The sequence below is a fragment of the Gottfriedia sp. NPDC057948 genome, from assembly GCF_042887255.1.
In the GTDB taxonomy this organism is placed as follows: Bacteria; Bacillota; Bacilli; order Bacillales; family Bacillaceae_G; genus Gottfriedia.
The window spans coordinates 1-115343 of the sequence record NZ_JBHVPN010000014.1; the positions used below are offsets into that span (position 1 = coordinate 1).

The following is a 115343-nucleotide window of genomic DNA, read 5'->3' on the forward strand; positions in this document are numbered from 1 at the left end:
AAACCCCCTTGTAGTAATAATTTTCCTACAAAGGAGATTTTTTCTAAAATTATATGCTTAGATCTATTGACTAAGTTGTTTTTCAACACTCTGAACCTTCTATGATAGAAGGTTCTTTTTCTATTCTCCAGTTTCAGAAAACTGTTTAATACGAAGTCCAATTTGATCACGAACTCTTTGGAATACACTCCATTCTTGACCTGCTGGGTCATCAAATCCCCAATGAACACGTTTCACATTTGGTGGTGTTACTGGACATACATCATTCGCATGACCACATAAAGTCACCACTAAATCTGCATTGTTTAAGATGTTATTATTGATTACATCTGAAGTTTGATTTCGGATATCAATGTTAACTTCATCCATTGCTTTAATTGCATTTGGATTCACACCGTGTGCTTCGATCCCAGCTGATAAGACATTCCATTCATTTCCTAAATATTGTTTCCCCCAAGCTTCTGCCATTTGGCTACGGCAGGAGTTTCCAGTACATAAGAAGTAAATTGTTTTTTTGTTATCTGTCATGTGTATTCCACCTCTGTTTAAATTTAGATTGTTGTTTCTTTTGCAAAATATTTTCTTCTCATCCACAACGCTGCGTTAACCAATGCAATCATTACGGGTACTTCAACCAATGGACCAATTACTGCTGCAAATGCTGCCCCTGAATTAATTCCAAACACTCCAATTGCAACTGCAATTGCTAATTCAAAGTTATTACTTCCAGCTGTGAAAGCTAAAGTTGTTGAAACTCCATAACTTGCTCCCGATTTCTTCCCTAAGAAGAAAGAAACAAAGAACATAATGATGAAATAGATTAATAAAGGAATTGCGATACGAACAACATCTAAAGGAAGTTCTACAATTACTTCTCCCTTCAATGAGAACATCACAACAATTGTAAACAATAATGCAATTAAGGTAATTGGACTGATTTTGGGAATAAATTCTTTTTCATACCAATCTCTACCTTTCGCTTTTACAAGAATCAATCTTGTAAATAGTCCTGCTAAAAATGGAATTCCTAAATAGATGAAAACCGATTTTGCAACTTCTGGCATTGTAATATTGATTGACATACCTTCTAAACCAAAAATTTTTGGTAATACTGTTACGAAAAAGTATGCGTAAACAGAAAAGAAAATCATTTGGAAAATAGAGTTGAAGGCTACTAATCCAGCTGCATACTCACGATCACCATCAGCTAAATCATTCCATACGATAACCATCGCAATGCATCGTGCTAAACCAATCATAATCAAACCAACCATATACTCTGGATAATCTCTCAAAAAGATAATTGCTAATAAAAACATTAATACTGGTCCAATTAACCAGTTTTGAATTAATGATAGAAATAATACTTTTAAATCTTTAAATACTCTTCCAATCTCTTCATAACGGACTTTAGCAAGTGGCGGATACATCATTAAAATCAATCCGATCGCTAAAGGTATTGAAGTCGTTCCAACTTGTAATTTGTTTAGGCTATCTACAAATCCAGGGGTTGAAATGCCTAGAATTATCCCAATTGCCATTGCTACGAATATCCAAAGGGTTAAATATCTGTCTAAAAATGATAATCGTTTCATTCTCTTCTCCTTTTTCACACTAACAACAAGAATTAACTTTAGATTCAGTGGAAGTATTACAACAAGACGTATTTTCTATTTTTTGAACTTCACTATCTGATTTTGTATAGAAGAATTCCCACTCATTTCCGTCTGGATCCGTTACCCAAAACTTATCTTGAACTGCATAACAACAAGTTGTACCCATTTCTTCACGTGCAAAGAAACCTTCTTTTTCTAGTCTTTCCTTATGGATTAAGATTTCTTCAGATGTTTCAACTTGAAAACCAAAGTGATTTACTTGATTACCCTCAACTTGATCACGAACATTTAGAGTGAAATTAAGACCTGGATTTTCTAACAGAAACTTCGCATATCCTTCTTTCACTTTAACAGGTGCTAAACCGAATACCTTTTGATAAAAAACGATTGATGCCTCTAAATTTGTTACGTTAACTCCTACATGAACATATTTCATACAGAATTCCTCCCTTAATTTGTTAAATCAAAAAAAATTGATTTAATAGTTAAAAAAATTAACAACAATTACTGTTACGTTTACCGCTATCTGATTTTCGGAAAATACAACAAAGCTCTTCTGAAAGCAAGTTGTTAACTTCTGTATCGTTTAAATCGTAATAGCTCCACGTACCTTTGGTCTCTTTTACTATTAGTCCTGCATCCAGTAAGATTTTCAAATGATAAGAAAGCTTTGATTGTGTCATATCGAACGCTTCCGTTAAATCACATACACATGTACTTCCTCTTTGGCAAAGCTCATACATGATTTCTAGACGCTTCTGATCAGCTAACGCTTTGAATTTCTGCTCATATTTCAGGAACTGTTGTGTCATCTCAGTCATATGCTTACTCCTACATCAAATTTTCTTGATGAATTTAGTATATGTTAATTTAACAAATAAATGCAATATATTAATCAAAAAAAATTGATTTATTTTAAAACTTCTAATGCAACTAAACTGCCATTTAACAGAGCCAAACAAAAAAACGATCAAAATGATCGTTTCAGTTTTAATTGATCGGTGCCCCATATTTAACAGGATATAAGCTTCCTTTATAAGCGAAAGATATGTTTCCTGTTTCTTCTGATACAACTAGGGCAAGTGCATCGCTTTGTTCGGAAATTCCAACTGCTGCTCGGTGCCTTGTTCCAAGTTTTTTATTATCGTATGTAATTTTTGAAAGTGGAAGTACATTACCTGCTGAAATGATCATGTTATTTTCAACCAGTACCGCTCCGTCATGTAACGGGCTACCTGGATAAAAAATTGATTCTAGCAATGCTGGAGATAGTTTTGCACCGACGTGGATCCCGGAACTCATCAATTCTTCAAGTGAGTCATCTCTTTTTACAACAATTAATCCGCCATGTTTACGTTTGGATAAGTGTTGAACTGTGATTGTCAATTCATCAAAGATATCAGTATACGGCGAAAGATATGAATTTAAATAAAATGAGGCTGCATCCATTTGTAAATTATTAAAGACGCGATGGATATTTTCAAATTCAGTTAAAATGCCGCATCCTTTATTTTCAATTCTTCCAATCATGCCTTCAATTTTCAAATTAAGTTGAGTTAGTGTTTTTGTTATATTTTTTCTTACAGTGGGATTTAATTGAGACTCGAATTCATCCATTCAATTTTTCATCTCGCTTTCGAACCGAATTACCTCCACTTAAGTTTCCCAAAGTTGGCTATGTTATACCAATCATTACCATACTTGGTTTTGAATCAATAACAATTGAAGAAACGTAACAAACTGAGTAATTATCTTGCTGCCCATTCAACTTCTATTTTAATGTCTGAATTTGACAAAGCTGATACATAAGCATAAGTTTTTGCAGGTGGGTTACCAGACTGAAATTGGCTCCAACAGTTTTGTACCTACCATAGTACAAGACCAAGGGAAAATACAAAAATTTAAGGCGTATAAATTTTGGAAAAGTTTAACTATTAGTTATTTATACATGATATTATGAAAATGAAAGGTGGTGATATTGTGGTTTGGTTTATTGTAATTGTAATTGTAATAATTGGTATCATACTTAAAATGAATAGCACTTCTAGCCATAACGAAGATAAACATTCTCCTGAAGAAATCGTAGAAATTGCAGAATTCGAACTTAAATTCAGGTCAGAATTTGCAAAAAATAAAATGTTACTAAAGAGTGGTAGGATAACAGATAGACAATCAATGGAATGGTCAAAAACCTTATTAGAAGAACACAATGAAATTCAAAGAAGATACAATATAACACAAGAAAAAATGTCTGAATACTATGAACTTGTATATTCTAAATCAAGCGTGCGTTTATCATAATTAAAATTATTTTTAATCCTTAGTAAAACTAGGGATTTTTATGTAGTCCCTAAGCTCCGGACAAACTAGACCTGATAAAACAACTAGCTCTGCATGTCTTGGGACAATTGTAACATGACTATATTGTCCAACAGGTGCAGCAACAGAATCGGGATTTTATTTCCTCCTTTTTTCTTTCAAAAAACCTCAAATGTCATAAACATTTGAGGTAGTCATTTTCTATGTATACATATCATCTTAATAATTCTATTACTCTAGCTAATCCTGTAGGTGTTATTGAAATATTAAATAATGAAGCAATTTCTTTTTGATCAATATCACTCTTAATCCAAGTTAAACCGTTTATAAATCCTTGCATTTCCAATTCTATTAATGCAGGTTCGACATCATCAATTTCTACTCCTACTTCATTATGAAGCCCTTTTTCAAAGTCTGGCTCCTTTTCTTGAAGTTCATTAAAAATAGCCAATAGCATTAATCCTGCATCTGAAATCTTACTACCCAGAATGAACACCACCTTTTTAGACTATTTATTCGACAAAAGGTGGTAATTTCCTTTTTTTGCTAATTTTTCTACTTATTTAATAATTGATTTGTTTTTTCAAAGAGCTTTTGAAGATCCATCGGCTTTACTTGATGATTATCTAGTTTATATTTTTGTTTTAGTAAAATGATTCGTTTTACACTCTCGTTTATACGTTCTTCAGAAATTGTTTTGTTTTTCACGGCTGTTTCGATTTCTTTATAAACAGCTTTTACTTTGTTAGGATCATGAGCAACCATAATGATATCACTTCCAGCTAAAATGGAAGTAACTGCTGCTTTTTCTAAATTATAATTTTTTCCAATTGCATCCATCGTCATATCATCCGTCATAACCACTCCATCATATTTTAAATCATCCCTTAACATTGAAGTAATGATTATTTTAGACATCGAAGCAGGGTATTTAGGATCAATTTTTGGTAATAAAATATGAGCAACCATAATAGCATCTGCGTTTTGATTGATCGCGTCCTTAAATGGGATGATTTCCAATGATTTTAAATCAGTATACGATTTGTTTACAACTGGTAATTCTAAATGGGAATCAACTGAAGTGTCACCATGCCCCGGAAAATGCTTTATAACTGGGATGATTTTCTCTGATTGAATCCCTTTCATTGTTTGGATTCCTAAATTACTTACAGTTTTTGGATTATTACTAAATGAACGATCACCAATGACCGGGTTTTTAGGATTACTATTTACATCTAAAACAGGAGCAAAGTCCATATTTAACCCAAAAGCTTGTAGCTGTTCCCCTAATATTTGACCAATTTCAAATGAGAACCGTCCATTATTTTTCTTTCCAATTATTCCGTTTGACGGTATCTGACCAAGATTTCCTGGTAAACGTGATACCCTTCCACCTTCTTGATCAACTCCGAATAAGATCGGTAAATGATTATTCCGATTAGCAGCCTTTATTGAATTTACAAGTTTAACCGTTTGACTGTTATTCGTTAGATTTTCATTGTAAAAAATAAATCCACCGATATGATATTGTTCAACTAGTTCTTTTAAACTATTTGAGTAATTCGTTCCGTAAAAACCTGAGATAATCATTTGACCAATTTTTTCTTGAAGTGTCATCGTATTTAAAAGCTGTTCTAGATTAGTACCAGTACTAGGATTAAGCTGCTCAATCATTGATACTGACGTATGATGCAATATTGGATTATTATTTTCACTAGTTGGTCTTGGTAAGATAAACTTCAGTTCCATATGATTTGGCAGTTCATAAACTAAAATAATTTGATCAACTTGTTGATCTCTATAATATTTAACCGTACTTGGCTTTTTTAATTGTTTCATAATATCGTCATAGTGAATTTTTTGTAAATTATAATCATATGATCTAACTTCGTAAATTCGATTTTGATGATCATATCCTACTGCAAATCCTTGTTTTTGATAAGTTAAGTACGTACCATTAGCCACCTGATCTTTTTGGGTAGATTCCCCAAACTGCTCCGTTAAATCTTTTAAAGAAGTCTTCCCTACTTCTATATTTTTTTGGTTTGGAATTTTGCCTTGTTTAGCGCTTGAAAGAATATTATTTAAAATTTCTTCCGTTGAAAGTTGACTCGATTGATTAGTCTCCGTCTCCGTTTGATGATGTGTATTTTTATTTGGATTCGATTTTGATGAATCTTGGAAAACTTTATCTTTCACTGCAAAGTAAACACTTGTACAAACAATTAACAATAGTATTAATAAAAAAATAGCTTTTTTGATAATATTCTCCTCCTAAAATATTATTTTCCCCTCTTTACTTACTTATATTTCCATTAGTTAAGTGGGCACCTTCTAACGAATAGGTGCATACGATGAGAAAGATTAACGAGGAGGGACTAATTAGCATGACCAGTAAAAAATCCCATGAAATGATTCAACCTATAAACTACAGAAATCAAAATATGAATCCAAATCAGAATAATCCTTACTATGATTATCACCAATATTGGTATAACGAATATCAATCATATCCTATTCATCAACAGCATCATTCAATTGACCAATCTGACATTTTTTATCGTCAACATGCTCAAAGCACTTTCGTTTTGGTTCACGGCTCATGGGTTGATCCATTCTTTTGGCACGGTATAACACGAGAACTACAAAAAATGGGACATATTGTTCACACACCACAGTTACCTGGGCATGGTACAGATAAAGATAAAAATGTAAATCATGAGATGATTACAAAACAAGTTGTTCATTATATAACGTCTAATAAGCTTAATAATATTATTTTGATAGGTCACAGCTTTGGTGGGACTGTCATTCAAAAAGTCGCCGAACAGCTTCACGACCGAATTAAACGATTAGTTTTTTGGAATGCTTTTGTTTTAAATGACGGCGAAAGCCTGGCAGATCAATTTCCACCTCAAGCACAAAAATTCCTTTTAGACTTAGCAAAACAATCGTCTGATAATACAATCAAACTACCATTTCAATACTTCCGTGATGTGTTTGTTAACTTGGCTGATATACAAACTGCGCGGCAAATTTATAATGCGACAACGCCTGAACCTGCTACGCCCCTTGTCGAAAAGCTAGATTTAAAAACGTTTTACCAATTATCTACTCCAAGAAGCTTTATAAATTTACAAGAAGATACTGTAGTACCTCCAGGCGAAAATTCTGGTTGGTATCCTCATATAGCTAGTAGATTAGGAGTTTATCGTTTTATTCAAGGAAGTGGCGATCATATGTCAACTGCAAAAATTTACCCAAGAAGAATGGCACAATTAATTGTAAATGCCTCACGAGACTAAAAATGGACTTTGCTAGTTTATGATTGTATCACTTAATTTATTTACCTTTAAGTGAAGTGAATTTATTTAACTTCATTTAAAGGTAATTTAAATTAGTTTTAATCCTATTAATATATATTTAATATTTCAGTAACATGTAATATACTAATCATATGAAAAGTTTTAATATTATATTATTAGGAGACCGAGATGAATAAATTTAAGAAAATCGCAACTATAGCAACTGCAACAACTCTATCAGCAGGTATTCTATTAGGTATGCTACCAACTGAAACCCAAGCAGCAACTAATACTAAAGTTGTCCAAGCTCAAAATGATTTAAAAAAACAAGTAAGCTCTTATATTAAAGTACTAAACAACTTAAAAAGTGAAATCTATTATACAGATCAAGATGTTTATGATTATTATAAAGAACTACAAACTGATGTTACTTTATTTAATAAGTACGGATATACAGGTAAAGACGAACTGGTGAAAAAAACAGCGAGCTTTAAAACAAGAATTGATAAAGCGCGAAAAGACAATGCAGCAGTAGATATGAAAAAAGTAACAGCACAGTTTAATACATATATTAAAAAAGTAGATTCAAAGGGTGCTAAAACATACTTTACAACTCAAAAAAATAAATTGATGGCAATTAGAAATTACCAAAACCACACATATGATACGATTGAGTCATATGTATACGATATCGAAGACCAAATTTATACTGAAAATGAAATTTATATTCGTAAAAAATTACCTGTTGAATATAAAAACTTTTTAACTGAAACTGACTTAGCAAAGCAGCATATTGATGGATTCAATAATAAAGAAGAAGAAATAATTAACTATGCATATGATGTTCTTATTATGGATTTCCCAACATACCATCAAATACAAACTGATGTTGAGAATATGATTGAGAAATATAATGATAATTATTATGATTATCCAGATGAGATTGATGAGAGAGATCAAGAGAAATTATATGATGCAATTGAGAAAAGAGATGATAAACTAGCTAAAACTGCTCTTGATAATTCTACTGCAGCACTTAAAAAATTCAATGCAAAATATGATCAATTTGAAGTTGAGTACAACGTATATAAAACAAATCTAACAGTTAAATTCGCTAATAAAGTAAAAAAAGCGCCTGCTACACAACAATAAGAACAGCATCTAAATAAAAACAGTCCTTTGTATGAAAATCATCTTTTCCAAAGGACTGTTTTTTATGTTTAACTTGATTTAATTTTTCTTGTTTCGTTTTTGTTCTACGCGTATTTAAATCTAACATCGCAAATGAACTTCTACTTATTTCTGGATTTCGTTTACCTTCTCTAACTAGTTTGTCCCGTAATTTTCTTGCTTTTGATTTGCTCATTCTTTCCACCTCTTTTAACTTTATTCCTCTATTATATACAAGCAATCAAAGTTTTCCACTAACTCTTCATAATTTATTTTTTTGAAATTGGAATAAAGTGATTAAATAAACCGACCACTTTTATTTCCTTGTCTAAAGCCTTCACCTCGTAAACTGAAAAAAAGACATAATCTTTTTTAGTTGTAACCTTACTAATAAGGTTTTCACCTAATAAGTCAATCCCGAAATCAATATATTTGTTTTTTGATTCCAATTTAAGTTGATCCTTTGCCCAAGTGACAAACTCTCCTTTAGACGGATTTGTTTGTGCAGAAATAATTAGACAGATTGCGAAAGCCCCGATAACAAGTAATTTTTTCATAAAGTCACCTTTTCATTATTTTTACTAATTATATGATAAAGGATATTACTGAATTGTCCAGAAAATATCCTTTTTTATTAATAAAATGTCTAGAAAAAATAAAAAAGGGTCCTAATTGCGACCCCTGAAAGTAAAAACAAGTTCATTTTGAAACTTATTTAATTACTGCATTTTTTACAATTTTTGAATCTAAAAATGGAATCACTGACAAAATTTCATTAATGCCATGTTTTGATATAGCATCTAAAGCAAGTTCATTAAGTAGGCCACCTTCAATAAATGGACAGATTGGTGTTAATGACTTGATCCCGTTTAATTCATAACTCTTTCTTGTGCATTCATCAATTATTTCATCACTAATAAATGGGGCCACCCGAGCTAGTCCATTTATACCATTTATTTCAAACTCTTTCTTTGCACATTCATCAATTATTTCGTCACTGATAAATGCTGCCATTGATGTTATTTCATTTATGCCATTCAACTCAAACTCTTTCCTTGCACACTCATCGATGATCTCGTCGCTAATAAATGGTGCAACCTGAGTTAATCCTTTTATTCCATTCGTTTCAAACTCTTTCTTTGCACACTCATTCATTACTTCTTCGCTAATAAATGGTGCAACCTGAGTTAATCCTTTTATTCCATTCGTTTCAAACTCTTTCTTTGCACACTCATTCATTACTTCTTCGCTGATAAATGGTGCAACCCGAGTTAATCCTTTTATTCCATTTGTTTCAAACTCTTTCTTTGCGCATTCATTCATTACTTCTTTACTAATAAATGGCGCCAAAGTTGTAAATCCTTTTATTCCATTCGTTTCAAACTCTTTTTTCGCTAATTCATCAATTAACTCTTGAGATATAAACGGTGCAACTCGTGTTAATTCTTCAATTCCATTAGACTCAAACTCTTTCTTCGCAAATTCATCAATTACATCGTTACTAATATAAGGTGCGATCCTTGATAATTCTTTAATTCCATTCGAATCAAATTCTTTCTTTGCACATTCATCGATTAGTTCTTCACTAACAAATGGAGCAATATTCGCTGTATCAATAATCGTAAGGTCGTTCTCAACGTTTCTAAATACTAAGTCTGCTTGATCGATATTAAGAATCGGAGCAACATTTATAAAATCTTCTTTTTCAACTTCTAACTCAATTGAAGAATCAGGATTTTCTTTTTCAATTAAATTATTAATCAACTTAACACCTTTTTCATTTCCTAAAATTTCATCAATGCTTACATTAAATATTTCAGCAAGCTCGGGTAGTTTTGAAATATCAGGCATTGTCTCTCCACGTTCCCAATTACTAATTGCTTGAAAGCTAACACCTAATTGATCAGCTAGCTTCATCTGTGTAATCTTGTTTGCTTTTCTTAATTGAGCGATTTGTCTACCTACTTTTTTCATATCAAACATTTATATCACCTCTTTTTAAAAGTTAATTTCATTGTATCTAGTTAATTGAATAGTTAAAATCAAGTGTTACTTGAATTGAGCAAAAATGGACTCAAGTAATACTTGAGTTTCTAGAAAGCCGCGGCAATTTAAATAAAGTTTATTAATTTAAAGTGTAGCTTTCTGCCATGAACTTAACTTAATGCTCAATTTATTATAACAATACTTATAAATATAAGTTTGAATTTTCAAGCAATAAAAAAACAACCCAAAATGAGTTGTCTTGAGAAACATTAATATGATTAATCTTTTGTAGTCCATTCGTAAAGTGCTTCAAAATTTAATTTTTCTAACCAATGTCGTTCCGCTAAAATAACTGGGTGAATCAATATATCCTTCCGATTTGAATCATCACAAAAATTATATAATTTATCTTTATAAGGTTCTAGCAGATCTAGAACTTCTTTTATTCGCCATTTAAATCGTTTACTTGAACCCCAACCTACTATAATAATGTCTGCGTTACTAATCGCTAATTTAATTGCTTCATCGTTATGTTCGCCAACTTCGCATTCTTTTCCTTTTAGCTTTGTTGAATCCGGTTCCATTAATGCAAAAAGATTTACTAGTTCTAGCGATCCGAAGTTACCTTTCTTATAATCTATAAAAAAGTTAAGACATCTCGCCAAAATATAATCACTCTTTAGATGATTTGCTCGACAAGGATTAAGTAATACAAGAGTAGCTTTCTTCTTTGATTCATCCCAAGTTCTTGTAAGCGAATATCGCATCAATTTATTTTGTTTATCGAAGACCGCCTTCGTATTAATTTGCATTGAATGACAGTTTACAAAATCTTCAAATGACATATACTCACTCTTTTCATCATTAATTAAAAGAAAATCAACAAGGTATTATATTCCATTTAATCGTCATTTGTACTATATTATTAATTTAAAATAAATAAACCTTACATTGTAACTAAAAAAAAGTGAAATTTTAGTAGCTTCCTATTTACTAATTCATATTTTCCTAGTACGATAGTGGATAATTTATACAGTTCATTAGGAGGGGCTTTTTTATGATTAAAGGAATCATTTTTGATTTGGATGACACATTACTTTGGGACCAAAAAAGCGTTCAAGTTGCATTTGAAAAGACATGTAAGCTTGCTACAGAAAAATACGGTATTGATTCAACTGAATTTGAAAATGCCGTTCGTGATGAGGCTAGAAAGCTTTATGAATCATACGATACATACGAATTTACAAAATTAATTGGCATCAATCCATTCGAAGGACTTTGGGGGAATTTTTTAGATGATCATGATCAATTTCCAAAAATGAAGGCGAATTCTCCTACCTATCGAAAAAATGCATGGACGCTTGGATTAAAAGCATTTGGAATCGATGATCGAGAATTTGGTCATTTATTAGCTGAAACATTCCCTGAAGAACGCAAAGGAAACCCTTTTGTATACGATGAAACATTTGATGTGCTCGATCGATTAAATGGACAATATAAACTACTCTTACTAACAAATGGCTCCCCTGATTTGCAACATACGAAGCTTTCAATTACACCAAAGATTAAAGAATATTTTGATCAAATCCTAATTTCTGGAGACTTTGGAAAAGGCAAACCTGATCCAAGTATTTTTGAACATGCCTTATCATTAATGGAACTATCAAAAGAAGAGGTCGTTATGGTTGGAGATAATCTTATGACTGATATTTTAGGCTCAAGCAGAATTGGAATGAAAAACGTTTGGATTAATAGGCATCATAAAGAACGAAATGAAGTTGTACCTACATATGAAATTACTCATTTAGAAGAGCTTTATCCGATTATTGATTCTTTGAATAAGTAGGTTGGTTTAAAAAATCTAGTGGTCCATTTTTATGAGGGCTTGCTGGATTTTTTTTATTGATTGTGTATTCGTTCTGAGTTACTCAAGCCAGTGCAAATAAATACCCGGAATCGCAATTAAAAATTTTAGAAATGCAATTAAAAGATGAAAAACGCAATTAAACTAAAAATATACCCATACTACGTTCAAGTAAAACCGTTTATTGAGCAAAAAAATCAAATCAAACATGCAATTTCACAACGACATTATTATAAAATATTACGATTTTGACTAGATATACCCCCTATTTATATCAAAAATCTTAAAAATCTTTCCTTTGAAGACTGCTCGTCCTATTAATTTTTTTAACTAATGAAATTGACCGTTTCGATGTGTATGATTCGTTTCATAAAATGTAGTATCAAATTTATGGAGGTTAACTACTATTGTCGGAACAACATGGAATTAGCATCTCTAAAAGCACTTCACTAGAGAATAGAAGTCATATTTTAAAAAGAGCTAAGAAATTAATTGGGAAAAAGGTTTTTTTAGAGACGTTTTTATTTAATTATAGAGGAAGATTAGTTTCAATTAATGAAGACCATTCATTAAATATGATCATTTTGGCATCTGATGAGGTGTTCAGACAAATTAGAATTGATTTAGCGTTGGTGATTGAAATTGGTAAATTATCTTGTAAAAGTGTTTCTTCAAGAAATGAGCAAGGAGATTTTACAAGTGATGAGTCATGGCAGGCAAAGAGACATTATATAACTGTAGCTGAAAGTACGTCTCCTCATACAGAAAAAAGGATTAATCGTCTTGCAAAAGAGTTTAAAGGTGAGGTAGTCATCGTAAAAACTCTAATTTATCATTATGTTGTCTGCATTAATGAAATTCATGATTCATATATAACAGTCCATCAACTCATCGATTTTGATCCACATTTTGCCATTGAGTTTAGGATTGATAAAAATATTATTTATGAAATTGTTAATTTTCCAATTAGCTAAAACAAAAAGTACTTTCTAAGAAAATTTAGAAAGTACTTTTTCATCAACCCTTGATTAACAAACTGTATTGCTACTAGATTTAAGTAAAGCTTGTTGTAAGTCGGCTACGATATCTTCCCATGCTTCTAAACCAACTGACATGCGTAGCATATTTTCTGTAATGCCCATTTTTTCTCGCAACTCTTTTGGAACGACTGCATGTGTCATCGTCGCCGGATGCTGTACTAGTGTCTCTGTATCTCCTAGACTTACTGCTATTTTTATCATTTCTAAATGGTTAATAAATTCCTGTGTTTCTTCCTTTGTCCCGTCAAACGTAAATGCGAAGACTCCTCCACCTTTTTTCATTTGCTTACTTGCAATAAAATAATTTTGACTTTTAAAATCTCCAGGGTAAAATACATTCTTTACCATTGGATGTGATTGTAAAAATGAAACAATCTTTTTTGCATTTTCACATTGACGGTCCATTCGAACTGCTAATGTCTTTAATCCTCGAAGCAGAAGCCATGCATCAAATGGTGACATAATTGCTCCTATATCTTTTCGGATGGGGATCATTCGATCAGCTAGCTCTTTTGTTTTACAAACAACAATTCCTGCAACTACATCACCATGACCACTAATATATTTCGTTGCACTATGTAGCACAATGTCACAGCCTAGTGTTAATGGCTTTTGTAAATAAGGTGAACAAAATGTATTATCAACTACTACTTTAATATTATTTTTCTTTGCAACTTCGACAACCATTTCAATATCAATGACTTTCATTGTAGGGTTGATCGGAGTTTCGATAAAGATAACTTTCGTGTTTTCTTGGATTAAGTTTTGAATTTCTTCCTCCGTATCCATTTCACAAAAGTTATGTTCAATTCCAAATTTGCTCTCAAGCATTTCTAAAAAACCATACGTACATCCGTATATGCCTTTTGAACATAAGATATGCTCACCGGTGCTAATTAAAGAGAGAATTGTAGCAGACACAGCAGCCATTCCAGAACCAAATGCTAACGCTACTTCTCCTTCTTCTAAGGCAGCCATTCGTTCTTCCAAAATCTGAACGGTTGGATTTCCTAACCTTGAATAAATAAAGTCATCTCTTTCTCCAGCAAAGGACTGTTCTCCATGTTGTGCAGTAGGAAATGTATAGGTAGACGTATGAAATAATGGAGGAGTTAAACTCCCGTTATACTCACTAGTTTTGTAGCCTTCGTGAATCAACTTTGTATCAAACTGATTTTTCATCATTTCTAATTAGCCTCCTTAGTTAAGTGCATTTTGATCAAACGTTAATTAAAGCAAAAAACTAAAATGAAAACCCTTACAAAATATTCACTCAGACTACTTCTATATATAGGAAAGTAATACCTTTTAAGAAGTCATACTATAGGTGGAATTACACACTCTTAATCCAAAATAAGACTTTAATTCAAAATAGAAAGTATCAAAATAATCAAATATCCATTGGTTCTTACTATTTATCCACTGAAATTTCCTACCTGACTTTTTCCCTATAATATTCCGAATTACTCATACAGAAATTATCAAAAAAAGAATCATCCTCTTTAACAAGGTTGATTCTTTTATCTTAATCGATCATGAAAAAAAGCACTTTCTAAAAATCTAGAAAGTACTTTTTTATTTTTAAATATTCTTATTTCGTTAATCTTCTAACCACTTCAGAATTTCATCAATTCCAATCGCTTCTTCAACTTCTGGAAATTTCTTAATAAAATTTAAATCGGTATCATTTGGTATCAATTCATCAAATTCGTTTGGATCATGGAAGCTCATTGACTACACCTCTTTAGTAAATTTTATTTAATTTTCGTATTGTTAACAAACTTACTTAATAAAATACATATCCAATTTTCAATGAAAAAAGTACTTCGATTAACGAATGAATTAGTAATTATAATAGTTCGTAGTTTTTTTATTTTTTCCTCTTTTTTTCATAAAAAAACTTGTACAAAATAGTTCAGTGTCTAGAACAAACTCTTGCTTTCGACCATTTAATATAATATCTATTTCATTAGATGTATTTTTTGATCACATTTATTACCGAGTCTATGTAACGAAGATTTTCTACAACATTTTATTACTGATTATAAAGTCATCCCTATAATTACTTCTTCTAGCCTTAAATTTAATCTAAAATTAGTACTTTTCAATTCGAAACTTCTTCTCCTAAACTTTCCTTTCCACTTATTCCCCCGAATTGATTTTAAAAGTAATACAAGCTATTATGAAAAATTTCATTTATGTAGATTTCGGTCCAAATAAGGTAGGTGTTATTTCAGATAGAAATAACATCTACTTTTTATTTACTTTCCTAAACTTCCTTCTTATAAAACCCACAAGGAAATATTTTATACCTTGCGGGTTTCTTTTATTATTGAATACCTAAAGCAAAATCCACAGCACTTTCTGCATGAAGTCTTGTCGTATCGAAGACAGGGATCCTGCAATTTTCCTGAGAAATTAACATCGTTATTTCAGTACATCCCAAAATAACCGCTTCCGCTCCGTGTTCAATTAAATGATCGATAATGTTTAAATAAACTTGCTTAGATTCCTCTTTTACAATTCCGAGACATAGTTCTTCATAAATTATAGTATGTATTCGTTTTCTTTCAGCTTCATTTGGGACGATAACATCTAAACCAAACTGCTCAATTAATCTTCCTTTATAAAAATCATGCTCCATTGTAAATGCTGTTCCTAACAAAGCAACTTTTTTAATTCCGCTATTAACAATTTCTTTAGCAGTTGCATCAGCAATATGTAATAAAGGAATTTTGACTGATTCTTCAACTTCCTTTGCCATCTTATGCATTGTATTCGTACAAATAACAAGACAATCTGCCTCACTTGTCTCCAGCTTTTTAGCAATATCAATCATAATTTTCGTTAACTCATCCCATCGATCCTCAAACTGAAGCGTTTTAATTTCTTGAAAATCGACTGAATACAGTAAGCTTTTTGCGGAGTGATGACCACCTAGCTTTTCTTTCACACGTTCGTTCATAATTTGATAATACAGTAACGAAGATTCCCAACTCATACCACCGATCAGTCCGATTGTTTTCATCAACATTCAACTCCAATTTCTTTTTAAATTTTTACTCATCTGTTCATCATAAACTTCAAGACCTATTATTATCTCTTAGTTTAACAAGGAAATTTATCGACAACTATTGAATAGTTTAAGCACAATAATATGAAGTAGGAGAGAACAAAATGCAGATTGAAAAAGAAAAAATATACCCTAATTGTCCATATATTACTAGAATAGTAGAGATTGGTGGCCATACGAAATCACAGTTAAACGAGAAACTACAACAAGCCTCTATCTCGATAAATGAATATGGTGAGATGCTATTAAAAGATGATCACTTTACAGTATCAAATACAAAGTATAGCCTTCAAACAGTTGAACTAACAGTTGGTAATCTTGGATTTTTAGAAGGAGCTACAACACCTCAAATATATCAAAAAGCAAAGGAACTAAATTTGGAATTGTGCCCTCTTGAACTAGGACCTTACATAAGACTATCGTATTTAGATCAACCAGAAGGTTTTTTTATAGGGAATTCTAAAAAGCAATATCAAGCTCCATCCGGTTCAATCACAATTGCATCTGAGGCACTATCTGAAGATGAAGATTTTCCGAAAGGTTTTTACATTAGACGAATTAATGGTGTACTATGGCTTCGCGGATACCGTGCTGATCATCTACACGTTTGGAACAACGATGATCATTTTATATTTTGTCAAAAATAGTGATTAGTTTGCTTTAGATAATCGATCAATTGCATCTTGTTCTGTTGAAACAAAAAATACATTATTCCCTTTATTACATTCATAAATGAAATCTTTTAGTGACTTACTTGTATAACTGGAAAAGTCACCTATAATCGCAAACTTAATATTGTAATTAACGAATTTTTGAAGCACCGCACCTGCAAGTTTTGTACTAAGATTGAAAAAATCTTCTGAAATTGCTTCCTTGGTAAGTGCTATACGACTACTTTTATGATTATAGCTTATTGTCATAAGAAGATCTAAAGCACTTTGCTCATCTGTAAGAATTACTGAATCTACATTGGCGATTGCAATTAGATGTCCATTTACTTCAGTTGTTTTAATATTCATCTACTCTACCCCCTTTTAAAGTTTTTATTATTTCTACTATTTTAAAACAAAGAATATGTAGCGTGAAGCGATACTATTGTTTTTATTATTAATAATTAATGATAGATGAACACTAAAATACCATCTATTTTTGTCGGATTGATAAAAATAGATGGTATTAAAATCTAAATCAGGATAACTTTCTTTGAAGACGGGAGACTACCAGCAGCTTCAAAAAAAGTCATAAACCCTAGCAAAAATCATTTAATAAATTTGAATAGGTTTAGGACATTTAAATTTTGTCCTTTTCTTCTCCAAATATATTAGCCAAGTTTTGCTACTAATTGTGCTAATAATTGAATTGCAGCTTGAATAACTACTTCAATTTGCAGTTCAGTTTGTGTGACAACAATTCCATCTGAATTTTCAATTACAACAGATTGTGATTGTAATTGAAGGTTTTCTAAGGATTGAGCAACTCTTTGTAATTGACTAATTCTTGGATCATCACCAAAAATAAGAATTACAGCTTCAATTGCAGCTTGTAGTGAAGCTTGTACTAAAACTAAAGCTTGAGCTTCAGTTTGAGCAACTGTAACAGTGTGTGAATCGCGAATTACTAAACTTTGAACTTCTGCTTGTGCATTTTCTAATCTATTAAAAGATCTTTGTCTTTCAGTTACACTAGCAACCGGACGGATTGAATGCATAAAATCACCTCCTGATATTTTAATATAATTTATTCAAAATACTAGAAAGTAGATTGGACAAGTATCCTAGTATAAATATGGAAGTTTTAAAGATTTCGATTTTTTTAATGGCAAGCTGGAATAAGCCATCTAATTAAGACCAAGAAAAAATAAGCTGTTTTGTACACAGACCTAATAAAATTAAAAGTCTTTTTTTAAAACTCAAAGTTCTTTATAGTATTGAGTAACAAATCTAATGGATGTAAGTTTCATCCAACTTATTTAAAGAGAGGAATCACTATGAAAATTGATACACCTACTATCCCCAAAGAATTAATAACTAGAAATTTTTATGATATTTTTTATGAAGAGGATCCAGAATTAGGAATGTGTGAGATTTCTGGATCTGTTTTTGAAAATGAAGTTGTAGATCGAGTATATTTATATAAAGCCGTTATCAAAAATTGTAAATTTACGAATACTGATTTTAAAAATATCAGTATGACTGATGTATATTTTGAAGACTGTGATTTATCAAATTGCAATATGAGAAATTCTTCTATCCACAAAGTTATCTTTAAAAATTGTAAATTAGTTGGTGCAAATTTTACGGAATCTAGCATCGGAAATGTACAGTTTGAAAATTCTGTTTTAAATTTGTCCCTATTCGGAGATTCAAAACTAGAAAAAGTAATTTTTAGTGACTCTGTTCTAAAAAGTACTGATTTTTATGATTGTAAATTCAAGAAAATTGATTTTAATCGATGTGATCTTGATGGAGCAAATTTTGAACAAACCTCTCTTAATGGTATTGATATTAGTAGTTCTACTTTTAATGAATTAACCGTTTCAATTAGTAATCTAAATGGCTGTAAAGTTTCATCAACTCAAGCCGTTCAATTTGCAGCATTGATGGGTTTAAAGATTGTAGATTAAAAGTAGTGTATTTGATTAAATCTTAAGATTTTTAATTAGAATTACGATTTAAATCCTGTTAGTAATTGGAGGTAAAAACATGGATTATCCTTCACCGAACAAAACGGAGTTAAAAGTGAAAAAGTGGACTAAAGATGCTATAGCAGCAGGTTATCGTCATTCCGTCGGGCTTAAATCAGATGGTACTGTTTCAGCTGTGGGTGATCATAAATATGGCAAACTGGAAGTAAACGATTGGCGCGATATTGTTGCGGTTGCTGCTGGTAACGCTCACACGGGTAATTCTCATACGATTGGGCTTAAATCCGACGGAACGGTTGTTGCTGTAGGATGGAATAAGCATGAACAATGCAATGTAAGCGGCTGGTGCGATATTGTGGCAATTGCGGCTGGTTGGCGTCGTTCCGTTGGACTTAAATCAGATGGTACGGTCGTAGCTGTAGGTCGAAACAACGATGGTCAGTGCAATGTAAGTGAGTGGCACAACATTGTTGGGATTGCGGCAGGTGACTGGCATACTGTCGGACTTAAATCGGATGGCACAGTTACAACTGTAGGCAATAATCGGTATGGCCAATGTAAAGTGAGTGAGTGGCATGATATTGTTGCGGTTTCTGCGGGTTATCTTCATACGGTCGGGCTTAAATCAAACGGCACGGTTGTTGCTATCGGATTGAATAAGGATGGTCAATGCGATGTAAGCGAATGGCACGACATTGTTGCGATCTCGGCTGGTAGTAATCATACGATTGGACTTAAAGCGGACGGCTCAGTTATGGCTACCGGATTGAAGAGACATGGCGAATGTAATGTAAGTGACTGGTGCGATTTTGTAGCGATTTCGGCGGGTTGCACACATACTCTAGGACTTAAATCAGATGGAACAGTTGTAGCTGTAGGTAGTAATGAATTTGGCCAATGTGATGTAAGTAGCTGGCACGGTATCCAACTATCCGAAAAATAGTTTTAAATAACAACAAGCAAAAATTTTCTGAAAATAACCCTTCTCCTCTACTGTTAATAATGATATATTTTCTTCTATAAGGTGTAAAAAATATCCAATTCTAAGGGGAGATTAATTAATGAAAAAAACAGCTCTTTTAGTAATTGATGTACAGGCTTTTATGTTCTCCGAATCTAATCCGGTATATAACGGAGAAACATTATTAAATAATCTAAACAAATTGATCGATAAAGCAAGAGCTACGAATACGCCAATATTTTATATACAGCATTCTGAAGAGGGCTCTCCACTTGAATACGGTACACCTGGTTGGGAAATTCAGTCAGATATTGCTCCAATTGATGGAGATATCATTATACATAAAAAAACACCAGACTCATTTTTTAATACGAATTTAAAAGAAGAGCTGGCAAAACAAGAAATTAATCACTTAGTCATGGCGGGAATTCAAACAGAAATCTGTGTTGATACAACGACTAGAAACGCCTTTGGAAATGGCTATGAAGTTACACTTGTTACAGATGCTCATAGTACATGGGATTCAGATGAGCTTACAGCAGAGCAAATTATTAAACACCATAATCAGACACTGCGCTGGTTAGCTAATCCTAAAACTACTAGTGAAGTTGAATTTTAATAAGGCAGCTAATAAGCTGCCTTTTTTTTAAAATAAACGCTCGTTTTCTTCTTTGCCTCGCCTTTCTGTGGTGCTTTATACGTCTTAGTTAAATTCACGCCTCATTAGGCAAACGCTTGCATTCAGTCTGGGAATCCTCTGAAGAGATGTCTTTGTTTTCCCTTATTTCTTAAGTATGCGAAACAATTATTTCACAATCTCCATCTAAAACAAATTCCCCAAATCCAACAGGTATGATGAAGTTCAAGCCTTTTGATAAACTATATTCTTCTCCGCTATGGATCAGTTTTCCATTACCGTTTATTACACTTAAAAGTAAATATTGATCTTTATAAGTTAAATAAGCTTTACCAGTAATATCCCATTTATATACGGTGAAAAATTCCGAATCTACAAATGTATTAATCTTTAAATTTTCTTTTTCCTCTGTCTTAAATTCCACTTCTGTTTCTTGATGAGGAACTGTTGTTACATCAATTGCTTTATTTAAATGAAGCTCTCTTAAATTTCCATCATGGTCTTTTCGGTCATAATCGTAAACCCGATAAGTTGTGTCAGAGCTTTGTTGTGTTTCTAATACGAGAGTTCCTTCACATAATGCATGAATGGTACCACTTGGGACATAGAAAAAATCACCTGGCTTAATTTTTACTCGGCGAAGTAAATTTGACCACTCGCCTTCTTTAATTTGGTTAATTAGTTCTTCTTTTGTTTTGGCATTATGGCCAAATATCATATGTGCATCTTCTTTACAGTTAAGAATATACCAGCATTCTGTTTTACCGAGATCACCATTTTCATTAACCTTAGCATAAGAATCTTCAGGATGTACTTGAACAGATAAATCCATATTTGCATCTAATATTTTCGTTAAAAGTGGAAAACCGTCTTCCTTTGGGTGACCAAATAACTCCGGTTGCTTTTTCCATAATTCATTTAATGCAATACCTGCAAATGGTCCATTTTCAATAATGGATGCACCGTTAGGATGAGCTGAAATTGCCCAGCATTCACCTGTATTTTCATTTGGTATATTATAGTTAAAATCTGATTTTAAAGCTGTTCCACCCCAAATTCGTTCTTTAAATACTGGTTTTAAAAATAATGGTTGCATACTAATTTCCTCCTATAGGCTAATTAAACTAGTGCATTTTTATTTAAAGCATTATGTGCAAGCATAAGAGCTCCGATAATTCCAGCGTTATTTCCTAAACTAGGTGGTACAATATACTCATTCAATTCTGGTAAACTAACATAATCGCAAACTAGCTCTTTCAAATATTTGTAAACACTTTCAAAAACTTCCATTTGATTCATTACGCCCCCACCAAGAATGATTTTCTTAGGTGAAAGAATTAATATGTATTGCATAAGTGCTTGGGCAATATAATATCCTTCTAAATCCCAAACCTCTTTTCGATTGATCAGATTTGAACCTGTTTGTCCCCAACGTGCTTCAATTGCAGGTCCAGAAGCTAAGCCTTCTAAGCAATCACGATGGTATGGACAGTTCCCTACAAACTCATCATTTGGATGACGTCTCACTAATATATGTCCCATTTCAGGGTGTGTGATTCCTTGAAGTAAATGACTATTTACGACAGCTCCAGCTCCTATACCCGTACCAATTGTTATATATAAACAGCTATCTAACCCTTTTGCTGCACCAAAAGTAGCTTCACCTAGTGCAGCTGCATTCACATCCGTATTAAATCCAATTGGAACAGAAAGATGCTGACTAATTGCTTGTACGAAAGGAAAGCCCTGCCAAGCCATTTTAGGAGTTGACGTAATCGATCCGTAAGTAGAGCTCTTCTCGTTTACATCAATCGGACCGAATGATCCAATACCAATTGCTTTTATAGGATAGTTCTTAAAAAATTCAACTACTTGTGAAATCGTTTCTTCTGGCACTGTTGTTGGAAATTGAATACGCTCAATTAAATTGCCATTTTCATCTCCGATTGCACAAACAAACTTTGTTCCACCTGCCTCGATTGCACCTAACATTCGCCATTACCTCCAATTAAGATCAACTAGTTAAACCTTACATTATTTAAAGTAGTTAGAAGCTCTCCTTACTTTTTTTGTATATAGAAACAATTTTTAAAGAAAATCATGCGATTAATAACATGATTTATTTGACGAAATATATTTTTAATCCATATATACTTATGAAACATGTACAAAAAAAAGAAGCCCCTCTCCCTCGAGCGACTTCCTTTTCCGTAAATTTAATACCTATTTAATCGATTTCTGCAATCCTAAGCTAAATAAATCCATGAAAATGATTAACATATTTATTAAAATCAAACACTTGTCCATATCATTTTGCTTGTCCAATCATAAGATATCGGGATGAAATTAAAGGAAAAGGTAGTGTTATAATGAGTTGCAACTGTAACAATGGAAGAAATAATGAGAGAAATAACGAGAGATTTTTTGATGATAGAAATAATGAAAGATTTTTTAATGATAGAAATAACGAAAGATTTAATGATAGAAATAATAATAGAAATAATAGAAGAAATAACGAGGTTACGTTTAATGCGAGAATCACAGTTGATCAAGAAGACTTCTGTCGTGCAGTAGATCGTTGCGACGATGAAAGACGAGATAATTCCGGACGTCGTAGTGACAGATGGTGGAACTTTTAAGTTCAAAAAACGGAAAAAAGGAAAATCGATTTTTTTTCCTCTACTAGGAATTGATTGAATGATAGGATAATCTTCAATTTCTTTTACGAGAACATCTGTCCCTGCCTATAATAGGATAGATGTTCTTTTGCATTTCAAAAATAAATTTGAATGATTTATACTCGTAAAAATGGAATGATGTCAATTTTCCATATAATAGAAAATGAGATTGTATTAGTAGTTATTTCTAGGAGGAATCTAAATATAAAAAAGACTTTTAATATAAAAAGAAGCCGCTCTAGCAAAAGGCGACTTCCCGTAAACTACTATTTAAACTAAACTCTCCAAACGCTTATTTAACCGAATTCTCCAATCCTCGGCTAACTCAGGAACTTCCAATATCGCTTTTATTCCTTCAACATTTTTTGGATCATGGAAATAAATCTCGTTACAATAAAGAACGGAAACTTTATTTTTTTGAGTTTCGATTAATTCAATATTCGAATCTTTTCTGATTGTTCCCTCTTTTAATACACGGCATAAGTAGCCTGTAAATCCAGTTTCTACGATTCTCTTAAGTGCTACATTCGTTCTTCTTGTAATTGTGTCACAAGGTATTCTGCTTTGAGTAATTTGTATAATCGCTTCGCCAATTTGGTAGATATCGCCAATGCATACTTCTTTTTCTAACATATTTGTGACAGTAATATTTTCTCCGAATGCTGAAAGTGGTAAATTTAGATTAAACTCTTTTTCCCAAAGTTCGTAATGTTCATATGGATATACACATACAGCTCGGTCTGGCCCACCGTGATGTTTTAAGTCAGCTACTCCATCACCTTTAAAGCCTTCTTTCGATAAGTAAACCTCTTCTATTCCTTCTTTACAAATACCCGTTATCATTTCTTTGTTTTCGCCATATTCCATTTTACTCGGTAATCCTACTGCAAGGTTAATTAACTCAACTTTATTTGCCATACCTTCCACCCTCTCATTTTTTTAACTTCTAATTGTAAAACTGGGTTTTATTTTATGTAAATTAATTTTTTGGAATAAAAAGGAAAAACGCCCTACATACAGCATTATATACTAATTTGAGACAATACCAATCTCCAAAATCATTTTTGTTTCAACTGTACGACTAACAGCATAATAAAAGAAATTACGATCATTGAAAGCACCCATAGCCAAGCCATTTTCATATTTCCAACATCAATTGCTAAATAAATTGCTGTCGGGACAGTTTGTGTTTTTCCAGGTATGTTTCCAGCAAACATAAGTGTAGCACCGAATTCCCCTAGTACTCTTGCAACGCTTAATATACTTCCTGAGATAATGGCTTTTAATGAAAGTGGAATTGAAATTAAGAAAAAAACATTCCATTCATTTGCACCACAAACTCTAGCTGCCTCTTCAATCTCATTGTCTACACCTTGAAATCCAGTTTTTGCAGATTGATACATAAGTGGGAATGCTACAATAATGGATGCAATTACAGCGGCCCACCATGTAAAAACAATTGGTTGTTTAAATACCCATTCAATCATTTTTCCAATGAAGCTTTGTCTTCCGAAAATGACTAATAGTAAAAACCCTACAACTGTAGGAGGAAGAACTAAAGGTAACATTAAAATTGTTTCTAGAAGTGTTTTACCTTTAAAGGATTTCATAGAGAGAATTCTTCCAGCTATAGTCCCTAAAATAATAACGATAAATCCTGCCACGATTGTAACCTTAATGGAAATCTTAAGGGGAATTAAAAACTCTTCAAACAATTAAATTCCTCATTTCAAAATAAACCATTTATTTTCATCTATTTTTTTAATCCTCTATGAAATTACCTTTTGACATTTCATTCATCAAGTAATCTAAATAATTTTCTTCATCATAAAGATGGAAATATTGATAATCTTTCAATCTACCCTCTTCAATCTCAAAATGGCTGATCACACAAATAATATTCGTTAATGAATCGAGTAAATTCAGATCTTCCTCACTTCTTATTAATACTACTTTTGGGTAACTTTCCCTTTTATAACCTTCAATAAAAATAATATCTGTTGAAAAAAAGCGATATAATTCAATTGTTTTCTTTAAATCCCAATTGATAAAATTTGTTCTTAATTGCAAGACACCATCACCTTCAACACTAGAAACGATTGCTCCAGCATCCAAGTGACGACTACTGTCTTTACGTTCTATTTCTAAATCAGGCGCACCGCCATGACCATGATGTTTTATAGTAGCAGCTGATAATCCTTGGTGATTGGCCTTTTTAATGAGTTTTTCAGTAAGTGTTGTTTTCCCACTATTTTGATAGCCTACAATTTGCAAAATGGAATAGTACTTTTTCATCGCTCTCAATTCCTTTTTATTATTTTCCGACAGAAGACTCCCTCTTCAATCGTGTGAAGGGCAAAGACTAACGATAAGGAGGAGATGAATGTCGGTTGGCGATAGCCAAAACTTTCCTCTCCATGATACAATAGGAACAAATGTTCTTGTAATACGAGGTGAAAAACAGTGTTAGTCAACAAGGCTTACAAATTCCGTATTTATCCGAATAAGGAACAAGTGGTTCTTATCAATAAAACAATCGGATGACACCATTAATACAAAAATCAATTTAATCGATTCTTGTATTGATGGTGAAGCAGTTTAGTAAAGTCTTAAAGAAGATGTTAACTAAAAGTTTTTTTCTTTAAAATTGCTAATCATTGTTTTATGATAAGATAAACGAGAATTAAGTTAAGGGGTATATGTAATGTCTAAAGTCATCCATGAATTTAATGACTATATACGAAAACTGCGTAAAGAATTATTTGGTAAAGGCCCTGAAAGAATCCATACTGTTTTTGTTGAAAATATGGCTGTTTCAACTTTGTATGGAAATCTAACACCTACTGAGCTATTTATCGCTCAAACTTCTGAAGGGCGTGATATCGTACATAATGCTAGAACAAAGATGATTCAAGATGTATATGCGAAAAATCATCCAGTTAAGCTAGAAGAAATCGTTGATGCAAAGTTTATCAATCTTTTCTCGGATATGAAAGTTGAAGAAGATATTGCGATTTCAGTTTTTGTATTTGATAAAAAATTAGAAAACTTAATTGATTAGATCGTCGATGCTACTAATCAATTAAGCTTATGTTCCAATCTTATTTATGGAAAAAGTCGCCGCTTTTACCACCTTTTTTTTGAACTAAAAACGTTTCTTTTATGACCATACTTTTATCAACGGCTTTACACATATCGTAAAATGTAAGGCCAGCTACACTTACAGCTGTAAGTGCCTCCATTTCAACTCCAGTTTTCCCACTACATTTCACTGTCGCACGAATGATTAAATCATATCCATTAGGTGCCTCTACATATTCGAATGTAAAGTCAGTTCCTGAAAGTGCGATTGGGTGACACATTGGAATAATGTCAGAAGTTTTTTTAGCTCCCATAATTCCAGCAATTTGTGCAACATTTAGTGGATCACCTTTTTTAATTAATCCATTTTGAATTGCTTCATATAATTCCGTTGAAATCGAAATTGTACTTTGTGCAATCGCAATTCTAGTAGTGATGTCTTTTTCTGATATATCGACCATTTTAGGTCTTCCTTCTTCATTCCAATGTGAAAATTCACTCATGCGAGTACCTCCAGGTAAGTCTTAAATTTGACAAATTAAATCCAGTCACTCGGACTATTTATATTCTTAAAAATGAGATCGTCATTTGAAAATTGAACAGTCATAACATTTACTTCACTGAATAATAACTGAACTTTTCGATTGTTTTTATCTAAAATCTCTTTCATTTTTTCGATGCAATTTCGATGATAGAGCGCAAATAGTGGTTGAAGTTTATCGGACTGGATTGGAACGATTGCATCAACGTTCGTATTTTCTGCCCTTTCGATCATGTTTTTTACAAAGTCAGCTGTAATAAAAGGTGTGTCACATGCTAGGACAAAATACCAGTCTTTGTTTGGTATGTTGGAAAATGCATTGTACATCGCATACAAAGGTCCTTGGTATTCTTTAGCTTCTCCCTCTGTGACAAACTCTAGATGATCATTTTTACTAAAATAAGGAACTAGTTTTTCGTTCGTGGAAATGATAATTGGTGAAATCGAATTTTCCTTTAAGACTTCTACACTATATTCATACAATAATTTGCCTTTAAACGTTTCAAACATTTTTGGTTTACCGTAACGGAATGATTTTCCACCTGCTAAAACGACGCCAGCTATATTCATTGCCTATTTAATTCTTCCACAAAATGTTGGCATGTCGGTAAAATTAATTTTGTCATTGCTAGATTTACTGCGTTTTTTGAACCTGGAATTACGTAGATCGCTTTATCGTGAAAGCTACCTGCGATTGCTCTACTAAACATAGCCTTTGGACCAATTTCTGTATAACTTAATGAACGGAACAATTCTCCAAATCCTTGCATTTCTTTATCAAGTATTTTTGAAATTGCTTCATATGTAACATCTCTTTTCGTAAAACCAGTACCACCCGTTATGATCATAACTTGAATCGTTTCATCTTCACTCCATGATCTAACAATCGCTTCGATCAATGCTATTTCATCTTTTGTGATTTTATAATCATGGACGATATGTTTTTGCTCATCTAATAAAGCTTTAATTAATTTACCGCTCTCATCATTTTCAACAGTTCTAGTATCACTAACTGTTAAAACCGCTGCGTTAACAATCGCTTTTTCATTATGCTTATGCATCATTCTACCTACTTTCAAGCTTGATAAAATCCATTAACCCCCACTTACTGGTGGAATAAAAGCAACAGTATCTCCATCATTTACAATTTCGTCATCCGTTACAAACTCTTCATTTACTGCAGTCATAATCTGATTCAATTGTGGTAAATCATAGTTAGCCATAAGCCAGTTTTTTAACTCTTTAACGTTGATTCCATTTTTATCGGTCACTGTTAATTCATCAGTTCCAGCTTTCTCTCGTAAATGAGCAAATAATAATACTTTAATCATTTTGATTCCTCCACACTTGGTTTTCCTTCTTGGTATGGTGTATTTTCTAATTGGTCACCGATCCACATCGTACCATCTTCCCAAAACTCTTTTTTCCAGATCGGAACGATTTGTTTAATTCGTTCGATTGCGTATTCATTTGCTTCGTATGCAACTTTACGGTGCGGAGAGGAAACTGCAATCACAACGGCAATATCACTAATCTCTAATCTTCCAACTCTATGAGTAATCGCAACAATAGCTTCTGGCCATTTCCCGTTGATTTCATCACCAATTTGGGCAAGTTTTTTTACGGCCATTGATTCATATGCTTGATACTCTAGCGACAAAGTCTTTTTTCCTTTTGTTAACTCTCTAACTGTACCAATAAAAACAGTAATGGCTCCTGCATTTCTACTTTTTACTTTATCTGAAACTTCCTCAACAACAATCGGTGTATTGACAATATTAAATAATGTTTGTTCCAAGTAAATCACTTCACTTTTCTTAAATTAATAGTGTTCTAATTATTTACTTATAAGCAGGTATGAAGTCATACCAAGGCCATTTACTTCCTTCATGGTCTTCTAATAATAATAAGTCGACCGACATACCTTTTTCATATTTTCTAGTTCCTCCAGGTAATACAATAAAAGCATCCGTATATGGTAATGAAGATACGGCGCTAGACTTATCAAAACCTGCTGGAATGGCTGTTAATTTACCTTCGCGATAAACAATTTTACCTCTTACAAATCTTGTAAAAGGATTTGGTTTTGGAAAGTTTTCTCCTAAAATTGCACTGACTCTTTTTAAATGTGGTGTTTCGTTAAATAAATAAGTTTGGATAATCGGTCTAACAAATAGCTCAAATCCAACAAAACAAGCAGAAGGATTTCCAGATAAACCGAATAATAATTTATTTTCAAAATGCGCTACTGTTGTTACACTTCCTGGACGCATGGCAATTTTATTAAATAAAACTGTAGCACCTAATCTTGCATAAATATCTGGTAAATAGTCATAATCACCGACAGATACTCCACCAGTTGTAATTAGAATATCAACTTGCTCTAGGGCATTTTGAACTTCTGAAAAACAAGTATCCAAATCATCGCTAAACTTTCCTAAATATTTAGGGATTGCACCTGCTTTTTGAATTTGAGCGAGAACCATATAAGAATTACTATTGCGAATTTTACCAGGTTCAAGCGGTTCACCCACATCTAGAAGCTCACTCCCTGTTGCAATGACTCCGATGACTGGCTTTTTCGCTACAGGAACTTGACTATATCCAAATGTAGCAAGTAAAGCGATCACGCCCGGGTTGATTTCAGTTCCCTTTTTAACAAGAATATCACCTTTAAGCGTTTCTTCCCCTTGGAATGAAATATTATCGCCTTTTTGATAAGAACGTTTAATTTCAATAAACGTTTTACCTTCAGTTTTTATCTCTTTCGCTAATTCAAGCATGACAACGGCGGAACAACCTTGTGGTATTTGAGCTCCTGTCATAATACGAACGGCCTGTAATGGTCCTACTTCATTTGGAAAAACTGAACCAGCCCCAATTTCGCCAACTACTTCAAAGATTGTTGGATTTTCATTGCTTGTAAGAATAGTATCTTCCGCTCGAATCGCAAAGCCATCATATGGAGAACGGTCAAAAGCAGGTATATCCTGATCAGCTTGTAGATCATCAGCTAGTACTCGTCCATATGCTAAATCGATTGATACCATTTCTTGTGATCCGTGTTTGGCAAAATCCATCACTTTACGAACTGCTTCTTCGATCGGTAGTGGTACGCGTTTTTCAACCATTCTTTTCATCCTCTCATTATTAACCTAATAAACGATAATATAGTTTTTTAGCTTCTTGTATATCATTTGTTTCGTGAACAAAAACCCTTCCATCCTGGAAAACAACAAATCGATAATCTTCTATCTGACAAGAGATCAAATAAGGATTTCGTTGAACTTTTCCGTGTTGTTTTAGTTGAATTTCTAGTTCATTAAAGTCATAATTTTTAGTCGTTGAAGGCCTAATTTGAACCGTATTTCGCCCACAAAGTGTACTTGTTTTCGTTTGATTTTCAAAGGCTAAATAAGGATACGTCCTATTTGTTCCACATGAAGGACAATCATCTGATTTGAGTTTCGTCACTTTAAAGGAATAATGCTGATTATTCCATAAATCAAATGTAAGAAATTTTGGATTAACCGCTGAATAATCCTCAACTAATAGTTTTAAAACTTCAGCAACCTGGTATGCCGCTACTAATTGTACCGCAGGACTAATGACTCCAGCTGTGTCACAAGTCACACCAGGTACTGGTAAACTTTTTAATATACAGTTTAAACAAGGAGTTTTACTAGGTAGAATCGTGCAACACATACCAAAGCTCCCAACACAAGAGCCATACACCCACGGAATGTCATATTTCTGTGATAAATCATTTATGATAAAGCGAATATCAAAATTATCTGTTGCATCAATCATAACATCAGTGTCCTTCAAATGGACTTCCATATTATCTGCACATGCATCCATTACTAGTGAATTGATAATCACATCTGAATTTATTTTTTGGAGACGCCCTTTAGCGGCAATTACTTTCGGCAATTTCTCAAATGCATCTTCTTCGGTATAAAGCTGTTGCCTTTGCAAGTTACTCATTTCAACATAATCTCGGTCAATTAAAGTTAACTTTCCAATTCCAGCTCTAACAAGTGCCTCCGCGCTAGCACTTCCTAACGCACCTGCCCCAACAATTAAAACATGCTTCTTTCTAATTAATTCTTGTCCATTTTCACCAATCGGGGTAAAAAGCTGCTGACGCGAATAACGTTCTGACATAAGATATCCTCCATTAAAGAGCAGGACCTAGCGAAAGAGATAAAAAGTTTTCTCCGGGTATCCTCACCAATTTTTTTGCTTTTCTTGTTTTCTCTCTATTGAACTACTCACCACTTAACACCCTTACAGGTTGATTGAAGTGGGAGATTCTTGGGAACAGAGCATACTTGCTAGTGTTATTTCTTTACCAGCAGAGGCTTCTCTTATTTGCCAAGCTATCCCCGTAGATTCCTACGGTTCTATGTTTATTTAGGCCAAAGATAATATTCGTAAGCCTTCAACTAGAATATTTTTACTGGCGTTTAGATCACGATCATGATGTTGTTGGCAATTTGGACAGGTCCATTCCCTGATTGCAAGAGGTTTCTTACCATTTTGGTGCCCACAATCGGAACATATTTGACTGGATGGAAACCATTTACTCACTTTTATGATTGTTTTACCGTACCATGTTGCTTTATATTCTAATTTCGCTAAAAATGCAGACCATGATACATCAGAGATTGATTTGGCTAATTTGTGATTACGTAACATTCCTTTCGTATTCAGGTTTTCGATACAGATTAGATCGTGGTTTTTGATGATTTCTGTACTCAACTTGTTAAGGAAATCGTCACGTTGATTCAATACTCTTTCGTGTAATCTAGCGACTTTTCGTTTTTGTTTCTGATAGTTTTTTGCATCAAGAAGGCTAATCCCATTCTTGTTAGCATGTAACGCACGTCTTGAAAGTTTTCGCTGTTCACGTTTTAGTTTCTTTTCCATTTTGGCAGTAAATTTATTGTTGTCAATTTTACGACCGTCAGAAAAAATGGCAAAATCAGTGATGCCTAAGTCCATTCCAATCGATGATTCAGTTTTCTCCATTGGTTGTACGTCTACTTCTGTAAGAATGGAAACAAAGTATTTATCACTTATCACTTGGAGTTCGTCTAACGGTCGCATTCAGAACACGACCATGTACTTCACGACTTTTAGCAAAACGCACAAGACCGAGTTTAGGAAGTTTCATTTTGTTTCCGACAACGGCAATATTGCCGTTTGTTTCTTTTGTTGTATAGGATTGAACTCGATTCTTTTTAGACTTAAAGCGTGGTACATTATTCTGCTTGTTGAAGAATCGCGAATACGAATCTGCGAGGTTTTTCAGTGAGGATTGAAGCGCAATACTGTCAACTTCTTTAAGCCATACTAATTCTTTTTTCAATTTTGTTAATTCAGCAGAACAAGAATTGTATGTTAATCCTTGGCCAGTTTCTTTGTATGTGTCTTTCCATTGTCCTAGAAAGTGATTGAATACAAAACGACTACATCCAATCGTTTTGGCGATTAATGTTTCCTGTTCTTTAGTTGGATAGAGACGGAATTTATATGCTTTATTGACTAGCATTGTTTTCACCTCACTTCATTCCTTGATTTTTAATCTATTTCTTAACTACATTGATGGGAGAACCACCAGATATAGCCTTTCTTTACTTTAGACTGAGCAGATTATTGAGTTCTGAAGCAGACAACAAAAAAGCCTTTAGACATAAGCACTCCTAGCCGACATTCATCTCCCACCTATTACTTGTGTTGTCACAACTTCACGTAACCTTAGGAAGGCGTCTTCTGTCGAATAATGATAAATAAAGCAGCATTAAGAAATCCTCATCATATAAGGAGTTCTGAATGCTGCTTAATTTCTCTGCTAAACGAACAGAGATACCAATCATCACTTTCTAATTTTTAGTTAAAGCATTATACAGAAATTGCATAAGCTCCAAACCTTCTATTATTGGTAATGATTAACCACCTATATGGGACATTTCAATTTTATGTGATGATTTATCATTCATTTTTTTCGTATTACTTAATCGCTCATCTGAATAACGGTCAGTTCGATTGCTCCATATCGAAAGAATGGTTTCTTTTATTTGTTCATCATCTTGGTTAGATCTTACCAATTCTTTTAAATCATAACCTTTTGTTGCAAATAAACAAGTATATAATTTGCCTTCTGCAGATATACGTGCTCTTGTGCAAGTTGAACAAAATGAATCGGTCACTGAAGAAATAATGCCAATTTCCTCATCACTATCTTTATAACGATATCGATTCGCAACTTCTCCTACATAATTAGCTTCTTTAAATTCTAATGGCATGACTTCATTGATCGTATCGATGATTGTTTTTTTTCCTACTACTTCATCGAGCCTCCAGCCGTTATAATTTCCAACATCCATATACTCAATAAAACGAAGAATATGTTTTTTCTCTTTAAAATATTGTGCCATCGGGATAATATCTTGTTCATTCTTGCCTTTTTGAACAACCATATTGATTTTAACCTTCATTCCGATAGCAGAAGCAGCTTGAATCCCTTCAAGCACAGACATGACATTTCCTCGATTACCAGTCATATATGAAAATCGTTCTTCATCTAGAGAGTCTATGCTTACGGTCACTCTTCTTAAACCAGCTTCATATAAATCCTTTGCAAACTTTTTAAGTAAAGTACCGTTTGTTGTTAAAGCAATATCTTCAACACCATCTATTTTATTTAATCGTTCAATCAGTTTAGGTAAGTTTTTACGTAATAAAGGTTCTCCACCAGTAATTCTAATTTTTCTTACCCCTAAAGATACAAAAATACGCGTTAATCTTTCAATTTCATCAAAGGATAGTATTTTATCTTGTGATAAAAAAGAATAGTCCTGACCAAAAATTTCTTCCGGCATACAATAACGGCAACGAAAATTGCAGCGATCGGTAACAGATATACGTAAATCCTGTAAAGGTCGATGATGTTTATCCAATGCAACATTTTTCATAACCATTGCCTCACTTCTTTTTATTTCATAAATTGTTTTTAAGATTCTATTTCAGAATCCGCTTTGAATGAGTATATACATTAAGTGACTGATTTCGAATAAATCCCACTGTCGTAATACCTAATTCTTCAGCTAATTGAAGAGCTAATTCTGTTGGAGCTGATTTAGTTAGAATGACCTCACAACCAATTTTAGCTACTTTTAATAAAATTTCAGAAGATAATCGCCCACTAAAAACAATTATTTTATCTGAAATACGAATATTATTTTTTAGACAATATCCATAAATTTTATCTAAAGCATTATGCCTACCAATATCCATTCTATTCAAAACAATCCCATTTAAATCACATAAAGCTGCATTATGCACTCCACCTGTTTCATGAAACAAAAATGCGGACTGTTGCATTTCTTTCATTAATCGAAAACAATCCTGAAATGATAGTTGAACATTCACTTCTTTCATTTTTTTTGCAGTTAATGCATCATTTACAAAAACAAACCCTTGTCTACTCATTCCACAGCATGATGTAATATATCTTTTACTTTGAATATCTTTATAATAAGGATTAATATTCTTTGTTTTTACATGGACGAAGCCTTCTTTTTCTTGGAACCATATGTTTTCAATATCCTCGTATTTACGGATAACCCCTTCGGATGCTAAAAATCCTACGACCATATCCTCGATATATTCTGGGGTACAGACCATCGTAACCAATTCTTGTCCATTAATTTTTACCGTAACGGGAAATTCTGTGACAACGCTGTCTTCAATATCGTTTGTTTCACCATTTTCAAAGCGGAGAATTCTTCTTCTCACTTCAGTTGGTAGCATCGTTAAAGATTCCCTTCTTCTTGAACTATTTTTTATATCGTATTTTCTCAAAAAAATATTCATTAAGAGATGAACCTTTCAATTCGTTTTTTGATTAAAAGGTTCATCTCCTATTATTAAACTCTTTTCTATTAAATACAAATTGTTTTTTCTATTATTCTTTTAGACCTTTTCCCATACCTTTTAGAAAATTAATCCCAAAACCAACTGCACGATTTACATCAGGATCTTTTAAAACTTTTACTAAATCAAGAATCCCTACTTTATCATCCTTTTCAAGATGTTTATTTCCTTCATCGATTCCTTTTGTTACGGAATTGATCAGCTTTGTTGTTAACTCTGGGTCCACACTTGAAAGTGCACCAGCAGCTCCCATTATATTATTGATGATATTCGTGACTGGCTCGCGGTTCATTTGTCCTAAAGCAATTTTTGTAATCTTCTCTTTCGATTGTAGCATTGAATTTGCAGCTTCAAGGACACCCGTATCATTTAATTCAGAAACGATATTTAAAATTTTATTTAATGAGTCTTCATTTTCTGCTAATAAAAGCTTCAAATCCTCTAGTTTCTGCTGATTTTGCTCTTCCTTAGTTGGTACGTATTTTTGAATCGTCGTGATTGGTTGTGCCATCTTTTTTCCCGTTGCCAAAAACTTATAAAAACCACTAAAAACCTATTATTTTTATAGATCTTGTTTATTTCCCTGTTCTACGTGTTCGATTTTGCCGAAGCTACTTTCGTTTGATATAACACTCCAAGGGCGTAAATTCGGATACAACAAATCCTACATATCAGTAGTGACTTCTAAGTGTCAGATTACTAATTTATATCGTGACAAATTGATTGCAGCGTTAAAATCTCTATCTATTTCATGACCGCATTCACATTTAAAAATTCGGTCTGATAGTTTTAAATTTTTTTTCAAATTCCCACAACTTGAACACGTTTTAGAAGATGGGTACCATTTATCAGCTTCAACAAATTCAATGCCATATTTTTCACATTTATATTGAATTTGGCGTTTAAATTTACATAAACATTGCTTCGCGATTGCTTTTGACAAGTGCTTATTCTTCATCATTCCCTTGATGTTTAAAGTTTCCATTACGATGCGATATGGTTTGGTTTTCACGATTTCGCTCGTGGATTGATGAAGATGATTTAGTCTGATATTTGTCAACCTTCTATGGAGGTGTTGTATCTTCTTTTCGATTTTTATAATGTTGCTTGTTTTGACAAAACGGTTTCCCTCCTTATTCATTTCATATTTACGAGAAACTTGACGCTGCAACCTACGTAGGCGTTTCTCTGCACTTCTAATAGTGCTTGTTTTATTAATATTTTTCTTCTTGGTGCCATTTGAGCATACAGCTAGTTCTTTTATCCCTACGTCAATACCAAGTGAGAGATCTGTTAGTACAACTGATTCTTTTAAAACCTCAACACTAACAGAAAGATACCAGTATTTCCCATCGTGACTTATTCTAGGATTATAGTATTTTTCATCCGGTATTACTTCTGAAGCTACAATCCAACCGACTTTTTCAATCAACACTTTCTTTTCTTTTACTTTCAACTTCTCATTATCGTTATAAAAGGATGGTTTTGATTTTCTTTTATTTTTGAATCGTGGTTTATCTGCTAACCCTTTAAAGAACTTTCCATAAGCAATACAAAGATCTTTTATCGATTGCTTTGTAATGTTATTCGATACTTCATACAACCAAGAAAATTCATCAGTTTGTTTTAATACAGTTAATTCCTTTCTTAATATGCCGTCAGAAATAAACCTCCCACCTGTTTTATAATTTTCTTCCTGCTTAGCCAATGCCCAATTATATGCCCACCGAGCTGTACCAACTGATTTCCAAAATTGTATTTCTTGTTCTTTAGTTGGCCTTAATCTGATTCTCTTCGCAAGAATCATTGATTTGTGCCAACTTGTAATAGTTTGTTTAGTTTCACCGATCGAATCAAATGTCAAAATCCTCACCTCATGTACATTTAAACACAATGGGTGAATTTCAATTAGAACGAATTGTGATATTTTTATAAATTTTAATAGGTTAAAATTAACTGTAGTAAACCTTTATTTTGTCGTTAAGTGGACGTATCCTTTTCGTTCCCATTTACGCTGTACCTCAACTCCATTTTGAGGGTTGCGCTTTTTATTACGTGGGTTCGATTTTGGCAACGGACTTTCACCTTCTACACGTAATACTTCCATCCGTACTTTCGTTTGTTTATAAGCTGGTGTATTTGTACGGTGATCTTTAGCTGGACCTGTTAAGAAATTGATTGCAGATTCTTTACTTGTTGAATTCATCGGTAAGAACAACTCATTTTTTTGAACTCGGTCCGTAACTAGTGCTGGTAATTTCAGCGCTCCATATGGTGATACTAATCGAACTAATGAGCCATCTTTAATACCACGTTCACTCGCAAGCTCTGGTGAAACCTCTACAAAAATCTCAGGTACTTTTAATTGAATACCGTATGATTTATTCGTCATATTCCCTTCATGGAAATGCTCAAGCATACGACCATTATTTATTAATAGGTCAAACTCTTCTGCAAACTCAACAGGTTCCATCCAATCAGCTAAAGCAAATCTTGCCTTTTTATCAGGGAAATTAAAACCATTCTCATAAAGAAGTGGCGTACTTGCTCCGTCTAAGCTACCCCAAAGGAAACTATCCCAGCCTTCCATTACATCGTAGCTTGCTTGTGAGAATAGTGGTGCTAAACTTGCCATTTCAGCGAAAATATCACCTGGATGCTGATAATTCCAATTTGCACCTAATCGGTTTGCAATTTCTTGGACAATCCACCAGTCAGCCTTTGATTCACCAAGAGTCGGTAATGCTTGATATAATCTTTGTACTCGACGCTCAGTATTTGTAAATGTTCCTTCTTTTTCAAGTGATGGCGCAGCAGGTAAAATAACATCCGCATACTGTGCTGTTTTTGAGAAGAAGAGATCTTGTACGACAAAGAAGTCCAAATCTGATAACACTTCATGTACGTGGTTTGCATTACAATCGACAAGCGCCATATCTTCACCAACTAAGTACATAGCTTTCATTTCGCCTTTTTCGATCGATTGAAGCATTTGGATATTATCTAAACCAGGTTTTCCTCCGATTTCAACACCCCACGCTTTTTCAAACTTCATGCGTGCCCTGTCATCCGTTACATGTTGGTAACCAGGAAGCCAGCCAGGAAGAGTACCCATATCACAAGCACCTTGTACATTATTGTGACCACGAAGCGGATAAGCGCCAGCACCAGGGCGTCTGTAGTTTCCTGTTGCAAGCAATAAGTTCGAGATCGCAGCAGATGTATCAGAACCACCAGTGTTTTGTGTCACGCCCATGCCCCATAAAATACAAGTACCATCCGCTTCATGAATCATTTCAGCTATTTGAATTAACGTTTCCTTTGAAATGCCAGTTACACTTTCGGCATATTCAAGCGTATATTTCTCAAGTACAACTTTAAAATCTTCAAAGAAATGAACATTCTCATAAATGAATTTCAAGTCATGCCAGCCTTGGTCAATGATATATTTAGTTACAGCCATTAACCATACTTGGTCTGTCCCTTGTTTTGGTCTAATAAAGATGTCAGAGCGTTCTGCCATTTCATTTTTACGAAGATCGGCAACAATCAGTTTTTGACCATGTAATTTATGTGCTCGCTTAACTCTTGTCGCAAGTACAGGATGACCTTCTGCTGGATTCGCACCGACGATTATAACTAGGCCAGCTTTTGCGATATCCTTTATTGTTCCTGCATCTCCACCCATACCAACTGTACGGAATAATCCATCTGTTGCTGGTGATTGACAATAACGTGAGCAATTATCTACATTATTTGTTTCGAATACTTGTCGTGCTAACTTCTGAATTAAATAGTTTTCTTCATTCGTAATTTTCGAAGATGAAATAAATCCTACAGAGCCTTTTCCATATTCTTGTTTAATGGAACCAAGTTTACTTGCGACTAAATCAAGGGCTTCATTCCAGCTCGCTTCAACAAATACGCCATTTTTGCGAATTAAAGGCTTTGTAATTCGTTCTTCTGAATTAACAAAATCCCAACCAAATTTACCTTTTACACAAGTCGAAATTGCATTAACTGGTGCATCAGAGCTTGGTTGAACTTTTAAGATTTTTCGATCCTTCGTCCAAACCTCGAATGTACAACCAACACCACAGAAAGTACAAACTGTTTTTGTCTTTTTCGTACGTGTTTCACGCATTGCTGCTTCAACCTCTGAAACTGCGAAAATACCACTATATCCAGGCTCTACTTTTTTGACTAAATCGATCATCGGATCAAGTAACTCATCGTTTAATCCAGTCATAAAACCGGCTTCACCAAGCATTGATTTTTCCATTAATGCATTACAAGGACAAATCGTTACACATTGACCACAACTTACACATGAAGAATCATTAATCGAAACACCCTTGTCCCAAATAACACGTGGACGGTCGGCTTCCCAATCGATCGATAATGTCTCATTTACTTGAAGATTTTGACATACTTCCACACACTGTCCACAAGCAATACATTGATTTGGATCATATCGATAAAAAGGATGTGTCAAGTCTACTTCACAAGAAGCAACCTTTGGCTGATAAGGATACTTTTGGTGTTCAATGCCCATTTCTTCTACCGTATTATGTAGCTTACAATTTCCATTGTTATTATCACAAACTGTGCAATATAATAAATGATTTTCTAATAAACGATCCATTGCTTCAGTTTGAGCTTCCTTCGCTCTAGGTGAAGTCAATTGAATATTCATTCCGCTCATTGCTTCAGTTGAACATGAACGTTTTAGTTCACCATTAATTTCGACAATACAAGTATCACAAGTTTGAATTGGATCGACTTCAGGAACATAACAAATTTGTGGATGACTAATTTCATTTTGATTGATGATTTGTAAGATTGTAGAACCTTGCTTTGCGATTACTTCTTTTCCGTCAATCGTGATTGTAACCATGTTATTTTTCACGGTTTTCCTCCCCTTTTTTCACATAAAAAAATCCACCATGAATACACATACCCGATTAATAGGTTTTATGTCTTCATGGTGGAATAGTTTATTAGCAAATCGTACTAACATACCAATCCATTTTTTAGTTTACTAAATTGATAGAGTCATAACATCTCCCATACTATGATTCCATCTCAATAAGCTTATTATAATCTTAAAATGCTAATTAAACAATAGAGTCACGATATGAAAGTAAAACGCTTACAATCTTTTTTATTTACTTACCGTTGATTTTAATTTCTCAGCATTTTTATTTAGTTTATTAACTGCTTCACTGTACTCTTCTTCCAGCTCATCTATAATGTCGGCAATTGAACTGATTTTTGTAATTGCCCCAACACCGTGACCAGCAGACCAAATTTCTTTCCATGCCTTCGCATTTGACTCATTTTTCATACCATCGAAATCGACTTTATCTTTCTTTTTCAAAGTTTCAGGATCAAGACCAGCCTTCACAATGCTAGGAATTAACATATTCGCTTTCACACCAGAAAATGCATCAGTTAGGACGATATCATCTTGCGTTGCATCAACTAACATTTGGCGGTATTCATCATTTGCTAAGCTTTCCTTCGCAACAATGAAGCGTGTTCCCATATAAGCTAAATCAGCACCCGCAGCTTGTGCAGCCAATATACTTTTACCAGTTGAAATCCCACCTGCTAACACAATAATGCCGTCCCAGAACGTACGAACACTATCAACGAACGCAAATCCATTTAAATTTCCTGCATGTCCACCAGCACCTGATGCAACTAAAATTAGTCCATCTACACCAGCCTCTGCTGCTTTTTTAGCAAACTTCATATCACTAACATCAGCGAATACTAGTCCACCATAACTATGTACAATATCAACTACTACTTTTGGAGAGCCTAATGAAGTAATGACAAGCTCAGGCTTATGTTTTTTCAACAGCTCAAGCTCTTCTTGTAATCTACTATAAGAGCTATGAACGACCATATTCATTGCCCATGGTGCAATTTTACGCTCAGGCTCATTTGCGCGCGCTAAAGCAAGATGATCATTTAATTGACCCATCCATTGATCAAGTACCTCAATCGGTCGAGCATTCGGTGCTGGAAAAGATCCAATTACACCATTTAAACAGGCTGCCTCTACTAGCTCAGGACCAGAAACTAAAAACATCGGTGCAGAAATAGCCGGCACCCTCAGTTGACTCCACCATTTTTCAGGAATTTGTTTACTCATTTACATGTCCCTCTTTTCTTTACGGAATATTCTGATTATAAATAATGATACATTAGTAAACTATCCTTTTCAACTCTATCTCTTTCAAAAATGCTTCTTGAAGGCTATACGAAATAGCTAAGTTACTAAACTTGATATACAAATATAATATAGTGAATAATAAAAAAGGAACTTATATACTAATTACACTAATAGATTCGTAAATTTAATAATCTTATACTTAAATAGTAGATAGAAAAATATTATTAGAATGACAGTGAACCATTATATAATTAATTTACACTTTTTAGTCCTATACTTTCTCTTAACCCGTTCAAAATAAAAAAAGGAAAAAATTTCTTCATCAAAACAAATTATGACAGAGTTCGACCAAAGAAAATTGTAGAATAGTCACATATAAGTAAATAATGTAATATAATTGTAATATTCTAATCTGAATTTCAGTAAACATTGATAGATGGACTACTTGGTTATGGGAGGAATTATTTTGGAAAGCACTTTAAATGTTAAAGGAAATAATATTCAACGAAGAAGATCGTTTAAACGGTCATTGCCTTGGCATTTCATTTTGATTGGCATCATTATTATTATGACACTCATCATCGTGTTCAGCTATCGGGCTAACCACTTTAATGCTCAAATCAAAGTAAACGGCATAAATTTAGGTGGTCTGAATGCAGAACAGGCACTAAAAAAATTAAAAACTAGCGAACTTAAAAATATCGTTTATGTTGGCGACCAGAAAGTCTTGGATGGAAAAGATACAAAAATGAACTTTACGGAAAATGATCTGCCGGCTATTAAAAAAATAGTAAAAAACCAGCGCACGTTTTTTCCTTCATCAAAAGAAAAAAATTATTCTTTAATGCCGAGTAAACGAGATGAAGAGCAAATTCACTCAATGAAAAAACAGATTGAAGATAAACTTCTCACACTTAATAAGAGCTTAAAAGCTCCAAAAGATGCGACTGTTCAATTGAAACAAGGTAAAATTATTGTCTCTAAAGGCATTAGCGGTGAGCAGTATGATGTTGATCGTCTACTAAATGATTATAAAGGACAAGAGTATACTAGTATAATCCGTCTAAAACCTGTATACATACAACCAATCAAAGAAGACAATCAAATTGTGAAAAATGAAAAGAAAAAACTTCAAGTACTACTAGGGAGAACAGTTCAATATAAGGTTCAGGATAAAGTTTATTCTTTAAATGCGAGTGAATACATTCAAAATGCTTCTGTGTCAAAAGATATGAAAGTTACAATCGACTCTAGTAATCTTAAAAACAAGATTGCTGAAGTAAATAATTCTCAATCTACATTAAATAAAAATTTTACATTTAAGACACATTCAGGATCAGTCATTTCAGTTAAAGGAGAAGGCTATGGCTGGGCATTAGATGTTGATAGAGAATCATCACTAGTTCAGCAGGCTTTTGAAACAGGTGAAAAATCGATTACTCCTACTCATATTATCGGAAATGGCTGGAACAATGAAGGTTATGGATATAATACGACCACAAACAATGGAATTGGCGATACATATGCTGAAGTGTCGATTGCCGAACAGCGTATTTGGCTTTATAAAAATGGCAAATTGGTTATCACAACGAATGTCGTTACTGGTAAACACGTCACTGGTGAAGATACTTCAAAAGGAGTTTGGTATATCCTTTATAAACGAACACCATCAATCCTAAGGGGCTCACATGTAGGTCTTGGTTCTTATGAAGTTAAGGTCGATTATTGGGCACCATTTACAAACAGCGGACAAGGTTTCCACGATGCTAGCTGGCGTAGCAATTGGTCAAGCAATGCCTATCAAACTGCAGGCTCGGGTGGCTGCGTTAACACTCCACCTAGTCTTATGAAAACCGTATATGATAATCTCAGCACATACGAACCGGTAGTCATCTACTAAAAAATAGCATAATCAAAAACACTGAAACCCCATATTACGTTTCAGTGTTTTTTTTATGATTAGTTTAATATCGTTACTTTCACTTGTTTTCTTCCAAAATTAATCGCATCTTGTTTATTTGGAATAAATACATCAATTCGATTTCCTTTGATGGCACCGCCAGTATCTCCAGCGATTGCTACTCCATAACCTTCTACATTCACTTTACTTCCAAGCGGGATTACACTTGGATCAACGGAAATGACTTTAGTATTTGGATGCTCTTTTAAGTTGATTCCAGTAGCCGTAATGCCAGTACAACCTTTACAAGAAGCTGTATAAGCTGATGCTTCCATTGTTATTACTTTTAAACCAGCTGAATCATTTGATTTAGATTCACTTTCTTTTGTTGTTGGTGCACTTTCTTTTGTTGTTGATGCACTTTCCTTTGCTGCTGGTACACTCTCTTTTGTTGCTGGTGCACTTTCTTTTGCTGCTGGTTCACTTTCTTTTGTTATTGATGCACTTTCCTTTGTTGCTGGTACAATTTCCTTTGTTTTAGGAACATCTTCTCTTGAAGCCGATACAGTCTTTGAAGATTCTTGTACTGACTTCACTGTTGAAGTAGTTTTAGAATTTGTTGCAAGATTTGTATTTGTCATTTTTGATTGAGCTATATTTTTTACACCTTCAAAGATTACTAGGTTTAATCCAGGTTGAATTAGATCTGTATGTATATTGTTCCATTCTTGAAGTTGCGATACTGTTACATCATGATTTTGTGCAATATCCCATAATGTATCACCCTTTTTAACTTCATAATGTTTTTCTGGTGCAATGACCAGTTTATCACCAGGATGAATTAAGTCTGAAGTAATCCCGTTTAACATTTTAGTATTTTCAACGGTGGCATTATTTGCACGTGATAGATCCCACAAGGTATCCCCTTTTTTAACGTTGACGGTAGCAGCCTGTACATTAGCACTTACAGATACTGAGAGTGCAGCAGCTGCTAAAATGGTTGTAACTTTAATTTTGTTAATCATTTCTTTTTACCCTCCATGTTCCTTTACTTGCTAATTTTGAATAATCGTAACATAGATTTTTCTCAAAAAAAGTAACAGGGAGATGATAAATCATTTCCTTTCATCGCATGTTTATTACAGGTATTTAACTAAAATTACTGAGCAAACAGCAAAAAAGAGCTTATTCTCAAACTCTTCTCAAAGTAAATTGCCCTTATTACTCGGTATTTAGCCCTTCCTTTTTATCGTTTAAAACTATTTCAAAATCTGACGAAGGAAATTACATAAATTACAATAGATAAACAATTTCTACAATGAGTTTTTTCTTTGAAGGCTCTGTTAGCGTAGATTGTTGATTTTTTTATTCAAGTCAATGGCTGTTTAATTCAATAAAATTCTTACCATTAAAGACGAAATTCCCCCAATATTCTAATATAGATTACTTTGCGATAATTCTATCTAAATGAACTATGCCTTTGGGAGTGAGATCCAGTTATTTTTACATTAATTTTAGTTTTTTCATTAATCAATGGCTTCGTTACACATAATGATGCATCATCTATGCCTATTGGGGCGTTTTTGATGGATATTTTTTATTATTAATTATATTTTTTATTATCCTATTCTTATTTAAGGGATATAAAAAAGGAGTAATATTCAAAGGAAATTACTTTTGGATGGGTTATTTCACGGTCTTAGCTGTTTATATGATTAATGATATAATTCATTACTTACTAAACTAAAAACATTATGTAAACTCTTGTATGCCTTTATCGAATACAAAGGAACTTTGGAGGGGAATTAGATTGAATGCTACGCTAGCTATAATAATTGGATTTCTATTGGTAGCTTTTTCACTTTATACACGGAAAAAGAAATGATATGTACTTGTTTGTAAAAATAAAAGCAAAATACAAGCAACTTACGGATGTATTATTTGAAAGAGAATTGACTGCTTCGGGTCTCTTTTATTTGACTAATGGCATTTACTTACATAATTTTCCAAAATAATAGGCATATTACTAAACCAACTCATATTAGTTTTTATATAATAATATTACATTTCTTGTTTTACTTTTTTACCAATATCACCTATTTTTAGAGAAACTTCACTTGTGAGTTTCTCTCTTTTTACAACTTGTTTGCCTTTGCCCGATATATAAATTAATCAAAAAAAGAGAATCCTCCAGTATGGGATTCTCATTTTTTATTTTTAACCAACTAAGCATGTAATAGTTGAAGATTCAAGAAGGCTTTTCTTTCTGTAATATCATGGAAAGTATGTGTTTTTATATATTGGTAGGAACCAAAGTAATTTAATCCTATTACTTTGGATTAAAAGAAATTTTGATATTTCATCGTAAAATAATAAACAAGAGTTAAAAGAGCTAAAATTGAAAAGTTATAAAAGCTAAACCTGATAAGGTACTTTTTACTTTTTTGTGGATCTCTCTTAATAAAAAGTTTAAATGAAATTACACTTGCGAGGGAAGCTACAATTGTACCAAGTCCACCTAAGTTTACACCTACTAATAAAGGCTGCCAATTCACTGAGAATTTTGATAAAAAAATCGCAGCTGGTACATTGCTTATCAGTTGGCTTAAAAATATGGAACTGAAAAAGATTGATGTGGGACTTTTGAGATTTTCGCTAGCAAATGTGTGTATTACCTTTAATTCCGATATGTTTCCTATAAATATAAAAAAACAGATAAAAGTAATAAGCAATAAATAATCAATTTTCTTCAATAATTTTATATCAAGTATACATGCGGTTCCTAATGCGATCATAAACGCAAGTTTGTAGCTTAAAACCCCTAGTATGGATACAGATATGATGCCAAATAGTATCCCCCATACTGTTGCCTTTTTTTTATTTTTTATAGGAATATTCGGAAGTTCCATTTCCAATGTTTTACTATTCAATCTTTGATTAAATACCAATAATAGAACAATTCCCAAAACCACTATTAGAACAATTGTTGTGAAAAATTGTATAGGTCTTATTCCGTAGTTAGTAAAGATAAAAAGATTTTGTGGATTTCCCATAGGAGTTAGGCTGCTTCCGATGTTAGCCGCAATTGTCTCTAGTATAATAGTATCTAACATAGAAGTTTGTATAATCTTACTTATAATAAGTGTTAATGGTACAAATGTTATTAGCGCCACATCATTCGTTACAAGCATGGAACTAAAAAAGCATAATAAAATTAGGATTGCTGAAACACTTTTACTATTATGACATTTACTCAGTATAGCAATGGCGAATTTATCCAATAGTTTTAGATCTTCCAGGGCCTTAACTACTAGCATCAGATTAAATAAACTGATTAATACTTCAAAATTTATATAATCTAGTTTTGGTGCATGGAAAAAACAGCTTACGATTGCTAATAAGAGTGATATGGTAAATACAATGTCTTTTTTTATAATTCCAAATTTCAATTTCACATTTTTTTCGTTTTCTACATAAATATATTCTTTCATCAATCCCCCTCCAGTACTTTTCTATTCTACTACACACCCCTGTTTCTTGCATTTGAAACCTCAATGCACTTAAAAAATACCATAATTCCCTTTAAATCACAGCTATAGGAGTCTAAAAAAGAAAAAAGGTAATTGAGTATGCATACTCATTTACCTCTTTTTTAAATTAAAAATACATGTACTTATTTTGATTCAATTGAATTAGCTGGTAATTTATCAAGCTCAAGATGATTTCTCAAACTTTTTGTTATCGCATTTACGCTAGATTGATCCGGCATATAATAGTAAATTCTGTTAATATAATCGTCTTTTCCTTCCAATTTTAATGTCGTGATGTTTTTAGGATTAGCTTCTTTCATGTCATTGAATAAGTATAATCCTTCAGACAAGCTCATATTTGTTTTGACATTTTTACTAAATACACCTGCATATTGATCTATTTTAAATAATGTTTTCGGAGACTTTAATTTATCGATAATTGCCAGCATAGCTTGTTGTTGACGTTCTTCACGTCCAAAATCACCACGTGGATCGCGCTTTCTCATTCGAGCATAGGCTAAAGCTTCTGTTCCATTTAGATGTTGATTTCCTTTTTTGAAGTAAACCTTATAACGTGGTTTAGTATCTGTATATTGCCAAAAATCAAATGGAACATCAACATCAATTCCACCAATCTCATCGACAATATTTTTAAAACCACCAAAATCTACAGTAACATAATAATCGATTGGGACATGTAAAAAATTTTCTACTGTATTTACAGTTGATTGAAGACCACTATTATATGCACCATTAATTTTAGATTTTCTTTTTTGAGCTGGAATTTCCACGTACGTATCACGAGGAATACTCATTTTTTGTATTGTTTTATCTTTGGGATTTACAGTTACTAAAATGATGGAATCAGTTCTACCACCTTTACCCTTTGTTGCGTAGTTTTCTATTCCAAGAAATAAAATGGAAAAAGGTTGAGTATCTTTTATTTCTTGTTTACGCAAATTTGAGTGAAGAACTTCACCCTGGGTAGCATTCTGTAATTTATAATATGTTCTTATTCCCTTATATCCAATAAATGCTATAAGAATTAGAACGATCAACAGCAATATTTTAAGAGGCTTTCTTTTTGTTTTTTTGATTTTATTACGCTTTTCTTCCATTTGAGCTCCTTTTGAGATAATTGTATGGTCTATAATTTTTAATCAGAATATTTAAGATGAAAAATGACTAGAATAATTTAAACATTTATGTCGTTATACTACAATACATATTTTGTTAAATTTTTTTAATGAATAAATTAAAAAGAATAAATTTAAATACAATTTTAGCAACGTAGTTTTAAATCTAAACTTGCTATCTATATTGTTAGCGGCATTAGCGGAAATTATCATATTTAATAAGTAACAAATTTTTAGCTGGAATTGTTACTCGAACTTTAGACTAATTTTGCTTCAAAAATCAACGTTTATATTAAACAGAGCCCCTCTAAAAAAGAAAAAGGACCTATAATAATAGGCCCCTACACAAAATTAAACGCGATATTCATCCGCTCGCCAATTTTTAATAGTTTGTTTAATCTCTTTCGAACTCAGTCCTTCATTTACCGCTCTTTCACTTAACGCTACAAATTCCTCATCACTTGAAAATCGTAATGCAATGATTTGCCCCATTGTTAAATGAGGATTTAACGGTTTACCTGTTAGCGTAAAGTGACGAAAATTTTCTTCCATTCGAATGACACGGTCTTGTACTTTGTTGGAATAAATTCTTGTTAGAAAAAACGAAACAACTAATAAAAACGATGTAACTAAAATAAATACTGCTAACCAAATTTGATCGTTATTTTTTATGGCGCTACACAAGTTAACGATTGAACCAATGATTGTGATTAACGCTAGTGGTGCCCCAAAAAAGTGGAAAACTGGATGATACCTAACGTGATGATCTAAGCTTTGCGGTTTCATATGTACATCTCTCCTCTAATATGTTTTATGTACCCTATTCTAACATTATTAATCTTACTACTTATTTATCATTAAAGAATTTTTATTTACAATAAAAAAATCTAATAAGTCCAAAAAAGACTTACTAGATTTGAATTTAAATTATATTCTTTTTTCAAACACTGCTTCACTTAATACACTATACATATTTTCAACACCTTCATTAGAAGATTCAAAAGTATATGCATTTTCTTTTAAAATTCCAAGGCTACTTGCTACTTTTACTACATCTATATTTGCTCCCATGAATATAAATTCCCAATTATACTTTTCTTGTTGGTGATGGATCAGCTGTTTCACTTTCCTATACGTAAATTCAACGCTCGCATTCTCTAATCCATCAGTAGTAATAACAAATATGACTTTACCAGGTCTTTCCATCTCGTTACATAAAGACAATCTGTTGCCTACATTTAAGATGGTTTTACCTACCGCATCTAAAAGTGCAGTCGTGCCCCTTACAAAATAATCTTTATTTGTTAATTTAACTTCTTGTGCATTGCGTCCATTCCATAAAACTTCATACTGGTCGCCAAAAAGCACTGTTGTTACATTTGTTTCTCCATCAAAACTACTTTGTTTTTTAATAAATGCGTTAAATCCACCGATTGTATCACTTTCAAGTCCAGCCATTGAACCACTTCTATCGATTAAAAATATGATTTCTGTTTTATTACTATTCATTCTTAATCAGCCACTTCATTCTTGATGTTATAATAGTAACTGAATTAATTAGTAGATAGGTCGCCTTTAAAGAGACATTTTGGAAGGGGGAATTTAACATGCTTAACCAAGAATTTTTGATTGAATTACAACTATATGTAAAACGCCATTTAGATGAAGTAATAATAGAAGAAATACATTTTAGTCAGAATGAAATGTATGCTGCTGAGCCTTTAGAAAATATAGAGATTGAAGCATTTATTAAAAACAAACTAAAACCAACATTTAAAGAGCTCTTATTTATTTTTATTGATAAAAAAAATGTCAGTGATCCACTAATCTATAAAAAGGCGGGAATTGACCGAAAACATTTTTCAAAAATCCGCTCTATTCCCAATTATCTTCCAAAGAAAAATACAATAATTGCTTTATCCCTAGCACTTGAACTAAATAAAATTGAAACGAGCGATCTTTTAAATTCTGCTGGCTATACATTATCAGACAGCGATTTAACTGATTTAGTTATAAAATTTTTCCTAGAGAAAAACATTTATGATATCGATTTAGTCAACGAAGCATTGAACCACTTTAATTTAAATCCACTAATAAAATAAATCAGCAAAATAAAAAAACATCTTAAATCACTTTTTTCTAAAAGTGATTAATAGATGTTTTTTTAACAATATTTTATTTTAGCAACTCACTTGGTCTCTTCCATTATGCTTTGATCTGTATAATGCCTGATCAGCTTGCTTAACTAACTTTAAGTAATCTTGTTCAGTTTCAGCAATTAATGATGCTACACCAATGCTTAATGTAACTAGTTTTTTCTCTGATTGCTCATGTTCAATCTTTAATTTTTTTATATTTCTACATAATCGATTACCTATTTTAAGTGCATCATTCAGATCAGATTTCGGTAACAAGATTGAGAATTCCTCCCCTCCATACCGTGCAACAATACCTGATACACTTGTCGTTTCTAATTGCAAACTAGTTGCTACTCTTCTTAAGCATTCATCACCTTTTGGGTGACCATATAGATCGTTATATTTTTTAAAATGATCCACGTCGATCATTAATAATGTCATTGGTATGGATGTATCATAGGATTTGGAACATCCATTTAAAAGTTGTTTTTCAAAGTATCTACGGTTATATAGTCCAGTTAGACTGTCAACATTTGCGATATTTTCCATTATCTTTAATTTTATTACTGTATTACGTGTTTGATAGGCTATAAAGTAACTTAATAATAATGCTGGAACAAACATTAAAATCCAATACCCAATCGTTTGAAATAACCTTCCAAATACAATCTCACCAATCGGTTTTAACATCCATTTTTCTATTAAATAGAAACTAATACATCTAAACAAAATGATAATAGTAGTCAGTACAAGAATTCTTTTCTTTTCATCCCATTTTTGATAATTCATATAAAAACCAATAAATAAAACAATTAATAACAAAAGTGAATCAATTAGGTAAACATAGTTAAATCCTTTAATAAAATAAAAAGCAATAATATCGAAGAAAAACATAGTCACTAAGGTAATATTCCCAAAAAAGATCGCTGCAATTTCCATTCCAAGAGCTCTAATTTGAATATTTGTTCCATGATCTGTGAAAATCGGGAAATTTATTAATACAATCGTTAATACACTCAATAGAATCCCGATAAAAAATTCTTGAAATTTCGATTTCCCTGCAAACCTTTGTCTTGCTTCTCCCCATAAGATGGAAGAAGTTAGATAAAAAAAACTAATGATGATTGTATGGGTTATGAAAATATTTTTAAAAAGCATAATCCCTCCAGGAATTACCTTAAAATAAATACAATTGTTTTTAAATTATTAAAGAAACTGATCTATGGATTAAATTATCTTATACTTAACTTTTCCGTAATATTATTTTAACATACTTATTCAATCGTTTGTATACAATTTTTATACAATGTTCTTAATTAAAAAAGACGTCTATCTGTCTAACAATGACCTTAAGACGTCCTTTTTTAGTTCCATTCACGTTTTAATAGTTCTTCTAGCGAAACATGATCTATTCAACAATTCCTGTATGAAGTATATCTAAATTAACCTTTACCTTAATTTTTGCACTAGAATACTGTTTACTCCATTTTTTCTCATCAAAGTCCCTTTGATGCGCTTCTAACTTTGAGCCGAAACCAATTGGATCTACATTATTTTTTTGAAGTAGTGATATAAGATCCTGTGCATTTTTTTCAGTATCCATTTCAATTGCTTTACTAATTTGTTTAATATGTTTTGGAAGTACGATTGGTTTATCTCCAGTATATTCTTGAATTCTGGCATTCATTTTCAAATGAATAGTAAACTCTGGTTTTCCTTTTTTGATTTTGATATCAAATTTACTTTTAGATTTTATATTATCGATTGCTACATAATCCCCATCAATTTTGAACTGATGTAATCCTTGTTTATAATTTTCTTTCAACCCTTTAAAAACGAAAGCATATTTCCATGGAATAATTGTTTTGAGTTTATCTCTTTTGAAAGTTGCAATGCCATTTATTTTAATCTTGTCATTTACTATTTTTAACACTGGTAAATACGGATCCTGCCCTACTTCAAAATATTGATAGACAAACGTTGAGAAATCGGTATAGGGAAATGGTCCAGACTCTGAATTGTGTACAAGGAGATCGTAAAGATATAAAGCTATGTTTTCATCTTTATACTGTTTTAATGAAAGTAAATCACTTGTTTCACCATCAACTATAGCAAATTGTACGATATTCCCCACGGCCGGATCTCGATTAAATGTATCAACAATTGGAAAAAAACCTTTTTTGGCTAAAGCCAGACTGTATGTAACAACCCGCATCTGACCTGACATTAACCGATACCTCATTTGACTATCTAATCTTTCCCGTATTTTTTTTATTGATTCTCCATTTGCAGAAGACACTTTATATTCGATCTGTCCAGATGGTCGAAACACAGGAAAAACAACAGTCCCTTTCAGTTGATTTGGTTTTGGAAGGTCGAACCCAGCTACTTCAATAATATTAAGTTCATTCACATTCGCAGACGGTACAAGTGCACAGCCATTTAAAAATAATGCAATACAAATAATAAAAAATAGAAGGTATTTTTTCATTTTGCTTTCCCAGACTTCGATATCATAAAAATGATTGAAAAAAGTGGTATATAAACATAAAAAATGTATAGAGAAATTCTACTAGTATAATCTGTAAATGCATTAATTTGATATCGAGTTTCAAGTACTTGACAAACGATAAAACTAATTATGCTAACCAATATTAATGTATACTTTTGCTTCCATTTAAAAATTAATTTTAAGCCTCTACTTGAGCTCCATAATAATAGAGCTAAAATTGAAATAACCTTAATTAAAAAACTAGAAATTAGTATATATTCAAATCTTTCTAAAAATGGAAAATGAATTAATTTAGCTATATAGATTCTCGCCCAGATTACATGTTCAATTTGTTTTTCACTTAAAAGTAAAAATGTTGTAAAAGCTGATAAAGTGAAGACTAAAGTTGAAAAAGCGATTCCCCAATGAGCATACTTTTGAGAAGAATTTCCATTCCGAATAAACGGAAACACCATTAGTAATATTTCAAACCCTGCCATTGTATAGATTGTATTTTTTGCAGACAATAACAAATCTTTAAACGAATGATCAAGAATAGGTAAAATATTATCCATATGAACATATTTATGTGGCAAATGAAATAGTAAAGCATAAAGTATTGCCGTAAAAATTCCAGAAAGAAATGCAATCCCAACTACTACACGAAACCCACCTGATACAATATAGTAGCATAATAATAAAATAATACTCGATAATAGCCACGTTGATATAGACGGAAACATCCAAACTTGAACGATTTCAATATATAATCTTAAAACAGATATTGCTAAAATTAGATAATAGATTAGAATAACTAAACTTAAGATTGATCCGATAATATTACCAAAAAATTGCTTATGCGCATCAATAATATCTCCTTGTGCCTTTGTTAACATTTTATACATAAACCATACAACTGCATTAACAATAAACCCAGCAATAATTACACTAATCCATGCATCATAACCAGCATCTTGTGCGATGAGTCGTTGAAACCCTAAAACACCTACGCCTATTTGAGAGCTTGTAATAATAAAAAATAGGAGATACGGTGAAACTTGTTGTCTTCTATACGATGCCATTAATAAATCTCCCCCTTTTTATTCATCAAAATCACTCGGTGGACCTGGACGTTTTATATCATTTGTTGCACGAAAACGTGTAGCTGGTCTTAAATTCGTAGGTCTTTTTTTCTGCTTTGCAAATGGTAATCTGATCCACAAATCATTAAATGACGTTTTCCTAAACGGATACGTTCCAATATAGGGTCTTCCTAAAGAGGTTAATCGGAGCAAGTGCGTCATTAAATAGATAAAGCCCATAAAAATCCCTAAAAGCCCAATTAGCTGAGCCATTATGATGACTGGAAACTTTATAAATCGAATCGTATTGTTAAATTTATAGATTGCAGATGTGTAGGATGCAAGTGTACCAAGTCCTACTAAGATTAAGAGAATATTACTCGTAAGCTTAGCTTCTACAACAGCTTGCCCAATTACAATACCACCAACAATACCAAGAGTTTGTCCAATTTTTGATGGTAATCGAAGTCCAGCTTCCTTTACTAACTCGATCGTAAGTTCTAAAAATAACACCTCAAAAATTGGAGGAAATGGTACAGATGCTCTAGATATGACTAATGATTCAAGTAAGCGAGGTGGAATTAGCTCATAATGATAGGTCAGAACTGCAACATAAAAAGGCGTTATAAATATCGAAAGTGCAAAACCGAATATTCTTAGCAAACGGAAAAATGTAGCAAGTTCCCAATTGACATAATAGTCTTCCATCGCGATAAAAGTCTCATCTATTAAAGCAGGAGTCAGAAGAACATTTGGAGAACCGTCCACAACAATGGCGATTTTCCCTTCAGTTAAACCTCCGACTGTCCGATCAAGTCTTTCAGTTGGAATCGATTGTGGAAAAATAGAATGCGTGTTATCACCAATCATAGACGAAATAAATGAACTATCCGGAATATGATCATATTGGATATCTTTTATCCTCTGAGTAACTGTATTAACATTTTCATCATCAGCAATTCCACTTATATAGATAACAGCAACACTCGTTTTTGATAGCTTCCCAACTACCAATTCCTCGATATGAAGATCAGAAATTGGTAATTTATTTCGAATTAAATTGATGTTTACATCCATATCTTCTACAAATCCAACTTGCGGACCTAAAGTAGTAGCTTCCATTATAGGAGGACCAATCGTTCTGGAAACATTATTCGATATATTAACAAGTAAACAATCAGTTATATTCTCACCATACTGAATTGCCATATAACCTTTTAGCAATTTGCTTTTGATTTTAGAACTATCTGAAGTAATCGTAAGTTGTTGAACTGGAACTTGAGACATCAAATCTTCAAGAGTATAATTCTTTGTCAAATATGGAAGTATTTGATCATGCATGATCTGAGACCTAATTAATGTTCGGTAAAAATAAACACTATAGTAACTATCATTCTGAAGATCACTTGAAGTTTTAAATTTAATAAAATCATTTGATTTCGATAATTCATCAATCCAATTTTCTTTTGAGGAATCTTTTTTCATACCATCTTTATAAGTTCTCATACCATTCCCCTATTTTGATTTTATTTTATCATTTGAATTGGGGTTGGAAATTATTCTAATAAATGGAAGAAAAATACATCGGTTAATTAATTAAACATTAAAAAGTTGGTATGTAAATTTAGGTAAGAATCAACCTATATAAATAATAAAATCCACTTAAGTTCCTTTAAAAAATAGAAATATTTTTTTATAAAGCTTATCAATTGGATTTTTAATGTATACTATTAAGGATTAAATAAGAAGATCTTTTATGAAACAGTTAATACATTTATAGTAGGAGAATAAAATGGCAAAAGAGAAAACGTTAGAACAAATTGCATATGAAAAATTAAAAAGTTTGATTCATTCAGGTGAGTATCAAACTGGTATGCATTTGAAGGAAACTGCACTTGTATCTGAATTACAAATGAGTAGAACACCGATTAGAAGAGCACTTGGAAGACTTGTATCCGAAGGGTTGTTATCACACAACAACTTTCATGGAACGACTGTTACATATACTCATTTCACATTAAATGAAATTATTAATATGATTGAAATTCAATGGTGCTTTGCTGTATTTTGTGTAGAAAAATCCCAAAGGAAGCATACTCCATTTAATGTCAAACTACTTAGAGAAATTACTGCCTCTATGGAAAAAGCATACAATCAAGATGATGCCCATCATTATCACCGAGGGTTAACAGAGTTTTATAAAACATTCTTACTAAATTCTCAAAACAATTTAATCATCGAAATGCTTGATCAACTATGGAAGAGGTTTACTGAAGAAGCAACATCATCTAATGTATTTAATGTAAGAAAAAATAGAATTCCAAAGACAATAGAATTATATACTTCTCTTGTTGATTGTGTGGAAAAATCTGAATTTGATAAAGCGACTGAAATTTTAACTCAACTGAAAGAAGAAGCATTTATGGATTTAATGTTTTAATGTAAATTCAATAAAAAACATCTAAACCTTTTAAGGCTTTAGATGTTTTTTTATTGATTATCGAGAATTAACTAATAAAAATATTTTTGTATACAATTTTTATACTTAAATTAATATACCTTTAACTTATTTACTTCATAATTCTTTAAACATCCGCATATTTCTTTTATCACTTTGATTAATCTGATTAGATATTTCCCTTTATTTCCATATAATTGAAACAATTATTTTTCTATACTATTTAATCAGTTTTATTGTATACTTTGTGTATAATATTAGTTCTTTCTTAGAGCTAAAAGAAGATTAGTAAAAGCTGTGGGACAATACATTAGATTTGTTCGTATAGTGAGTGGATTAATAAAAAATCCCTACTCTTGTTTAGCTGCACATTAAAATAATACTAGAAAGTAGGACGGTGAATTACTTGCCAAATAATATAACCCTAGAACAAAAAGCATATGAAGAAATCAAAAAATTTATAATCCAAGGTAAATATTCTCCTGGAACATATATAACTGAAGCATCATTAGTAAATGATTTGAACATGAGTAGAACCCCGATCCGAAGGGCTCTTGTCAAACTGGAATCAACTGGTTTGGTTAAACATTTTAAAAACCAAGGATCAATGGTGCAAGATATTCAAATCACAATGATCGATATCGTTAATTTTTTAGAATATCGTTTATTTTTAGGCATTGGAAGCATTGAAAAAGCTAAAAGGAAAATGCTTGATTTCCCAATAAATGAACTGAATGAATGCATTCAGTTATTGAAAAATGCGGTAGCTAATGAAGAGCATGATGTATATTTTGAAGAAGCAAATCGCTATCATAATCTTATTTTACAAACGAGCCAAAACGATTTAATGATGGAAACGATTGGGGCTTTACAAAATAAATTTGAGATTATTGCAAGTAAATATTATTCCTATAGAAGAAGTTCAGTTGAAATTCATATTAAGCAGTACGAAGAATTAACTAAATTTTTTGAAGAAAAAGATTATGACCAAGCATTGAAACAGTATAATGAAATGATGAAAGAAAAAATACAATCATTATTTTAAAAATATGAAAAAGCCTTATTCTTCACTTAGAATAAGGCTTTTTCAATGAAACTAGTAATTAAGTAGAACACCCTAACAACTTAAGCTGTTACATCTCGTTTTGAAAATACAACTAATGATAATCCTAGGAAAATAACAAAATAGACTAATAGCATAAAAACTGAGAATGTCATTGTCATCCCTTCAACTGGTGGAGTACCATTTACGTACTGCATTAAATTTGTATTGGCAAATAGGATAAACTTTGTCCAGTCAAAGAATCCAGCCAAAATAACAGTTACCGTATTTCCGACTGTTAATAGTAAAATTGAAATACCGATCGCAATTGTATTGTTCCTAAATACTGTTGAAACCATAAACGCCATCGTAGCAAGCATAAATGTTTCGATGAAGCTCATTACATAAAGCTTTGCAGAATAAACAAGTCTACTTTGCTCTTCAACATGGCCATCAACATATGCTAAATATGAAGTATTCCCACTTCCTGTACCAAAAAGTGCTAAACCTAATAGATTCGAAACTATAAATAAAATAAATAACATCGCAAAGCCAAATAGAATACTAGTTAAATACTTTGACATAATGATTTTTTTTCTAGAAAACGGACGGATTAGTAATAGCTTGATCGTACCCCAATTAAATTCACTTGCCACTATATTAGCAGAAACGATAATCGTAAATAGTCCTACTAATATAATTAAACTTGATGAAACATCCATAAAAGTCCAAACATTCGTCTTTTCATTTGGTGATATATTATGATCGATTCTGTACTCATTAATTGCAATTGATCGTTCTAAAAATTGTCTTTCTGGGTCATTTTTATCACTTATACTTTTTAATTGTTTTTTATCTTCTGCTGTTTGTACTTGTAATGTTTGCTTCCAATTCTGATCTGCATTTTGCTCTTTTTGATGTTCATTATATTTTACAAATGAACCCATAGCTCCTACAAGTAAAATAATAAGAGCAACCATCACGATTGTACCTGGTCTTTTAATAATCTTTATCCATTCATTTTGAATCAATTTTAACATGTTCTAAGTTCCTTTCTTTTTGAAATTCTAAAGCACCAACAAACTAAAGAGTTGTTAAACATTCGTAATTTCTAAGAAACGATCTTCCAATGTTTTTGCATTTGCCTTAAATCCGTATACACGAATGCGATTTTCGACTAATAACTCAATTACATTCGGTACATCTTCTCTCGTTAATTCTATATGTATTTCGCCATCAACTAACTGAGCATTATGTTTAGATAATACTTTAAGCGCAGTTTCATTATTATTCACTTCAATTGAATACGTTTGGACATCTTCAGTTGTAAGCTCTGTAACTGTTTGTACATCTACAAGCTTACCTTGTTGAATAATACCAATTCGATCACACATCATTTCCATTTCTGCTAATAAGTGACTCGATACAATAATGGCCATCCCTTTTTTCTTTGTAAGCAGCTGCAGGTGATCTCTCATCTCACGGATACCCGCTGGATCAAGTCCATTCGTAGGTTCATCAAGAATTAAAACCTTCGGATCATGCAATAAGCATTGAGCTAAACCAAGACGCTGTCTCATTCCAAGAGAATACGTTTTAACCTTTTGACGAATAGCCCCAGATAAACCAACAAGATCAACAACTTCATCAATTTTCTCTTTAGTTACATTCTTATCCATACGAGCATATTGCAGTAAATTATCATAACCACTTAGAAATTTATACAATTCTGGATTCTCTACAATTGCCCCTACATTCTTAATTGCTTCTTCAAAGTTGGACTTAATACTATGACCATTAATAACAACGTCACCTTCAGAAATATTCATCAAACCAACCATCATCCTGATTGTCGTCGTCTTACCAGCTCCATTTGGACCTAAAAATCCAAAAACTTCGCCTTCAAAAATATCAAAGCTTAAATCAGAAACAATCTTCTTCCCTTTTATTTCCTTTGATAAGTTCTTAATTTGTACAATTGCCTTTTTCATTTCGTCCTCCTTATTTCCAATATTTTCTATATTTCTAATTCTATTTTAACAAAACTAATTTAAGAGCAAAACGGTCTAAAGTCTGAGTTTGTTAAAAATTGGAAGATATTGTTACAAGAATATGAAAAATATTACATATTTCACTGTTTTGTAACTGTTTTCAGAATTATTTTATTTTAAGTTTGTTAATGTAGAAAGATGAAATATAAGAGGAATCGGCTTTGTTATCTAATAAACATTTTTGTAGATTTTCAAATAGAAAAGTGAGGAAAAATGAGAATTCTATTCAAAGTAATCATTGGGTATTTAATTTTAGATTTCATTATAAGATTGGTTTTGAAGCAAAAATACAATAGAGAAATGTACTATAATTTCAATTTCCATAATAAATCGCAAAAGATCATACTACATACCATTACATTACTATTTGGTACGCTCATCTTTTTTAATACTTTCTTTAATTACCCATCTTTAAATCCAATTATTTTGGTTTTCATTCATGGGATGATTAGATGTGTGTTTGTAGGTTTTTTTGAACAAAAATATGATAAAGGAAATAAAGAATATATATTTGGTTATTTCGGTAGTTTTTCATATTTTATTCTTACTATATTAGGAATACATTTGATCTAAAAATAAAAATAGCCTTAACCCTTTAATATGGGCTAAGGCTATTTTCTAGGAAATTAAGATTGTTTAACTTTTTGAAATTGGATCCAAAATTTTATACTTTCTGTGGTTGATTACAGTGTGATCATGGTCGTAATAATTTCGATGGTTACAATCATTTCTCATATCTACAATTACAGAGTTTGAAAGGACCTTTGTGACAATTCCTTTTACAGAATTCGGTTTAATCTCTTTTACTTTATCCTCTTTAGGCATAAATTCGATTTCGTCACCTGGTCTTACATAATATTTATTCATTGTTATGATTGTTTTATTATTTTTGCACATATGTTTATCACCTTTTTACTTTTATTTAATATTACAAAAATATCTGAATATTCAAAAGTGAACTGGATACTAGATTTCATCGTGACGGTGTACCTAAAAATCATTGTATAAACAGTGCTTGATAACTAATGTTTTTTTTATTTTATTGGGAATATTTTACGCGAAAGTTTAGGGACAATTAACAGGAATTAAAAACTAAAAAAATATAATCCTAGGATAATAGGAATAAAATTAGTGATTGTGGATTTTTTGGTTTTATATGAAAAAATGTGAAGTACAAGATATAAATATACATATTTTTATACATACCAGGAATTTTCCCAATACCGTCCCCTACATATTTATGAGATAATTTTTGAGGAACTATATAGGCCGTTCATTTGAATAAGAATAAGAACTCTATATTTTTGCTCGAGGTGATTAGATGAAAAAAGTAATTAATAATAGTTTACTCGTTGTTTTTTGTTTATCGGGATGCGCAGCAAGTAATGAGAAATCAATAGAAAAAGTAACTAAACAACCCATTTCGGTGGAACAGCCAATTTCAGGTTTGAAGCATACACAAGAACCAGAAGTGATGACGAACGATCGCCTTGGAATAATCGACATCAAGCCATATAATCATGGGTTTGAGTTAACTGGTAAAGCAACCTTACGAAAAGGTGAGCACATTACAGCGGTCGTGGAAGATGGAGCAACTGAGGTAGAATTGGGCGATTATGCTGTATACTTTGATGATGGTAAAGATGATTCCTTCTTTCTTTCTACATACGAAGGATTAGCACCAAATAAAGCGTATGTCGCAGAGATTCGGATTACATCAAGTCTTAATGAAACCATAGATTCAGAAACGATTGCTTTCCGGACGACAAACATTTCAAGCAAACCAAAAGGAGTCAAGGATGTATCATATTCAAAAAATAATGAAACGGCTAGCATTCAGTACACTCGATTAGGCGATCCGAACGTTAAACAAATTCATTTCGAAGCAATTGATGGGTCATACAAAGCTATAACAAAATCAAATCAGGATGGAGTTGTATCAGAGGATCAATTAGAAGAAATGCCGTTTGATTATTCTGAAATCAAGGGGAAAACAATTCGGATTTATACAACTGATGGAAATAATAATAAAAGCTCGTTTGAGACGATCGACATCCCATAATAATCGTCTTTAACACTGCAATAAATGTGCACATCAGATGAAACAAAACCCACCATCTATTGGTGGGCTCGATTATATTATTTAACCAACGTTCTCAGTTAGCTTTATCTTTTTTGTAGGCATTCAAAATTAAATAATAAAATGATATTAATTTACTGTACGGCTCAATTCTTCATGAAGTCCGTTGCTAGCTAATTTATCCATATTTTGAAGCAGCGTTTTAACTTGTACAAAATCTTCAGTACGATCCAGTTCAAAGATTGCGAATAGATTGTTATTATTTTCTTTAGAAACCTTCATTTTGTATTTACGTTTACGGAATAGACGTTCTACCCTTGTTCCACGAGCTACAGGAATTCTGTAGGTGCCATTATTATAGACTGTACCTGCATCAAATCCATTATATGAAAAATTTGTATAATTCTCTGTAGGTTTAGATACATTGATGTCTAATTCTTTGTTAAGAATAAAATCTTTCAGTAGGTCTAGTTTAGTCAATATCAATTCCTCCTTAGCCACTAGTGGCTTCTCTTGTAGTCGGAAAGTCAACCTCTGAAATATTAAAGGTCAGAGCTCATATAGATAGCTCTTCTTCCTATTCAAATGATCATTTACCTCAAAATGAACTTGAATATGATTAATTTTATCATAATAGTCCAAAAATATATAATAGTAGCTATTTTGTTAATTTCGCAGCTCCATTTACTTTCAACTAATTTGACCAGGCTATTACATTGATAATCAAAAATCAGAAAGAAATATTCAATTCAATCGATTGCATCAACCAGATGATTATTTTATGTTCCTTTTCTACTAAACATAATTACTGAAGTTCTTAAGTTTTTATAAAATTATATTTCATACTTTGTAGACTTTGTATTAGAAGAAATCGAATGAGTTGAGATTATTCCATCTTTATTTACCTTAATTCCATGTAAAATCCCACCATAGGCAGCTGCCCCATCAATACAGATTTTCGTTTTACAAGGTGAATACCAAATATCAAATTTCCCCTCCGTCTTGTGAAGAATTGATGTTGGAGTATGGCCGAAGATAAATGTTTTATTTGTTTCATTTTTCCCATAATGAAAGTCATCGCGGATCCAGTAAAACTCCTTGTCTGTCGTTTCTTTCCAATCTTCTAAATTCAGATCAACTCCGGCATGAACGAATACATAATTTTCCCATTCAAAATACAATGGTCTAGATTTAATAAATTGTAGTTCAGATTCAAATTGCTCTTTCATCAATTGCGCTACTTCATTCGGACCTCTTTTATTTGTAATTTCAAATTTAAAAAATGAATTAATTGTTTCTAAGCCACCTTGTCCGTAATAATACGTTTGTTTAAACTCAGGTTGCTCAAGCCAGTCCAATAACATTTGCTCATGATTTCCCAGTATAACAACTGATCCGTATTCATTATCTAATTCCTGCGCTCTTATCAAAACCTCGTATGGATTCTCACCACGATCGACTAAATCTCCTAGTAGTACTAGCCTTTCATTATCTGGATTCCATTGTTTAAGTAATTTTTCTAATTCATTTATGCTTCCGTGTATATCTCCAATTGCAAAAACCGTATCCTTATCCATACATCCAACCCCTTCTGTAAACCTATTATTCCCACTAAATTATTTAAATAATATAAATAGTTTAACAAATATAAATTACTAAAGTAAGTTATCCCGTTTTATTGCTTTTTTACCTAATAAAATTTTATTTAAATGACCAATTATAGCTAGGATAGTTTTTTTTATCACAGGGAATAATGAAAAGGTAAAATTTTGGTAAAGGGGATTTTTGAAATGAGTAATGAGAATAAAGATTTAAATAACAGTGACTTTTTTATTGCAGATTTAACTAGTGATGCGAAGAGTAAGATTGAGACTTTGGAAGAGGAATTGGATATTACTTTGGTTGCTTATGATTGTAAGAAGTGAGTTTTAGATAATAAGGTAAAACGACTGCTATTTTAGTCAGTCGTTTTATTTTGGTAATTGAAGTTATTTTTTTCTTTTACAAAATAGAATCCTGTCCCATTTTCCTGTGGAACAAAACCTTGCTGTGCTGGACTATTTTCAACCATCTTTTGCTCGTTCACAGAAACAGTTGTAATGCTATCTCCACCACCAAATCCTTCAGAATAATTTTATTTTTCTACAATATGAACACTTTTTGAAGATCCGCTAATTTCACTTTTGGATCCCGGTTTTAAAAAGAAAATCAACAAAAAAACGATCACAATAAAAGTTAAAATAAGAAATAATATTACTCTAAAAAACTTCTCCATAATTCTCACCTTTCTTGAAATTACTATTTAAAACCATTTAAACCCCAACATATACTAAGTTAATCCAGAGTGATGAAACTAGAATTAAACTCAAACTAAGACCAATGTTGACCTTTTCTTTCCATCTCCTATCTGATGAAATGATTGAAATCAGAAAACTCAGCAAGCTTAATATAATACTAATGCAATTTAAAATTAAAAATAGATTGAAGTTGTTAAATCCGTTGAAGGTGACATTTAAAATGAAAATTGAGTAACTAAAGATAAGATAGTAGAAACTTTTCAAATTAACCCACCCCCGAGAAAACGTTCTGTTTTTTGATTATATTAACATATTAATTTCTGGTAAAATGTTCTAAATTTGAAAAATGTATGAAGTTGAACTAATTATTAACGTTTGTTCCTTAAATTGTAACAATTACTTATAATCTCGAAAGTACACCTTATCCCCAAGTTAAGTATCCTTGATCAAATTGTTGAATAGCTATTCTAGTAGAGGTGAATATTTTAATTCAGTCTTATTTACAAAATAGGAACATTTTCTTTTAGTTCTAATTTTATAAACTACATCTAATTAGTTTCAATTTGTGTGTGAGAAGTCTTTATTTTTGCGTTTAATTAAAGGTACTATTTCTAACAAAATTTATAGAATCTTGACTATAAAACAAAATTATCTTTTTTGTAACATTTTTCCAATATCCACCTTAATATTCCATGTTATTATTTTAAATAGATTTACTATTTAAATATAATAAAAAAAGGAGTGTTAAAATTGATTAAAAAATTAAAAATCCCATTGGCTATTGCTTTAGGGGTTAGTCTAGGTTCTTCTTTGTGGATAGGACATGCTGTTGCAGCAAACAAAACTCAACATAGTATTGGAAGTGGTTCAGTGGATTCAAAAGAAATTCGTTGGGGAAGCAGTACAAAATATACCGCAAATCGGGATTATGCAATTAAAATTTGGAATGCTTTAGGCAAAGTTAAAATTGCTCCAGATACCGCGACTACAATTGAGGATTTAACGTTTAAGGATGTCAATCTGCCTGATGAAACTTTTACAGCTCAGTGGGTACCTAGAATTGGTGCAGATAGAATTGAATTCAATACCCCAAAGTTTAATAACTCAGGAAGAACTACTGCAGCAAAAAATAAAACGGCTTCACATGAATTAGGTCATGCATTGGGTATTGGGGATCATTATGAAAGTAATTATAGTGGACTGATTATGTATGGATACTCTTCTTCTACCACTACCTTACAAGCACATGATAAAACTGACTATAATGCCAACTGGAAAAATTAAAAAAGGAGAATTACTATGAAAAAAATTACAAAAATTTGCGTAAGTTCAACAATCGCTTCATTTGTAATTGGAAGTGTAATATATTACACTTATACCCCAAATAGAGTAATTATTTCAAATGCAGAATATGAATTTGATATTAATAAAAAGGAAAATATTACAGAAGTAGCAAAACAATTGTTTGTAGGAAGAGTAGTCGAACAATTAGATACTGAATCAGATGATGGTGGGCCATATACACCATATAAGGTTGTAGTCGAAAATAATTTAAAAGGTGAATTGGAAGCAAATCAGGAAGTTATTGTTGAACAACGGATTGGTTATGAAAAAAGTCACAAAGCTATAAGAAAGATGGAAGCTGAAGATGATTTTTTAACTCTTGAAAATTCATATGTATTCGCAACTAGTAATATAAAAGATAAAGAACGATATAGAATTATCGTTCCGTTAAAAGGTAACACAAAAATTAAGGGTAAAAAAGATAGACTTCCAAATGAGGTAATTCTAAAAGAATTTAAAGAAGCATTAAAGAAAAATAAAGAAAAACGTAAAAACGATGATTAATGCTCCCCTCAATTATTGAGGATTTTTTTTTGTTCACTTAAAATTTTCCAAAGATCACTTCATTTGATGAAAAATTCATCCAATGCTTCCCTCATCAATTTGTTCGGATAAGAACGTAACTTGTATAAAGGCGTGTCATTAAGATCAAGATTTAAGTGAAGCAAACTAATTATTTCATTATCCTCTACCCTGTGGTAAACATAAGATTCAGCAAGATAAATCATATCACTCATTTGCGAAATAATACTTCGATCGCTTGTCGCAGTGTATTGAACTTCACCTAGTTGTTTCATATATTGATCAACTTTCTCAACATCGAATTCATTTGCCAGAAAATTTGTCACAATACTTCTCTTCATTAACTCTTCAAAATTTGTAAAATCCTTTTTTAATAGGCCATACATAACAAAACAATATCTAGTTACATTATTCATTACCAATACACATTTTTTACGGCCGATTTTAAAGATATTAGCATGCCAGCAAAAAAGTTGATTTTCGTTTGATAAATCTGGTTTCTCTACTTTTATTTTCATTTCATCTGAAAGCTTTTTTGTTAATTGAATGAACATTTCCACGGACCTCGTTTATTAAATATTTTTAGTTATATTCTAACATTTCATCAAACTAATTCCAGTATATAAAACAAAAAAAGAGAATCGTAAATAAATGATTCTCTTCTTAAAAGATTTTAAAAATGTTACTGCTTAAAGCTTAACGCTCTTGATTGTTGTCCAACCACTATATACTTTAGTAGTTCCAACTGTTCGATACGTTCTTACTTTATAGTAGTAAGTCTTTCCTTTTGTTAAACCACTATTTGTATAAGAAGTTGAAGTTGTACTTTTTACTAAACTATATGATCCACCACTTGAGGTTGATTTGTAAATTTCATAACCGCTTGCTCCACTCACAGAACTCCAAGATATTTTTGAACTAGTTGAATTTACTTTAGCAACATTAAAATTAGTTGGAACTGATGGAATTGGTTTTGCACTTACTATTGATGAATAATTTCCATAGACCTTCTTGCTTCCAACTAATCTGTATGATTTTACCTTGTAATAATAAATTTTATTTGTGGTAAGCCCTGTATTATTAAAGCTTGTTGACGTAGTTGTACCAGCAAGTGTATATGTTCCCGTGCTTGTCGTTGAACGGTAAACTTCATATCCACTTGCTCCACTTACAGCTGCCCAACTGGTTTTTACACTATTGTATGAAGATGAAACTGCCTTTACGGATGTTGGTGTAGACAGGACCGGTTTTGCAGATACTGCCTTACTATAATCACTGTATTGTGTAGGTGTTCCTGTTTTATAAGACTTAATCTTATAATAATAAGTTGTACCTGTATTTAAAGATGTATTAGTATACGAAGTACTTGAAGTAGTTGCTATTTTCGTATATGTACCTGTACTGGAAGTAGAACGATAAATTTCATAACCTGTCACATCATCCGCTTTAGTCCAGCTTAATTTAGCGCTATTATATGAACTAGCTGCTGCCTTTACGTTAGTAGGTGAAAGAATAGGCTCTACATAATTTGGATCTGTTGAGAACCATCCGTATATCGTTTGATCTGCACGAGCATCATACCCCATTCCGATTCGAATAATTGGATAGCCCACTGTTTTTTTCACTAAAATACCGTAATAAACTTCAGATTCTGCACCCGGATATAACTCTACATCGTATTCATCTAAACCTTCTAACTGGCCTGAAAATGAAGCAGTATCAATCGGATTAACTTTCTGACCAGACTTCGTATAAAAACTATCGTTACTATCAACAACATCATAAGCGTATAAAGGTTCTTCTGGGCCCGAGACATATTTTAAATTGAATCCCATCACAATCCATTCTTCATCATCTGCCGGTTTAGTATTATACATATTTTCATTAGCTACAATTTCATTTGCTTCTTCACCTGTATACATATCGAATAATTGCAATTCTACTTCTTTAGGTGTATCCCACTCATATTCTTGAAGTGAAAAATTATAATTAAACCATGCACTATATGGCGTGCTACGATCTCCTATTTCAGCAAAAGCTGGTTTTGAATTAAATGAAAACATAACTAAAAATGTTAAAAATAAGTACATAAAACTTCTTTTCTTCATGATTTTCCCCCTTAAATCTTTCATTCTATTGAATTACCTCATACATCGAGCTCTTTTATTTATACCTCCTAAATTTGATAATTTTATTATATAAAGTGAGGTGTTCAAAAAATTGAACATCAAAAAAGAGAACCCTATACATGATTCTCCGATTGTACGCATATTATATTAGTTTCATAAATTATTAACCTAATCCTAAAACCTTGTATAGGTTACATTCCCTCATTATTTAAAGTATTTTTTGATAAATATTCATCAATACTTTTCCTATAAGTATCGTAGAATTCATAAAAATAATTAAGTTGGCCGACTTTAAAAATATAGATTACTCTTCTATTTTTCTTTTGATATTCTCTAATTTTAATATTGTTTAACATTTTGGTTCTACCCTTTTCCCCGCCTTCGTAATCTATGCTATTTGATGAATGAATACTTATATTTGTCTTATTTGAAAGATGCACATCAATATATGGGGAAAGGAATCCATCATCAATAACATATACATTTTTCACTTCAAATTCGGAAGGAATAAGAATTGTTTGGTTACTATTTAATTTTTTACTTATTTCATTTTTCTCTATTTTAATCATTGTATCCGAGGGTGGTAGCAGAAACATTATGTATAGATACATTATTAAACCGATTACTACAATTGATATACAAGAAAAGAAAATTACCTTTTGCATGATTCTCAAACCTCCATCATATTTAAAATAGCTTCACTTGTGAAAATGGTAACATATTTAAATACATTTTAATTAAAGGAATTTTGAAATTAATATGAAGGTTTTTTAATGAAAAAAGAGCATCCCCGAAAGATACTCTTTTTAGAAAAAAATTATTGTTGCAAATTCATACTATACAACTTACTCATCTCAAAAATTTGCTCCTGAACTTTATCAATCACTGATTGTGGACTTATAACTTGAGCATCTTTACCCCATGTTAAAATCCAAGTAATTAATCCATCACTAATCGCAGCTTTTGTAGTTAAAATGAAATGTTCCTCATCCACTTTCTGAATATCAGCCTTTAATCCAAATCGGTCTAGTACGACATTTAATAATCCTTTTTTAAACTTGATTTTTACATAATCAGGTTCACCGGCAAACATATTAAAAACTGTACTTAAATATTCATCAACGTTAAAGCGTTCATCTTGAAATTTTTCTTCTGTTCTCTTAACTTTTCTCATTCGATCTACACGGAAATGTCTAAGTTGATCATCAGGTAAACTTCTTGTAATTAAGTAATAGTAGTCATTCGACCAAATTACTGCAAGTGGCTTTACTGCGTATTCTTTCCCATCATGGCTTAATTCAAATTTTTTGTTAAAATTGTATCGGCCATATTGAAATTTCAGTAATTTTTTCTCAGCAATGGCTTGATGAATTTGATCGATTGAGAAATGAATTCGATTGCTTTCACTTTTAATGGCTGTGTCTGGGATAATACCATTGTGAAGTTTTTTTGCTTCGTTTTCACTTGTAAGGTTTTTTAATTTATCAATAATCTTTTTGGTTTCTTGTTTGTTTAAAAATCTTGAAGCTGTAACAGCATCTACTAATAAACGGAGTTCATGTAATTCAAACAGTCTTTCTTGGTGACTATATGTAGTTGCTTTACCATCTGAAGCGTTTTCAATTACATCAAAACCAACATCCACTAATACTGAGATATCTTTTAAAAATGTATTTTTACTATACGAAAAGTCCTCTTCCCCTACTGCTAATCTCTTTTTTATTTCATCAAACGTAAACTCACGATCAATATCTGTTTTACTTTCTAGTAGTTTCATTAGTTTATAGAAACGTTCACGGTTTTCCATGGATTCCTCCGTTTATTTAGTAAAATTCATAAGATGTATTTTATATGTAACTTAATCTAATTTTAATTTTAACATATTTAATTGGTAAAAATGATGGTTAAAAACTACTAGTCTATTTTTACTAGAAAAGTACCCTATAGAGTAGCTTATATTAGCTGTCTACTCTATAGGGTACTTTTTAAGGTGGAGATGCTTTTATTAGTTTGATATTACTCCATCATCGTAGTCCTTATAAATTGTAACAAACTCCCTTTGGGCTATTATTAAGTCTCTCGGAGTTTTTAAATCAATTAGTGTAATTTCGCGTTTATAGTTAATTGGTAAGTCTTCTTCTGAATTCCATGAAGCGAAATATTCTATTACGCCACTCTCATTAACAGCCTCTTTAATATATTCATATAAAATCTGCAAACATTTTTCACCTTCTGGAGAAATCCGTTTCTCTCCTTTCATTGGAACTTGTTGAGACATCATACATACTTGATGCTTAAATTGGAAGTGTTTAGAGAAACTAAAAATCCTTTTTTCCTCTAGATCATAATTCCTTTCCATATATAAATGTGTAAAATCTAGTTCATTTGCAAAAACATTAGGAGAAATAGGATTGTCACCAAAGGTACCTTCTTTCAGTCGCATTGGTGAAGAAATATAATGATATTGTGTCATGAATAGCCCTCCTTTTCGATTCCACAGTATCTGTAAGTGACTCTATGTGAAAATCTTAACACAATAACTTATTGAAAATTATGGTATCGATGACAAAACATTGAATTTTTTAGTGAAATTTTACTCTTAAAGTTAATTATAAAATTATATTTTCTCACCTTTTCTACTGATTTCCTTTGCCGTTAGATGATCGGCACTTCCAATTGTCTACATACAACAATTCTCGTTTTTTCTTTTATGCATCTAGTGCAAAAGTCCTCGTCCAAAAAGACTAAAAACGAAATAAGCGTGATATCAAAATGTAAACAAGCATACACATAAAATATTGATTCCCAAAATTCCCCATTTTACATAGTTAAGAAAATTGTACAGGAGGTCAGGAATGATTGAATTTAAACATGTTAATAAGTTTTATGGCGATTTTCAAGTCTTGAAAGATATTAATCTCACAATCAATAAAGGTGAGGTTGTTGTTGTGATTGGGCCGTCTGGTTCTGGTAAGAGTACTTTGTTGCGTTGTATCAATCATTTGGAAGCAATTAATGACGGGACACTTACAGTTAGTGGGATTTCTGTTGGGGATAAAAAAACAGATCTCAATAAGTTAAGGCGCAATATTGGAATGGTTTTTCAGCATTTTTATTTGTATCCGCACAAAACTGTGCTTGAAAATATCACTCTAGCTCCTATGAAAGCGCTAGGCCAATCTAGAGAAGAGGCTGATGAAACAGCCAAACATTTTCTTGAAAAAGTAGGTATTTTAGAAAAGGCAAAATCTTATCCTTCCCAGCTTTCTGGTGGTCAGCAACAACGTGTAGCAATAGCTCGCGGGCTTGCGATGAAACCGGATATTATGCTTTTTGATGAACCTACTTCAGCACTTGATCCTGAAATGATTGGTGAGGTGCTCGATGTTATGAAGACCCTTGCTAGGGAAGGCATGACGATGGTTGTTGTGACTCATGAAATGGGATTTGCCAGAGAGGTTGCCGACCGAATCGTCTTTATGGACGAGGGTCGCATATTAGAAGAAGCAACTCCGGCTGAGTTTTATGAGAACCCGCGTGAAGAACGGGCTCGCTTATTTCTCAGCCGTATATTAAATCATTAATAGGAGGTAATGGAATGTTTCTAAAAAAATTCATGAAAATGGCTTTGGTTTCAACTACGGCCGCCTTAGTTCTTGCAGGTTGTGGTGGTAAGGATGATTCGAAAAGCAAAGATGCTCTTGCACGTATTAAGGATGATAAGAAAATCGTATTTGGCGTAAAATATGACACTCGTTTATTTGGATTGAAAAACCCTTCAACAGGTAAAGTAGAAGGATTTGATATTGACCTTTCTAAAGCACTGGCAAAAGAAATCTTTGGCAATGATGTTAAACCTGAGTACATAGAGGTTACGTCAAAAACTAGGGTTGGTCTCTTAAATAATGGGAAAGTTGATGCGGTAGTCGCTACAATGACCATTAATGAAGAACGTAAAAAAGAAGTAGATTTTACTGATGTTTACTTTAATGCCGGACAATCTTTACTTGTAAAAAAAGGCAGTAAAGTTCACGGACTTGCTGACTTGAAAAAAGGTACAAAAGTGCTTGCTGTTAAAGGGTCCACTTCTGCAGTAAATATTCGCCAGAAAGCTCCTGATACAACAGTACTTGAATTCGAAAACTATGCTGAAGCTTTCACAGCTTTAAAAGCTGGTAAAGGTGATGCCCTAACGACTGATGATTCAATCCTTTACGGTATGAAAGAAGAAGATCCTTCATTTGATTTAGTAGGTGGAACTTTTACGCAAGAACCTTATGGAATTGCTGTTAAAAAAGGCAATAAAGATCTTGTCGACGCATTAAATAATGCATTAAAAAGCCTGAAAGATTCAGGTAAATACGATGAAATTAAGAATAAATGGATTAAAAAATAATCATTGATATTATCGTTGGGATCCGCAGAGTCCGTAATTTTACGGACCTGCTTTTCCTGATAATTAGGAGGAAATCCTTTGATTGATTTCTCGATACTAACAGAACATATGGAGTATTTTTTAGAAGGATTAAGAGTCACCGTTTTAACTAGTTTAATCGCTTTATTATGTAGCTTTATTTTAGGAACAATTATTGCAGTTATGCGAATTGCTCCAATTAAACCGCTCAACTGGTTAGGTTCGGTATATGTGGAATTTATCCGTAACATCCCTGTATTAGTTGTAGTGTTTTTCACTTACTTAGCTGGAAGCTTTAGTGGGATGGTTGCAGGGACAATTGGATTAACCATCTATACATCAACCTTCATTGCCGAAGCAATCCGTGCCGGTATCCTTTCTGTTCCAAAAGGACAAATGGAAGCCGCTCGCTCGACAGGTTTAAGTTACGGACAGGCAATGAGATTAATTATTCTTCCCCAGGCGATAAAAATCGTCATCCCTCCTCTTGGCAACCAATTTCTAAATTTAGTAAAAAATTCATCATTATTAGCAGTCGTAGCTGGTGGAGATTTAATGTATCAAGGCGATCTAATATCTGCAATGACTTACGTAACGTTTGATACTTATATTTTCGTAGCCTTATTTTACTTAGTCTTAACGATTCCCTTAAGTATTGGAGTGGGATATTTAGAAAAACGCTTGGCTAGAAGTAATTAAGGAGGTGGATAAATGGATTTTCTGCAACCGTTCACTGATGTGTATACACTAGATCATATCAAATTTTTACTAGAAGGATTTTGGGTCACCCTTAAGGTCGCTGCCATTTCAATTGTACTAAGTTTCATTATTGGCGGACTTATCGGTACCCTTAGATATACGAAGATTCCTGTTGTTACTCAATTACTAACCGCGATTGTTGAAATAATTCGAAACCTGCCTTTACTACTGATTATTTTCTTTACGTATTTCGCCCTACCGGAAATCGGGATTGAAATGAAAATAACGACAGCAGCCATCGCAGCATTAACGGTTTTTGAATCAGCTATGATTTCGGAAATTATTCGAAGTGGATTAAACTCAATCGAAAAAGGACAAATTGAAGCTGCTCGTGCGTCCGGCCTCAATTACACTCAGACATTACGTTATATTGTCCTGCCTCAAGCATTGAGACGAATGGTTCCGCCGATTGTTAGTCAGTTTATTTCTTTACTGAAAGATACATCGTTAGCTGTTGTAATCGCGTTGCCAGATTTATTGCATAATGGGCAGATTATTTATGCGCAGAAGGAATCTTATGTGATTCCTGTGATGGTGATGGTTTCATTGATGTATTTTATTGTTAATTATGTTTTGTCGTTGGTTGCGCGTAGATTGGAGATAAAGCAGTCTTGAGAAATCCGGTTCTTTGATTGGGCCGGATTTTTTTGATGCAATTTTCCACATCATGCCACGCATTTAAACACACTTTAATTTTATTTATTCATCTTGTGATAGATTATTTAAATTCCTAGGGTGCTCTACACGCCCTACACCGCTCTCTTCTGAGTTATTTGCTATACACCTACTTAATCTAGTAACCTATAAAAGCGATAAACCAATAGCAATTAAAATAATATCAATACATAGTAACTAAATACTATAATGAAATTTCATAGTTTATTCACAATATAAGCTAACTATATAATGAATTTATAGTTAAAATTAACTTATCTTTTATAGAGGAGAATATATTATGAAAAAGAAAAAAAAGATAATGATTCCTTTATTAATAGCTACTGTATTAATAATCACTTCGTACACTTATGTAAAAATAAAGCTGCATTTAACAAAAAATGCAGTTGAGGAATATCTTATTAAGGAAAAAGGCATAAAAAAACAGGAGATAGAAGAACTTCATCCAGTGTTTGATTGGATTAAATCATCAGGTGATCGAAAATGGTCAGTTCGTGTGAAAATAAAAGGCGATAATGAATATTATGGTTATTATATAGATAGTAAAAATAATAAAATAATATTAGATCCACTTAGATAATAAAGAGCATCAATACTTGTGAAAAAGTTAACATAAACTTTTACAAACGGAAATGCCCATAATTTTTCTCCTTGACTTAATACTTAGTTAGAATAATTTGAAATACTTTCTCTTCATATATTATGAAAGTCAATTTTATATTTTGCTCTTTATCAAGATACGTTATCATATCTCCTATTTCATCAATCGAGCGAATGTAGTTATTACCGTATTTACTTTTAATAGTAGATACATCACTTCCTATTCCAATACTTTTATTCGTTTGTAATTTAGGATCTTCAGAAACAATACTATTAATTTTATTGTTTTTAATTCCAATATAGAGTTTCTTAAATTGATAGTTTCTATCATTTTCAACAGGAAGTATTACTACAATGTCTGTGTGTTTAACTGTACTACCATATTTACTTTTTAGATCTACCAATAGTTCCGGTGTAACTTGTTTATCAATCATAATTTCATTCATTCCTTCATTTTTTAGTGAAGTACTTTCTAGTAGTCTATTTTTTACTAAAATAGAAGTACATTCAACAAGGAAAAAACCTATTAATAGTAATACAATAATTCCAAATAGTGCAATAATATATTTCCAGGGGAGAATTTTAAAAAATATGTTCCCTAGAATAAGTAATAAAATTAAAACTAAGACTTTTAATATCATTTTTATTCCCCCAAACTTTTACGAAATGTAGGTATTCCATGACCCTTAACTACAAAAAAATAGCGAAGGCTTCCTATATTAACAGTGAAGGCTTCGCTTATTTGATTTGCACGAACTTTTTTAGTGTCCTTCTTAAAAGTCTCTTCCACATCATCTAGTTCATATTTATTCATCTTGTGATAGATGATTTAATGAATCAATTTTTAGTTTTTCTAAATTAATTGGATTTTCACTATCAGCATCGATCAACCATTGATAGACAGGAATCATATTCATATCTTTTTCCCAACACTTTTCAAATAGCTTAGAAACTTCTTTTGATACATAAAAATTCACCTTATGATTGACACTTGGTTTAAATTCAATAAAAGCTTCTGCAAGTTCTAATAGTGCATCTTGTTTTTCTTCTGTTAAATTATCAAAAGTATATACTCTCACAAAGATTAAATTTCTATCATCATCCCAGTCTTTTAGAAAAACAGGATGTAAATCTTTAAAATCATTAGGTGTTCCTGCCCTACGAACATCTTCCAGTACCAAATAACCTATTTTTTCATAATATCCCTTTTTTATTTCTTTTATTGTAAAAATCATATGGTTTTTATAATTTAAATCTAATTGTAATAAAAATTGATAATTTACCAAAAAAACACTCCTTTTTAAATTAACAATAAAAATGCTCCCCATGCAGCAATACTTGAAGTTGCAAATATAACAAGACCTACAACAGCCACAAAGATACCTATAGCAATTATTATATCAGCTGTCTTTTTCAGATTTAACTTTTTAGCTTCAATTTTATCCTTTGCTTTCTCCATTTCTTTTAAATCTTCTTGCGCTTTTTTATAATCTTTTAGGGCTTTAGCCTTTTTTTGAATACTTTTAGGTACACCTGCTTCTTTTAATGTTTGCCCATGTGATTTTGTACCATCTACGTTTTCAATACCTTCAACCTTACCTTTATATACATGCACATGCGGTTTTTGCTGTTTAGCACCGGCTGTCGGTTTGTCTACTCTTGCTTTCCACCCTTGACCTAAATCATGAGTTTGACTATAACCTCTAGCTTGTTTAAGTTCACTTGGGTTTTCTGGAGTAAAATATGTTGCTGAATCTATTCCTAATTTTGAAAGTTCTGATTCTAATTTAGCAACTTCTTCATCTGATATTTTTTTTTGTTTTACTATATCTTTAATATTATCTATAATCGCTGATTGTTCATCTGTCATTAAAGTTTCTGCTCTACTTTGTGATGGATACATTGCACCTAAGAAAAATACAACAATGAATCCAATTAAAAATTGTTTTAGTTTTCTTTTTGAACTTAATTTTTCTAAACTACTTTTCTGTTTCACATACTTCTTAAACATTTTCATCAGCCCTTCCATTACATTAATTTTAGAATCTAAATACTTCCGTATTATAAAATTTAAAATACATATTTTCTTCTAGTACCCCAATAACTACAAATTTTTCAAAACCATCACTCCTTATTATTAAATAAGTAAATAGAAGTAAAAATTTCGGTAAAATTTACTAACTTGTGAAAATATTAACATATTAGATTCTATTAAACTCATTATCAATGTGACAAATAATTGAAGATTTTGGAAATAAAAAAAGCAGTCTTCAAAAATTTGAAGACTGCTTTTTTACTTTAACATAGTATTGATCACTGTAGACAAACTCAATGAAAATCATGTTTGCCAACAGTCTGAGATAATTAGTTCAATGTTGAGAACCAACATTTTTTACTTCTTAAACCTATTTTTCACACGCTATTAAATCTTTATCTCGATCCATTTTTTTATTAGCGTCATATAAAGCTTTTGATGCATACGGTTTATATTTAGTTTTACCGCCTTTATTTTTAACGGATGAACTACGGGCAACTCCACCCTTGTATGTTTTGTTCAATTCAGTACAGTTCTTAAATGTTTTCACAGCTGCACTAGCATCATTAGTTGAAATGATTGAATAACTTTGAATAAGTCCAATTGTAAGAATACCAATAACAAGTTTTTTCATCTGTAATAACTCCAATCTTTTTTTTGTAACAAATGCTACCTAATTTAATACTTTTTCAGTAATAAAATAAGTAAGTTTAATAGATTTCATATCTATCCCTTAATCTATTAATAAGTTTATCATAGAAACTCATGTTATTTTAGTTAAAATGCACCAGTTTTATTTAGGAAGTATTTACTAACTTTAATAACTCTAATCAAAAAATGAGCAGGTCTTTCGCTTATTCGGATTTTATAAAAATAGTGAAACTTACATATTTTTGTATTATTTTAGTAAATAGTAAAGATTACACTCTGTTAATATTATTTTATAGGGATACTATTTGAAAAAATTTTTTTATAGATTTATTGAAAGTTAGCCTGAAGTGGTCATTATCTCTATATAAAATCTCAGTGGGAAGGTTACGGTGGATTCTCCTAGCTATCTCATGTGAAAGGTATGTTATCGATGTGGAAAATGAAAATTTTTTTGTATTTATATTTATTTCTCTAAGTAGTATCTTGTTTTTTTAGGGATATAATAGTGAAAAAAATCTAAAAAGCACATCTTTAAATTCGATTACAATAAATAATATAAAAATATATGATAATATTGACGATGTAGATCTAAGTCGATATGTTAAAAGTAATCGATTTTCAAGAGGGAATGCAAAATATTACTTTGAAAATTTAGTAATCGATATTAATAAAAAAAATCAAGCAAATTATTTATTTGGCTTTTATAGTGAAAACAAGGTAATTATAAATGGTAAATCTAATTTAAAATATATCAGTGATATTAACTGAATTACTTAAGAATAATTACAATGAAGCCTGGGAAGATAGAGGACAAGAACATAAGTATCATAGTTACTATTATAAAAATCAGAAAATAATCTTCAAAGTAGTATATAGTATTGTATCAAAAGAAATAGTTTGGGTTGAAATTAAGTCAACTGATTAAGATTTACTCACTTTAATAAACCTACTCAAAAATTGAGTAGGTTTTTGCATCTTTCTAATTCACCAAAATGCCATCATTACTGTTTATTTATAACCAGCATCTTTTCTTTAGGTACATAGGTTACTTTGTCATAGCCTTCCTCCCAATATTCATCAACGATATTAGTAGGTGAAGGATTAATAATGGTAGGTTTTGATATTTTACCACCTTTTAAAATGACACTTTCTGCAAATGTACCACAGTTATTGGAAGTTAAAGCGTACGGCTCCCGATCTTTCTTATATTCTGTGTATTCGGGATTGGATTCTTTCAATTTCGTCATCGCAAAGCTGTCCATTTCTTCAAAAATTAAGTTTTTAAAATATGCGGCTTCAATTTTTCCATTCTGGCCAGACTTTGATGAAAGGGTTGCTAGTATTCTGATTAACGAATCATCTGTTGCAAGTCCGTTACTGCCGATGTACGCATTTGGAACGGGAACATTTCTTACTTTCCCTTTTGTGCCATCTGTTGTTGGATATCTACCATACTCGTAATATCTTGTGTTTCCACTTTGTGATATTAGTAGTACTCCTGCATGACCTAGTCCGCCAATTTTACCAACATAATCGATTTCAGTGTCAATTTTATAGTCAGGATATACGATCAATAGAGCTTCTGCATCATATGTTTTTTTCTTCTCCTGAGGATCTTCTGCGTAAGATGCCTTTAGACTAGCATCTTACTGCTGTCACCAAGTGCCTTTTTGGTTAAAATCTTATCTTTTTTTTCCATGCTCTACCTGTCCCTCACTTCTCTGTTGACTCTTTATCACAACAGCAGCAGTTAGGATTTGGATAGAGTTGACTAAAAATAGCACCTTTTTCAACTTCCGATTTTTCTAAAATCGATTTTGCAATTTCATATTTCTCAATCTCTTTTTCTTTTAAATCATTTGCAAGCTTTTTCGTACGAATTTCCTCATCTTGTAATCCATGTGAATACGTATCAAGCGCGTCACCTTGACCTAAAATTGAATCTACAATTACCCCTTCTGTTCTCATCACATGTTTCTTAACTGAAATGATAATACCTTGTACTAAAATTTCCCGTCCCGTCTGGTCTTTATATAAGGAATATAAGGATTTAGAAAACTGATAGTAAGGATTAACCGGCTTGTTATCGAGGTCGAGTAAATTCTTTTGTTGAATAAAAGCTTTACCTGTGCTATTCCCATCTTCATCCAATCCTGTAGGTTGGTTATCTTGATAATCCTTTATAAATAAAAGCTGGTTTAATATCGCATCTTTAACTTCTTTTCTCTTTGTAGCGTCATCGACAATATATTGATCGATCAAATTATCAAGTTCAGGTAAGGTAAACTCTGTTTTGGATTTACTTTCACCGTTAAAAAATGCAAGTCTTAGATCAACCAAATGCTGGATTGTAATAAATTCCTGATTCATTTGACGAAATACAAAATTTAATGTTCTACTCACGTTGATATTTTCAATTTCTCTTACGATCTCAGTTTCTTCACCTGTGGATTCCTTAACTTCAGTACTTGTATTAATTTGAACATCTCTTTTTGAAGAAGCTTTAGCAGCATGTTTTGACGTAGCATTTTGAAGATTTTTTGAGAACTCTTCCCTGGAGGAGTTCGAACCACCTTTCACTCCTCCACTAACTTTCGCACTTCCCCATCCCCAAGATGCCTCAGCCTCTGCTTCCGCATGGTATTCAAAGCTTTCGGATTCATTCTGTTTAGTAGAGTTTTCACTTGAAACAGCATTTTCAAAATCTGAAGAACTTTCACTTGTAAACGAGTCAAGAATGCTTGAAGCCTGTTTTGATGAAGTCTCAGTTTTGTGATATGTTTTAACGCTTATTTTCGTTTTCTCACCAGGTAAAAGAGAAAATGTCTTAATTGTTCTTCCAGCTCCATATGCACCTAAAAAAGATGACAATTTATAAGTTTCAACTAAAACAATTCTTGGTCTAATAACTTTTGGCTTCGCTGGAATATAGTTATGGACTAAATCACCAAACATATTTCGATAGACATTTAATTTCAATCCATTTTTTATTTGAGTAGCTACTTCATCAGGACTTATACTCTGAATACCATTTGACAATGATAAATTACTATCTATTGATAAAGCCTTTGTAGGACTTTCAGCTAATTTAAGAAAACTTGTGTTGAGCTTGGCATTTGTTAAAATCGAGTTACCAATACCTGATTTGAATTCAGTTGCGATTTTGTCTTTCAAAGCTGTTTGATCCATGGACTTGAGCTTGTTAAATTCCTGGTTTTCATAATTTGCTTCTGACTTAAAGCAGTCTGGTTTAAAATAATCAGTTGGATTTTTTCCTTTTGGAATGAAATCTAATTCGATGAAGTTTTTTCCCGTGTACGATGTCGGTTCTGGAACATTGTAGCTTAGAACTGGGACTCCTCCTTTTTTAGGATCTGGAGTTTGTTCTAGCTCGATCATCGGTTTGTTTGGCATTAGCATTTCTCCTTTTGGGTTGTTGATGGTAATTGGATAACATAAAAAAATGTGTACAGATTTGGCTGTACACATTTCTTAATTAGTATATTATTTCGTTCTCATGATAGAACGTTTTTGGTTTAATATGGGAATTATTGTAGATTAAAGAATACTTGGTGTCCGACTAATTCCTCATATCTTAGTTGTGCTTTTTCGCCTTTTTTTACTAGTTTTGCAATGTAGCCTTCTTTTTCATTGCCTACGTACATTTCAAAGCTAAACTCTGGTTCTGTTGTAGCAATATTGTCCCCGCTATAAATATCTCCATTTTCACTAACGACATTAAAGTTCATAATGCCATCAATCATAAAAGCTAAATCTTCAGTCTTTGATTCTACAAACTTAACTTTTACTTTTGTTAAAATCCATTCATATCCTTCTGGGGCAGGTTCATTAAATTCGTTCATGCTTTTTAATTTAGCGTATGCAGCATTTCCACGTACTACTTCTTCTACCCTTAAGTCAAACTTAATTGGAAATGAATCTCCATTGTCATTATATAATTCGTCATCAACAGTAGCAGTTTTCTTAAATGGAACTGGATTCGTTCTTGAACCAAGTTTGGATTGTTTTGGTTTTACTTCTTTTTTAGTTGTTTTTGCTTCTTCTTTTTTGGGTGTGTCTTCTTTAACGGTAACGTCTTTTGTACCTTGCCCACATGCTGATAATAACGAAATTGTTAATAATGTCGTTCCTAATATACTTACTGCCTTTGAATATTTTCTGTTCATTTTTTTAACCTCACTTTTAATTTTTTTTGTTAGTCTAATGAAATTTTCGAGTTATTTATCTTTAAGCGAATCTGGGTAAACAATTTTATTGATTTCTTTTTGTGTGGCTTGATCTTTGACTAAAATGGTAACTTTATAATCATCTGGTTCTACACCGTTATAAAGTTGATACATCATTCCAGACATCCCAAATGTAAATGCGGCGAGACCATCCATGCTATTTTCATAGGCTGATTTGTCTACAATCAAGGTAAACTCTGAGAAATCGTTATTGTAAGTAATATCCTTTAGTGAAACAAAATCTTTACTTTCTTTTGTTGCATTGACAGTTTTAATGATTTCCTCTCTTATACCTTTCATCATTTTCTTGTGTTGAGATTTAGACATTTTGTAGGTTAGAGATCCGTCGGTATTTTTTGTTACTTTGATTCCTTCTTTTTCTGCATCGGCAATGACTTTATTAATGTCATCTCCCTCGAACATTGTAGCCGGTAATGTAATTTTCACGTTGAAAAGGCCTTTATCGACAGCTACTGATTCTTCTTTTGGATTTGAATTTTTTGTTATTTGTTTTGCTTGGTTGCTTGATGAACAACCGGCTTGTAGGGTAATTAGAAGTGCTAATAATAGGTAAGTGAATTTTTTCATAGGAAATCCTCCTTCAGTTTCTTTTAGATTAGGGTTTGATTAAATCTGGATTAATCTTAACTGATGGGATGGTCAGAAAATTGATTGGGTAAATGAAAGTATTGGTTCTATTTGGGGGATTGATGTTTTTAGTAAAAAACATAAAAAACCTGTTCAAAAAATTGAGCAGGTTTTAGTTTAATCTTAAATTTTTTCATTTTATATTATAAGAGTTGTTTGGATTTTACCTAGTGATATCCTTTAATTTTAATCGTAATCTTTCTTCCTCTCTACTCTCATTTGTTTTCAATCTAATTATAGGAATATCATATTTATTCAAAATTTCATCTTTCATCTTGTCTCGTTTTAATTGCGTTGGGTTATTTGCATGGAAAGCATAACCATCTACTTCAACAACTAAAATTGGCATCTTATCAACTTTATTAAAAATTAGGAAATCAGTATGTGTCAAAATATTCATCGCATATTTTGCTTCTTCATCTGTCAATTTATATGGATCTCTAATTAGCATCCTTAAAGGCTGATGCATTACATAACTAAGGTTTTGATATTCAGGCAAATTCAATATTTCACTTATGACCACATTCATTATATTTTCTGATTTATATTCAGAAACATTCTTAGTCTTTTTCAACGTATCTAGTAATTTATACGAATAGCTACTATATAGAAGATCAAATACAGAATATATTTTACTCTCAATAACTTCAAAATTATTATATTGAATATATCTTACTAAATCTCCAATATTAGTGCCTTTCCATTTTTCTCCACCATCTGATGCTACAACAATTAATTTTTCGACAGCACGAGAAACTGCAACGTTTATTAAATTTGGGTCGTCCACAAAGTCTTCAACTTTTACTGTATTAGCTACTGTAGAAAGGATTATTACATCTTTTTCTCTCCCTTGAAATTTATGAACCGTATCTACCTGAATATTGCGACGACCTGCAACCTTTGAAAGCTCTTCGGCCTGCAAACGATATGGTGAAATAATACCTACCGATTGTTTTCCTTCATCAATTTTTTGTTCCGGTATAATTTCATCAAAGATAACCTCAATTTGTCTTTGATTTATCCTATCTCTAGCATGATTACCTTTTGAAGTTTTGTATAATACCAGTGGATTATTTAAATCCTCTTCATCAGTCATTACAATCAATTCATTATTATAAAATTTTTGATTACAGAACCCAATAATCTTAGGATGGCAGCGATAGTGTTCCTTTAATAGTGTTTTAGGGATATCTTCAAATAATGTAAGGAACGATGACAATAAGCTATTTGTAGTATAATTATAAGCTTCCACTAATCCATAAGAATTAAATATATTGTTTGTGATCGTAGCAACTTCTTTAGGCACTACATTTGGAAGCTGTTTCGTGTCACCTACTATTACTGCATTTTTAGCTGCTGCAAGTGCAAGAGCCCCAGTAACTATATCAACCTGGGAAGCTTCATCTACAATTACGTAATCAAAGAGATATTTTTTCCCGGTACTACTAAGTAACGACTGAGTTGTACTAAGTGTTACTGGATATTCATTAGCAAATTTATCGAAGTTCTTCCAAAGATCCACTTTTTGAAAAACACTTCTATTACATCCACTATATTTCATAGCCAACTTCGCTTTAAATAAGTCCATTGAACGTCTACTATATTCTTTCATTTCATTTTCAAAATTATAGTTTTCAAGTGTTTTAGTTAATTCATTTAATTGAAAATTATTCTCTTTGATTTTTTTCTCATAAAAATTCTTTTGTAAATATGAGATAGCTTGTTCAGGTGGATAACTATAAATTTTAATATCATATACTCCATAAATTAATAAGTTGAATAACTTTTCTGTTAAGGTTATTTTTCCTTTGATAGACTTTTGTTTATATTCAATTAACAATTTTAATATTTTATCTGAATTTAATTTAGATATGGATTTGAAATGATAATTTTCAAAAACGGTTTCTTTATAATACTGATTAAAATACTCATTTTCAGTTCGTATATTTGATAATTCTTGCTTTAAAAGTGCCTGTTTATTTCGATAACTTAGCATCTCATTTAATTTTTTCTGAGATGAAATTAATTCTGTTTTTAATAAGTCAAATTCTTCAATTGGCATTTTCCAGCCGTTCATATTCGGTAATATACTGTTTTGTTCTGCTAAGAATTTCGCTTTATTTTCGTTATTTCCTAAATATGCAGCAATGAAATCAATTTCGTATCGTTGTAACTTTTCTAACACATTTGCAGTTGCAGAATTATTATTCGATACCACTGCGACAGTTTTATCATTCAATATTGCGTTTGCTATAATATTTAGGATAGTTTGTGTTTTTCCAGTTCCAGGTGGTCCTTCAATTACACTTATTTGATTATTTAATGCTTTCTCAGCTGCATATTTTTGACTTTGATTAAACCCAAAAGGGAATATAGCATTTGCTTCAATATCTTTTTTTATAAAAGACTTTTTTTCTATATATGTTGATAGAACGCTACGAGGACTAATTACTTCAAGTTTACTGTATTGTTGACTTAAAAAACTTTTCTCTCTTTCATCCCTTACACTAATTTGTCCTGCAAGTTTATTTAAGTATTCAAAGATGTTTTTGGAACTACTATTCTTTAAACTAGTTTCTTCGATATAAATCTCTGATTTTTTGTATAACTTTTTATAACCTGATTGAAACTTAAGTTTTATATATTCACCAAAATCAAGAATCTTAAATACACCGTTGACTGGACTGTTATTTTCATAAACAAGCCATTTCTTTGGGTCATATACTTTGGGATCCTTATACCAACAAACATTCAAAGAATTATAGCAATAAGACTTACTACTATTTCGATATTTAACTTCGAATTTGTCTTTTACTAATTCACAAAACTCTATTTCTTCCGTTTTATCCATGTTTTTTATTAGGATAAGATCTTTGTCATCGTTCAATTCCCTGAGTCCCTTCTATCTTAATCAACATAACAAAACTCCCTTAAAAGGGAGTCTTTTTAATATATAATAACTTATTTTTATTCAGGTACATATATCTTTTGTAATGGCAAAAATGAACGTGTTTCATTTGCCATCTTTTCATACTCAATAAATTAATTTTCACATTCTACTATAATCTATTAACTCTAAATTATTTTATTTTAAAATGACTAACTATATGCCTTCCTTTCCATAACAAAAATGTGTACAATTCCCGATGTACACATTTCTTAATAATTATTTTATTTCGTTCTTATAATAGAACGTTATTATCTTTATATTGATATAATTTTAAATTAAAAACTTAATATCCCATTTTAATTCCACACATATATTTCATAATGACCAATCTTTCCTTATAATCATTGCCTTTAATTCTTCAATACTTAATACATGGTCTTTTCTTCTATGAATCATTCTATGACAATTCGAACAAACAGGTACGAGATCTTCCTTTGGATTAATAATAACCTCTTCGCCTAAAGTACTTAAGGGTTTAAGATGATGGACCTCGATGAAATCCATTCCTCGCTCACCATAAACCTTTTCAAAATTAAACCCACAAGCAAAGCAATTTAAGCCATGTATTTCAATAGCTTTTCTTCTATTCTCAGGATTTCTTTCAAAACGCTTTCCGTAATATTTTTTTACCGCTCCATCTGTGTAATAACTTTCTTCTTCAGCTTTTTCTGATTCTATATCTTCAAATATTATATCTACTAAATTCCAGCTCTTCTTTGATTGATTAGTAAGCCTATAAAGGCAATCGAGTACTAAGTTAAAATCATATTTTTGGTCTTCAAGTATTAAAATAGCTTCTTGAATACTTTTGCCATTGAATATTCCTTTATGGATATTTTTTAATCCAATAAAATGCAATATTCCCATTGCCTGGTATCCACGACTTTCATTTGATTTTAATCCAATTACATGCTCATCAATCCATCGATGACTCTCAGAATTAAACAGATATTCAAAAATTGCTCTATCTCTAGTAGAATCATCATAAAGGTTATATTCTCTTGCTCGTTTAACTGGTTCTAATTGTGGAACACTAACTTTAGAAAATGTCATGATGTAACCTCTCTAAGATGCGTAATTTGTTATTATGGTTTAGATTTCACTATTTACTAACGGAACCTTAAATATATTTTTATGGTGCCAGTTCATGTATTCCCTTTGACTTTCATTCAAATTAATTTTTATATTTTCATTAATATTTAGAAACATTTTTGTAATTGCATCTAAATTGTCCGAAATCAAAATATTTCCATCAACATCAAAGCTAATATATCCCTTATCAAATAAAGCATCGTGATTTGGACATAGCAATAAACCGTTATTAACGTCTAGACGCTCACGATGATTAGATTGACTCCATGGTTTAACATGACTAGCAACCAAAAATCTCTCATCTGAGACTCCACATAATACGCATTTCGTATTAATTGCTAAAAGAGCCTTTTTAAAAGTAGATTGACCAATTCTGGACTTGATCACTTGCTCTTTCTCAGTCTCCTTTATTTCAGAATCCATTATGCTTTCTAAATCATTTATACTTATTCGATAATTCTTGTCACTAGCTTTTGATGCCCATAACTTTTGTAATTCTTTTGCGTGTTCTTGAGACAACTTATAGTTTGTTTGCGTCTTTAACTTATGAATAAGTAAATCTTTTAAAATAGAATGATTTAGTAGTGTTTGTCTGCTAATAAAACCTAATTCAAGTTTAACTTCGAGCACTTCTAGCTTTACTGCTAGATATGGATTTTTCCATTCATCTGTATACCAGTAATCTTTAGCACTTTCATCATTTGCTCTTTCCTGAGGCAAACCAACTACTCTTCCCTTCGCTAGTACTCCTCCTGACATACGCTGTTTTCCATCTGACCTCCAAAAGAAGACTTCATCGTTAATCGAAATTGTATCTAAGAAATGCTTTTGTCTTAGGGACCACCAAACATATCTATAATCAGAAACGTAATTGTCTATATCAAAAGTTTTAGGATTACCTTGAAAAATCCAAGTGTTCTTATTCATTAATTCTGAATCATGATTGGCTTTGGTATACTGTTTTTCATCTTTTTGCTTGTTAACCTCTTGCACTCTTACAACATTCTGAACCTTTGAATTTTTATAATAAGAATCTAAATTTTTTTGCATTTCAATTTTTGTATCCTTAACCCAAGAATCTGTATTTGGTCTATCTTCCTTGTAATGAACCATTGTTACTTTATCCAATTCAAATATTGAAGAATCATAGTTTAGAAGCCATTCAAAGGCACCAAACTTTGATTTTGTTAAACCTTCAAAATGATTTTCATATACTTTTGAATGATTTCTCAACAAAGTAAGCTTATAATCCTTATCAGTGAATTTTGCAGTAAGAATATAGAACTCGGTTTCCTTACTTCTTCCCTTAACATATTCTCTTTTTGCAACGCTTTTATTATAATTGCTCATATCCAAAAGGATACCCCTCACTTTATATGATAAATATTCTTAAATTGATAATTCTAATATACTAATTTCAATGTTGGAATTTTTAAGTATGAAAAAAACTTAAAACCTTTTATCATCTGTTAAAGCTTTTAAAAAACTTGTTGAAGTTGCTTATCTTCAAGTTTTAAAACTTTTATTAAATGTGCCATGATTAGTTCCTCTACCTCTTCAGTACTTAACATATCTAAAACCATAGCTCCACCAATAACATTTAGATATTTATTCGCTTGAACAAAAAAGTCCCTCGTAATATTGTGGCCTTGCTCATTTAATTTATAAATTGCTCGTAATATACCTATTGTAATATTACGATTAGAAGTAAAATTACTAGAAAAAAATACAACAGACCTGGCAGAGAAATCCTTTTCGCAGAAGAAATCAGTTAACCAAAATGGGTTCTCTTTATTATTTTCATCATAGGTCATATATCCTACCCACCATAATCTGGCTAGAATATGAACAAACAGAGATCTTTTTGTTCCATTTTTAAAGAATAATGCAGTATTTATTCGTTTGTCATTTTCTTCACTTAACTCATTACTAAGTCTATTAAATGCATATTCTCTAAATTGTAAATGAACTAGTCCAGCCCATAGTTTTTCTTGTGTAGCCTGAGAAATTGTTAAATTTTTTAGGGCTCGATAAACTAACTTAACATTTTCTTTATCACTTACTGCAAAGTTTTCACTAAAATTTAATTTGGGCATCTCGAACTCAATATTAGATTCTATTAGTCTACCCTTTTGATTGAAAAATTCATCAAACCAGGTATAATTTTTTTTATGGTATGCTTTCCTATGCAAATCATAATTTAACCTTAAATCTTGTAATCCTACTTCGGACATAAATTGTAATCTCATGATTAATCCTCCATGTTATGAAACTTAGATATTTCCTCAAAGCTTGTTTTGACTGGTTTTCTTAGCACAAGTTGTGCAGCTTTAAGTGGCGGAAGCGTATCTGACCCTACATCCGCTATATCATATCCATTGTCTTTAAATAATTTTTTCATAACCTGATACCATAGATTATCTTCATAATCCTCGCTATTTTCAGCTATTTGTGAAAACGTATGTGTAAGACATGGCATAATTACCATTGAAAGTATTGTACTTTTCAAATTAGAATTTGAAGCATTAGCATATTGTTCATACTCATACTTTGGTAAGAGTATGTTTATGTTTGAAGAGGATAAATCTACTTCCATAAACTCGCTTGTATCTGATTTATGAATCGAAACGATTGAAGGTAAGTTCATATGTTCAATGTTTTCTTCCAATAGTGTTACTTCGATTGCATCTCCAATTGCTAAAAAGTTGCCTTTTTCGAATGTTATTAATGAGTCTTTATACCACTCATTTAAAAAAATGTTTGTATAATTTTCAATATTTTTTAGAGCGACTACAAATGAATGAATAATAACTTTCCCTCTTATTTCACTTGATTTAATCGCAATATTTAATATTTCCTCAGTTGATTTATATGCTTTTCTAAAACTAGTTTGTGGACACTCAATATGAATCATATACACGGCCATTTCTTTATGAATTAAATGCTCTAACTCTTCATTCTGCAATTTAAAATTTGTTGTTATCTTTAACTCACCAAACGACTCATCAACAGCAATATCTACATTAAATTCCGAATTAATATAATCATCATTTCCCTCAAATAAAACCGGATAAGGGTATGAACTATTTAACTTCATAAACAGAAACCTCCATGGTGCAATATTCTGGATACTCAATTTCAATAGTTAAATTTAAATTCTTATTTTTATTTTTAGATTTAAAATTGATTGCGTTTGCTGAAATATTTTCAATTTCAATATCTTCATTATTAAAAATTGCATTTTTTAAAGGTAAGTCAAAATCACTTTGTTCGCCAATTCCAATAAACTCGAGACGTCCATTTTGAATAGATTTCTCAGTAATAATATTAAATTTGTATTTACCAGATTTTTTATCTGTACAAAGATATTTCTGCTTAGATGTAATCGAGATGGTGTTTGTAGAATTTTGTTTTCTCTCTGCATCTTTTTCTCTATCATTTTCTCGATCATTATTATCTTTAGATGTATTACCTGTTTCGTTTCCAGTACCTGTTTCTGTTTCCGTTTCTTCTTCGCCTTGATTTCCAGCTTCTATTCCAGTTGTGCCAAGTAGTTCCTCAACTTCCTCAGACTTTTTCTTCTCTTTCGAACGGCTCTTCTTTTTAGGCTTTTCAACAGTTTTTTTGGAGGAATTTATTGATTTTACTCTAGAAGTAATGGACTCTTTATCAATTGTACCTTCACTAGAAATTAAACTTTGATTAGGTAAAAAGTCGCTTAATCCTACAGCATCCATTACTTCTGAATTTGACTGGGTATAAGTGTCTTTAATCGTTTCCCTGATAAATTTTCTTAAATCCTGCAAAATCTTCTTTGCTAAACTTGGATTATGAAATCTATTAGCTACCCATTCATTATGAGCAGGATTTTCCATTTCTTTAAAAACTTTATTCATACTTTTTCCGGTAATTCTTAATAAACCAGTGAATGAAATGCTACCACTTAGATTTTTTTGCTCATATATAAACATTCCAGTTTCTCTTGTCATTAAAACTCTTCTATTCAGATTTTCACCATCCATTAAAAATAATTCTGCTTCCCCTTCCTTAAAAGTTATATTACCTTTGTATTCAAAAGCAGAATAAGAGAATCTTCTAACATTTTTAGAATGTAACAATAAGTAGTAATTTTTTAATACTCTATTTTCCTCATTATCTTCAAGTTGTAAAATTAATTCACCAATATTTTCGTGATTTATAAACATATCGTTAATTTTTACAACTAATTTTTTCTCAATAATTGTGATAAAGAAATTCTTTACTACTGAGTGCAACATTTCTTTTTTCCAATCTGATTTAGGATAGAAAGCAGAAACGTAAATATCAGTACCTGTCTCTTTTCTAATAAATTTAGGATCTAAATTTATTAACCCATTTATTGCAGTCGATTCATTTTTATTTGTATAGTAGCCCTTTCCAAGGGTTATTTCATTATTTTGCTTTCTAAATGACATTATGTTGGAAACTCCAATATGAGATTCATAACCATCATCTGCAAAACTAGAATAATAGATTGTTCGTAAATCAGATGCTAAAAAAGACGCAGCTTTACCAATTCCAAAACTACCACCAGAACTGTCCCCTTTATTTGACGAACCTGATTCCTTTACAAGTGAACTCCAAGGTGAGCCTATTTCTGCGCTCTCAGCACCCACTAAACCAGTTGTATTAAAGTCACTAATTCTTAAAAAATCTATTTTATTTCTTTGAAGTATATTTAATGATTGTTCAATAAACTCCTCACTTTTTTTATTTTTGCCTTTCCACGTATCTTTACAGTTTTTAAATACATTAATAAGTTCGTTCTTACCAGGGAAATTTGTAATATCTAGTGTAAAATGAGAAAACTCAACCATTACCGGCTTAGTTCTATCTTTTACTGCGTCTAAAGAATTTTGAATATCTTCTCGAACTTTACCTTCTACAACATTATTTCGGAATGTTTCAATACCTGCATCATTAATCGAATTTATATTACCACCTAGCGCGGAAGGGAAATTCCAAAAATTCATTTTTGTTCCTCCTTTTATATCAAACATTACAATTGTTATTGAACTTAAACTAATCAATAAAATTTACAATCCTCAAAGAGTCAAATTAAATTTCTTTACAATTTGATTATAACAAATTACCCACTCAAGTTTATGAATAGGTATTAACAATTTTTTGAATATTATAGGACTTTTTGATTATTTTCATCGATACAGAAACTATTTAAAATTGAATAATATTAAAAAAATATGTAATTGTTCCCTTTTAATTTTTTAAATTTCAAAGTATATATTCAAAGAAATGAACAGGTTCTTTTATATTGTTGGAATAGCAAATAATACTTATAATTAAATTACTTGGTAAGAAGGAGATTATTAAAATGGACTATAATACTTACGATCCAATAGATATCGAACGATACGCCAAAATATTAGAAAATAAAACGTTTTATGAAATTACACCTCATGATGTTACTAATAATAAAGCGCATAAAGGTGGTCTTGGTACCATAGTTGAGAAGTATCATTTCGGGTACGAACCAAATTCAAATAGTGAAGCTGATTTTGCCGAAGCTGGAGTTGAACTAAAAGTTACACCTTATAAACAAAATATGAACAAAACATATTCTTCAAAGGAAAGATTAGTTTTAAATATTATCAACTACATGAACGAATATAAGTTTGATTTTGAAAACAGTTCCTTTTGGAAAAAAAACAAATTAATTTTATTAATTTTTTATTTGTTTCAACAAGGTGTTTCAAAAGAAAATTATAAAATTACGCATGCTCAATTATTCGAATTTCCAGAAAAAGATTTAGAAATAATAAAATCGGATTGGAATACAATCGTAAGTAAAATTAAAGAAGGTAGAGCACATGAATTATCTGAATCTGATACATTTTATTTAAGTGCATGTACTAAAGGAGCAAACAAAGAAAGTCTTAGACAACAACCATTTTCAGATGAATTAGCTAAACAACGTGCATTTTCTCTTAAGTCATCCTATATGACATATGTTTTAAACGAATATATTCTGAAGCGTAAACAAACATATACCCCAATCACCGATGACTTACAAGGGAAAACAATTGATGAATTTATTATTGGAATATATCATAATTATTTTGGAAGAAGCCTTTCCGATCTATGTAATTTATTTGATATCAATGAAACAAGCAAAGGGAAAACATATTTAATCGCTGCTAAGATGCTAAATTCTGAAATAAAGGATTTAAATAAATCAGAGGAATTTATAAAGTCTAATACCAAAATTAAAGCTATACGTATCGAAGAAAATGGTAAAATTAAAGAAAGTATGTCTTTTCCTACTTTTAAATATAATGAGATTGTAAATGAAACTTGGGAAGAATCAGAATTAAGAAATATGTTCCTTGATACTCGATTTTTATTTGTGATTTTCAAAAAGAATAAAGACGATTATATTTTTTCAAATGCATTTTTTTGGACAATTCCTGCAGAAGATCTTGATCAAGTTGAGATTGTATGGAATAAAACAGTTAGTCAGATTAATAATGAACTTGCGCATGTTTTGCCTAAGCAAACTGAAAATCCTGTTGCTCATGTAAGACCACACGCTAGAAATGCTTCTGATACTTACCCTACACCGTATGGTGAGAATTTAGTAAAGAAATGTTTTTGGTTAAATAATTCCTATATTCTTGAACAAATAAAAAAAGAAGAAAATGTCTCAAAGTGAGACATTTTCTTCTTTTTTTGTATCTACTAATTCTTTATTAAATTCTAACTCAATCTCTTTAATTCTTTCACCCATTCTTGCCACAAGATCTACAACAAGTGCATTTCCCATACAGAAATATCTCATACGTTCTGACATTCCAGTGTTTGTCCAATTATCAGGAAATCCATTTAATCTTTCGCATTCAACAGGTGTTAAAAATCTTAATCGATTCGTATCCAAATCTGCAACTACGTGAGAGCTACGATTTGAAGTACCTTCACTAGTTAACATAGTTCTACCTGGTTTATCTAAGTCTTCAGGAAATGACATTCCACCCTCTGAAAAAATATATTTATGACCAGTCGCAGAAGTGCGCTCAATTCTCTTTGGCCCTTTTAGATACTCAAACTTCTTAGCAACTTCTTCGTTTAAATAGTATTTTTCATCAACATTTCTTTCTAATATTTCTTTTAAAGGTGTTGGGTTTTCAATTATTGGTGTTAACTCTTGAGTTAAAAATTTACCATTACGCATAATTCCACCATTATAAAATTGAGCGTTAAAATTATCAGAAGTCGATAAAATATCAGACGTGATTTCTTCTTCGGTGATTTTGGTCAAATTGTTAAGCCAAGGCTCAACTGGAAACTTTTTCGCAAATAACCCTTCATTAAATAAGATTTCATCATTTGATTTATCTTTAAGAAAATTTGCATATTCACTATTACTTCTATATGCAAATATAAATACTCTTCTTCTTCTTTGTGCCAAACCGTACTCAGCTGCATTGATTACTCGCCATTCAACATCATAACCCGCATTACTCAAACTACTAAGCATAATCCCAAAATCTCGACCTCTTTGTGTCGACGGAGACTTTAATAGACGATCTACATTTTCAAGTAATATAAATTTAGGTTTTTTATTTAATTGATTCACCAATCTCATAATTTCCCAAAATAAAACACCCTTTTTCCCCTGAATGCCTTGTTCACCATTTAATGAACGTGCAACTGAATAATCTTGACATGGAAATCCACCAACTAATACTTCAGCTTCTGGAATGTTTTCAATATCAATAGTTGCGATATCTTGATTAAGATGTACTCCAGAATTGAAATTGGATGCATAGCAATTAAACGCATCTTGTGCTTTTTTTGAAGGCTCCCATTGGTTTCCCAGCACTATATTAAAAAACTCAGTTTTTTCTAAACCAAGTCTAAATCCTCCTACACCTGCAAACAATTCTATAACTTTAAGCATATTATTTACATCCTTTCTAAAACAAAAACACGAACATACTTTCTGCACTTATTATATCACTATGATACATGATTTTGTTTAAAACATGAAGAAAAAAGTAAACTAAAATTCGAGAAAAATTATTATGAGTATTCTAAATAAATATTGCATTCAACAAATAAGTAAAATGTAACTTTCCATCTATTAATTTAAAAAACCTAATCATTTTTATTGATTAGGTCAAGTACTTTTCTGAAATAGTTGCCTTTTATTAAAACATTCTCATTTACTAATATTTTATCTATTAGAGTGAAATACTTTTATATAAAGAAGAATCTAATTCATTAATTAGCCTTAATGGATTCCCATAGGTAAACAATTGTAAATGAGCACGCGCACGAGTAATTGAAACATAAAGTAATCGTCTTTCAATTTCCCAATAATTCTCTTCTTTATCTTCATCTGGAATTCGAGTAGGGTCTATTAAATCGATTATAAATACAAAGTCAAATTCAAGACCTTTAGCTGAATGGAAAGTACAAAGTTTAATTCCAAAGGTATGTGGATTCCCATTATCCTTTATGTCCTCATATTCAATTCCTGCTACTTTTAATGCTTTTTGAATTCTGTATTTTGCTGAATTCCTAGATTTTCCATCACGATATAAAATTCCAATTGTACAATTAGGGGTTTTTCCAAGTATACTTTTTACTGATTTTATTATTTCTTTATCATGTATGTCAGCTGTTTTACATTTAAATAAATGAGGTATTGGACCCTCCTTATCGGGCAAAGTTGGTGCTACATATTCTTCATCATAAATAATGTTGTCATTTTGCTGAAGGCTTCCTGCTAATTTGATTATTTGTTTAGTTGATCTGTATGAATCCTTTAATATTTTTGTACGATTACCCGTTACATTTAATCCAATATCCTTCCAAGTAAATGAAGTTTTATAAATCTTCTGTCCTTTATCCGCAGCAACTATAAATGATTTTTTTGAGATATTTCTTAATACTTGTAATTGGACTTGTTGTAAATCCTGTGCCTCATCAACAAAAACATGATCATACTTAATAGAGTCTGTGATTTGATTTTGATGCTTCATAAGAATAACGGCTATATCATCAAAATCCAACAAATAATCTTTTTCTTTATTATATTGGTCAAATACTTGATAAATGATTTCACGATCAGAAATAGTAACTCGTGTATTTGTTCCTCTTCCTCTTCTATTAACTTCGAGATAATCATTTTTCGTTGATATTCCTTTACCTTTAATCCACTTTATCTCATCTTTTAAGAATTCGAAATAATCCTCGTTATTTACAAAACGATGTTTAAGACTTGATAGATTTTTTATCGCTTTCTTAATAAAATCATCTTGTTGCTTACCTTTAGTCAGGTAGAATTTCTTTTTCATTACTTTTGCATAATTACTCATAGCCCATGAATGAAAAGTTTTTACTTCTAAATTTTTTAGATTATATTTTTCTATTAATAGATTAGTTGAATTAGAGAGTGCTCCAACAAAAGTAAAAATAGCTATTTTTTCATCAGGATATTTTAATGCAGTTTGTTTTGCTTTTTTTAATAAGACCAAGGTTTTTCCGCTACCAGCAATCCCCCTGATTAATATTTCATTTCCAGTGTAATCAACAATTTCTTGTTGTTCGGTAGTTAACTTTACTTCACTTTCAATTTTATTTTCCATTATAAATTAAGGAGATGAAATTCTCCTTCTCTACACCTCCTTGATTTTATTAAGGCCAGTCTTCCTCGTCATCATCTTCATCGTCTGAATCTAAAAAATCAAATGTACTCTTTAAAAGTCCACCATCAAGAATCTCATTTGTAATTTCTTCTGTAATTTCTTCTATCGAAACAAGAAATTCATTTTCTTCTTCCTTAAATCTCCATTTTGCAGCTACTATTTTCCAGATGTTGTTATTTTTTTTATTCACCTCAATCAATTGGATACTCTCCTTCACTACATGTATCTAAATGAGGGCAAAAACGACAATGCTTCCCTGGAACTGCAGTAAATATTGTTGTATTTTGATTAATTACTTCCTCTAAATCTTCAATTAAAGAAGACATATCTTTTTTCGTCTCTTCTACTAAACTATCTCTTTCTTTATTTATTAGTCCAGGAAATTGGAAATTTATCCTCGCTTTACTTACTTTAGTTGACGAACTTATTTCCTCTAATACTTCTTTTGGTCCTGCACTACGTATATATGTTTCTGCAATTACCTCTTTTTTATAGTCAGTCCATTGAGGAAACAAATCTCCCACAACTTTTATAACCTGTGGATTATCCAATGAAGTACTCCTTCTTACTAATCTAATTAGATCAGTATACAAAAATTGATGGATAAAATCATCTTTAAAAACAGGCATTTTATTGAGTATATAACTATAGTAAAATCGTCGGGGACACTGCTTATATTCAATTAAAAAATCTGTAAATTCTAAATCTGAAAGATCCTCATGGTTTAATTCTATTTCAAAATTGTTAAAGTCAACTGGGTTTGGCCTAATTTCATTTAATACACAGTTCTCTTCAACCTTAGAATCTTTGATTCTCATTCCAAGCTGGTAAATATATACAGCTGGTTGAAGATTTTTACGATCTAGGAAATTCTTCATCCATGAAAGTTCCATATTTTTCTCAATTAAGAATTCAAAAGCAATAAACAATAAATATCTAGAAATTTGTTTAACTGATTTATTTCTTAATGTATTTAGTTCAAGTACATCATAACGAATAGATAATTTTTCAAAAGTTACCTCTTGTAATGGCCATGGCGTACTAAATTCGTCTAGCGGTAAACCTTTTTCATCTAATCCAGTTAAATAAAATTTATTAATATTTTGCTTAAATGCTTCACCATCTACCTCTATAAAAGGCTTAATAAAAGATTCATCTTTATGTGATAATTTCCCGCTTAGGTAAAAATTGATGGCTTCTCCAATGTCGTCATATAAGAAGTAATTATCGTCACGAATAATCTTTAATTTATCATTCAACTTTCCAATAATATCTACTTCATCAGGGAACAAGTCAAAGTGATTACTTGGATTACGTTTATCTAATATAATTTGTAATTTTTTAAAATGCTCACTAATAGATGCCTCTTTATTTTTTACATCGAACAATTCATTTGCAATATTTATAAGTTGTTCAACAAAATAATGCACTTCTTCAACTTGCTTTCTTGTCAAAGAAAAATGAGCAATTTTTGTAAATGGGCTCCTAACGGTTTTAACAATTGAATTATCCTCGGGTTCCTCAAAGGCAGGTAATATATTCTCATAGGTGTCCAATAACTCTGAAAACCTAGGTATCCATTCTTCATGTACATTTATACAGTTTTCGAAGAAAGGTAATAACTGTTTTAAGAAATAGGTGTAATCTCTTGCATTCTTTTTAGTTAAAGGATTATATAACCATCCAGATGAAAAAGCTGAAATTAATATATCTTCATTTAAGATTATACTTGAAGCATCAATCATTTGATGAATTTTACTTATAAATTGCCCAATCGGATATTGGAGGAAATTTCGTCTTTCTGCAAATTTTTCTGGATAATATTGAACTAATATATCATTTAATATATCTGCATTAGTTGCAATAATTTGAACATCTTTTCGTTCATCTTGTGGTTTTCCAATTGGATAATTTGGTACTATTACAGTATTTAAAAATTCAAAGAAGGAGTCATAACTAATAATTTCCTGATTGATTTTGTACCTTGAAGTTTCTTCTCCTTCAAATGCAGTTAAGAATTTCGATCCAATTGTTTCTCTCTTAATCTCACGGTTACTTTCTATGTTCCAATCATCGGTCCAGTTAAATTGTTTTGAAATGAACGCTCTAGTGAAATTAAAAGTTTCAGAGTACCTTTGATCATAGAAGTTAAAGAACACGATTTCAAATCCGGCTTTACCAAGAGCTTGTAAAAATACCTGCTGCTCTGGGGTAATAAAGTAGAAGCCGTGTAATATTATTTTATTTACTTCTCTTACATTTTTTGTTATTTTTTTCTTAGCCAAAAGCTTATTAAGTGTATTTTCCACTTCTGTAGTAGACCATCTATTACGCAATTGATTCCTAATTCCTTTAAATGTTGGATCAATTTCTTCTACTTTGAACCAAATTTGTTGAAATAGTTTCTCCTTATCTGTCAACTCAACCTTTTTAATGTCTATTGTAGATAAGTCTTCTGGACTTACACCTGTAAATGTAAGGAATCTTATTGTTTCTAGTATGTCAGTACGATTATTTCGAAATGCCTCTTTTAAATCAAAATTCTCTGTATTGTATTCACTAATAACACGAGATAGAGTCAGATATTGCTTTAACTGATTTTCAGGTGAACTCCACTTAATTAATAATTCATCAATCATTTCACGAATCGTAAACATAAAGACAAACTCATCTGCTTCAATGTCTTGATAAGCTTCAGATATCCCATCTAACATATTTTTGGTAGCACAAATATGAATCTCGTTTTTTATATTGTTATATTGAGTATGGTTTCTCCATAGTCTTGGATCGTCATACGTAAATACATCAATCTTCATAATTCACCTCATCCAAAGCCGATTCTAATAACCAACCCCATGTATCTGATTTTGCTTTTTTAGGCATCACAAGGATTAGTCGTTTTTTTGCTCGTGTCATGGCTACATACAAAAGCCTAGTTTCTTCCCTCTGTACTTCGAAACTTTCATAATTTTGAAGAGTAGAAAAATTATTATTTTGAAAGTCCCTTAATTTCCAACCGACCATTCTTGTTTCACCATTCATTTCTTTTTCATCTTGAACATAAAAGCTCGTTAAATCGTGGTCAAATGGGTGAGAAAGTTTTGGCATAATTACAGTGTGGTATTCTAATCCTTTTGATCGATGTACCGTGGTTATTTCAACTCCAGCATTTGTTTCAATCAACGGTTCATTTTCACTTCGATTCACACGAATCTGAAGTGATATCCATTCATGAATGCTCCAAAGTGTACTATTCATCGAATCAAATTGTTGTTGAATGATATTCATAAGATAGTATAAGTTTTTCTCATATTGTTTAATTGAGGTCTCAATCGTTAAATCATTATCAAATTTCGCTTCATAATATGAGTGAATATTATTTAAAAGTCCCTTTTCAGCCATTATCTTTTGTATTACAGCTAGAACTGGTAGCTTTCTTAAATCTTCAAGATATTGAGTAAAATCATTTCCTATATGTGATATTAAAAACTCAATAAGTTTATCATTATTACCTTTAAATGAAACCAATAGCTTACTTGGTATTTTATAATTAAAATAAGGTGAATGTAAGAGATTCACAATATACCTTGCTTCATTTGAGTATAATAATGCGTCTAAGAGCATTTTAAAGTGTAAAACGGCTTCTGATTTATAAAAAGTACCATCTAGATTTTGGCTGGTCCCTATTTTGGCACGTTCACACCATTTACGAACTTCGAGAGCCTGGTTATTTGTTCGGACTATAAGTGCGATTTTTTTATTTTCATTGTCAGGTAGTTGATTAACTACTTCAAAAGATTTACGAATCTGTTCAACTGTTTCAGACTCTAAAAATTCCTTTTTCGTCCTAGGATATAGAAACTCTTCTTTTGTTGGTTTAGTAAGCTCCATACCTATTAAGCAATCATCTTTAGAATACGGAAGCAAATTTTCTTTCTCCCTATTTGGCCCCCAACGCTTTTGTCCCCAAACTGAAAATACCTTATCTAGCTTAGATAGTAAGCTACTAGTTGTTCGATAATTTTGATTTAAAGTTACCGGTTCGAATTTCCCTGCCCGTTCTTCTAGTCTTTCAAACGATGTATAGTCCGCTCCACGGAAACGGTAAATAGATTGCTTAATATCACCTACAACAAATAACTGATAATTTAATTGATTTCGGAGGCATGCCACTAATTCAATTTGTGTATTATCACTATCTTGGAATTCATCAATAAATAAATATTTTTCCATTTGAAGTTGTTTCATTTTATCACCTTGTGTAAACAACTTCAGCTTTCTAATCATATCCCCAGTATCAATCGCATTTTCCTTTTTTTTAACAATCTCAAGTAACCCTTCACAGCGTTCGAACACATATTGAAAAAGATCATTTAAAATTCGATATTTTTCATCCACTACTTTTCCCCAGTCAAGTGACTCAATTTCATTTTTAGTAAGACCCTTCCTCTCTAGTTCATCCCAAAAGCTCCTCACCATTTTAATTAAGCTATAGTGCGTTAACTTCAGTTTTACAAGATCTTTAACATGGTATTCTTTAAAAAATTCATCTATGAGGCTTTCAATAATATCATTTTTGATTTTAATAAAACTCCTTACTGTCACGTTTCGACCGAATCCAATTTCATGGGCTAATTGAGTTAATATTGACTTAGAAAAAGAATGAATTGTGCTAATTTGCATGTTCTTAACTTCCTCAGCAAAATAGAGATATTTGGTCTTTCCAGTCAAATTAAACATGGATATTAGCCTATTTTTTAAACGCTCCTTCATTTCATCAGTTGATGCATTCGTGAAAGTAATCATCACAATATCTTTAAGTGTAATATCAGCCTTTTCTAGTAAATAGAAAATACGGTCAATCATTACATGTGTTTTACCAGTTCCTGCACCTGCTGTAATCATTAATTTTTCATTAATTGGTGTATGCGTAGCAATAAACTGACCAACGTTAAACATTGGAAAAGCTGGAGCTAGAATGTCCTTCAAAAATGATTTTTCTACTTCACCATCAATTATGATTTGCTTCTTAATAAATTGGCCTAACTCTTTTGAATGGAATACTTGAAGCTGAAACGCTCCAACGAAATTCTCTTGTGATGTTAGCCAATTTTTAGAGATTGAGAAATCGCTAAAGATATAAATCTTTACTCCTTCTTTTAATTTCGTTTCAATATTTTCTTTTTCTTCTAAAAATTGTTTCTCATTTACGAAAATATATAAGGAAGAGTAATGATTTTGTCTTTTATTATTAATTTCTTCCTGTTGATCTTTAATAAAAAAATGTTTTTTTAATGTAAGCCATTTATAATCATTTATATTAATTCTTGCTTTATAAATTTGAATTTGTTTAAGCTTTTGAATCCATGTGCCTTTCTCAAAATCATCCTTAAATAAGATGAAAGGATTGTTTAATTGCTGACTAAATCCTCGCTTTTTCCATTGTTCATGAGTAATATATGGTAAAGCAACCATTGCACGTTTACTAAAAGTACGATAAAGTATAGCTTTCTTTTCTATATCATCACAAAGCATATTTAGTTGCTGCTCAGCTTGGTTAAAGGGCTCTCCACTAGTAGAATGATAATTTCTAAATTGCCATTTATGCCCTTGAATATAATCAATTTGTTCGATATTTATTCCTTTTACTTCAATAATATTAACGCCAAGTTCTCGGTCGACAAGCAAAATATCAATCTCTCGTTTCCCAGCATGGTTTTTTTTAAACATTGGAAAGTGTAGAAATCCAAAGCATTCACGGCTTGAAAATTCGGACTTAACATGCTTCCATACAAATCGCTCTGCTTCAATACCTGGTCTATATTCAACCAATCCTTCGATGAACAATTTACAAAACCTCCTAAGAATTAAGTCGGTAATTAGAGTATAAAAAGCAAAAAAATAATTGCCAGTTTTTATTGGAATTTGAAGAAATATTAATGAATTAATCCAACCCTCAAAATAGTCAGAATATTTTAATTTTAATCCTTTGCTCATTACACTCAACATTGACAAACCAGTATAATCTATTAGTTTGTTAGATTTTCACTTTTTTGTTTTTTTACACAAATCCCTATATAAGTATAATTTATTTTTATTATTTAAACATCCTTTTTTAAAATCAATAAAGAGGGAATTGATTCCAAAAAAATACATTAATAATTACTAAAGTTACTTATTTTCAAAAAAACTCCCTTATTTGGGAGTTTTTTTGTTATAAATTATCCTAATAATACACCTAAAACCTCATCTTCAAAATTGACAGATTTGGTAGTCGTAATAATATTAGATGCAAGATGTTGTTTCTCTTGTAAAATCCGATGAACAATTTCTTCAACTGTCCCATTTGGAGTAAAACCATTTGTGTCTGTCACTATTGGATGATATATATATACATCTTTTTGTTGTCCAATGCGATAAACGCGGTCAGTTGCTTGATTTTCAACTGCAGGATTCCACCATCTAGTATAGTGAATAACATGATTAGCTGATGTAATCGTCAGTCCTGTACCTGCTGCTTTTGGTGAAAGAATCATAACATCGAATCCTTCTTTTTGATTAAACAGTTCGACTAAATCCATACGCCTATCTGTTTGGCCATTTATTATCATTGGGTTTACATTAAATTCATCACGAATACACTTACGCAGTATAGATTGCATCTTAATATATTCTGTAAAAATGAGTACTTTTTCTCCTTTTTGACGGACGGAATGAATAATATCAATAGTTTCTTTTAATTTGGGTATCTCTTTAAATGATACACTTTCATATGACTCACTTAGTAAAGCTGGATGCGAAGACAGTTTCTTTAAATGCTGAACCGCTTCTAACCCTTTCATCATTCCATTTTTTACAAGTGCTATAACTTCAGAATATAATTTTGACTGTATTTCACCCATTGGAACAGGATTTGAGACTATGTTTTTCTCTGGTAATTGTCCGGAAAGTTCTTCCGATTTCGTTCTACGTTTATATACACTTGCAATTTTTGAGATAAGTTCTTTTTCAATCTGATTTGCATTTTCACCTGACTTTAATGGTGTCACAAATTCTTTTTTAAAGGTCGATAAACTTCCTAATAATCCAGGCTGCACATAGTCTACGATTGACCATAAATCGATTAAACTATTTTCAACTGGAGTACCTGTTAATGCTAATCTCATTCTAGATTTTAGAGCTTTTATCACTCGGGAAGCTGAGGTAGATGGATTTTTTATAGCCTGAGCTTCATCACAGATTACTGCACTCCAATTAACTTGACCAAATAAAAGCTGATCATTCACCAGAGTTTGATATGTCGTTAAAATAATATTACACTGATTTAATGATTCAGGACTTTTATATCTACTAGTTCCTTGATGAGTATATAGTTTATTGAGCAATTGTGGAGCAAATTTACCAATTTCAATTTTCCAATTTTCAATTAAAGTTTTAGGTGCAACTATTAAAGTCGGTTGTAATTCATATTTTTCATATAAATAAGTTAAGAATGATATTACTTGTACTGTTTTTCCTAGCCCCATATCATCAGCAAGGAGTCCGCCAATTCTTCTATAGTGTAAATATTTCATCCAAATATAACCATCCACTTGAAATGGTTTTAATGTCGCATTGAATGACTTAGGAGTAACTTTTTCAAATATACCGGAATCATTAAATTCTGTCTGAAGATTTAGTAAAGGTTGATTAAATTCTAGGTGATCAATATTTTCAAAGATTTCAAGAATATATGGTAACTTATGAAGTTGTATCCCATTATTATCTACTATTTCTTCACTGATCTTTTTGGTGCCTTCAATAAACTCACTAGCATTTTCAGGTATTTTAAGCCAATGCCCATTCCATTCAATATAATCTTGGCCTTTATTTTTTGCTTCTAAAATTAAATTTTCAATTTCTTCATTAGCAAAGTCTTGCTTTTCACCCACTTCATCTACTGCTGAAAAACCAGTTTTTAAACCGAACCAACCTCTTTCGTTTTCAGATGCAAAAACGTATGGTTGAGCTTTATAAACTTTAATGCCTAAATTCTTTACTCGATCACTAAATTGAGATAAATCAATTCCACCAAATTCAGGAATAAATGCCTCTGGACTTTCAACAAATGATGGAATTGCTTGGCCTTTTATTGTTGGACTTTCTCTTATTATATCCGCTTGTTTTGAAGTCTCTTTATTAACAAAAATCTTCGCTCCATCTTGACTAAGATATCTAGCTTTTTTGTCACTCATTATATCAAGTATATTCTGTGAAATATTATCGTTTGACTTAAATTTTGGTAATAATGCTATCTCTTTACCATCATAATTTAAATCTAATTCCAGCTGATCAATGAATAGATACTGTTGTTTTTCAAGATATTCGTCCATTAGTATATTTAATTGTTTTGCTTTAGAACGAATACTTGCTACATAATTTAAAATGTCTTCTTTATTTTCCATCTCTGGAAACGTTTGAAGTTCTTTTTGAAATTTAAATTGCTCAGGTGACATTAAATATTCTGTGCCATCAACAAGTTTTACCCATGGTCCAACCTGTTTTCCAGTACGTTCGATGTGATTCCAATTCTTTAAATGTTTCTCAAGAATATACTTAAATTTACTTGTTCCTATTACACCTTCATGACCTAATTTCAACTGAAAAGTAGTAGGTGAAGGAATTTTCAATTGTTTTAAATACTCTTGATCTAGTTGAAAAATCACTTCTGTTTGAAGAAGATATTTTCCTTCAATATCAATTAATGCTTCTTCATACCAAAGTTGTTCTAAGGCCTCGAGAGTATCTAATTGGTCTTGTAGTTTTAATTCAGATATTGAAAGTTGTAAAGGAAAGGAAAAAGAATCATTTGTTTTCTGATTAAGCAGTTGATATACGATACCTTGCTCAGTTTTCGATTCTCTTATATGAATTTTAGTAACTTCTTCAAATTCATTTTTCTTTTTTCTGAAATTGAATAATTTTACCATTCTCGTATTCCTCACTTTGGTAATTCATTTAAATAAATACTCATTTGGGGATCGAACTTCTTCACTGGCCATGTATCGACCGGAAGATGAGTTAATTTATTAATAAATAATTCTATTCCTTGGTATTCAGTAATAGTTTCCTTTAACATATTTTCCTTAGTAGAATTACTTCTTGAATTTCTAAATTTAAAAGAATTAATTCTAGGATATATTAATTCATCAAATCCTGTTTTATGGTAGAAATAAGCTGCTCCCATTATTCCAAATTCAACTACCACAAAATCCTTAAAATACATAAAAGCTACTAGTGGATTTCTAATGACTTCGACATCTTCAAAGAAATCATTAAATCTTTTCCAATACTCGAACCTTTTATTATCTTTATCTTGTTCAAATACTTCTTTAAGTTTGGCTTGGTTTATCCATTTTTTTACTTTAATCATTGAAGTATCATCAAGAAAATCCCATAACTTGTCATCGTCTTTTGGGTTTAATAATCTATTTATAGCATTTTTTAATATCGCATCATCAAACTTTTTATATTCTCTAACCTCTATATAGTTTTTTAAAATATTTTGGTATACGTTTAATGGCATCTTATTTAAATACTCAATTATTTGTTTCATTTCTTCAGTTTCAAAAATTTTATTCGATTTAACACCTTTTAATAGCACACCTTCAATTAATTTTCTTTCAAGCGAACTTTCTTTAACTACTTTCAATTGTTTAAATACATTTGATAATATATCACTTGATTTTAATGCTATATCAACCAGTCCCATATTGATACCTGCTTTATTTAATAAAGCTTCACCGAATAATACTGATATATCTTCAGGCATACCTAGAAAGTTATCTGATTCTTTCGAATACGAAGATATGAGTATTGATTGAAGATATTCATTAGAAAAATATTCTTGATATAATTTCCAAATGATTTTTCCAAACTCGCTTTTGTACAAAGCTGTTAAAATATGGTTTATCTTAATTTGATCATCATGTTTCTCATTTGTGAATGGATATTCATACATCATAACCCTTATATCAAAGTTACTGAATTTAGATAGTATATTTTCTATATCTTTAATTTGGGTTTTTCGAATTAATTCTAGTAATTGAGGTAATTTAATAATAGTACCAGTCTCTATTAATGTATCATCTAAATCTTTAAATTTCTTTTCAATTTTATCTCGTTCAACTACTAGTTTTTTAGGTGCAAATGAAAAATGATAAAACTTCGAACTAACGCTCATTTGCTTTCACCATTTCATTTATTTTTTCAATAACTTGATCATCTTTTAATCTAAATTTGAACTCTACACGCCTAGATTTATTAGGATCAATCTGCCCGTTTTTCCCTTTGATTGGTACACTATATGAACGACCATTGGCTGTAATTATACTACTCAACTCTTTCTGGTATTTAAACTTTGGAAAATCAGGCGAGTAAACTTCTTGCACAACAGATAGCGCTCTTCCTTGAGATAAATTTAGATTATATAAATAAGTGCCTTGTTTGTCTGTATGACCTTCAACAATTATTTGAGATACTTCATTTTTAAATTCCTTAGACATTAAAATATCTACATACTTTGGAATAAATTCTTCAAGATACTTCCGTCCTTGTGGGGTTATCTCTGTACTATCTGATGCAAAGAAAACACCACCGGAAAACCGAATTGCCCCAGTATTTGGATCGACTTGTAATTGTAAATTCGAATTATCAAACTCTTTTACTAGTTGGTCAATCAGCTTTGCTTTAACTCCTACTATATCTTCTATTACTTTATTTTTTTCTTCAATCGTTTTTTGTGATTTCTCAAACGAGTCTTGCATTGTAAACATTGCAATCATTAATACTAAAGCAAAAATAATAACTAATCCAGACATCAGGTCGGTATATGATACCCAAAAACTTTCCTTCTCTTCTTCATGCCCGACAGAAGGGTATCGCCTAATATTGCGAAAACCTCTAGCCATAATATTTCATCACCTTATTTGGAATTTGTGGTTAAATTTAGTTTATTAATTGAGTTAATTGTATTTTTCAATTTATCCATCGCAGCAGGTAAATCACTAACCCCACTTACACTTTCATTGATGGAATCAACTGCTTTAGATAGATATTGAACAGATTTTGAAAGTTCTTCATCAAACTGACCAAATGTATATTCAAGTCCTTTATGCATTTCACTTGTAAACTGTTCCATTGATGTAGATAATTGTTTACCTACAGAATTTAATACATCTGAGCTAGATTTCCATAAATTGTTTAAAGTGTCTATTCGTTGATCCATATCTCTTAATTGTGCAATAAGGCTAGTGCTTACATCAGAAGAAACTTGATCAACTATTTTTCTTTCATTTAGTAACATCTGAAGTGATGCATTTAATTCATTCTGAATAGCTACAATAAGTTCACCATTTTTTTCAAAATGAGCTAAAGTTGAATTAATTTTTGAAGTTGACTCATTCGATAACTCAATTTGTTCTGTTAAATATTCAGAAACATTCATTTGTTTATCAGTTAATTCATTAAATCTTGTTAGATTTTTTAATAATCTATCGTTAAGCGATACTTGAGATTCTGTATGACCAGACAATGAAATCATACTATCATCTAATAATTGTAAGTGCTGTTTAAATTGATTATCGAATATTTTTCGTTCATCTGTCATGCTGCTAATAAGTTCCGTAAGAATAGTCTGTAAGTCACTATTCTTTTCATTAGAATCATTTAACTGAGCAATTGTGCTTTCCATTTGACTTTGATAGTCAGTTACTTGCTCTATATAACTATTAATTCGTTCTGTAAGAGTAGTAGATTTATCGATTAATATAGATTGTTCTTTAGCCGAACTTTGCATAGATTCAACTAATACAGTCATTTCGCTATGAACTTTTTGTTGCCATTCAACAGTTGATTTTAGAGCATCTCCTAAATCTCTCATATGATCACCTGTCATTTCATTAAGTGAAGTAACAAATTGATTCGTCATTTGCTTCATAGTATCCATTTGAGATGCACTAGAATTTTCTATCATTGTATTCATCATTGTCTTAGTTTCATCTAAGTGTGGTACAAGTGAGTTCTGAATCGATTCCGTAAAACCAGAAACCATAGTTGGAATGAGCATTTCTGTCATGAATGTTTGGAAATCACTCATTTGTTCTTTTTGATTTAATAACATTTGATGTAATACAATACTTTCTTCTTGAGTTGGGAAGGTTTCATCAAGTGCACTTCTAAGATTTGTGAAATCGTTTAATAGATTAGGATAGTAAATTAACTTATCGAAAAATTGATATACCCCTGATAAAAGTATCCCAATAATTGACGATATGAATTTAACTTTCATTCCTTCCAATAAAATATTTATCCCATTCTTCATAGTGCTTGCATCACCAGTGGCTTTCAATCCACTTACTCCTAATGCAATACCAGTAAACGTACCTATAATTCCTATTGCAAGAAATAATCCTGGTACTGTTTCAGCTAATTTCCTTTTACCAAACTTTCTTAAATACTCTTCTTCTAAGAAAAAGTCATACACATCTGGAGTAAAAATTACTCCATTTTGCTGATTCTGTTTATATTTATTAAAAAAATTCTTCCAAGAGGGAATGACATACAAAAAATAAAAATCTTCACTTTGCTTACTTTCTAACCATTTATCAAATTCTAAAAAACGATCCAAATTATCAAATTGACTTAATTCCTTAAGTTTAATGATAATTTCATTTACACTTTTCCTCGCCATATGATAAGGTCTGTATATTGTATTAATACTAAATATTGCTAAAACCAACATTAAAAATATGAATATAAAGCTAAGATATTGTTGCATTTAGTCCTCCTTAAAGTCTCTAAAACTTTATTAATAAACCTGTATTATTATAATACTTTTTCAATTTCAATAGTATGAGATTCAGAAAAAAAATAATGCAATTGTTGCCAATTTTATACTTTTTAAAACTTTTATAAATTTTCACGTAGATACTTGAGAGTTTTTAATTTCGAATTTCACATGTATATTAGTTTTTCACAATTGGATTCCTGGTAAAAGTCACGAAAACACCCCGTAATGTAATGACATTAACGGGGCTTTACAAATGAAATGTTATACTCTTACCAACTGTTCCTTCAACAAACCCAAACTTTCACCAATCCTAGTTACATCCACAAAAAAAACTCTCACATTAGTTTCGACAAACTCTAGATTATTTGCCACAAAACTAATATCAGTATTATCCATCTCATCACTCAAAGGATATAACAACCATATTTCCGCTGTTTCATATTTCTTCGAATAAGCATACATTTGATACATATCTACCTGTGAAATACCATAATTCTTTTGTGGATTATTATTCAGTAACTTCCACTTTGCATCTATTATAATTCTACTACCATCATCCCGTGTAATAACAATATCAGGCCTTAAAGCAAATTTCCTCGGATTATCAAATAAATAGTATCCTTTATCTTGTACCGAAATCTCCCAACCTAGATCAGCAAGTACTCGCTTTAAGTTCTGAGAAACATATGATTCAAAAACTTTCTCCATTGGAAACAACAGCGCTCTTGATGTGGTATTTCCAGAAAAAGTAGTAAAGCTTTGATTAATCAGGAATACTTTTGACCATTGCATCAACATTTCGTAATCTTTTGTATTTCGATCAATGACAACTTTTGAGAAATCCTTGGTATAGTTTGTTGATGGTTTAACCATTTCTAAATTGGTAAGAAGATGTCTAATTTCTTTAATATTAGCAGCACTAGTCGATAACTTTTGCAGTTTCAACAGTGTGGATTTTATCAAGCGATTTTCTGGACGATTTATTCCAAATTCGTCATATCTCATATAAAATCGTTCTTTATGAATAAGGTTTTTCTTTATATGCTCTTGAACAATTAATTTTCCCTTAAAGAAATTTATGTTCTCTTCTTTAGATAAATAAGACGAACGTAATCCTTTTTTAATGAGGTTAAGTACTTCTTGGATATACATATTGATGAAGATCTCATAAAGGTTCATTCGATCTATTTTTAAATAGGATTCGTTAAATATTTTACTTGGAAAGTCCTTCAAACTACGAAGCATTCTAAGAAATGTTTTCTTCGTATCTTCTATGCCATTATTCGAAATCTTTGGAAGTATTTGTAGCTGGAAATTACTTTTCGTTTGAATAATTCCAACATAATTCCGTGCTTGAATAACTTTTCCAACATTACGTCTTACACCAATCTTTAAGAAGTCTATAGCATCTGCTTCTCCTCTCTCGTTAAATGCTAGGATGTAATTTTCTAATTCGGTAAAAATTTCTTCTTTTAAATACTTTAAAGAAGTATCATTCATATAATCCTCGTTGCAAGTAATTGCCTCAAACTCTCGAACCTCTAACAGCCTGTTCATCTCTTCACCAAACTTTAGTAAATTTGTATATAACTATCTGCCTTATAAAAAGCCTCTTTCTGAATCATATATTTCTTTTCTGGCAAATCGATATCTGGATTACCTTTAAATACGTTCTTTACTTTTAATTCTTTATCAAGAATGAATTTATACTCATCATCAATTTTGGCATTATCTCCAAGCACTAATTGAATCTTGTCATAGTCCTCATAAAAATACTCTTGTAAAAGTGGAATAATTCCATTTTGGAATATTTCAGCTAGCTTCCTTAAAGAAGGATTCTTTGCTAAATCTGTAAAGTATGCATGTCCAATTGTATGTTCTCTATCATACAAATACTCAATTCTTTCATTAATAACTCTTAACATAGTTGCTATATTGATTCCTTCAATTTGATTAATTCCTAATTCCGTCAGTACATTGGAATCTGGCATCATTTCAATGAATTTAAATCTTCTTCTTAAAGCAGTATCCATTAGTGCAATTGACCGGTCAGCTGTATTCATAGTTCCTAAGATATATACATTACTTGGCACCCCAAAAACATCACCTGTATATGGCAATATCGCTGAAGCAGTTTCTGTTGCTCCAATTCTTTTAGTTTTTTCGATAAGTGTAATTAGTTCACCGAATATTTTTGAAATATTACCTCTATTAATCTCATCTATTATAAAAACGTGTGGTTCATGATTTTCTATATTTGCTTTGTCACAAAACTTCTTAAACACACCGGAAGAGTATTCGTATTGTATCTCTGTTGAAGAAGTGCTACTTTGATTACTTATAACTGGTTTAATTCCCTCGATGAATTCTTCATAACCATAAGACTGATGAAAAGTTGTAAATGCAATTCTATTACTTTTTACTAATTCTTTATATCGACTTAATACTGTTTCATAAGATTTCTTCTCTAATGCTTCAATACCTGTTTTATCACAAATAGCTACTGCATAGAGAATACTATTATAAGTTTTACCCGTTCCAGGTGGTCCAAATAGTATAGTGTTTAAACTAAACCTTGTATTTACCTCAGTACCCCTGTTATAAATTTGCATTTCTTTCCCTGGGTTAGTTTCTATTTTCTGATTTCCTATAGTCACATCATAGTAAGGCTCTAGTTTAACAAATGCTTCTCTAATTTGATTTACAATCCTAGCTGTATTTGTAGAAACGTATGGTCCATTAATTGCAACTTCTACTTGAACTTTAATTAGTTCATTATTTTCTACCATTCGTATAATATCTTCTCTTGGGTAATCCAAAATTTTATTAACCTCTTTATTTACTTGTGCTCTATAATATATAAGCTGGTCATTTTTTTCTAAATATATCAACTTATTATGTTTATCAAAATCTTCTTTATTACTTCCTATATCCCGTGCCTCTACAGAAACATAGATTAAAATACGATCTTCTATTTTGGCAATGGATAATGAAATACTCGATTTACTTTCATGAAATCCTTTTTTCTTATATTCAATCCAAAAATAATCTGGGATTTTTTGACCTTGATTAACCCAACTAGAACATGTTCCCATCTCAAACTCATTAAAACCTTTAATAGTTCTTTTACCTAATTCAATAAAGCTCCCTCTAGCTTTTATTCCTAATGCTCTAGCTTGACTCATATAATCCACTTGGTTAATGTTCATATTTTGTTGATTTGAAAAAATGATTGTTTCTTTGTCTGCTTTTTCAGGTTTTATATATTTGTTACCAGCATTCCATTGCAAAAAATTAACAATTGATTCAAAATCAATATCCGCTTCATTATTACCACTATTAATCAAATTGGAATACACCCCATCCACAAAATCAAGCAACATTTTTACACTTATAATACTTTCATCTAATTCAAATTTCATATTTAAATCCAAATCATCAGGTCTTTCTTTTACTCCTCCAAACTCACCAGGAGCAGTTAATCTTCTAAGTGAGTTCTCACCTGTTCTTAAATAACAATAAGTGTGATTACTATGATCTCCATTGCACCATTGTGAAAGTCTAGCCGGATCTATTTTTTTACTACATATCTGTTTGGCTACTTTCTGTATTTTGGGAATTTCAAAAAAGATGTTCGTATCATATAATACTTTATCATTTATAAATGACATATATGTAAGAAGTGCTGTTGCTAACCAAATTGAAGTTGAAACATTATCTAACTTCTTTTCAATAATTGGCTTAGGATATTCTAAATCGGGATATAACTCTTTTAGTGCATTGGCCAATTCTGGTTTAAGCTTCCACTCAAACGTACCTCTGTCACTATCAGCAACGTCTTGTCCATTAAATAAAATACACCAATATACATCTGAGTCACCTTTTCTAGCAGGTAATTTTTCAATATTAAGCTTTGTTGCAATTCTTTTTGCTAAAGCAGTTGCTAAACCGTTATAGGTTTGGGCGGTCCCTCCCAATATTTGACTTACTTCCTTACATGTAGCTGCGTGATTTTCAAATTTATAAACACATTTCATGTGCTCTATGTTTTTTTCTTTAAAAATTTCTTTGTCTTGTATTAGTTCTATCCACTGGTCTTTTGTAATTTCTACTTCGTAATCATAGTATCGTGGATATGAGCTATCAATTTTTTCTTGTAAGTTCATATATATATGTCACCTCTTTGTTATTATATCAATTGTTTTTTATTAAGAATAATTACGTTTAATTTTACTACACCAAGGCATATAAGTGGATTACGAAAATTAATGCTTGAGTAATTTCATAAGTAAAAATATTATTTCTCCTAACTAGAAAAATAAAAACCGTTAAAAACAAAAAGCACTAACTCCTTCTTTGTAAAGGAATTAAGAGCTGTTTTTTAGGGATAATTCAATTAGGATATAAAAAACTAGTGACCCCTACCCTGTCAAGGTATTAGTACTTTTTAATGGCTACACTAATTTCTAATGACGAGCAATAATAATTGCAATTAATACTTTCATTGTAATTCTTCCCCAAAAAATAAAAGACACTAAAATTTCAGTGTCTTCATTTCATAAGGTTTAAAACAAAATCGATTTAACTTGATTTGTTCTCACATTTATTCCTACTTGCTGATTGTTAACTAAAACCTCTTCTTTTACTTTTTCATTTAAATTAACAGTGTATACCTGTTGAATCTCATCATTAAATTGCAAAAAAGCATACTCTTCATTTTCCGATGAATTATAAAAACGAATGACAAATTTATCTACTTTTTCAGCCTTTTTCAACGTACTTAAAACAACATTTTGAGAACGCTCTTTAAAAAAGCTAAACTCCAACGGCGTCTTCACTTCAGACTCATTCAACTTCATAGCATCAAAAGGAATCTTATTATAAGCAACAATTGGAGTTGTATACTCCTTAACAATCCGAGCAACATTCTCTTCCTTATTATATGTCGTAATCGCAAACTCCAAAGACAACTTCCCAATCATCTGAGAATCCGGAGTAGGCAACTTAATCCCCGATGGTCGCCCTGGCCTACGAACCATCTCTTCTTTCCCAAGAAATCCAACACTCCTAAATAAAGTAATCGCTATCGTATCAAATTTATCACCAACAATTTCATACTCTCTTGTACTGTTAGTTAATACACTAACACCAAATTCATCGTTAGTTAAACCAACATAACTCAACATAGGATAAATCGAATCTGGACGCTCATCCCAATTTTCTTTCTCCCAGACATGAATTGCCGGATCTACCACATCTCGTTTAATTGAACCAAATTGGTTATCCGATACTGAAAAAGCTGAAGCAATACCCGCTGGAATTAACACTCTTAATCGATGATCCTTCGCTTGATTATTCACTTCAAAATTAATATCAAGTCTGGGCTTATGATTTGGAACATTCACTAGAATATGAACCTCGACAGCACTATCAATAATTTGTTCTTTCCGTTTTTCTAAGTTTGATGGAACAGCCAATGTATATTTAATATCAATCGTTGCACCATACCGATTTTGCTGAACATTTGTTTCAGCATGAACAGAATCACTATAAATTAACTCCTCATTTAGAAGTGGCGAGTAATCATATTCATCACCATCATCACCACCATTTTCTAAAAGCAGCACATTAGTAAAGCTTTGTTCATGTTGCTTATCAAAAATTTTCAATGTTCCATTCGAATTAACGGTAATCTTGTAATAATCAGTTTCAATCTCATTCGTAAAATAAGTTATCTTCTTTAAGACTTCATCACTTTCTTCTACAAAATAGGTCTTATAACCCATTGATGGAATCTTATCTTTTAACTGGATTGTATATTCAATAAAAGGATCGTAATTTCCATAATGAACAATTTGACGGTCAATTAAGCCCGGGTCAGTAATCTTACTTTCGATAATTTCGAAATCTATTTCATTCGATTCATGATCAACAAGCTTAAATGATTTTAACTTAGTCATAACGTTTGTTGTCACAACTTCAGTTCGTTCATAAGGAAGTAAGTTAAAAAGTGTAATCCGATCATGCTCGTTAGTTGTATCCATCGAATCAACAATTTTACGTTTATAAAAATTAATTAGCTGATCAACTTTTTCTTCAGCTAAATAAAAACGATTTAATATTTCACGATGTACTTTATCAGAACAGCAACAGCCAATACTATCATGTGCATGATTTTTCATGATTTCTTTCCATATTAACTCAATCAAACCATGGTGATACTCAAATCCTAACCGATAAGCGATTGAAGCAAGTGGTTCTAATATATTGGTGATTTTATTCTCAATTCTAGTATTCGCTGCTTTAATATCCATTCTAGTCGAGTAAATACTTCGATGAACACGCATGTACTTACCATCTAGAAATTCACCTTTCAATGTATCTAGATCTTTTTGTGCTTCTAGATTTTCAAAGACATTTTCATATTTACTTAAGAAAAATTCACGCTCTGGATAAAGTTTTTGTAGCTTTTCGATGATTGTAAAAATATTCTTTTGAATTGGCATTTGATCATGGCCATTCGGTAAGATAATATGTTCAGTTGTTGCACCTCGATCAAGTACCGTAAAATACTTATCAATTCTATTTTGTAGTGCTTCCTCATCTTCAGGTAAATACTTACCGATTGCATACCCTAGCGGAAACAATTGAACTAATACTTTCGAACCATCATCTGTCTCCCAATAAAATTCAGTTCTGTCTGTACCATGACGTTCAGAAGTCCCTCTCCAGAAAATTGAATACTTAATATCAAACCCGTTTAAGATCATCGGCATTTGAGCTGATTGTCCAAACGAATCTGGAAGATAACCAATTTTCATCGGTACTCCAAACTCTTCGCAATCCTTCATTCCGTACAATAAGTTACGAACGATTGACTCACCACCAACAATCATTTCATCCGTTTGCGTATACCATGGTCCAATAATTAATCGCCCTTCTTGAACTAGCTTTTTTACTCGCTCTTTATTTTCTGGTTTTACTGCAAAGTAATCCTCCAAGATTGCTGTTTGTCCATCTAATACATAGTAAGGATAATCAGGATTTGTTTCTAACATCTCCATAATTTCTTCCATATTATTAACTAATAGAATTCTAGATTCTTCCGTTGTAAAATACCATTCTCTGTCCCAATGCATATGTGGGACGATATGAACTTTTTTCATTTTGTGCCTCCACTCTTATGCTACATTTTGTTGTGATGATTTTACTTGTATATCTTTAACGATTTTTTGTTTTCTTGTCATGATTAGTAAAATTGTAGAAATAACTGCTCCAATTAAGGCCGCTCCAAACCAAATACTTGCAGCTACTATGGTTGGTTTCCCTTGAAGTAAAGCTAATGAGAAAATCCCAGCACCTGGAACATTTAAACCAATATTAAAGTAAGCAACAATCGCTCCCGTTACTGCCGAACCAGCAATTAATGAAGGAATCACTCGGAGTGGATCGTTAATCATAAAAGGAATCGCCCCTTCTGTTATTCCAGCTAATCC

General features: G+C 31.6%; 106 protein-coding genes and 2 pseudogenes (1 of these 108 running past the window's edge). 27 read left to right on the forward strand and 81 right to left on the reverse strand.

From position 1 onward, the window contains the following. Nucleotides 1-120: 120 nt before the first annotated feature. The 5 genes from arsC to cdaS all read right to left on the reverse strand — a co-directional run bounded on the left by arsC (nucleotide 121) and on the right by cdaS (nucleotide 3233). A complete protein-coding gene (gene arsC / locus ACFVRR_RS17775) occupies nucleotides 121-528 on the reverse strand; it encodes an arsenate reductase (thioredoxin) (protein ID WP_387331291.1) in 408 nt (135 codons plus the stop codon). Between the two features lie 23 nt (nucleotides 529-551). Continuing rightward, complete coding sequence (gene arsB, locus ACFVRR_RS17780; RefSeq protein WP_387331293.1) at nucleotides 552-1595, reverse strand: ACR3 family arsenite efflux transporter; 1044 nt, start codon at nucleotides 1593-1595, stop codon at nucleotides 552-554. A gap of 19 nt (nucleotides 1596-1614) precedes the next feature. Next, a complete protein-coding gene (locus ACFVRR_RS17785) occupies nucleotides 1615-2052 on the reverse strand; it encodes an ArsI/CadI family heavy metal resistance metalloenzyme (RefSeq protein WP_387331295.1) in 438 nt (145 codons plus the stop codon). A 58-nt stretch (nucleotides 2053-2110) separates the two neighbouring features. After that, on the reverse strand, nucleotides 2111-2428 hold the full coding sequence (locus ACFVRR_RS17790) for an ArsR/SmtB family transcription factor (RefSeq protein ID WP_387331495.1): 318 nt from the start codon (nucleotides 2426-2428) through the stop codon (nucleotides 2111-2113). Nucleotides 2429-2606: 178 nt separating this feature from the next. Continuing rightward, nucleotides 2607-3233 (reverse strand): sporulation-specific diadenylate cyclase CdaS, encoded by a 627-nt coding sequence (cdaS, locus tag ACFVRR_RS17795; RefSeq protein WP_097974198.1) that lies wholly within the window; start codon nucleotides 3231-3233, stop codon nucleotides 2607-2609. 363 nt (nucleotides 3234-3596) lie between these two features. Between cdaS and ACFVRR_RS17800 the strand changes: the two genes are divergently transcribed. Beyond that, entirely contained in the window at nucleotides 3597-3917 is a 321-nt protein-coding gene (locus ACFVRR_RS17800; RefSeq protein ID WP_387331297.1) for a hypothetical protein, read from the forward strand. Nucleotides 3918-4149: 232 nt separating this feature from the next. Here the strand turns inward: ACFVRR_RS17800 and ACFVRR_RS17805 are convergent, their stop codons facing one another. Both ACFVRR_RS17805 and nagZ read right to left on the reverse strand, forming a co-directional pair. Beyond that, nucleotides 4150-4386, reverse strand: a complete 237-nt coding sequence (locus ACFVRR_RS17805) for a hypothetical protein (protein WP_097974194.1) — start codon at nucleotides 4384-4386, stop codon at nucleotides 4150-4152. Nucleotides 4387-4490: 104 nt separating this feature from the next. Continuing rightward, the gene (gene nagZ, locus ACFVRR_RS17810; protein WP_387331299.1) at nucleotides 4491-6134 is read right to left on the reverse strand and encodes a beta-N-acetylhexosaminidase; all 1644 of its coding nucleotides are present in this window, start codon (nucleotides 6132-6134) and stop codon (nucleotides 4491-4493) included. A 188-nt stretch (nucleotides 6135-6322) separates the two neighbouring features. Between nagZ and ACFVRR_RS17815 the strand changes: the two genes are divergently transcribed. Next, nucleotides 6323-7240, forward strand: coding sequence for an alpha/beta hydrolase (locus ACFVRR_RS17815; protein ID WP_387331301.1), 918 nt, complete (start codon nucleotides 6323-6325; stop codon nucleotides 7238-7240). Nucleotides 7241-7429: 189 nt separating this feature from the next. After that, nucleotides 7430-8392, forward strand: a complete 963-nt coding sequence (locus ACFVRR_RS17820) for a hypothetical protein (protein WP_387331303.1) — start codon at nucleotides 7430-7432, stop codon at nucleotides 8390-8392. Here ACFVRR_RS17820 and ACFVRR_RS17825 read toward each other — a convergent pair. The 4 genes from ACFVRR_RS17825 to ACFVRR_RS17840 form a co-directional block, all read right to left on the reverse strand. Further along, complete coding sequence (locus ACFVRR_RS17825) at nucleotides 8379-8606, reverse strand: hypothetical protein (protein ID WP_387331305.1); 228 nt, start codon at nucleotides 8604-8606, stop codon at nucleotides 8379-8381. The genes ACFVRR_RS17820 and ACFVRR_RS17825 overlap by 14 nt on opposite strands. A gap of 73 nt (nucleotides 8607-8679) precedes the next feature. Then, a complete protein-coding gene (locus tag ACFVRR_RS17830) occupies nucleotides 8680-8967 on the reverse strand; it encodes a hypothetical protein (RefSeq protein ID WP_387331307.1) in 288 nt (95 codons plus the stop codon). A gap of 154 nt (nucleotides 8968-9121) precedes the next feature. Then, complete coding sequence (locus ACFVRR_RS17835) at nucleotides 9122-10393, reverse strand: helix-turn-helix domain-containing protein (RefSeq protein WP_387331309.1); 1272 nt, start codon at nucleotides 10391-10393, stop codon at nucleotides 9122-9124. A 281-nt stretch (nucleotides 10394-10674) separates the two neighbouring features. Continuing rightward, nucleotides 10675-11241 carry a DUF1643 domain-containing protein gene (locus tag ACFVRR_RS17840; RefSeq protein WP_097974182.1) on the reverse strand — a complete coding sequence of 189 codons (567 nt, stop codon included), beginning with the start codon at nucleotides 11239-11241 and terminating at the stop codon, nucleotides 10675-10677. Between the two features lie 212 nt (nucleotides 11242-11453). On the opposite strand from ACFVRR_RS17840, the gene ACFVRR_RS17845 reads away from it, so the two are divergent. Then, complete coding sequence (locus ACFVRR_RS17845) at nucleotides 11454-12242, forward strand: HAD family hydrolase (RefSeq protein WP_387331311.1); 789 nt, start codon at nucleotides 11454-11456, stop codon at nucleotides 12240-12242. A 425-nt stretch (nucleotides 12243-12667) separates the two neighbouring features. Continuing rightward, nucleotides 12668-13234 carry a hypothetical protein gene (locus ACFVRR_RS17850; protein WP_387331313.1) on the forward strand — a complete coding sequence of 189 codons (567 nt, stop codon included), beginning with the start codon at nucleotides 12668-12670 and terminating at the stop codon, nucleotides 13232-13234. 54 nt (nucleotides 13235-13288) lie between these two features. Here ACFVRR_RS17850 and megL read toward each other — a convergent pair whose 3' ends face one another. The 3 genes from megL to ACFVRR_RS17865 form a co-directional block, all read right to left on the reverse strand. Continuing rightward, nucleotides 13289-14485, reverse strand: coding sequence for a methionine gamma-lyase (megL, locus tag ACFVRR_RS17855; protein ID WP_387331315.1), 1197 nt, complete (start codon nucleotides 14483-14485; stop codon nucleotides 13289-13291). A 414-nt stretch (nucleotides 14486-14899) separates the two neighbouring features. After that, the gene (locus ACFVRR_RS17860) at nucleotides 14900-15031 is read right to left on the reverse strand and encodes a hypothetical protein (protein ID WP_282439847.1); all 132 of its coding nucleotides are present in this window, start codon (nucleotides 15029-15031) and stop codon (nucleotides 14900-14902) included. Nucleotides 15032-15629: 598 nt separating this feature from the next. Next, complete coding sequence (locus ACFVRR_RS17865; protein ID WP_387331318.1) at nucleotides 15630-16328, reverse strand: aspartate/glutamate racemase family protein; 699 nt, start codon at nucleotides 16326-16328, stop codon at nucleotides 15630-15632. A gap of 149 nt (nucleotides 16329-16477) precedes the next feature. On the opposite strand from ACFVRR_RS17865, the gene ACFVRR_RS17870 reads away from it, so the two are divergent. After that, entirely contained in the window at nucleotides 16478-17020 is a 543-nt protein-coding gene (locus ACFVRR_RS17870) for a helicase (protein ID WP_387331320.1), read from the forward strand. Nucleotides 17021-17023: 3 nt separating this feature from the next. Here ACFVRR_RS17870 and ACFVRR_RS17875 read toward each other — a convergent pair whose 3' ends face one another. Both ACFVRR_RS17875 and ACFVRR_RS17880 read right to left on the reverse strand, forming a co-directional pair. Beyond that, nucleotides 17024-17392, reverse strand: a complete 369-nt coding sequence (locus ACFVRR_RS17875; RefSeq protein ID WP_387331322.1) for a DUF4180 domain-containing protein — start codon at nucleotides 17390-17392, stop codon at nucleotides 17024-17026. Nucleotides 17393-17694: 302 nt separating this feature from the next. Continuing rightward, nucleotides 17695-18081: a spore coat protein gene (locus ACFVRR_RS17880; RefSeq protein ID WP_387331324.1), complete on the reverse strand. Its 387-nt coding sequence runs from the start codon at nucleotides 18079-18081 to the stop codon at nucleotides 17695-17697. Nucleotides 18082-18360: 279 nt separating this feature from the next. On the opposite strand from ACFVRR_RS17880, the gene ACFVRR_RS17885 reads away from it, so the two are divergent. The 3 genes from ACFVRR_RS17885 to ACFVRR_RS17895 all read left to right on the forward strand — a co-directional run bounded on the left by ACFVRR_RS17885 (nucleotide 18361) and on the right by ACFVRR_RS17895 (nucleotide 20597). Further along, nucleotides 18361-18996 (forward strand): pentapeptide repeat-containing protein, encoded by a 636-nt coding sequence (locus ACFVRR_RS17885; RefSeq protein ID WP_387331325.1) that lies wholly within the window; start codon nucleotides 18361-18363, stop codon nucleotides 18994-18996. 79 nt (nucleotides 18997-19075) lie between these two features. Then, entirely contained in the window at nucleotides 19076-19960 is an 885-nt protein-coding gene (locus ACFVRR_RS17890; RefSeq protein ID WP_387331327.1) for an RCC1 domain-containing protein, read from the forward strand. A 118-nt stretch (nucleotides 19961-20078) separates the two neighbouring features. After that, on the forward strand, nucleotides 20079-20597 hold the full coding sequence (locus tag ACFVRR_RS17895; RefSeq protein ID WP_387331329.1) for a cysteine hydrolase family protein: 519 nt from the start codon (nucleotides 20079-20081) through the stop codon (nucleotides 20595-20597). A gap of 169 nt (nucleotides 20598-20766) precedes the next feature. Here ACFVRR_RS17895 and manA read toward each other — a convergent pair whose 3' ends face one another. Next, a complete protein-coding gene (manA, locus tag ACFVRR_RS17900; protein WP_387331331.1) occupies nucleotides 20767-21711 on the reverse strand; it encodes a mannose-6-phosphate isomerase, class I in 945 nt (314 codons plus the stop codon). Between the two features lie 23 nt (nucleotides 21712-21734). Next, nucleotides 21735-22607 carry an ROK family protein gene (locus ACFVRR_RS17905; protein ID WP_387331333.1) on the reverse strand — a complete coding sequence of 291 codons (873 nt, stop codon included), beginning with the start codon at nucleotides 22605-22607 and terminating at the stop codon, nucleotides 21735-21737. A gap of 377 nt (nucleotides 22608-22984) precedes the next feature. Here ACFVRR_RS17905 and ACFVRR_RS17910 point away from each other — a divergent pair, with 377 nt between their 5' ends. Continuing rightward, nucleotides 22985-23254: a hypothetical protein gene (locus tag ACFVRR_RS17910; RefSeq protein WP_387331335.1), complete on the forward strand. Its 270-nt coding sequence runs from the start codon at nucleotides 22985-22987 to the stop codon at nucleotides 23252-23254. A gap of 309 nt (nucleotides 23255-23563) precedes the next feature. Here ACFVRR_RS17910 and ACFVRR_RS17915 read toward each other — a convergent pair whose 3' ends face one another. From ACFVRR_RS17915 to mobB, 3 genes are all read right to left on the reverse strand, one after another. Next, a complete protein-coding gene (locus tag ACFVRR_RS17915) occupies nucleotides 23564-24211 on the reverse strand; it encodes an MOSC domain-containing protein (protein WP_387331337.1) in 648 nt (215 codons plus the stop codon). Between the two features lie 140 nt (nucleotides 24212-24351). Continuing rightward, nucleotides 24352-25008, reverse strand: coding sequence for a molybdate ABC transporter permease subunit (gene modB, locus ACFVRR_RS17920; protein ID WP_387331339.1), 657 nt, complete (start codon nucleotides 25006-25008; stop codon nucleotides 24352-24354). Between the two features lie 46 nt (nucleotides 25009-25054). Further along, a complete protein-coding gene (gene mobB, locus ACFVRR_RS17925) occupies nucleotides 25055-25588 on the reverse strand; it encodes a molybdopterin-guanine dinucleotide biosynthesis protein B (RefSeq protein ID WP_387331341.1) in 534 nt (177 codons plus the stop codon). Nucleotides 25589-25756: 168 nt separating this feature from the next. Here mobB and ACFVRR_RS17930 point away from each other — a divergent pair. Both ACFVRR_RS17930 and ACFVRR_RS17935 read left to right on the forward strand, forming a co-directional pair. Beyond that, nucleotides 25757-25834, forward strand: a pseudogene (locus ACFVRR_RS17930) (helix-turn-helix domain-containing protein); the annotation flags it as partial. A gap of 163 nt (nucleotides 25835-25997) precedes the next feature. Continuing rightward, nucleotides 25998-26354: a Na-translocating system protein MpsC family protein gene (locus ACFVRR_RS17935; protein WP_097974143.1), complete on the forward strand. Its 357-nt coding sequence runs from the start codon at nucleotides 25998-26000 to the stop codon at nucleotides 26352-26354. A 40-nt stretch (nucleotides 26355-26394) separates the two neighbouring features. Here ACFVRR_RS17935 and moaC read toward each other — a convergent pair whose 3' ends face one another. The 14 genes and pseudogenes from moaC to ACFVRR_RS18005 all read right to left on the reverse strand — a co-directional run bounded on the left by moaC (nucleotide 26395) and on the right by ACFVRR_RS18005 (nucleotide 41019). Next, nucleotides 26395-26877, reverse strand: a complete 483-nt coding sequence (moaC, locus tag ACFVRR_RS17940; RefSeq protein WP_387331343.1) for a cyclic pyranopterin monophosphate synthase MoaC — start codon at nucleotides 26875-26877, stop codon at nucleotides 26395-26397. A gap of 35 nt (nucleotides 26878-26912) precedes the next feature. Continuing rightward, the gene (locus ACFVRR_RS17945) at nucleotides 26913-27485 is read right to left on the reverse strand and encodes a molybdenum cofactor guanylyltransferase (protein ID WP_387331345.1); all 573 of its coding nucleotides are present in this window, start codon (nucleotides 27483-27485) and stop codon (nucleotides 26913-26915) included. Next, nucleotides 27482-27976: a MogA/MoaB family molybdenum cofactor biosynthesis protein gene (locus ACFVRR_RS17950; RefSeq protein ID WP_387331347.1), complete on the reverse strand. Its 495-nt coding sequence runs from the start codon at nucleotides 27974-27976 to the stop codon at nucleotides 27482-27484. Before ACFVRR_RS17950 ends, ACFVRR_RS17945 begins: the two co-directional genes overlap by 4 nt. Nucleotides 27977-28009: 33 nt before the next feature. Then, complete coding sequence (gene moaD, locus ACFVRR_RS17955) at nucleotides 28010-28246, reverse strand: molybdopterin converting factor subunit 1 (protein ID WP_097974136.1); 237 nt, start codon at nucleotides 28244-28246, stop codon at nucleotides 28010-28012. Continuing rightward, entirely contained in the window at nucleotides 28243-28713 is a 471-nt protein-coding gene (locus tag ACFVRR_RS17960; RefSeq protein ID WP_387331349.1) for a molybdenum cofactor biosynthesis protein MoaE, read from the reverse strand. Before ACFVRR_RS17960 ends, moaD begins: the two co-directional genes overlap by 4 nt. A 43-nt stretch (nucleotides 28714-28756) precedes the next feature. Further along, complete coding sequence (locus tag ACFVRR_RS17965) at nucleotides 28757-30046, reverse strand: molybdopterin molybdotransferase MoeA (protein ID WP_387331351.1); 1290 nt, start codon at nucleotides 30044-30046, stop codon at nucleotides 28757-28759. A gap of 19 nt (nucleotides 30047-30065) precedes the next feature. Next, entirely contained in the window at nucleotides 30066-31082 is a 1017-nt protein-coding gene (locus ACFVRR_RS17970) for a molybdopterin-synthase adenylyltransferase MoeB (protein ID WP_387331353.1), read from the reverse strand. A 249-nt stretch (nucleotides 31083-31331) separates the two neighbouring features. Beyond that, nucleotides 31332-32472 (reverse strand): annotated as a pseudogene (tnpB, locus tag ACFVRR_RS17975) (IS200/IS605 family element RNA-guided endonuclease TnpB). Between the two features lie 397 nt (nucleotides 32473-32869). After that, nucleotides 32870-33895: a GTP 3',8-cyclase MoaA gene (gene moaA / locus ACFVRR_RS17980; protein WP_387331355.1), complete on the reverse strand. Its 1026-nt coding sequence runs from the start codon at nucleotides 33893-33895 to the stop codon at nucleotides 32870-32872. A gap of 46 nt (nucleotides 33896-33941) precedes the next feature. Beyond that, nucleotides 33942-34733, reverse strand: a complete 792-nt coding sequence (fdhD, locus tag ACFVRR_RS17985) for a formate dehydrogenase accessory sulfurtransferase FdhD (RefSeq protein WP_387331497.1) — start codon at nucleotides 34731-34733, stop codon at nucleotides 33942-33944. A 154-nt stretch (nucleotides 34734-34887) separates the two neighbouring features. Further along, nucleotides 34888-35367, reverse strand: a complete 480-nt coding sequence (locus ACFVRR_RS17990; RefSeq protein ID WP_129688351.1) for a helical membrane plugin domain-containing protein — start codon at nucleotides 35365-35367, stop codon at nucleotides 34888-34890. A gap of 180 nt (nucleotides 35368-35547) precedes the next feature. Further along, a complete protein-coding gene (locus ACFVRR_RS17995; RefSeq protein ID WP_387331499.1) occupies nucleotides 35548-36663 on the reverse strand; it encodes an RNA-guided endonuclease InsQ/TnpB family protein in 1116 nt (371 codons plus the stop codon). Between the two features lie 162 nt (nucleotides 36664-36825). Continuing rightward, on the reverse strand, nucleotides 36826-39753 hold the full coding sequence (gene fdhF / locus ACFVRR_RS18000) for a formate dehydrogenase subunit alpha (protein WP_387331501.1): 2928 nt from the start codon (nucleotides 39751-39753) through the stop codon (nucleotides 36826-36828). 267 nt (nucleotides 39754-40020) lie between these two features. Then, nucleotides 40021-41019 carry an NAD(P)H-dependent flavin oxidoreductase gene (locus ACFVRR_RS18005; protein WP_387331357.1) on the reverse strand — a complete coding sequence of 333 codons (999 nt, stop codon included), beginning with the start codon at nucleotides 41017-41019 and terminating at the stop codon, nucleotides 40021-40023. Nucleotides 41020-41491: 472 nt separating this feature from the next. On the opposite strand from ACFVRR_RS18005, the gene ACFVRR_RS18010 reads away from it, so the two are divergent. After that, complete coding sequence (locus tag ACFVRR_RS18010) at nucleotides 41492-42940, forward strand: L,D-transpeptidase family protein (RefSeq protein ID WP_387331359.1); 1449 nt, start codon at nucleotides 41492-41494, stop codon at nucleotides 42938-42940. A 59-nt stretch (nucleotides 42941-42999) separates the two neighbouring features. On the opposite strand, the gene ACFVRR_RS18015 is transcribed toward ACFVRR_RS18010, so the two are convergent. The 5 genes from ACFVRR_RS18015 to ACFVRR_RS18035 form a co-directional block, all read right to left on the reverse strand. Further along, nucleotides 43000-43965 carry a LysM peptidoglycan-binding domain-containing protein gene (locus ACFVRR_RS18015; RefSeq protein ID WP_387331361.1) on the reverse strand — a complete coding sequence of 322 codons (966 nt, stop codon included), beginning with the start codon at nucleotides 43963-43965 and terminating at the stop codon, nucleotides 43000-43002. Nucleotides 43966-45279: 1314 nt separating this feature from the next. Next, nucleotides 45280-46431: an SLC13 family permease gene (locus ACFVRR_RS18020; protein ID WP_387331363.1), complete on the reverse strand. Its 1152-nt coding sequence runs from the start codon at nucleotides 46429-46431 to the stop codon at nucleotides 45280-45282. 182 nt (nucleotides 46432-46613) lie between these two features. Then, nucleotides 46614-47588: an LCP family protein gene (locus ACFVRR_RS18025; protein ID WP_387331365.1), complete on the reverse strand. Its 975-nt coding sequence runs from the start codon at nucleotides 47586-47588 to the stop codon at nucleotides 46614-46616. 369 nt (nucleotides 47589-47957) lie between these two features. Beyond that, nucleotides 47958-48392 (reverse strand): DUF6526 family protein, encoded by a 435-nt coding sequence (locus ACFVRR_RS18030; protein WP_387331367.1) that lies wholly within the window; start codon nucleotides 48390-48392, stop codon nucleotides 47958-47960. 141 nt (nucleotides 48393-48533) lie between these two features. Next, entirely contained in the window at nucleotides 48534-49115 is a 582-nt protein-coding gene (locus ACFVRR_RS18035) for a vWA domain-containing protein (RefSeq protein WP_387331369.1), read from the reverse strand. Between the two features lie 98 nt (nucleotides 49116-49213). Here ACFVRR_RS18035 and ACFVRR_RS18040 point away from each other — a divergent pair, with 98 nt between their 5' ends. After that, nucleotides 49214-49708: a hypothetical protein gene (locus tag ACFVRR_RS18040; RefSeq protein ID WP_387331370.1), complete on the forward strand. Its 495-nt coding sequence runs from the start codon at nucleotides 49214-49216 to the stop codon at nucleotides 49706-49708. 78 nt (nucleotides 49709-49786) lie between these two features. On the opposite strand, the gene ACFVRR_RS18045 is transcribed toward ACFVRR_RS18040, so the two are convergent. The 4 genes from ACFVRR_RS18045 to ACFVRR_RS18060 form a co-directional block, all read right to left on the reverse strand. Further along, nucleotides 49787-50902: a GGDEF domain-containing protein gene (locus tag ACFVRR_RS18045; RefSeq protein WP_387331372.1), complete on the reverse strand. Its 1116-nt coding sequence runs from the start codon at nucleotides 50900-50902 to the stop codon at nucleotides 49787-49789. A 250-nt stretch (nucleotides 50903-51152) separates the two neighbouring features. Beyond that, a complete protein-coding gene (locus ACFVRR_RS18050) occupies nucleotides 51153-52235 on the reverse strand; it encodes a Ger(x)C family spore germination protein (RefSeq protein WP_387331374.1) in 1083 nt (360 codons plus the stop codon). Beyond that, nucleotides 52232-53317 (reverse strand): GerAB/ArcD/ProY family transporter, encoded by a 1086-nt coding sequence (locus tag ACFVRR_RS18055; RefSeq protein WP_387331376.1) that lies wholly within the window; start codon nucleotides 53315-53317, stop codon nucleotides 52232-52234. Before ACFVRR_RS18055 ends, ACFVRR_RS18050 begins: the two co-directional genes overlap by 4 nt. A gap of 18 nt (nucleotides 53318-53335) precedes the next feature. Beyond that, the gene (locus ACFVRR_RS18060; protein ID WP_387331378.1) at nucleotides 53336-54823 is read right to left on the reverse strand and encodes a spore germination protein; all 1488 of its coding nucleotides are present in this window, start codon (nucleotides 54821-54823) and stop codon (nucleotides 53336-53338) included. A gap of 286 nt (nucleotides 54824-55109) precedes the next feature. Between ACFVRR_RS18060 and ACFVRR_RS18065 the strand changes: the two genes are divergently transcribed. After that, on the forward strand, nucleotides 55110-55757 hold the full coding sequence (locus tag ACFVRR_RS18065) for a GntR family transcriptional regulator (RefSeq protein WP_387331380.1): 648 nt from the start codon (nucleotides 55110-55112) through the stop codon (nucleotides 55755-55757). Nucleotides 55758-56181: 424 nt separating this feature from the next. Continuing rightward, the gene (locus tag ACFVRR_RS18070) at nucleotides 56182-56820 is read left to right on the forward strand and encodes a GntR family transcriptional regulator (protein WP_387331382.1); all 639 of its coding nucleotides are present in this window, start codon (nucleotides 56182-56184) and stop codon (nucleotides 56818-56820) included. Between the two features lie 80 nt (nucleotides 56821-56900). Here ACFVRR_RS18070 and ACFVRR_RS18075 read toward each other — a convergent pair whose 3' ends face one another. Continuing rightward, nucleotides 56901-57857, reverse strand: coding sequence for an ABC transporter permease (locus tag ACFVRR_RS18075; protein ID WP_387331384.1), 957 nt, complete (start codon nucleotides 57855-57857; stop codon nucleotides 56901-56903). Between the two features lie 54 nt (nucleotides 57858-57911). After that, nucleotides 57912-58808, reverse strand: a complete 897-nt coding sequence (locus ACFVRR_RS18080; RefSeq protein ID WP_387331386.1) for an ABC transporter ATP-binding protein — start codon at nucleotides 58806-58808, stop codon at nucleotides 57912-57914. Nucleotides 58809-59081: 273 nt separating this feature from the next. On the opposite strand from ACFVRR_RS18080, the gene ACFVRR_RS18085 reads away from it, so the two are divergent. Beyond that, nucleotides 59082-59441 carry a DUF4181 domain-containing protein gene (locus ACFVRR_RS18085; protein WP_387331388.1) on the forward strand — a complete coding sequence of 120 codons (360 nt, stop codon included), beginning with the start codon at nucleotides 59082-59084 and terminating at the stop codon, nucleotides 59439-59441. A gap of 63 nt (nucleotides 59442-59504) precedes the next feature. Here ACFVRR_RS18085 and ACFVRR_RS18090 read toward each other — a convergent pair whose 3' ends face one another. Then, nucleotides 59505-59765, reverse strand: coding sequence for a DUF2187 family protein (locus ACFVRR_RS18090; protein ID WP_387331390.1), 261 nt, complete (start codon nucleotides 59763-59765; stop codon nucleotides 59505-59507). 424 nt (nucleotides 59766-60189) lie between these two features. On the opposite strand from ACFVRR_RS18090, the gene ACFVRR_RS18095 reads away from it, so the two are divergent. Next, nucleotides 60190-60930, forward strand: coding sequence for a hypothetical protein (locus tag ACFVRR_RS18095; RefSeq protein ID WP_387331392.1), 741 nt, complete (start codon nucleotides 60190-60192; stop codon nucleotides 60928-60930). Between the two features lie 147 nt (nucleotides 60931-61077). Here the strand turns inward: ACFVRR_RS18095 and ACFVRR_RS18100 are convergent, their stop codons facing one another. Both ACFVRR_RS18100 and ACFVRR_RS18105 read right to left on the reverse strand, forming a co-directional pair. After that, entirely contained in the window at nucleotides 61078-61428 is a 351-nt protein-coding gene (locus ACFVRR_RS18100) for a hypothetical protein (RefSeq protein WP_387331394.1), read from the reverse strand. Nucleotides 61429-61781: 353 nt separating this feature from the next. Continuing rightward, complete coding sequence (locus ACFVRR_RS18105) at nucleotides 61782-62525, reverse strand: metallophosphoesterase family protein (protein WP_387331396.1); 744 nt, start codon at nucleotides 62523-62525, stop codon at nucleotides 61782-61784. Nucleotides 62526-62738: 213 nt separating this feature from the next. Between ACFVRR_RS18105 and ACFVRR_RS18110 the strand changes: the two genes are divergently transcribed. From ACFVRR_RS18110 to ACFVRR_RS18120, 3 genes are all read left to right on the forward strand, one after another. Beyond that, a complete protein-coding gene (locus ACFVRR_RS18110) occupies nucleotides 62739-62873 on the forward strand; it encodes a hypothetical protein (RefSeq protein ID WP_387331398.1) in 135 nt (44 codons plus the stop codon). A gap of 1122 nt (nucleotides 62874-63995) precedes the next feature. Beyond that, nucleotides 63996-64529, forward strand: coding sequence for a hypothetical protein (locus tag ACFVRR_RS18115; protein ID WP_387331399.1), 534 nt, complete (start codon nucleotides 63996-63998; stop codon nucleotides 64527-64529). 15 nt (nucleotides 64530-64544) lie between these two features. Continuing rightward, nucleotides 64545-65093, forward strand: a complete 549-nt coding sequence (locus tag ACFVRR_RS18120) for a hypothetical protein (RefSeq protein ID WP_387331401.1) — start codon at nucleotides 64545-64547, stop codon at nucleotides 65091-65093. A 59-nt stretch (nucleotides 65094-65152) separates the two neighbouring features. On the opposite strand, the gene ACFVRR_RS18125 is transcribed toward ACFVRR_RS18120, so the two are convergent. From ACFVRR_RS18125 to ACFVRR_RS18145, 5 genes are all read right to left on the reverse strand, one after another. Continuing rightward, nucleotides 65153-65665 (reverse strand): DUF6933 domain-containing protein, encoded by a 513-nt coding sequence (locus tag ACFVRR_RS18125; protein WP_387331403.1) that lies wholly within the window; start codon nucleotides 65663-65665, stop codon nucleotides 65153-65155. A 135-nt stretch (nucleotides 65666-65800) separates the two neighbouring features. Continuing rightward, a complete protein-coding gene (locus ACFVRR_RS18130; RefSeq protein WP_387331405.1) occupies nucleotides 65801-67219 on the reverse strand; it encodes a fibronectin type III domain-containing protein in 1419 nt (472 codons plus the stop codon). Between the two features lie 212 nt (nucleotides 67220-67431). Beyond that, nucleotides 67432-67905: a hypothetical protein gene (locus tag ACFVRR_RS18135; protein WP_387331407.1), complete on the reverse strand. Its 474-nt coding sequence runs from the start codon at nucleotides 67903-67905 to the stop codon at nucleotides 67432-67434. A gap of 152 nt (nucleotides 67906-68057) precedes the next feature. Further along, nucleotides 68058-69047: a helix-turn-helix transcriptional regulator gene (locus ACFVRR_RS18140; protein WP_387331409.1), complete on the reverse strand. Its 990-nt coding sequence runs from the start codon at nucleotides 69045-69047 to the stop codon at nucleotides 68058-68060. A 198-nt stretch (nucleotides 69048-69245) separates the two neighbouring features. Further along, the gene (locus ACFVRR_RS18145; RefSeq protein WP_387331411.1) at nucleotides 69246-69713 is read right to left on the reverse strand and encodes a hypothetical protein; all 468 of its coding nucleotides are present in this window, start codon (nucleotides 69711-69713) and stop codon (nucleotides 69246-69248) included. Between the two features lie 382 nt (nucleotides 69714-70095). On the opposite strand from ACFVRR_RS18145, the gene ACFVRR_RS18150 reads away from it, so the two are divergent. The 5 genes from ACFVRR_RS18150 (at nucleotide 70096) to ACFVRR_RS18170 (ending at nucleotide 73668) form a co-directional block, all read left to right on the forward strand. After that, a complete protein-coding gene (locus tag ACFVRR_RS18150; protein ID WP_387331413.1) occupies nucleotides 70096-70824 on the forward strand; it encodes an amino acid ABC transporter ATP-binding protein in 729 nt (242 codons plus the stop codon). A gap of 14 nt (nucleotides 70825-70838) precedes the next feature. Next, nucleotides 70839-71636, forward strand: a complete 798-nt coding sequence (locus ACFVRR_RS18155; RefSeq protein ID WP_387331415.1) for a transporter substrate-binding domain-containing protein — start codon at nucleotides 70839-70841, stop codon at nucleotides 71634-71636. Nucleotides 71637-71714: 78 nt separating this feature from the next. Then, entirely contained in the window at nucleotides 71715-72353 is a 639-nt protein-coding gene (locus ACFVRR_RS18160; RefSeq protein ID WP_387331417.1) for an amino acid ABC transporter permease, read from the forward strand. Between the two features lie 12 nt (nucleotides 72354-72365). Further along, nucleotides 72366-73028, forward strand: a complete 663-nt coding sequence (locus ACFVRR_RS18165; RefSeq protein ID WP_387331419.1) for an amino acid ABC transporter permease — start codon at nucleotides 72366-72368, stop codon at nucleotides 73026-73028. Nucleotides 73029-73368: 340 nt separating this feature from the next. Further along, nucleotides 73369-73668: a hypothetical protein gene (locus ACFVRR_RS18170; RefSeq protein WP_387331421.1), complete on the forward strand. Its 300-nt coding sequence runs from the start codon at nucleotides 73369-73371 to the stop codon at nucleotides 73666-73668. A gap of 76 nt (nucleotides 73669-73744) precedes the next feature. Here the strand turns inward: ACFVRR_RS18170 and ACFVRR_RS18175 are convergent, their stop codons facing one another. The 14 genes from ACFVRR_RS18175 to ACFVRR_RS18240 all read right to left on the reverse strand — a co-directional run bounded on the left by ACFVRR_RS18175 (nucleotide 73745) and on the right by ACFVRR_RS18240 (nucleotide 90323). Beyond that, complete coding sequence (locus ACFVRR_RS18175) at nucleotides 73745-74329, reverse strand: hypothetical protein (RefSeq protein ID WP_387331423.1); 585 nt, start codon at nucleotides 74327-74329, stop codon at nucleotides 73745-73747. 165 nt (nucleotides 74330-74494) lie between these two features. After that, nucleotides 74495-74974: a hypothetical protein gene (locus ACFVRR_RS18180; protein WP_387331425.1), complete on the reverse strand. Its 480-nt coding sequence runs from the start codon at nucleotides 74972-74974 to the stop codon at nucleotides 74495-74497. Between the two features lie 14 nt (nucleotides 74975-74988). After that, entirely contained in the window at nucleotides 74989-75705 is a 717-nt protein-coding gene (locus ACFVRR_RS18185; protein WP_387331427.1) for a hypothetical protein, read from the reverse strand. Between the two features lie 388 nt (nucleotides 75706-76093). Further along, nucleotides 76094-76357, reverse strand: a complete 264-nt coding sequence (locus ACFVRR_RS18190) for an excalibur calcium-binding domain-containing protein (protein ID WP_387331429.1) — start codon at nucleotides 76355-76357, stop codon at nucleotides 76094-76096. A 1018-nt stretch (nucleotides 76358-77375) separates the two neighbouring features. After that, on the reverse strand, nucleotides 77376-77948 hold the full coding sequence (locus ACFVRR_RS18195) for a hypothetical protein (protein WP_387331431.1): 573 nt from the start codon (nucleotides 77946-77948) through the stop codon (nucleotides 77376-77378). Between the two features lie 139 nt (nucleotides 77949-78087). Further along, a complete protein-coding gene (locus ACFVRR_RS18200; protein ID WP_387331433.1) occupies nucleotides 78088-79788 on the reverse strand; it encodes a hypothetical protein in 1701 nt (566 codons plus the stop codon). Between the two features lie 134 nt (nucleotides 79789-79922). Next, a complete protein-coding gene (locus ACFVRR_RS18205; protein ID WP_387331434.1) occupies nucleotides 79923-80561 on the reverse strand; it encodes a hypothetical protein in 639 nt (212 codons plus the stop codon). A gap of 51 nt (nucleotides 80562-80612) precedes the next feature. Continuing rightward, a complete protein-coding gene (locus tag ACFVRR_RS18210) occupies nucleotides 80613-81209 on the reverse strand; it encodes a hypothetical protein (protein ID WP_387331436.1) in 597 nt (198 codons plus the stop codon). 223 nt (nucleotides 81210-81432) lie between these two features. After that, entirely contained in the window at nucleotides 81433-84156 is a 2724-nt protein-coding gene (locus ACFVRR_RS18215; RefSeq protein WP_387331438.1) for an AAA domain-containing protein, read from the reverse strand. 378 nt (nucleotides 84157-84534) lie between these two features. Then, nucleotides 84535-85272 (reverse strand): HNH endonuclease, encoded by a 738-nt coding sequence (locus ACFVRR_RS18220; RefSeq protein ID WP_387331440.1) that lies wholly within the window; start codon nucleotides 85270-85272, stop codon nucleotides 84535-84537. A gap of 39 nt (nucleotides 85273-85311) precedes the next feature. Continuing rightward, nucleotides 85312-86661, reverse strand: a complete 1350-nt coding sequence (locus ACFVRR_RS18225) for an HNH endonuclease (RefSeq protein WP_387331442.1) — start codon at nucleotides 86659-86661, stop codon at nucleotides 85312-85314. Between the two features lie 128 nt (nucleotides 86662-86789). Beyond that, a complete protein-coding gene (locus tag ACFVRR_RS18230) occupies nucleotides 86790-87560 on the reverse strand; it encodes a DUF6339 family protein (RefSeq protein ID WP_387331444.1) in 771 nt (256 codons plus the stop codon). 2 nt (nucleotides 87561-87562) lie between these two features. Continuing rightward, nucleotides 87563-88408, reverse strand: coding sequence for a hypothetical protein (locus ACFVRR_RS18235; RefSeq protein WP_387331446.1), 846 nt, complete (start codon nucleotides 88406-88408; stop codon nucleotides 87563-87565). Beyond that, on the reverse strand, nucleotides 88395-90323 hold the full coding sequence (locus ACFVRR_RS18240) for a hypothetical protein (protein ID WP_387331448.1): 1929 nt from the start codon (nucleotides 90321-90323) through the stop codon (nucleotides 88395-88397). The genes ACFVRR_RS18235 and ACFVRR_RS18240 overlap by 14 nt, the downstream gene beginning before the upstream one ends. 359 nt (nucleotides 90324-90682) lie before the next feature. Here ACFVRR_RS18240 and ACFVRR_RS18245 point away from each other — a divergent pair, with 359 nt between their 5' ends. Continuing rightward, nucleotides 90683-92020: a Sau3AI family type II restriction endonuclease gene (locus ACFVRR_RS18245; RefSeq protein ID WP_387331450.1), complete on the forward strand. Its 1338-nt coding sequence runs from the start codon at nucleotides 90683-90685 to the stop codon at nucleotides 92018-92020. Here ACFVRR_RS18245 and dcm read toward each other — a convergent pair. The 13 genes from dcm to mngA all read right to left on the reverse strand — a co-directional run. Further along, nucleotides 92012-93265, reverse strand: a complete 1254-nt coding sequence (gene dcm, locus ACFVRR_RS18250) for a DNA (cytosine-5-)-methyltransferase (protein WP_387331452.1) — start codon at nucleotides 93263-93265, stop codon at nucleotides 92012-92014. The two genes, ACFVRR_RS18245 and dcm, sit on opposite strands and share 9 nt — an antisense overlap. A 283-nt stretch (nucleotides 93266-93548) precedes the next feature. Further along, nucleotides 93549-94958, reverse strand: a complete 1410-nt coding sequence (locus ACFVRR_RS18255; RefSeq protein WP_387331454.1) for a UvrD-helicase domain-containing protein — start codon at nucleotides 94956-94958, stop codon at nucleotides 93549-93551. 49 nt (nucleotides 94959-95007) lie between these two features. Further along, on the reverse strand, nucleotides 95008-95217 hold the full coding sequence (locus tag ACFVRR_RS18260; protein ID WP_387331456.1) for a hypothetical protein: 210 nt from the start codon (nucleotides 95215-95217) through the stop codon (nucleotides 95008-95010). Further along, complete coding sequence (locus tag ACFVRR_RS18265) at nucleotides 95210-97834, reverse strand: hypothetical protein (RefSeq protein ID WP_387331458.1); 2625 nt, start codon at nucleotides 97832-97834, stop codon at nucleotides 95210-95212. The genes ACFVRR_RS18260 and ACFVRR_RS18265 overlap by 8 nt, the downstream gene beginning before the upstream one ends. After that, nucleotides 97824-100865 (reverse strand): UvrD-helicase domain-containing protein, encoded by a 3042-nt coding sequence (locus ACFVRR_RS18270; RefSeq protein WP_387331459.1) that lies wholly within the window; start codon nucleotides 100863-100865, stop codon nucleotides 97824-97826. Before ACFVRR_RS18270 ends, ACFVRR_RS18265 begins: the two co-directional genes overlap by 11 nt. A gap of 374 nt (nucleotides 100866-101239) precedes the next feature. Beyond that, complete coding sequence (locus ACFVRR_RS18275; protein ID WP_387331461.1) at nucleotides 101240-103987, reverse strand: DEAD/DEAH box helicase; 2748 nt, start codon at nucleotides 103985-103987, stop codon at nucleotides 101240-101242. An 11-nt stretch (nucleotides 103988-103998) separates the two neighbouring features. Further along, nucleotides 103999-105240, reverse strand: coding sequence for a hypothetical protein (locus tag ACFVRR_RS18280; protein ID WP_387331463.1), 1242 nt, complete (start codon nucleotides 105238-105240; stop codon nucleotides 103999-104001). Further along, nucleotides 105230-105967, reverse strand: a complete 738-nt coding sequence (locus ACFVRR_RS18285) for an OmpA/MotB family protein (protein WP_387331465.1) — start codon at nucleotides 105965-105967, stop codon at nucleotides 105230-105232. Before ACFVRR_RS18285 ends, ACFVRR_RS18280 begins: the two co-directional genes overlap by 11 nt. Before the next feature lie 14 nt (nucleotides 105968-105981). After that, entirely contained in the window at nucleotides 105982-107835 is a 1854-nt protein-coding gene (locus tag ACFVRR_RS18290) for a hypothetical protein (RefSeq protein ID WP_387331467.1), read from the reverse strand. A gap of 273 nt (nucleotides 107836-108108) precedes the next feature. After that, nucleotides 108109-109404: an McrC family protein gene (locus ACFVRR_RS18295; protein ID WP_387331469.1), complete on the reverse strand. Its 1296-nt coding sequence runs from the start codon at nucleotides 109402-109404 to the stop codon at nucleotides 108109-108111. Nucleotides 109405-109418: 14 nt separating this feature from the next. Beyond that, entirely contained in the window at nucleotides 109419-112013 is a 2595-nt protein-coding gene (locus tag ACFVRR_RS18300) for an McrB family protein (protein WP_387331471.1), read from the reverse strand. 399 nt (nucleotides 112014-112412) lie between these two features. Next, nucleotides 112413-115013 (reverse strand): mannosylglycerate hydrolase, encoded by a 2601-nt coding sequence (gene mngB, locus ACFVRR_RS18305; RefSeq protein WP_387331473.1) that lies wholly within the window; start codon nucleotides 115011-115013, stop codon nucleotides 112413-112415. A gap of 15 nt (nucleotides 115014-115028) precedes the next feature. After that, on the reverse strand, nucleotides 115029-115343 hold the final stretch of the coding sequence (gene mngA / locus ACFVRR_RS18310; RefSeq protein WP_387331475.1) for a PTS 2-O-a-mannosyl-D-glycerate transporter subunit IIABC. The gene runs 1623 nt beyond the window's last position; 315 of the gene's 1938 nt are visible here — the last part of the coding sequence; its start codon lies beyond the right edge, outside the window; its stop codon occupies nucleotides 115029-115031.

Bases quoted from the DNA above. Each gene is read 5' to 3' on its own strand.
- arsC (WP_387331291.1), bottom strand. From the start codon at position 528: ATGACAGATAACAAAAAAACAATTTACTTCTTATGTACTGGAAACTCC.
- arsB (WP_387331293.1), bottom strand. From the start codon at position 1,595: ATGAAACGATTATCATTTTTAGACAGATATTTAACCCTTTGGATATTC.
- ACFVRR_RS17785 (WP_387331295.1), bottom strand. From the start codon at position 2,052: ATGAAATATGTTCATGTAGGAGTTAACGTAACAAATTTAGAGGCATCA.
- ACFVRR_RS17790 (WP_387331495.1), bottom strand. From the start codon at position 2,428: ATGACACAACAGTTCCTGAAATATGAGCAGAAATTCAAAGCGTTAGCT.
- cdaS (WP_097974198.1), bottom strand. From the start codon at position 3,233: ATGGATGAATTCGAGTCTCAATTAAATCCCACTGTAAGAAAAAATATA.
- ACFVRR_RS17815 (WP_387331301.1), top strand. From the start codon at position 6,323: ATGACCAGTAAAAAATCCCATGAAATGATTCAACCTATAAACTACAGA.
- ACFVRR_RS17820 (WP_387331303.1), top strand. From the start codon at position 7,430: ATGAATAAATTTAAGAAAATCGCAACTATAGCAACTGCAACAACTCTA.
- ACFVRR_RS17825 (WP_387331305.1), bottom strand. From the start codon at position 8,606: ATGAGCAAATCAAAAGCAAGAAAATTACGGGACAAACTAGTTAGAGAA.
- ACFVRR_RS17830 (WP_387331307.1), bottom strand. From the start codon at position 8,967: ATGAAAAAATTACTTGTTATCGGGGCTTTCGCAATCTGTCTAATTATT.
- ACFVRR_RS17835 (WP_387331309.1), bottom strand. From the start codon at position 10,393: ATGTTTGATATGAAAAAAGTAGGTAGACAAATCGCTCAATTAAGAAAA.
- ACFVRR_RS17840 (WP_097974182.1), bottom strand. From the start codon at position 11,241: ATGTCATTTGAAGATTTTGTAAACTGTCATTCAATGCAAATTAATACG.
- ACFVRR_RS17845 (WP_387331311.1), top strand. From the start codon at position 11,454: ATGATTAAAGGAATCATTTTTGATTTGGATGACACATTACTTTGGGAC.
- megL (WP_387331315.1), bottom strand. From the start codon at position 14,485: ATGATGAAAAATCAGTTTGATACAAAGTTGATTCACGAAGGCTACAAA.
- ACFVRR_RS17860 (WP_282439847.1), bottom strand. From the start codon at position 15,031: ATGAGCTTCCATGATCCAAACGAATTTGATGAATTGATACCAAATGAT.
- ACFVRR_RS17865 (WP_387331318.1), bottom strand. From the start codon at position 16,328: ATGAAAACAATCGGACTGATCGGTGGTATGAGTTGGGAATCTTCGTTA.
- ACFVRR_RS17870 (WP_387331320.1), top strand. From the start codon at position 16,478: ATGCAGATTGAAAAAGAAAAAATATACCCTAATTGTCCATATATTACT.
- ACFVRR_RS17875 (WP_387331322.1), bottom strand. From the start codon at position 17,392: ATGAATATTAAAACAACTGAAGTAAATGGACATCTAATTGCAATCGCC.
- ACFVRR_RS17880 (WP_387331324.1), bottom strand. From the start codon at position 18,081: ATGCATTCAATCCGTCCGGTTGCTAGTGTAACTGAAAGACAAAGATCT.
- ACFVRR_RS17885 (WP_387331325.1), top strand. From the start codon at position 18,361: ATGAAAATTGATACACCTACTATCCCCAAAGAATTAATAACTAGAAAT.
- ACFVRR_RS17890 (WP_387331327.1), top strand. From the start codon at position 19,076: ATGGATTATCCTTCACCGAACAAAACGGAGTTAAAAGTGAAAAAGTGG.
- ACFVRR_RS17895 (WP_387331329.1), top strand. From the start codon at position 20,079: ATGAAAAAAACAGCTCTTTTAGTAATTGATGTACAGGCTTTTATGTTC.
- manA (WP_387331331.1), bottom strand. From the start codon at position 21,711: ATGCAACCATTATTTTTAAAACCAGTATTTAAAGAACGAATTTGGGGT.
- ACFVRR_RS17905 (WP_387331333.1), bottom strand. From the start codon at position 22,607: ATGTTAGGTGCAATCGAGGCAGGTGGAACAAAGTTTGTTTGTGCAATC.
- ACFVRR_RS17910 (WP_387331335.1), top strand. From the start codon at position 22,985: ATGAGTTGCAACTGTAACAATGGAAGAAATAATGAGAGAAATAACGAG.
- ACFVRR_RS17915 (WP_387331337.1), bottom strand. From the start codon at position 24,211: ATGGCAAATAAAGTTGAGTTAATTAACCTTGCAGTAGGATTACCGAGT.
- mobB (WP_387331341.1), bottom strand. From the start codon at position 25,588: ATGAAAAAGTACTATTCCATTTTGCAAATTGTAGGCTATCAAAATAGT.
- ACFVRR_RS17935 (WP_097974143.1), top strand. From the start codon at position 25,998: ATGTCTAAAGTCATCCATGAATTTAATGACTATATACGAAAACTGCGT.
- moaC (WP_387331343.1), bottom strand. From the start codon at position 26,877: ATGAGTGAATTTTCACATTGGAATGAAGAAGGAAGACCTAAAATGGTC.
- ACFVRR_RS17945 (WP_387331345.1), bottom strand. From the start codon at position 27,485: ATGAATATAGCTGGCGTCGTTTTAGCAGGTGGAAAATCATTCCGTTAC.
- ACFVRR_RS17950 (WP_387331347.1), bottom strand. From the start codon at position 27,976: ATGCATAAGCATAATGAAAAAGCGATTGTTAACGCAGCGGTTTTAACA.
- moaD (WP_097974136.1), bottom strand. From the start codon at position 28,246: ATGATTAAAGTATTATTATTTGCTCATTTACGAGAGAAAGCTGGAACT.
- ACFVRR_RS17965 (WP_387331351.1), bottom strand. From the start codon at position 30,046: ATGGTTGAAAAACGCGTACCACTACCGATCGAAGAAGCAGTTCGTAAA.
- ACFVRR_RS17970 (WP_387331353.1), bottom strand. From the start codon at position 31,082: ATGTCAGAACGTTATTCGCGTCAGCAGCTTTTTACCCCGATTGGTGAA.
- moaA (WP_387331355.1), bottom strand. From the start codon at position 33,895: ATGAAAAATGTTGCATTGGATAAACATCATCGACCTTTACAGGATTTA.
- fdhD (WP_387331497.1), bottom strand. From the start codon at position 34,733: ATGCTACCAACTGAAGTGAGAAGAAGAATTCTCCGCTTTGAAAATGGT.
- ACFVRR_RS17990 (WP_129688351.1), bottom strand. From the start codon at position 35,367: ATGGCACAACCAATCACGACGATTCAAAAATACGTACCAACTAAGGAA.
- ACFVRR_RS17995 (WP_387331499.1), bottom strand. From the start codon at position 36,663: ATGATTCTTGCGAAGAGAATCAGATTAAGGCCAACTAAAGAACAAGAA.
- fdhF (WP_387331501.1), bottom strand. From the start codon at position 39,753: ATGGTTACAATCACGATTGACGGAAAAGAAGTAATCGCAAAGCAAGGT.
- ACFVRR_RS18005 (WP_387331357.1), bottom strand. From the start codon at position 41,019: ATGAGTAAACAAATTCCTGAAAAATGGTGGAGTCAACTGAGGGTGCCG.
- ACFVRR_RS18010 (WP_387331359.1), top strand. From the start codon at position 41,492: ATGGGAGGAATTATTTTGGAAAGCACTTTAAATGTTAAAGGAAATAAT.
- ACFVRR_RS18015 (WP_387331361.1), bottom strand. From the start codon at position 43,965: ATGATTAACAAAATTAAAGTTACAACCATTTTAGCAGCTGCTGCACTC.
- ACFVRR_RS18020 (WP_387331363.1), bottom strand. From the start codon at position 46,431: ATGAAAGAATATATTTATGTAGAAAACGAAAAAAATGTGAAATTGAAA.
- ACFVRR_RS18025 (WP_387331365.1), bottom strand. From the start codon at position 47,588: ATGGAAGAAAAGCGTAATAAAATCAAAAAAACAAAAAGAAAGCCTCTT.
- ACFVRR_RS18030 (WP_387331367.1), bottom strand. From the start codon at position 48,392: ATGAAACCGCAAAGCTTAGATCATCACGTTAGGTATCATCCAGTTTTC.
- ACFVRR_RS18035 (WP_387331369.1), bottom strand. From the start codon at position 49,115: ATGAATAGTAATAAAACAGAAATCATATTTTTAATCGATAGAAGTGGT.
- ACFVRR_RS18040 (WP_387331370.1), top strand. From the start codon at position 49,214: ATGCTTAACCAAGAATTTTTGATTGAATTACAACTATATGTAAAACGC.
- ACFVRR_RS18045 (WP_387331372.1), bottom strand. From the start codon at position 50,902: ATGCTTTTTAAAAATATTTTCATAACCCATACAATCATCATTAGTTTT.
- ACFVRR_RS18050 (WP_387331374.1), bottom strand. From the start codon at position 52,235: ATGAAAAAATACCTTCTATTTTTTATTATTTGTATTGCATTATTTTTA.
- ACFVRR_RS18055 (WP_387331376.1), bottom strand. From the start codon at position 53,317: ATGGCATCGTATAGAAGACAACAAGTTTCACCGTATCTCCTATTTTTT.
- ACFVRR_RS18060 (WP_387331378.1), bottom strand. From the start codon at position 54,823: ATGAGAACTTATAAAGATGGTATGAAAAAAGATTCCTCAAAAGAAAAT.
- ACFVRR_RS18065 (WP_387331380.1), top strand. From the start codon at position 55,110: ATGGCAAAAGAGAAAACGTTAGAACAAATTGCATATGAAAAATTAAAA.
- ACFVRR_RS18075 (WP_387331384.1), bottom strand. From the start codon at position 57,857: ATGTTAAAATTGATTCAAAATGAATGGATAAAGATTATTAAAAGACCA.
- ACFVRR_RS18080 (WP_387331386.1), bottom strand. From the start codon at position 58,808: ATGAAAAAGGCAATTGTACAAATTAAGAACTTATCAAAGGAAATAAAA.
- ACFVRR_RS18085 (WP_387331388.1), top strand. From the start codon at position 59,082: ATGAGAATTCTATTCAAAGTAATCATTGGGTATTTAATTTTAGATTTC.
- ACFVRR_RS18090 (WP_387331390.1), bottom strand. From the start codon at position 59,765: ATGTGCAAAAATAATAAAACAATCATAACAATGAATAAATATTATGTA.
- ACFVRR_RS18095 (WP_387331392.1), top strand. From the start codon at position 60,190: ATGAAAAAAGTAATTAATAATAGTTTACTCGTTGTTTTTTGTTTATCG.
- ACFVRR_RS18105 (WP_387331396.1), bottom strand. From the start codon at position 62,525: ATGGATAAGGATACGGTTTTTGCAATTGGAGATATACACGGAAGCATA.
- ACFVRR_RS18110 (WP_387331398.1), top strand. From the start codon at position 62,739: ATGAGTAATGAGAATAAAGATTTAAATAACAGTGACTTTTTTATTGCA.
- ACFVRR_RS18120 (WP_387331401.1), top strand. From the start codon at position 64,545: ATGAAAAAAATTACAAAAATTTGCGTAAGTTCAACAATCGCTTCATTT.
- ACFVRR_RS18125 (WP_387331403.1), bottom strand. From the start codon at position 65,665: ATGTTCATTCAATTAACAAAAAAGCTTTCAGATGAAATGAAAATAAAA.
- ACFVRR_RS18130 (WP_387331405.1), bottom strand. From the start codon at position 67,219: ATGAAGAAAAGAAGTTTTATGTACTTATTTTTAACATTTTTAGTTATG.
- ACFVRR_RS18135 (WP_387331407.1), bottom strand. From the start codon at position 67,905: ATGCAAAAGGTAATTTTCTTTTCTTGTATATCAATTGTAGTAATCGGT.
- ACFVRR_RS18140 (WP_387331409.1), bottom strand. From the start codon at position 69,047: ATGGAAAACCGTGAACGTTTCTATAAACTAATGAAACTACTAGAAAGT.
- ACFVRR_RS18145 (WP_387331411.1), bottom strand. From the start codon at position 69,713: ATGACACAATATCATTATATTTCTTCACCAATGCGACTGAAAGAAGGT.
- ACFVRR_RS18150 (WP_387331413.1), top strand. From the start codon at position 70,096: ATGATTGAATTTAAACATGTTAATAAGTTTTATGGCGATTTTCAAGTC.
- ACFVRR_RS18155 (WP_387331415.1), top strand. From the start codon at position 70,839: ATGTTTCTAAAAAAATTCATGAAAATGGCTTTGGTTTCAACTACGGCC.
- ACFVRR_RS18165 (WP_387331419.1), top strand. From the start codon at position 72,366: ATGGATTTTCTGCAACCGTTCACTGATGTGTATACACTAGATCATATC.
- ACFVRR_RS18170 (WP_387331421.1), top strand. From the start codon at position 73,369: ATGAAAAAGAAAAAAAAGATAATGATTCCTTTATTAATAGCTACTGTA.
- ACFVRR_RS18175 (WP_387331423.1), bottom strand. From the start codon at position 74,329: ATGATATTAAAAGTCTTAGTTTTAATTTTATTACTTATTCTAGGGAAC.
- ACFVRR_RS18185 (WP_387331427.1), bottom strand. From the start codon at position 75,705: ATGAAAATGTTTAAGAAGTATGTGAAACAGAAAAGTAGTTTAGAAAAA.
- ACFVRR_RS18190 (WP_387331429.1), bottom strand. From the start codon at position 76,357: ATGAAAAAACTTGTTATTGGTATTCTTACAATTGGACTTATTCAAAGT.
- ACFVRR_RS18200 (WP_387331433.1), bottom strand. From the start codon at position 79,788: ATGCCAAACAAACCGATGATCGAGCTAGAACAAACTCCAGATCCTAAA.
- ACFVRR_RS18205 (WP_387331434.1), bottom strand. From the start codon at position 80,561: ATGAACAGAAAATATTCAAAGGCAGTAAGTATATTAGGAACGACATTA.
- ACFVRR_RS18210 (WP_387331436.1), bottom strand. From the start codon at position 81,209: ATGAAAAAATTCACTTACCTATTATTAGCACTTCTAATTACCCTACAA.
- ACFVRR_RS18220 (WP_387331440.1), bottom strand. From the start codon at position 85,272: ATGACATTTTCTAAAGTTAGTGTTCCACAATTAGAACCAGTTAAACGA.
- ACFVRR_RS18225 (WP_387331442.1), bottom strand. From the start codon at position 86,661: ATGAGCAATTATAATAAAAGCGTTGCAAAAAGAGAATATGTTAAGGGA.
- ACFVRR_RS18230 (WP_387331444.1), bottom strand. From the start codon at position 87,560: ATGAGATTACAATTTATGTCCGAAGTAGGATTACAAGATTTAAGGTTA.
- ACFVRR_RS18235 (WP_387331446.1), bottom strand. From the start codon at position 88,408: ATGAAGTTAAATAGTTCATACCCTTATCCGGTTTTATTTGAGGGAAAT.
- ACFVRR_RS18240 (WP_387331448.1), bottom strand. From the start codon at position 90,323: ATGAATTTTTGGAATTTCCCTTCCGCGCTAGGTGGTAATATAAATTCG.
- ACFVRR_RS18245 (WP_387331450.1), top strand. From the start codon at position 90,683: ATGGACTATAATACTTACGATCCAATAGATATCGAACGATACGCCAAA.
- dcm (WP_387331452.1), bottom strand. From the start codon at position 93,265: ATGCTTAAAGTTATAGAATTGTTTGCAGGTGTAGGAGGATTTAGACTT.
- ACFVRR_RS18255 (WP_387331454.1), bottom strand. From the start codon at position 94,958: ATGGAAAATAAAATTGAAAGTGAAGTAAAGTTAACTACCGAACAACAA.
- ACFVRR_RS18265 (WP_387331458.1), bottom strand. From the start codon at position 97,834: ATGAAGATTGATGTATTTACGTATGACGATCCAAGACTATGGAGAAAC.
- ACFVRR_RS18275 (WP_387331461.1), bottom strand. From the start codon at position 103,987: ATGGTAAAATTATTCAATTTCAGAAAAAAGAAAAATGAATTTGAAGAA.
- ACFVRR_RS18280 (WP_387331463.1), bottom strand. From the start codon at position 105,240: ATGAGCGTTAGTTCGAAGTTTTATCATTTTTCATTTGCACCTAAAAAA.
- ACFVRR_RS18285 (WP_387331465.1), bottom strand. From the start codon at position 105,967: ATGGCTAGAGGTTTTCGCAATATTAGGCGATACCCTTCTGTCGGGCAT.
- ACFVRR_RS18290 (WP_387331467.1), bottom strand. From the start codon at position 107,835: ATGCAACAATATCTTAGCTTTATATTCATATTTTTAATGTTGGTTTTA.
- ACFVRR_RS18295 (WP_387331469.1), bottom strand. From the start codon at position 109,404: ATGAACAGGCTGTTAGAGGTTCGAGAGTTTGAGGCAATTACTTGCAAC.
- ACFVRR_RS18300 (WP_387331471.1), bottom strand. From the start codon at position 112,013: ATGAACTTACAAGAAAAAATTGATAGCTCATATCCACGATACTATGAT.
- mngB (WP_387331473.1), bottom strand. From the start codon at position 115,013: ATGAAAAAAGTTCATATCGTCCCACATATGCATTGGGACAGAGAATGG.